The organism is Allobosea sp. 10N428, from assembly GCF_056394545.1.
Window position 1 is genome coordinate 228,985 of the sequence record NZ_JBFTIC010000002.1, and the last position, 114,531, is coordinate 343,515.

Below are 114,531 nucleotides of genomic sequence, written 5' to 3' on the forward strand. Positions count from 1 at the left end.
AACAGGGAGCGTCGAAGACGCTGTTCTCAGATCCGCAGACGCCTGAACTCAGAAACTTCGTGCAGGCTGGCGCTCACTGAGCGCTTGGCCCGATCCGGGCCAAGCTGGCCGACGACGTCGGGGCGCACCTCGAGTGATGTTCGGCCTGCCGGTCAAAATCAATGGCGGTCCGCGCGCGGGTCAAGCCAGTCGCAGCTGGAGGCTGTCGATGACCGCGCGCCGGCTGCGCCATTGCAATCCGGGACGTTTACCGAAATCGCGGTGCCGCTGCCGAACTCGTCATCGGCTGTCCTTTGAAAAGCAACGTCCGGGGCTTACTTGCGCCACAACTGGACATTGGGCCATCGCCAGCAAGCGGACTTTGAATGGACGCTCATGCGATGTCTGCGATTGAGGACGGTCTCCTGCTGACCATCATCAATCGTAGCGAGATTTCTGTGGGTTCCACGGTCAGCACTTGGGAACCGGTGACGGCGGGAGAATGGGGAATCCGACGCCGGCCAACAGTGCCAAATTTTAACGCGGCGCCACGGCCTCCGACGCAACCGTGCCCTCCGCTCCCCTCAACCGGCCGAACCGTTCCCAGTTGGGCGGCATCGGGCCACCGAAGATGCGGGTCAGCATCATGCGTCCGACCTCGGCAGAATAGTGAGCCTGATCGCCCATCCAATAGTTCGGATCGTCCGAGAGCCAGTCGGCGCCCGTGAAGTCCCAGAGCGGCGTGACGCGCGCGACCTGGTCAAGGGCCTGCTCAAGATCCTTCGGCAAATAACGGCTCTCGACGGCCCGATGGAGCGGGCTGACAGCCACGATCAGCCTGGTGCCGTTCTGCCGAGAAAGCGTAGCGATGCGCTGCAGGATCTGCAACTGATCCGCAAAATACGCGCGCTGTGCGAATGGCCTGTTGTAGTCGCTGCCCGCCTGCGCGCCGCGCCCGGCCAAGGCGCTCCACGAGGCCACACGGACGAAAGCCAGCTTCATCTTGTCGACGATGGAAGGCGACTTGCGATCTCTCTCCTCGATCGCAGCCCGGGCCTCGCGCAGGATTCGCTGCCAGCTCCTGACCTGCATCGCCGTCAGATTCCGCCACCAGAAATATACACCGGTTTCACCGCTTAGGGCCTGAGGCAGCAGGGTCTCGATGTAGCGGTTGGTCGACGGCGGATCTCCGAAAGTATCGATATCGAGCAGGAGGAACACGGCCCGCAAGCGCTGCCCGCGTTTAACCTTGTCGGCGAGGACATATTCGAACGCGGGCAGGAAGTCCGGCAACATGCCGCGCGTGACCGAGAAACTGGCGAAATTCACCCCGTCCAGGTGGCGGGACAGCTCCGCGGGCGGAGTGGCCTGGGCGCGAGACGAGCCAAACACCACGCCGTCGAAACCGTCCGGCGCAGCGTCATAGGCCGCGAGATTACGGTAATGGTAATTGATATTGGGCGTACGCGGAAGGACGTTCGTGCCGAACACGCCCTGCGGATCGATCACGACATTCGCGACGACGACACTGACAAAGAGCGCCGCAGCGCCCAGGATCAGTGCCAGCGCATATGTCCGGGGGTTCATCCCGGACGCGGCAGAAGCCGACTTTGCCTTACGCCAGCGCATCGGGCTGGCCCGGCTGGAGCTCGGAAAGGCGTCCGTCGAGGAAAAGGCTGCGGGCAAGGCCGCGCTGGATCTTGCCGCTCGTCGTCTTCGGCAGGCTGCCGGGGCGGATCAGCACGATGTCCTCGATGGAAAGCTCATGTTCGGTTGCGATCGCCTCGCGGATCGTGTCCTGGATGTCATCAATCAAGACGTGGCGCATCAGCGTCCGCTCGACCTCCTGAACCACGACCAGACGCCCTTCGCCATTGTCGTCCAGGATCGAGAAAGCAGCCCCGCCATGCCGGCGCAAGGCCGGATGGCTCGCCTGAACGGTGTCCTCCAGATCCTGCGGATAATGGTTGATGCCGCGAATAATGATCACGTCCTTGATGCGCCCGGTAATGAAGAGCTCGCCCGTGTCATCGAGGAACCCGAGATCGCCGGTACGAAGCCAGCGCTCCTCGGCTTCCCCTTCGATCCCCGGCCAGAAAGTCGCGGCGGTGGCCTCGGCGTTCTGCCAATAGCCCTGGGTAACATTCGGACCGGAAATCCAGATCTCGCCGGCATGACCGGTCTGAAGGCGGCGGCATGTTTCCGGATCGACGATCGCGAGCCCCTCACCGACGAGGGCCTTGCCGCAGCCCGCGACGAAGCGGGCGTCGTCCTCGCTCGTCGGCGCCGCCGCGCGAAGCCGTTGCAGCGCCTCGCTGCTTACCCGACGCTTTGCGAGCCCTCGCCCCCGTCCGCCGCCGGAGGCGAGAAGCGTCGCCTCCGCGAGCCCGTAGGCCGGCGAGCAGGCTCCCGGCGCGAAGCCATAGGGCGCGAAGGTCTCGGTGAAGCGCTCCATCGTTTCCGCGCGCACCGGCTCGGCGCCGTTGAGCGCAATTTTCCAGCCGGACAGATCGATTCCTGCCATCTGGTCGGGGCGGAAGCGATCGACGCAAAGATCGAAGGCAAAGTTCGGGGCCGTTGCGAATTCGGCGCGGTAGTCGCTGATCGCGCGCAGCCAGTTCAACGGACGCTGCATGAAGCTCACCGGTGCCATGAGCACGCAAAGCGACCCGACATAGAGCGTCTGCAGCACGTTTAGGATGAGACCCATATCGTGATAGAGCGGCACCCAGCTGACATATGTGGTCGCGCGCGTGTTGCTGTATACGCGCCGGATCATCTCGCTATTGGCGAGAAGGTTGCCGTGGGTCACCATCACGCCCTTGGGATTCGATGTCGAACMCGAAGTGTATTGCAGGAAGGCTAGGTCCTGCTGTCCGGGCTCGGGGAAGATGCTTCCCACGGGGGCGTCGGCCTCTTTCGTGGCATCGACGGCCAGGAACGCGAGCGCCGGCGCCTGAAGACGCTCCGCGAGATCGCCCCGCGTCACCTGCAATGCAGGACTCGTCAAGGCGATCCGCGGCGTGCAGTCAGCGACGATGCTGGCGCTCGAATTGCGCGCGCCCAAGCGCCGGGGCGGCATCATCGGGACCGCGATCGTGCCGGAGATGAGGCAGCCGAAGAAAGCGACAAGGAAATCGAGCCCGGGCGGGAACATCAGGAGCGCTCGCTCGCCGGAGAGACCACGCTCCATCAACGTTGCGGCCAGCGCACGAGCGCGCCGTTCGAGCTCGGAGAAGGTCAGCGACGATTCCTCGCCGCCACGATCCGACAGAAAGGCATAGGCACGCTCGTTCGGCTGCTMCGCGGCGCGCGCACGCAACAGCTCGACCATCGAGTCGTAGCCAGTCCCGAGGACCGCCGGGCTCTTATGAACTGCTGCGATTTGGTTCAATTCGACTCTCCGGCGAGGTGATGGGCGAGCGCTGCGATGCTGGGGTATTCGAAGGCCAGTTCCGGCGGCAATTCGCGTCCGAGCCATTCTTCGAGCTCGGCCACGAGGTAGACTGCCATCGCCGAATCGAGCCCGAGGCGCGTGAACTTGGCCTGCGGATCGATTTTTTCCTCAGCACGTCGAAGCCCCTTGGCGAGATGTGCGACGCACCACGCGATGATTTCGGCTTCGCCCTTGTCAGTTGCCATCAAACGCCACGCTCCCACGCCGACCGTCAGAATTGATAATAGAGGAACTCGCTCACCTGCCCGAGCCGGAAGAATACCTCGCCGAAGAGGAGAAAAGCGGCGCCGAGAGCGATGAGCGAGGGGCGCCAGGCCAGCGCGCCGACGTTTCTTCGCCAATTCGACTGAGCGTCTCCTTCCCGATAACCGGTGATCTCCATGGGATCCGGCAGCAGCAGGGCAATCGCCAGCGCCAGCAAGGTCAGCGCGGTCCCGGTGAGCGACCAAGTGCTGCCGAGCCAGGTGCGGATGAAGGCCTCCGAGATCCAGCCCTCGCGGATCGCCCACCAATCGTGCTGCAGCGTGAGCGCCTCCGCGACCGGGGATTGGCCCATGCCCGCCATGGCCGCGAAAAGATGACCGGATGTTTCGATATCTGTAGCCCGAAAGAGGACCGAACCCAGCACAAAGGCCGTGAAGGTCAGTGCCCATCCGACAAGCCGGCCGGCCTGTGTCGGCTCGTCGCGCTCGGGCACGATCCTCTGCCAGATGCTGTTGATGGTGAGAAGGCAGCCGTGATAGGCGCCCCACAGCACGAAGGTCCACCCGGCTCCGTGCCAGAGGCCGGCCAGGGTCATCGTGATCATCACCGCGATGGCGCGCCACCATCCCATCGGCCGGCCGAATGTCAGCGGCCCGTAAACATAATCCCGCAGCCACTGTGACAGCGTGATGTGCCACCGCCGCCAGAAGTCCAGAATGCTGGTTGCGCGCAACGGTGCCGCGAAATTCACGGGAAGCCGGAAATTGAACAACAGCCCGAGGCCGATCGCCATCTCGGAATAGCCGGAAAAATCGAAATAAATCTGGGCCGAGAAGGCCAGCGCCCCGCCCCAGGCGGCGATGGCCGTGACTGGTTCGCCCCTCGTCGCCGCATCGAAGACGGTACCGACATGCGGCGAAAGCGAATCGGCGATCACCACCTTCTTGGCGAGGCCGATGATGAAAATCGTGAGCCCAAGCGCGACATTGGACCAATCGAACCGGTAGCGCGCACCATCGCCGAGCTGCCTGCCGAAGCTGTTCCAGCGCACGATGGGTCCCGCAATCAGATGCGGGAAGAAGGCGACAAAGAACGCGTAGCGGCTGAAATGGAGCGGGACCTTGCGGCGGTAGACATCGACCAAAAAGGCGATCTGCACGAAAGTCGTGAATGACAAGGCGAGCGGCACGACCGGCGGCGCGGCCTTGTAGGAATGAACGATCGAGAGAAGGAAATCGGCGTATTTCCAGTAGCATAAGACCAATATGTTACAGACGATTCCTAAGATCAGGAGCCGCTTCGCCGCAGGCTTCTCCGCTGCCGCGATCAGCCGTGCGAACCAGAAATTCGCGACAATTGACGCCGCGGGCAGCAGCACATACGGCGGATTCCACCATGCATAGAAGACGAGCGACGACAGCGTCGTGCCGAGGATCGCAGCCGAAGCGCTCACGCGCGCCAATACGAAATGCAGGAGCACCGCAAGCGGAAGAAAGACGAAGATGAACTCGGTAGAATTGAATAGCATCGGGCGTGCCATTGAGCCGTGCGAGACTACAGGGATACAGCCGGTCCGCACGCTCGCAAGATGGGTCGGAAGCTTGTGGCCCATTAGCCGGGCGTATGTGTGAAATATGTCACCGATACTGCGGCCTGGGCGCCGCCTTAGCGGTCGGTGTTCAGGCAAGGCTTGCCCCTCAAATGAGGCTCCAAACTCCTAAGAGGATGGGGCTATACCTATGGGCGGGGCGGCTTTCGGACAGATGTTTCATCAATTCAGAATTGAGTAGCCTTCGACGCTGTTTTGGGGGAGCGCCCGGCTAAGTCTGGGAATGTGGACCGCTTGTAGTATTACATTTCGTAAACCGTCCAGTCGTCCAGATATTTGAACTGAATGAATGTGGGCTCTATCCGGCGAACATGTCTTGGAACGGCGGCTATTGCGAGTTCACCTTCGAGATCAGACCGACAAGGCCCGTAATCGCCGTGTAGGCCAAGCATCCGAACCCTGACGTGCCCGTCGCCATGGCAGTGCCCCGAAAGGTGACGTGTCAGCCAAGGGCGAGTTCCGGCTGTGCTGCTTTCGGCCTCCTTGGAGCCCGAAAGCAGACGTTCCAGACGTCGGCTTGGGCCATTTTTTGGTCAACCTGATGAGGTGGCCAACATCAATCTCGGGTCGAAAGCAGGATGCGGCTTCCGACGTCGGCTAGCGGTGAAATGCGGTATTCCCAACGCTACTCGTCGGATGCACGCATGTGGAGATTAAGCTCCGCAAGGTCGAGCGGTTTGAAAAGCGGCGCTTCAATCGCGGTTTTCAAGTCGATTTCCTCGCCTGATCGAGGCGCCGCAATGAGCCGTCGCAGCTATTCGGGATGCGAGGACGATCCCTCAGTCGATCTCTTCTCTGCCAACCGATGGCTTTGAACTCTCGCCTCTGCCAGTGCCATATCGAGAAAATAGGACACGCTCCCGATGCCCACGCCGAAGCGACATCTCGCAATTCGATGATCTGAGAGATCACGTCTTCGATTTGCTGGATCGCCGCCCCACGGTCGGGCGCAGGATCATGATCCCGGCCAGATCGGATTAACTACGATCCAACTAGAGACTGCCGCCTCGCAAACCGCAGGATCACGCCCAGCGATGCCGCGAGAGGTATCGCCAACAACACGCCGATGAAGCCGAACAGCCATCCAAAAGCGAACAGCGCAAACATCATCCAGACCGGGTTGAGCTTGACGCGGCGACCAATGAAGCGCGGCGACAGCACATAATCGGCAAGCATTTCTCCGACGACGAAGATGCCCCCCACCACGGCGACCGGTGCCCAATTCGGCCAGAATTGGGCCATTGCAACACAGGCCGCAACTAAGAACCCGGTGGCGGCCCCGAAATAGGGAACAAAACTGATGAGGCCTGCGGTCGTTCCTATCAAAATGGCATGGTTGAGCCCTGTCATTTTCAGAGCTGTCGCATAAAGCACGGCAAGAACGAGACAGATGACGACCTGCCCACGCACGAAGCCAGCGACCGTATCGTGGATTTCACGCCCAAGCGCCCGCATATCGTCGCGGTATGCCGGGGGGAACCAGCCATCGACCGTCGCAATCATTCTTTGCCAGTCAATTGCGAGATAGACGGCGATGATCGGCGTGACGACGATGAGCGAAAGAAGGGAAATCAAGGCCAGTCCGCTCGACCACAACGAGCGAAGGAAACCATCGAGCCAGTTGCTGCCCATCGTCTTCGCGATTTCGGCGGTGGATTGCTCGATGTGGAGTTCGCCGCCCATGACACTGTGCAGCCAGGGGCGGCTTGCATCGCTCGTGAGCGACTGGAGTCTTGTGACGTAGCCGGGAAACTCCTCAACGAAAAATCTGAGCTCGCCAATGATGGCCGGAAGCATCACGAGCAGAAAGGCGATGAGAGCCGCGACCAGCGGAAGGAAGACGGCCAGAGCCGCCAAAGAACGGTTGATCCCGAGCCGCTCCAGCCTGTCGACCACCGGAACGAGCAGGTATGCGAGCAACGTACCGACCACGAACGGCAGCAGGATTTGGCGCAACAGCACCAACGTGACCAACGCGAGCGCAGAGACCGCGAGCCAGAACGTCGCTGGTCGTGTAATTCTCATCGGCCTTCGTCGCACATGCGGTTTCGAGCTCGACTGCCGCCTTCGGTGCCTACCGATTCCAGCGCGGATCCACGAATCCGAGCGAGAGTAGCGGTCGTACAGATCCTTGTTCAATTTTCCATCAGGCTAGCGAAGGCGATCTCACCATCGGTAATGTAGTGGTTAACCTTTCCGGTCTGCAACCGTGATCCGGATTGGTGCAATGCGACCTCCCCGATCACCCGCTTTGCCTTTAACTGGGTGACGACGTAGTTGCGTTCCGCATTCGTGTCTGAATCGGTCGCATGGGTGACTTGGAGCGTTAGTCGGGCCAGCGATAGGCCGGTGTCTCTGGTGCCCGCCCCAACCCACAGCACGCGCTGATCGGTCGACGGTTTATCCGTGTTCAACCAGAAGCTCGCCGCTGCCATATCATCCTCCGAGTGGGCGAGGCTCAACGCCCAGAAACGGACGTGATGGCGCTTGCGCGGGCTGTTGTTGATCGGCTCTTGGAAACCAATGTCCTGCCTCCGTCCAAAGAGATACAGGGAGCTGAAAGGAGCTGTGGGATACGGAGAGTTGAGTAAAAACGCGCGTATCATTCGCCACGAGCTCGCGACTCCCAATCGATCGGCTGTTGACCAACCCGCCGTTGCAAACGCATCGCAGAGCTGTTGAAGGGTGCCGATGAGGACGAGGTTTACCGGATCGCCAGCCAAGCCATCTCCGGTGATCGTGTATCTAGGGATAAGTCTCCGGTGAAGAACCTTCAGCCCCATTCGGACCACGTTTGGCAAAATGACATAGGCTGCCAGCCCGTAAGTGAGGCTTACTGCCAGGATCCACGGAAGTCGGTGGTCCGCCGTATCGAATACGACGAAGACTATCAGCCAGACGCTGAAGGCGCCGAGGCAGAAAATGAGCAACCTCTGGAATAGGCGCGCAAGCAATCGCAAAATCTTTGTCCTGTCTGGCAGGAGATGAGCTCGCCGCAGCTCTGTCTGTTCGTATGCAGGTTTCACCGTCCAGCCCGGCATTAGGCCTCGGATCCGACGCCCGTTCAACGGGTAAAGGCGACCGAGGCCACGTATACCCGTCGCCCCTGACCACGCCGAACCTCGGCGTCGCCTCGCAGCCGTCCGATTTCCAGGTGCTGAAGCTCCCGCACAGTAACGTCGCCGTAAGCCGACCCGCCTCGTCTACGTCGCATGCTCCGCGCGCCCACCCCGCCAGCATCCACCGGCTCCTGGAAGGTCGCAGCGATCTCGACCCTGAGCAGACGTTCCGAAGGTCGCAGATGGGTCGATTGCAGACATTAGCGAGCCTGCACCATCACACAATCCGATCGAGATAGACCGCCTGTTCGCCTATCTCTCCTGCGCGGCCGATTTTATCACTTCATTCACGAGATAATTTATATTTTCCCATTGATGTAAATGCTCGGCTCCATAAGTTACCTTCACAATCGAATTGAATTCTCTGATCATAAAAATCTGAGTGCAGCGACGATTTGATACCGGAGAATTATCATATGCGCATGATATCATATTCTTTGATCTTAAAAAATCCCTGCCATCATAATATATATCTCTAAGACCAAGTGCTTCATTGCCATATATATTTCGGCGAGGACCGATTTTCGTGAGACCAAATTCGGTTATTTTATATTCTCGTTGATATTGTTTTCTTTCTCCTATTCTCGAATAGGTATCTATAGATCCAATGAAAGCTTGATCGATACTAGTTGTTGGTAGATGATTTATAGAAGAATTGATAAGAATGGAAATTCGTCCATCGAAAGTGTGAATATTTACGTCTTTCGATCCTAGGAAATCTTGAAGATCTGGATATGTAGCTCCAATGAGAAGCGAGGTATTGAACGGTTGCTGACAACTTGGCTGGGGGAAATCCTTCCCGAACGCAGAACAGTTAATTAGCCCTATGGGCTCGATAAACTCGAGCGGAAAACGGAGAGTTACAATGTCAGCAACGGAGCTTTTGGCCCAGCGCGCCATCCAGTAGCGCTTACCGTCTGCGGCTGTGACTTCCCACTCGTTATTGCAGTACGGCTGAGCAGCCGGGCAGGAACGTTCTGGCGTGACCCGCGTGTCAGTTGATTGCCCCCATGCCATCGGCGCGCACAGACCGACGCTGATAGCGATAGGCATAAGCAGCTTGAACATCGGAGCGGCCGAGATCCTCAACGACATCATATCTCGCTGCACATTTCCTCCATTGAGCGATTTCCGCAACGGGTCGTAGTCAGCCTTTCAACCAGCGATAATGATCGCCGCAGGAGACATCGCGAATGAGCATTTACGAAACAGCACGTCAGGTTTGCGATGCCTTCTCCGAAGAGGATTTCATAGCTGTACTAAAGATTTACGAAAGCCGACAAGGGGGCATGGAGACGGTTGATAGGCGCGCTGTTGAAGCGATTTTGGAAAAGTACGCAGACGTTCCGCAGCCCAAGAAGGATCAGCTTGAGAGTTATGCCGCTATACTCTCGCGCTGACGAGAATGAGGTCGAACTCCCTTATGGCTTCGCTCGCAACCGTCCTCGGTAACGGCTACGCCCATGTTGGGTCGAGAGCCGAAGTTACTGTCGTGCACAGAACCGGACCACCCAACCATGCTCAACGCGCTGCGATACCATGCGCGGGGGCGACCCTAACGCGGTCAACGACCTCGCGCGACCGTTCGCCGGTTGCCTATCAGATTGGCCACGATCAGGCGCGAGATCGCGTACCTCACCTGCTGATACTCTCCGCCGCACAACTCTGCGCGCTCCGGGGTTAGGTATCCCTTGGCACGAGGTCGCCAAACATGTGCGGATCCTTGCCGTAGCTCACCGACCGATCGAAAACGAGCGTGTCACCGTCGAAGCGGCACTCGGCCGTGTCTGACAATGCGGTCTCGATGAGTTTGCAGAACCGATCGTCGCAACGGTCTTGGCATGGCGTGTGCGTCGCATCCTGTCACTTTCGCCGGTCGAATAGGCCGGAGCAGGCCAAGGCCGTCGCGGTGCTCGGGCTGAACGCAGCGGGAATATCGTATACGAGCACGAGCCTCAGCAGCGCCTTGACGTCGACATCGTGCGGCTGCGCTGCGAGCGGATCCGGAACGAAGAGCAGCACGTCCAGCTCACCCTGTGCGATCATCGCGCTGATCTGCTGATCGCCCCCGAGCGGGCCGCTCTTGACGAGACGGATTGCGACGTCGGGCAACGACCAGACGCCGGAGCCCTCTCGAAACCAGGGCCGTGGCTGCTTCCGCGAACAGGCTGTCTATCGCGTGCGCGACAACTTCGGTTCCGAAGCGGGCCTGCAAGGCGCGAACGACTCCGGGAGGCTGCGATGTGCTGACCAGAGGCGCCCTGCCCTCGTTGCGCTCGACGAAGTCGATCACATCCGCCGCGGTGACGCCCCCCTCGACGATTTCGACCACGGGCAATCGGAGCACCGGATGCGCCCTCTCGTGCTCGGCGATCTGCGCGAGCGTCGCCTGCGAACAGCTTCCGGCGAGTATAGCTTCGCGCCCCTGTACGGGACGGAATGTCCTCTGCGCCGTCTCGACCAGACCGGCGCGATGGAAATTCCGCGGCAGGCCGATCGCGTTTCCCGATCCTCCGGTGATGAAAGGTGCTTCAGCGCATGCCTCTCCGATCGCGAGCAGGTCCTCATCGGTGGGAGCATCGACGATGACCAGCGTGTCGCCATCGGCGGCGCATTTGGCCAACGCGGCGCGCCACTCGGCGGCACCTTTCGACACCGTGGTCCAGGGTACGAAACCCACCGGCTGGCTCGACTGGGCGCGCAGCCAGCGACGGATGTCGCTGTCCGTCATTGGCGTGAGCGGATGATGCCGGACGCCCGACTCGTTGAGCGGCACGTCGCCGACGAAGAGATTACCCATGTAGACGCTGCGACCGGCGCCCGGGAAGGCCGGGCACGCAACCACGCCACGAACCCCGAGCTCCGCGGCAATCGCCTCACCGACGGGACCGATATTGCCTTCGGCCGTCGAGTCGAAGGTCGAACAGTATTTGAAGACGATCTGAAGACAGCCCTGCTGCCGGAGCCAGGCGAGAGCAGCGAGGGATTGCTCCACTGCCTCTCCGGCAGGGATCGACCTGCTCTTCAATGCAACTACACCCGCCTGGCATTCACGATCGGCGGGCCGCGACGGTACGCCGAGAAATTGCATTGTTGCGAGGCCTGGGGCCCCCCGCCACCCTTGGCGAGGGTGTTCGCGATGTCACTCGCGCCGGTGAAGTCGTCCGCGATGACGCCGATAAGCATGTCGCACTCATCCGTAGTTTGCTGAACGGATTGGCCGAGGGGCTCAGGCCGCTCGACCCGCTTCCCGGGTAGCGACCGTCAAACCGATCACGCCATGCTTCGCGATCAACTCAGCAACGAGGCCGATGTCGACTGCTGCCTCCACGAAGGCGCGGAGATAGTCGATAGCAATACCGGATACTTTGGGCGTTCCGATCGCCTGCTGCACGGACATGAAGCGGCCCGTAAGCAGTTTTGATCCAGGCAGCCGGGCCTGCTCCTTGATCAGCTTTTGGCGAAGACAGGCCAGAGCATCGAGTTTGCCGTCGATGAACAACCTGTAGGTCTCCTCGAAGCCATTGCCCCAGACCATCTCGGCCTCGTGGACGTTCCGCTCGAGCCAAAGGCCGTAGGCGGTACGCGCTGCGGCCGCGATCCGGTGGCCCTTCCGATCGACTTCCAAGATCTCCCGGAGGGTGGATCCCGGCGGCAGCAGATAGGTCGCCTCGATCTCGGCATAAGCCGAGGTGAAGTCGATCACGGCAGCACGTTGCGGCTCGGCCGCGACCAGCCCGACATCCCACTCGTCGCGCTCGGCCGCATCGGCGAGCTTGCCCGGGTTCTCGTACGAGACGTATTCCAGCGGCAGGTCGAGACAGGCGGCCATGGCCGCCGCCATGTCCGGGGACACCCCGGCCGGACCGCCGTCGGGCGTCCGGCTGGAAACGAGCAGGAAGTTCGAGAGGTTGATCCCAGCCCGGAGCTTGCCGTGCCGCGAGAGAGCCGCGCGGACCTCCATCGGAGCAGGCCCGAGCTTGGCCTTCAGGCTCTCCACAGTCACGGACATCTCAGGCGGCCTTCAGCGTCTCGGCGACGAGCTGGCCGAAGCGCTTCGTGCCGGTCTTGCCGCCGAGGTCCGGGGTGCGAGATACCGGATCGGTTAAGACCTCGTCAATCGCCTTGTCGATGCCGTGGAAGGCCTGTTCGAACACGGGCAGACCACGCTTCTCGCCCAGCCACTGCAAGAGCATGCCGCAGGAAAGGATCATCGAGACCGGATTCGCCTTGTCCTGGTTCTGGATGTCCGGTGCCGACCCGTGCTGGGCCTGAGCGCAGCAATGGGTGTCGCTCGCCATCATCGAACCCGCCAGGCCGAGGCTCCCAGAGAGCTCGCTTGCCAGATCGGAGATGATGTCGCCGTAGAAGTTGGTCGCGCAGATGACGTCGAACCGCTCGGGATTGCGCACCAGATGCGCGGTGGAGGCGTCGATTAGCAAGTCATCGAGCTGCACCTGGGGGAATTCCAGCGCCACCTTGCGCACTTCACGCAGGAACAGGCCATCGGTCTGATGGAAGCTGTTGACTTTGTGGACGGCAGTGACCTTGTTGCGGCGCTTGGCAGCGAGCTCGAAGGCGCGCCGGGCGATGCGGTTCGAGCAGTGGGCGGTGATCTTGCGGAGCGAGATCGCCATATCCGGCGACGGCATCAGCTCGGCCCAGCCTAGATGCATGTTGCGGTCGGGATAGAAGCCTTCGGTCGCCTCGCGCATGATAACGAGGTCCATCGTCTTGCCGGGCTTCATGTTGGATTCGATGAAGGGGCGTGTGCGCGCAGGGCGGACGTTGGCGTAAAGGTCGAGTCCGATCCGGAAGCCCGCCGAGACGTTGCGGCCACCCTTCTCCGGCGCCGGATAGTCAGCATGGGACTGGGTGCCCAGGATTACCCCGTCGTAATCGGCGCGGGCCTTGTCCAGCACGCTTTCGCGCAGCGTGGTACCGTGCTTCTCGAGGCTCTTGAACCCGACATCATCGTAGTCGAAGGCGAGGTCGAGGCCGAACTTGTCGCTGGCGACCTCCACAACTCCGATCGACGCGGCAACGATTTCCGGCCCGATGCCGTCACATGGCAAGACAAGAACCTTCATGGTATTTCCTCAGTTTCGGGCCCAGGCCTTAGAATTGGCTATTGCATCGTCTAAAACCAATCGTCGGTCAAGATGGCCTTAGCCAATTTGGATCGCTATAGACGTACAAGCCCAACACCACGGTCACACGCCCCGCGCATGGCAAGCAGCCCCCTCGCCCTTCGTATCGCCAACGACATCGTCGCCCAGATCGGCATGGGCGAGCTCGAGCCCGGCTCACATCTGGCGACGGAGGCGCTGGCAGCACGCTTCGAAGTCTCGCGCTCGCCTGTTCGGGAAGCGCTATCGCTTCTGTCCAGCAAAGGATTGATCGAAAGCCGCCGGAATCGTGGCTTCTTCGTTCTCCCGACACCCTCCGGAAACCGCGCGAGCGCGATCGAGCCACTGGTTCCGGCCGTCGATGAGCCCTATTACCTTTTCGCAGAGGATTGGCTGCACGACAGGATCAGCGCAGACCAGACAGAGCAGGCAATCCGGGATCGGTACGGCCTTTCGCGCGCCCAGGCCCAGGAACTTCTGCTGAGAGCCGCGAGAGAAGGATGGGCCGAGCCCAAGCCGGGCTACGGCTGGAAGCTGCGTCAGGTCGCCAAGACAGCCGAAGCCTTTGAAGCGATCTACCGGTTTCGTGCCGTCATCGAACCGGCAGCCCTATTGGAACCGACCTTCTGCTTCGATAAGCGCTCTGCCGCGGCTCTCCGGAAGACCCAGGAGCGACTTGCGTCCGGTAAGCTCGAAGGAATGGCCCCGGCAGCGATGACCGCCGCAGGGGCCGAGTTTCACGAGGCGATCATCCGGATGTCGAACAATCCAATGTTCTTCCAGGCCCTGGAACGGGCAAACCAGTTGCGCCGCCTGGCGGAGTATCGCCTGAAAGTCGATCCTAAGCGCATTTCGCTGCAAAGCCTCGAGCACCTTCAGATCCTCGACCTCCTTGCCCGCGGCGACAATCTTGAAGCCGCGCATCTGATGCGGCGACACCTGAGCGGCGCCCTGGCATCCAAGTCGCCGGTCATTCACCCGCGGCACGAGCCGAGTTAGAGCCTACCCCGCCTCCCTCCCGCCCCCATACACCCCGGTTTCCAGGCCAGACGAACTATGCACAAAGTCAGTTGGTTTTAGATATTGCTAAAACCAATCCTGCTGCTAAATTGCCCCGATAACAACAACCATGCGGGAGGCTTCAGCATGATCAATCGTCGCCAATTCGTTCTCGGCTCCGCGGCTGGTGTGAGCGCACTGAGCTTCGGGTACTCCGCCGGGGCTCAAACGATCCCCACCGGCTATCCAGCCGATTACAAGAACGTCGTCGAGAAGGCGAAAGCCGAGGGCGCGGTGTCGATCTACACATCGACTGACGATGTGCAGGGGCGCCCGCTGGTCGAGGCCTTCAAGGCCGCCTTCCCCGGCATCCGCGTCGACTACAACGACATCGGCACCAACGGCGCCTACAACCGCGTGATCTCCGAAGCCGCCGCCAAGCAGGTCGGCTCCGACGTCGTCTGGACGTCCGCGATGGATCTCCAAATGGTGCTCGTGCAGCGTGGTTTGGCTGAAGCCTACAAGTCTCCGGAGACCGGGAAGCTGCCGGACTGGGCGAATTTCAACGACACGCTCTACGGCACGACGGCCGAGCCGGTCGGGATCCTATACAACAAGGCGCAGACGGCATCGCTGAAATTGCCGAAGACGCGCGTCGAGTTGCTCGCCTTCATGAAGGACAACAAGGACGCGCTGAAGGGAAAGCTCGCGACCTTCGATCCCGAGAAGAGCGGGACCGGGTTCCTGTTCTTCAACAACGACGCGAAGACGCGGTCCGACACGTTCGATCTCGTCCGGGCCTTCGGCGCCGCCGACGGCAAGATCTACGGCAGCTCGGGTGCGATGCGGGAGAAGATCGTCTCCGGAGAGCACGTCTTCGCCTTCAACATCATCGCCTCCTACGCCATCGAATGGGCGGCAAAGAACCCGGCACTCGGCTACATCCTGACCTCGGACTATACGGCGGCCTTCTCGCGCGTGGCGAATATCTCGAAGGGCGCTCCCCATCCCAACGCGGCCCGCGTCTTCCTTGACTTCCTTCTCTCGCCCGCCGGGCAGTCCGCGCTGGCGGCCAACGGGGCTCCATCGATCCGCACCGACGTCACCAGCGGCCTCAACCTCGCCAAGCTCAACGAGATGGCGAACGGCAATCTGAAGCCGATCCCGATCACGACCGCCTTGCTGGAGGCCACGGAGCCGAAGAACCGCGCTGAATTCTTCCGCCGCTGGAAGGAGGCGCTGCGCGGCTGAGCCGCGCAGTTCCCGGAGCCGTCATCATGTCACTCGCTGCACAAGCGCCGCGCTATAGGGCCACCGTCATCCTGGCCCTGTTCGCGATGGTCGCGGCTCCGGCCGTCCTGATCATCTACCAGAGCTTCCTGAATGCGCCGTTCTTCGACGAAGCCGCCCGGCCGAGTCTCGAAGCCTACGAGTTCATCCTCACCGATCCCGAGTTCTACCGGGCGCTCTGGACGACCACGCTCTACGCCTTCGGCATGGTGCTCGTCGCCGTGCCGCTGGGCGGAATCCTGGCCTTCCTGATCACGCGGACGGATCTGAAGGGGCGCGGCTGGCTCGAGCCTCTCGTGCTCGTGCCGATGTTCCTGTCCTCGATCGTGCTCGCCTTCGGCTACACGGTCGCGATCGGACCGTCCGGCTTCGTCACGATCGCGTTCAAGAGCATCTTCGGATCGGCGCCGTGGAGCATCTACACGCTGCCGGGCATCATCCTGATCGGTGGCCTCAGCCACGTCCCGACCGTCTATCTCTATGTCGCCTCGGCGATGCGGCGGCTCCCCAGCGATCTTGAGGAAGCCGCACGCACGGCAGGCGCCAGCGTCTGGCGCGTCTCGCTCGATGTCACCCTGCCGATGGTTCTGCCGGCGCTGGTCTTCAGCGCGGCGCTGAACCTGCTGCTGGGCTTCGAGACCTTCGGTATCCCGCTCGTCCTCGGCGATCCCAACGGCATCCTGGTGCTCACGACCTATATCTACAAGGTCAACACCATCTTCGGCGCGCCGACCTACCAGGTGATGGCTGCGGTCACCGTCTTCCTGATCCTGATCACGCTGCCCCTCGTCTTCATCCAGCGCAGGCTGCTGCGCCATGCCCGTCGTTTCGCGGCCGTCGGTGGCAAGGGTGCGCGCACCAACCTGCTGAAACTCGGTCGGGCCGGACAGATCATCGCGCTCTCGATCATCGGCATCTGGCTTATCGTCTCGGTCTTCCTCCCCGTCGGCGGCGTGATCCTGCGTGCATTCGTCGAGAATTGGGGTGAAGGCATCCGCATCACCGAGCAACTGACGCTCGACAACTTCAGGCGCATCTTCGAGCTGCCCAGCCTCTCGCGCGGCATCATCAACACGATCCTGCTCGCAGCGGTCGGCGGGGCCGTTGCCGTCGGCTTCTATCTGATGGTGGGCCTTGCAGGTCACCGCAACCACGGCAAGACCGGCACGCTGCTGGATTATTCCGTCCTGATCCCGCGCGCCTTGCCGGGACTGATCGTCGGCCTCGCCTTCTTCTGGCTGTTCCTATTCGTGCCGTTCCTCGTGCCGCTGCGCACGACGCTGTTCAGCCTGCTGATCGCCTACATCATCGTCGGCCTGTCCTACGGGCTGCGCATCATCCAGGCGACACTCTTGCAGGTCGCTCCCGAACTCGAGGAGTCGGCGCGTACCGCCGGCGCCACCACCTTCAGGACCTGGCGCGACGTCGTGATCCCGCTGGTCAGGCCCGGCCTCGCCGGGGCCTGGGCGATGATCATGATCGTCTTCCTCCGGGAGTACGCCACCGGCGTCTACCTGATGAGCTCCGGGACCGAGGTCATCGGCTCTCTGATGGTCTCCCTTCTGACCTCCGGCGCGATGGACCAGATCGCCGCGCTCTCCTTCATCTCGATCCTGCTGACCGCGGTCGGGCTCACGCTCGCCCTGCGCCTCGGAGCCAAGATCCATGACTGATCTCGTTGTCGACAACGTCCAAAAATGGCTGGGCGGCCTTCAAATCCTCTCCGGCGCCAGCTTCACCGCACAGAAGGGCCGCATCGTCGCGCTGCTCGGCGCCTCCGGTAGCGGCAAGACCACACTGCTGCGTTGCATCGCCGGCCTTGAACAGCCGGAAATCGGGCGGATCGCGATCGGCGGCACACCCGTTCTGGACGACAAGGCGAGCGTCGCCCTGCCCCCGGAACAACGGAAGATCGGGCTGGTGTTCCAATCCTATGCCCTATGGCCGCACCGATCCGTATTCGACAACGTCGCCTATGGACTGAAGCTCCGGAATCTGCCCCAGAGCGAGATCAAGACGAAGGTTGAGGCCATCCTCGACAAACTCGGGCTTGCCCATCTTGCCGCGCGCTATCCAGACCAGCTCTCCGGCGGACAGCAGCAGCGTGTCGCGATCTGCCGGGCTCTCGTCTACGAACCCAAGGTCCTGCTGCTCGACGAGCCGCTCTCCAATCTCGATGCCAAACTGCGCGAGGAAGCGCGGTTCTGGATCCGCAAGCTGATCCTAGAGCTGGAAATCTGCGCGATTATGGTGACGCATGATCAGGCCGAGGCTCTTGCCATTGCCGACCAGGTGCTGCTCCTGAAGGGTGGGAGCATCGTGCAGTCCGGCAGCCCGCGCGAAATCTATGGCAAGCCGGAGACGTTCTACGCCGCCGATTTCATGGGTGCGAATAACGTCCTCGCAGGCAAGCTCGTCCGTGACGCCGATAAGCCTGACGCGATCGACTGTGCCGGGCTGTCCCTTGCAGGCATCTGGAAAGACAGAGACCCCCCGGCCGATCCTGCCTCGGTCAAAGCCGTCATCAGGATGGAGGCGATCTCGGTCACGGCGGATGCCGTTCCGGACAGTGCTCCGTTCGATGTCGAGGGCTGCATCTATCTCGGCGAGAAATGGGAGTACCGCCTGAAGCGCGGGGACCTGCGCCTGCGCGCCCAGGGCCATGACGAACTCCCCGGCCCAGTCGCCCACTGCCGGATCCCGGCCTCGGCAACCTGGCTGTTCAACCCGTGAAGTTCGCTCGATGATCAAGCGCACCCGTATCGCCCTGATCCATGCCACCATGGTGGCCGTCGATCCGATCGCGCAGTCGCTCCGAGACCTCTGGCCGGAAGCGGAGCCGCTCGGCGTCCTCGACGACGGGCTGGCCATCGATCGCGCCGCTGCGGGGGCACTGACGGAGGAACTCTCCAACCGCATCGTAGCGCTCGCCGCCTACGGCGCCTCGACTGGCGCACGGGCGATCCTCTTCACCTGCTCGGCCTTCGGCACGGCGATCGAGGCAGCGGCCCGAGCACTGCCGATCCCGGTGCTCAAGCCGAACGAGGCGATGTTCGAGGAAGCACTCGGCTTCGGTGACGACATCGGCATGGTCGCGACCTTCGGACCCGCGATCGCCGGGATGGAGGAGGAATTCTTCGAGGAAGCGAAGCGGATCAGACCGACCGCCCGGATCAGGACGCACCTTGCAGCCGGGGCGATCGAGGCCCTGCGCGGCGGTGACGCGGAAACGCACAACCGCCGTGTCACGGAGGGTGCGACCGAAATCGGGCAATGCGACGCCCTTCTGCTCGCGCACTTTTCGACGTCGAGGGCACTCGCGGCGTGCAAGGCCGCGACCTCCCGTCCCGTCCTGTCATCGCCCGATGCCGCTGTCCGGAAACTCCGGCGCCTGCTGGAGAACTGAAGAACGAAGCTCGCGAAGCTGAGCCGTAACCAGGGAGGCCTAAATGACAATGACGGCGGCCGGAGCCAGAGCAATCCTTGCGGGTGTCCTCTTATGCGCAGTATTCGCGTCTACCGGTGCACAGGCGTTCCCGGAGCGGCCGATCACGATGATCGTCCCGTTCGCGGCCGGCGGCGCCGCCGATGCAACTGGTCGGATCCTCGCCGAGGGCATGGGCAAGGCGCTCGGCAAGGCCGTCATCATTGAGAATGCAGGCGGCGCGGGCGGAGCAACGGGCACGGCTCGCGTCAAGAATGCCCAGCCTGACGGTTATACCATTGGGTTGGGGCACACGGGCACACTCGCCGCGGCGGTAACCGTGATGCCAAAATTGCCACATAACCCGCGGTCGGATTTCGCGTACCTCGGCATCGTTGCGGCGACCCCGAACATCATCTTCGTTCGCAAGGACTTCCCTGCGAACGATCTGAAAGAATTCATCGCTGTCGCCAAGCAGAAGAAGGATCTGTTGACATTTGGCCATTCCGGAAACGGAGCAGCCTCTCACATGACGTGCCTTCAATTCTTTGGCTTGATCCAGGCACCTCCGACCTATGTGCCCTATCGTGGTTTCGGCCAGACGATCAACGACATCATTGCAGGCAAAATCGACGGGTCCTGTGATCTGGTCGCTTCGGTTGCCGGGCAGGTCCAGTCGGGACTGGTGAAAGCCTTCGTGGTGGCCGCGAAGGATCGCTCACAGACACTGCCTGAGGTTCCGACGGCTGCGGAAGCGGGCCTCCCCGAATTCGTGTCGGAGACTTGGACCGGGCTCTTCGCACCGAAGAATACGCCCAAGCCGATCCTGGATATCCTGGAGAAGTCCATAGCAACTGCGCTCAACGACCCTGAGGTGGCGAAGCGGCTTTCCACCATTGGCGCGCGCGTGCCGAATGCGGACGAACGCGGCGGGTCAACGATGCAGAAACTCGTAAACTCGGAAATCGACCGCTGGGCCGAGATCCTCAACAAGGCGGGCTTCAAGCCCGATTAGGCAACGTGGACGACGCAGTCGGAACTCTACATTGGACGCCTTTCGAGGTCGGAGGGGAGACGATCCTCCGCCTCGATTGCGCATCGTTACTCGGGCCGGACTACCGCAGGCTGCCGCATGTACTGCGCATCCTGTTCGAGAACGCCATGCGGACGACTCCGACGGCGGAAACGCGCCATCTGCCGCAAGTATTCCGGGAGTGGTTGGCCGACGGCACAAGCCTCGCGGAGATTCCGTTTCTGCCCAATCGCATCATGATGCATGACACGACCTGTGGCCCCGCCCTGGTCGACGTTGCCGCGATGCGCGACGTGCTGAGCGAACACGGCCGTGACCCCGACCTTCTGAGGCCCCGGATTCCAGTCGACGTATCGACCGATCACTCCTCGGGCGTCGACTTCTTCGGCCGCGCCGACGCCTTCCAGCGCAACCTCGAGAAAGAGTTCGGGCGAAACGCCGAACGCTATCGGCTGATGAAATGGGCGTCCGCGGCAATGCCCGGGATTCGCGTCCATCCGCCGGGTTCCGGCATCATGCACACGATCAACCTGGAGCGCCTGTCACGCGTGGTCGTCCGGGAGACGCGTGGCGGCCGGCACTACGCCTATCCCGACGCGTTGATCGGAACCGACAGCCATACCCCAACCGTCAACGGCCTCGGGGTACTCGGTTGGGGCGTCGGTGGCCTCGAGGCGGAGGGCGCCCTGTTCGGCGTGCCCGTGGTGCTACGTATCCCGAACGTGATCGGGGTGCGCCTGACCGGACGGCTGCGCAGCGGCGCGATGGCCACCGACCTGGCGCTCGAGGTCACCCGTGCCCTCCGCGAGATCGGCGTCACCGGCGACTTCGTCGAGTTTCACGGTCCCGGCATCGCCACGCTCGCGGTCGGCGAACGCGCCGCCATCGCCAACATGGCGCCGGAATACGGTGCCTCGACGGGATACTTCCCGATTGACGCGGCCTCGCTGGCCTATCTCGCCAAGATTGGCCGCTCGGCGGCCGAGTGTCGGCTGGTTGAAACCTATGCGAAGGCAGCCGGGCTCTGGTTCGATCCAGGCGCCAGGTTGCGCTTTACCCGCGATCTCGAAATTGATCTCGACGCCATCGAGGCGAGCGTAGCTGGGCCGCGACGCCCCCAGGACCGACACGCCGCGGGCGATACCAGGGCCTGCTTCACCCCGCCCTTGGCCGTTGGCGACGATCCGGTCCCAGACGGCGCAGTCGTGATCGCCGCTATCACGAGCTGTACCAACACCTCGGACGCCAGCATGCTGGCTGCGGCAGGCGTTCTCGCTGGCAAGGCCCGGGCTCTGGGGCTTCGCCCCAAAGCCTACGTGAAGACCTCGCTCGCACCGGGATCGCCGACGGCCGAGCGTTTCCTGCGCCGTGCAGGGCTGATGCCGCATCTCGAGGAACTCGGCTTCGGCATCGTCGGCTATGGCTGTACCACCTGTATCGGGAATTCCGGTGCGCTGCCGGATGTGGTGCGGGCCCAACTCGGGCGGCCCGGCTTCCGCCCGGTCGCCGTTCTGTCTGGCAACCGCAACTTCCCGGGCCGTGTCCATCCAGACCTCGAACACGGCTTCCTTGCCTCGCCCCCGCTCGTGATCGCCTTCGCGCTGGCCGGGTCGGTGGATATCGACATTGCCCGCGAGCCGATCGGCATCGCGTCTGATGGCCAGCCAGTGATGCTGCACGACATCTGGCCGACAGGCGCGGAGATCGACGCTGCCGTCGCAAGCGGTTGGGACGTCGGAGATTTCGACGCCGCCTACCGCGAGGCTGCGAAACGTCCGCTCTGGGTCGAACTCGACGCGCCCACGGGGCCACGTTTCCCTTGGGATCAGTCCTCCACCTATCTGCGTAGGCCGCCCTTCGTGCGACCGACCGGATTGCCAGCGCCCCAAGGACCTGCCCGCGCCCTGCTCGTGCTGGGCGACGACGTCACGACCGACCACATCTCGCCCGCCAACCAGATCCGACCGGACAGCGCTGCCGGGCGCCACATCGTCGAGCGCGGTGGCGATCCCGCCGATCTCAACGTCTACGCGTCGCGGCGCGGCAACTTCGAGGTGATGGTGCGCGGCGCCTTCACGAACCGTCTGGCGATCAACCGGCTCGTCCCGGAAGCGCCCGCCGGGATGACGCGACACGAACCCTCGGGCGAAGTGGTGACGCTGACCGAAGCCGCCGAGCGTTATCACCGCGAGGGCACGCCGCTGTTGCTGTTCGCCGGGGAGCGCTACGGCATGGGTTCGTCACGCGACTGGGCCGCCAAGGCCGTCGCCCTGCTCGGCGTGCGCGCGGTAATCGCGTCGAGCATCGAGCGCATCCACCGCACGAACCTGATCGGCATGGGCGTGCTGCCACTCCTGCTGCCGGAGGGTGTCTCTCCGAGCTCGCTCGAAATTGCGTCGACGGACGTTTTCGAGATTGACCTGTCCCCGCACGGATTGACCCCACGCTGCGACGTCGCATTCGTCATCGTGAGGGCAAACAGCCGCAGGGAGCGCTTCGTATTGCGAGCCGGGATCGAGACCTCCCTCGAGGTCACTCTCCTCAAGTCCGGCGGGTTGATCCCGCACGTTCTGTCGGGACTGCTGGACGAGCCCGAGCTGGCGAAGGGAGCGGTTTGAACATGGCGATGGCACTGCCCGAGGGGGCCTGTGACTGCCACGTCCACATCTTCGGTCCGCCGGAGCGCTATCCCTTCGCTCCGGATCGGGTTTACACCCCCGGTACGGCGGACGAGGAGATGCTGCTGGCTCTGCATCGCCGCCTCGGCATCGATCGGGTGGTGCTGGTTCAGCCAAGCCCCTACGGCTTCGAAAACGCCCGGATGCTGGCCGCCCTCAACCGCCTGGGCGAGCGTGCCCGCGCCGTGGCAGTCTTGTCCCCCGACGTCCCGGAACGGGATCTGGCCGCGATGAAGGCGAAGGGCGTCTCCGGCCTGCGGCTCAATGTCGACACCGGGGGTGTCGTCGATCCGGACGCAATCTGGGCAGCGCTCGCCACAGAATCCGAACGCTGCGCGCGCTTGGGCTGGCACACACAGATCCTGACCCGCCTTTCGGTGATCGACGCGCTCGAGTCCCGCATGGGGACCCTGCCCGCGCCCCTCGTCGTCGATCATTTCGGACGTCCGGATATCGACGGCCCCATTGATCAACCCGGCTTCCCGGCCCTGCTGCGTCTGCTCGGCACCGGCAAGGTCTGGGTCAAGCTATCCTCGATCGGACGCCTGTGTGGGCCGCGACCGCAGGATCAAATTGCCCCCTTTATCCGCGCGCTGGTCAATACCCGACCCGACCGACTGGTCTGGGGCTCGGACTGGCCGCATACCGGCGGCGGCCGCGGCAACCGGTCGGTCGATAAAGTCGAGCCGTTCTCCGAGGTCGATGACGAGGCCTCGCTGGCGGCCCTGTCGCACGCAATCGGCGATCGCGCTACGATCCACCGCATCCTCGTCGACAATTCCGCGCGACTTTATGGATTCCAGCAATGACCAAGCCATTCGACACGCCGCCGGAACTCGCCAGCGCCGATCTCGACCTCGTCATCTGCGGCTTCCCCGGCAAGTCCGCCTGCCATGGCGGCCTCGGCTGGAGCACCGTGGCTATGCTCAGGCATGGCGACCGGATCGCGCTGGTCGACGCCGGCAATTTCGGGATGCGCAAGCTGATCCTCGAACAGCTCGGCCAGCGTGGGCTGAAACCCGTCCAAGTCACCGACCTGCTGCTGACGCACTCGCACTACGACCACTCGGTGAACTGGACGCTGTTCCGGGATGCACGGATCGTGGTCGGCGCCGTCGAGTTGGACTGGGCGCTCCACGAACCCTGGGGCGAGACCCCGGTTCCCGAGCTCTACGTGCGCGCCCTGTCCGACTGGCCGACCTGCGAGAAGGTCGCCGATGGGGCCGAAGTGTTCCCGGGAATGACCGCGCATCTTGCGCCCGGGCATACGCCCGGCTGCCTGGTCTTCCACTGGCGGACGCCGACACGGGACATCATCTTCACCGGCGATGCTGCGAAGAACCGCGCGGAGTTGGTCTCACGGGACACCGATATGACCTACAACGCCGCAATCAGCCGCGCCTCGATCGATATGATCTGGGAACGCTGGCGGGCCCGTCCCGGCACGGTCGTCGTCCCCGGCCATGACCTGCCGATGGTCCTCGTCGACGGCAAGCCACAATACCTCGGCAAGCGCAAAGTATCGATCCGGGCCTGGTTTGGCGACGATATGACGACGCTGACCGAGTTGGATCTGGCGGCCACCGGAACTGGCTGAACCTACAACCAAACACCTGCCACAGAACGACGGACCGACACGATGACCGCGCGCGCAGACTGGAATGCCGACCTCTATCTCCGGTTCGAGGACGAGCGCACGAGGCCTTCCGCTCCTCCCAGCCCATGGGAAACGACGCGGAAAACTCTAACTCAAAGCGATCCAGTTTTAAGGGCTCAGATCAGTTGGCAGGACGAGACCGGGCGGATCAAACCCGGCTAGAGCCCGGAGCTTCCGCAACTGGCCCTTAGGCGACTCTGGAAACGTCCTCTTTCCGGCAATCTAGGTCGTGACCCATAAAACCGGAAACGTCCGAGATGGGCGGATAGTCGAACTCCCCTAACGGCCTATTGGCATGTATTTCGCCGCGGCGAGCATCCCTCGACGAGGAGCCCGCCGCTTCGAGATCGGCTGCTGGTCTAGTCCTTGGCTTTGGTCAGCGCGTGCTGAATGACCTGATTGTCCGCGCTCGTCAGTTGCTCCAGTCCGAGCTGGAAGGTGAGTTTGTCGAGCTTCCCGGAGAAGCGGAACGGCACCTGGTAGTCTTTGTCCTCAACGGGTGTACGGGTGTCGACGCCCACGTCGAAGGTTTCATCGATCGTCATGAGGAATGGGATGGTGTGCGCGATCTTTTGGTTGGCGACCTCCCTGTCGTCGACCTTGAGCACGCCGGTGCCCCCCTTACCGAAGCCGGGTCCATCGTATTTGAAATCGAACACGATGGTATGCTTGCCCGGCGCGAGCGCCTGCTGGCCTTCCCAGCGGAACCGCTCCAGATCCAGCATATTGTAGAGGAACACCGGCTTGCCCTTGAGCACGTAAAGGCCATAGCCGCCGAAGCGCCCGCCCAAGGTAACGAGCATGCCTTCGGCGCCGCCCTGCGGAATTTCCACCGCGGCTGTTATGCTGTAGGACTTGTTCAGGATGCTCGGCGCGTCGCTCTCGGGAATGCCCGGCAGTACACCAGAATAGGTGAAGGTGGTCTTGCCGGCGGTGGCGCTCGGTCGCGCAGCGATGATGCGTGACAAGACGGAGTTGTCGAGAGGGAAGACATTGTACTTCGTCGCCTCGACAAGGAATAGATCCTTCATCTCGCGCAGCTTGTCAGGCATCCTGCTGGCGAGGTCGTTGCTTTCCGAATAGTCGTCGACAATGTTGTAAAGCTCCCAGTTATAGCCGTTGACGACGTCTTCGGGCAGCTTGGCGGTGCCCAGGAGCCAAGGCGCCGCCGGCGGCGTTGTGGCCGCGATCCAGCCATCGTGATAGATCGCGCGGTTGGCGAACATCTCGAAATACTGCGTCGTTCGCGCGGACGGCACATTGGCGCTCGATTTGTCGAAGGTGTAGCTCATGCTGACGCCTTCAATCGGCTTTTGCGCGATGCCGTTGACCATCACTGGCGCGGGGATGCCGGTTGCCTCAAGGATGGTCGGCACGATGTCGATCATATGGTGGAACTGACTGCGGATGCCGCCTGCATCCTTGATACGGTTCGGCCAGCAGATCGCCATGCCCTGGCGGGTGCCGCCGAAATGCGACGCGACCTCCTTCGTCCACTTGAATGGCGTGTCGAAGGCCCATGCCCAAGCCACCGCCATGTGAGGATAGGTCGCTGCCGAGCCCCAGGCGTCATACGCCTTCAACTGATCGGCGATCGGAAGATCCAATATGCCGTTGTAAGCGGTATATTGGTTCGGAGTGCCGCGTGTGGTGCCTTCCGGACTCGTTCCGTTGTCACCGCTGATATAGATGATGAGGGTGTTGTCGAGCTTGCCTTCGTCCTGAACTTCCTGGATGACGCGCCCGATTTCGTGGTCAGTATAGGCGACATAGCCGGCGAACACTTCAGCCTGCCTTGCAAACAGCTTCTTCTCGTCGGCCGTCAACATCTCCCATTTCTGCAACTCGTCCGGCCAGGCCGTGAGCTGCGTGTTGGCGGGGATGACGCCAAGCCGCTTCTGGTTGGCGAAAATCTGGTCGCGCAGCGCGTTCCAGCCCATGTCGAATTTGCCCTTGAACTTGTCGATCCATTCCTTCGTCGGCTGGTGAGGCGAATGGGTGCCGCCGGGCACGTAGTAGAGGAAGAACGGCTTGTCGGGTGCGGCGGCATTGAGGCGCCGCATATGGTCGATGGCCTCATCCGCCAGATCGGTCGTCAGATTGTACCCTGGCTTGCCGACCCACGGAAAAATCGGGGTCATGTTCTGATACAGATTCGGGGTCCATTGGTCGGTCTCGCCGCCCATGAAGCCGTAGAAATAGTCGAAGCCCATGCCGATCGGCCACTGATCGAACGGCCCGGCCGCGCTGTATTGATAGCTGGGTGTGTTGTGGTTCTTGCCGAACCACGATGTCGCGTAGCCGTTCTGCTTGAGGATGGTGCCGATGGTGGCGTTTTCCACGCCGATCACGGAATCATATCCGGGATAGCCGGTCGATTGCTCCGAGATGATGCCGAAGCCCACCGAGTGGTGGTTGCGTCCGATGATCAGAGCCGCCCGCGTCGGCGAGCACAGCGCAGTCGAGTGGAACTGGGTATATCGCAGCCCCATCTGCGCGATGCGGTCCATCGCCGGCGTTGGGATGACGCCGCCGAATGTGCCGGAGACACCGTAGCCCTGATCGTCGGTCATGATCAGGAGGACGTTGGGGGCGCCTTTGGGCGGCACCACCTGCGCCGGCCAATAAGGCTTGGACTTCGACGCCTCAAGGTTGATGGTGCCCCCAAAGGCAGGCGGCGGCGGTGGAAGATATTTTCCATCGATCGTCGTGGTGGCGCCAGGCGAGCCCAGCGTACCGGTGATCTGCTGAGCGCCCGCCGGGGCGCAGGCCATGACAAGAAAGGTCGTTGCGTAGAGTGCCAGCGCTTTGGTCTTCATCACGGTCTCTCCCCACCTCACGCAATTTGCGTGCAGTCGCGACCGCCACCCCAGCACTTTTACTTTTGGTCATCTTTATGTCGCGAGTAAGTCGACCCGCGTGCCTGCCGGAAGCGGACGTCGCCAGGTCGACGAAGCGGTCGATCGCGCGCAACAGGTGCTTAGAACAGGGCCTCCTGTGCCACCGGCCACCCATCAATCAACCTGCCTTCCACCCAAGGAGGAGTGAATCAGGACTTCAACCCCGCAGCAACGCCGACTTCTTCAACACAATCGGTCGAGAGCGTTGATCAGGCGTTCGCTCGGAACCTGAGGCTGCCGAGCTTGCAGCAAAGCGGACCTAGCCATGGTCTGAGAGGGGCCACTCGTCCGACCTTTGGACGGTACGCCGCGAATGTCGCACCGGGGCCGGGAACGGAAGTCAGGCGAACCCATTGGAAATGTCTGCTTCCGTGCAAGGCGCCAATGTCTGCAACTGGCGCTTCAATGCCGGAGGTCGGCTCCAATCCGGAGCAGCTGCGCTCACGAGAAGGCAACCGTGCGCCGAGGATCAGCGCGAGATTGCCTCGGGCCCCATCCTCTTGCACTGGATATGCGGGTATCCGCTCTGGCAGTGTCGATCGGCGAGCCTGTGATGAATCTGAAGCATTATGAAGCGTTCTACTGGATCGGCCGCCTGGGCAGCTTCCACGCTGCCGCGCGTCAACTCGGCGTGTCTCAGGCTGCGATCTCGGCGCGCGTCAGGGAGGCGGAAGAAGGGCTCGGGCTGCCCCTGTTCGAGCGGGTCGGGCGCGGCGTCGTCCTGACCCCGAAGGGGCAGGAGCTTCTGCCCTATGCGGCCCAGTTCGTCGCGCTCGCCTCCGAGGTCCAGCAGCGCATCGGCACGCGCGACGCGATTTCGGGCCGCGTCCGCTTCGGGGCGACCAGCATCCATGCGATGACTTGGCTTCCGAGCCTGGTCGATCGCATCGCACGCTCCCATCCCGGCCTCGTGCTGGAGGTCGCGGTCGATTCGAGTGAGACCCTGCGCGCCGGGCTGGAGCGCGGCCAACTCGATGTCGCCGTCGTCGCCGGCCCGCTCGATGGCAGCCGGCTGTTCAGCGTCTCGGTCGGAGCGGTCTCCAATATCTGGGTCGCCCATCCGCGCCTCAACCTGCCGATGCGTCCCCTCACCGCGCGCGAGCTGGCGGCATGGCCGATCATCTCCGACCGGCCGGGGACGCTATTGCACACCCTGATGCTGGACTGGTTCCGGCAGGACGGCGCCGAGCCGCACCGCAATCACAGCGCTTCCCATCTGCCGGTACGCCTGCATCTCGCCAGGGCCGGAATCGGCGTCGCGCTGGTCTCACAATCGGCCGCCGAGCAAGATCTCGCGGCCGGCCATCTCGTGCGGATCGAAACCGCGCAGCCGGCTCCGAACCTATCCTATTCGCTCGCCTGCGCCATCGCGCCCCCGTCCCTGCCGATGCGCGTCGTCATCGACGCGGCCGCCAGCTTCATCGCCCAGAAGGGCGATCTCAACATGTATTACGCTGCGGCAGGACAGGCCGAGACGGAGACAGTGGAACCATCGATCGCGCCAGAAAAGGTGATCGATGTTTGAAAAACAAAATCTATCAATCAATGCATTTTTTATAATTTCCGAAAAGTATTATTGACTATTCTTCGAACTGTGACAGACTGCCTTCGTTCGCTGATCGACGAGGTACTGCCGTGGCTCGACTGAACCGACGTCAAATCCTGACAATGCTTTCGCTTGCGGCTTCCGGCCTGCCGGCGCGCCTGTCCGCCCAGGAGCGGAATGCCGTCATCGAAGGCGCGAAGCGGGAGGGCCGGGTCAATTTCGCGAATTCGGCCTCCGCGCCCAACTTTCCGCAATTCATCCAGGCCTTCACGGCCCGCTATCCCTTCATCGATGCGACCACCGGGCTCTATTCGGCGCCAGCCGGGCGCGTGCTGGCGCGGGTCGATGCCGAACTCAAGGCGCGTGCGCTCACCTTCGACGTACTGCATGTCGCCAATCTCGCGCCCTATCTCGCGATGTCGCAGCGTGGGCAATTGCTGGGCTATCGCTCGCCGGAGCTCGATGCCTATCCGCCGGAAGCCTCCGATCGCGATCAATGGGCGATCGCGCGGATCGTCGGCGTCATCATGGCCTATAACCGCAATATCCTGCCGGCGGAGAAGGCGCCCAAGGCCTGGGCCGACCTGCTGAACCCGGAATTCAAGGGCCGCAAGCTCGTCATCCAGGATTCGGCTGCGGGCACCAGTTTCAACCAGATGTATCTGCTGGAGAAGCGACTCGGTGCCGATTTCATGCGGCGCTGGGGCCAGCAGGAGCCCGTCATCGTTTCCACCGCGGCCCAGCTCATCGACATGCTGGTGCGGGGTGAGGCGCTGGTCGGCGCCACGGTGGATCACTTCCGCGCCTTCGATCCCGATGCGGTCAAGGCGGGCATCGTCGGGGTCTACGCCAGCGAGGGCATGCCGCTCGCCACCGCCCCGGTCGCGATCTTCAAGGACGCGCCGAACCCGAACGCGGCGCGCCTGCTGGTCGACTTCACCCTCTCCGCCGAGGGGCAGACCTTGCTCAATACCGAGATCTTCAAGGTCTATTCGATGCGGCGCGGCGTTGCTCCGCCCACCGGGCAGACGCCGCTCGACCAGACGAAGCCGATGTTGCCGCAGGACCTGCCGGACTACGAGCGGGCCTCCCGCCGCTTCCCGGAAACCTTCGACCGCTATTTCAAGGCCTGAACCTTGCCCGCCCCTCCGTCACAGAAGGCCGGCCGCGTCAGACGCGGCGCCGGGCAGGAGCGGCTGCTTGCCGTCGCTCTCTCGGCGATCGTCGCCCTCATGGTGCTGGTGCCGCTCGTTGCGGTCGTCGTCGGTGCCTTCGGCGACGAGGACGGCTTCACCGTCACCGCGCTTGCCGATGTTCTCGCCTCGAGCCGCGTGCTCGGCAACACGCTGACGGTCGGCCTCGGCACGACGATCCTGGCCACGGGGCTGGGCGGGCTCCTCGCGATCATCCTGGTGCGGACCGACACGCCCTGGCGCGGCTGGCTGGAGCAGCTCGTGCTGCTGCCGCTCTACATCACGCCGCTGCTCACGGCGGTGGCCTGGTCCTGGCTGGGTTCGCCGCGCGGCGGGCTCATCAACCTGCTGGCGCAGAGTGGGCTCGGCCTGTCCGGATCACTCGTCAATCTGAATTCGGCCGGAGGCGTCGTCACCGTCGCGGCGCTGGCCTATGCCCCGCTGCCGTTCCTGCTGATCTCGGGCGCGCTGCGCGGCATGGACCCCGCGTTGGAGGAAAGCGCCCGCGTCCATGGCGCCTCGATCGCCGCCGCCTTCCGGCGCGTGACGGTGCCGCTGGCCTTGCCGGCATTGCTCGGCAGTGCGCTTCTCGTTTTCGTCCAGTCGCTCGGCCTGTTCAGCGTTCCCGCCGTGCTGGGGATGCCGGCAGGCTTCTATGTCGCGGGGACCGAGATCTACCGGCTGCTCAACAGCTATCCGCCGCGCGTCTCGCAGGCGGCCGGCTGGGGCCTGCTCCTGCTCATCGTCACGGCGGCGCTCGTCGCCCTGCAGGCGGCGATCCTGAAGCGCCGCTCCTATGTCACCATCACCGGCAAGGCCTTCCGCCCGCGCATCGTGCAGGTCGGCCGCTGGCGGCCTGTGCTGCTCGGGGTCGTGCTGCTCTATGTGCTGGCGGCCGTCGTCCTGCCCGTCGCGACCCTGTGCTGGGCTGCGCTGGTCAATTTCATCACGGTCGATCCGAAGCTGATGAGCTTCGACCTGCGCCACTTCGCCTACGTACTGTTCACCTATCCGAAGACGCTCCTGGCGGCGCGCAACAGCCTCGTCCTCGGCCTGCTCACCGCGACAATCATCTGCGCGCTCGGCCTCGCCATGGCATGGGTGATCGTGCGCTCACGTGGCACGGCGGCGCGCTTCCTCGACCAGGTCGGCATGATGCCGCTGGCGATCCCGCCGATCGTTCTCGCTCTCGGCCTGCTCTGGAGCTATGTCGGCCTGAGCTGGCTGCCGATCTACGGCACGATCGGCATCCTGCTGCTGGCCTATGTCACGCATTACCTGCCCTTCGGCCTACGGGCGCTGTCGAGCGCGGTCCGTCAGCTCCATCCGGAGCTCGAGGATGCGGCGCGCGTCTCGGGTGCCAGCCTGCTCGGCACCCTCAGACGCATCGTCCTGCCGCTGACCCGGCCGACGCTGGTCGCGACCTGGACATTGCTCTTCATCCTGTCGCTGCAGGAGATCTCCTCCTCGATCCTGCTCTACACGGCCCCGAGCACCGTGCTTTCCGTCGCTGTCTTCGACCTCTGGGATGCGGGCAACGTCAACGCGCTCGCCGCCCTCAGCGTCATGCAGCTCCTCGTCACCTTCGCCGCCCTCGCCGTCGTGGCGCGGCTTCGTCAGAAGGCGGTCGCCGCGTGAGCCCAGCATTCGTCAGCGTCGAGGATCTCGTCATCGCCTATGGCGACGTGCGCGCGGTCGACAAGGTGAGCTTCGGCATCGCCGCCGGCGAGCAGGTGACGCTGCTCGGCCCCTCCGGCTGCGGCAAGACCACGACGCTACGCGCCGTCGCCGGGCTGGAGCGGCCACGCGACGGGCGCATCCTCATAGACGGCAAGCCGGCCTTCGACGGCGGCGCCGGCATCGATGCGCCGCCCGAGAAGCGCAACCTGTCGATGGTGTTCCAATCCTACGCCATCTGGCCGCATATGACGGTCTTCGAGAACGTCGCCTTCCCCTTCCGCGTCCGCGGACGCCCCACTGCCGAGGTGAAGCCCGCCGTCAACAAGGCACTGGAGCTGGTCGATCTCGCCCGCTTCGCCGATCGCCCCGCGACCATGTTGTCCGGCGGTCAGCAGCAGCGCGTTGCGCTGGCGCGAGCCGTCGCCTTCGGCACCAAGCTCGTGCTCTTGGACGAACCTCTGTCGAATCTCGATGCGCAGCTCCGTCTTCAAATGCGCGACGAGCTCGCCGATCTGCGCAAGCGGCTCGGCTTCACCGCGCTCTACGTCACCCATGACCAGGAGGAGGCCTTCTCGCTCTCCGACTTCGTGGTGGTGATGCGCGGCGGGCGCATCGAGCAGGCCGGTCAGCCGCAGGAGATCTACCGCAATCCGCGGACCCGCTTCGTTGCCGAGTTCCTCGGCGTCCGCAATATCCTCCCCTGCGAGCTGACGAATGGCGGCGACGAAGTCCGCCTGCCCGACCAGACCGTGCTGCGGGGACGCGATGTCGAGCCCAAGGCCGCACCCGAGGCACCCGCCATCGCCTTCCGACCGGGCGATGTCCGCCTCGACGACCAGCCCGGCCCCGGACAAGGCGGCAGTGGCGTCGTCACGCGCTCGCTCTTCGTCGGCGACGTCCAGCACGTCTTCCTCAAATCCGGCCCGGTAGGGCTCTGCGCCCATGTCCGTCCCCGGCCTGGCCTCGAGGAGGGCAAAACCCTGTTCTGGCGCGTGGCGCCCGAAGATTGCCTGATCCTGCGCAAGTGAGACACGCCATGAAAACCGCAACCCTTCCCAACCGGGGCCTCAGGATTCTCTGCCCGAACGGCCATCTCGGCTTCGCGCCGAGCCGTCGCGGCTCCTTCGATCACGGCATCGAGGCCTCGCCCGATATCGTCGCTTGTGATTCCGGCTCTTGCGATATCGGCCCGGTCCCGCTCGGCATGGACGGGACGGCGAGCCCGCTCTCCTGGCAGCGCCACGATGTCGAGATGATGTTGCTCGGCGCCCGGCCGCGCGGCCTGCCGGTGATCATCGGCTCGGCTGGCGATACCGGCACCGACAGCCGCGTCGACCGCTTCGTCGATCTCGTCCAGGACATCGCCCGCGAGCACAAGCTGCCGCGCTTCAAGCTCGGCTATTTCTATTCGGAGGTCTCGAAGGAGACGGTGCGCGCCAAGATGGCCGCCGGCGGCACTATCGCCGGCCTGCCGGGTCGCGTCGACCTGACGCCGGCCGAGCTCGACGCCACCGACCGCATCGTCGCGGTCGCCGGCGTGCACCCTTACATCAAGCTGATGGACATGGGCGCCGACGTCATCATCGGCGGCCGCTCCAGCGACTGCGCGATTTTCGCCGCCCCCGCCATCCGCAAGGGCTATCCCGAGGCGCTGGCCTATTATTTCGGCAAAGTGATGGAGTGCGCTTCCTTCTGCGCCGAGCCCTATGGCGGCAAGGAATCGATCCTCGGCGAGATCACCATGGACGATGTCCGCGTCACCGCGATGCTGCCGGAGCAGCGCTGCACCGTCGCTTCTGTCGCCGGCCACGCCATGTATGAGCGCGCCAACCCCTATTACGAACATTTCGTCGGCGGCCATATCGACATGCGCGACTGCGTCTATGAGCAGCTCGACGAGCGCACGACGCGCGTGACCGGCCCGCGCTATGTCCCTGCCACCGATCTTCGGGTCAAGCTCGAAGGCTCCGGCAAGGTCGGCGAGCGCTATGTCGGGCTCGTCGGCATCCGCGACCCCTATACGGTCGCGCGGGTCGACGAGGTCATCGCCTGGGCGCGCCGGATGGTGCAGGAGCGCTTCGGCTCGGAAGGCTACCAGCTCTCCTACAATGTCTATGGGCGCGACGGCGTCATGGGCATGTTGGAGCCGCTGCGCGACAAGCCCGGCCACGAGCTCTGCGTCGTCGTCCAGGCCGTCGCGCCGACGCGCGAGCTGGCCGAAGAGATCTGCATCATGGGTACCCGCCAGATGTTCTATGCGCGGCTGCCCGACGTGAAGGGCACGGCCGGCGGCGTCGCCTTCCTGCTCGACGAAGTGATGCCGGCAAGCCCAGCCTATCGCTGGACGCTGAACCACACCATGCCGATCGCCGACCCGATGGAGCCTTTCCGGGTCCACATGACCGAAGCCGGAGTCTGACATGAGCCCCGCGAGCCGTCCCCTCTCAGCGATCGCCAAGACGATCCGCAGCAAGAATGCCGGCGTCGATCACATCACCTTCGACGTGATCTTCCCGGACCGCGCGAGCTACGACCATGTCAGGGCGAGCGGCGCGCTGTCGCCCGCGGCGGTCTGCCGCGTCTTCGGCATCGACCGCGCGCGACTAACCGACCATGTGGAGTTCGACCCGGCCTTCGCCATCAAGTTCACCATCGCACGCGAGAGCGGCAGCGGCACGCTCGGTGACGGCGACTTGTTCGGCAGCCAGCATTACGCGCCGCTGATCGACGTTCCGATTCCCGAGCCTGCTGCAAGCTAGAACTTGGAGCCAGCGGCACCACGATGCCGCTGGCTCCTCGGCGAATGAGGCGCAACGCCCGCTTCCGGGCGAGGCGCCAATGTCCGGACTTAGCGCAGCCTAGACGCGACCCGTGAAAACAATGAGCTTGGCCCTAGGCTGGATGACTGAGCCTCAGAGCCCGAACAGCCTCTCGAAGAAGTTCTTCTGGCGCTCGGCGTGCTGCCGCGATTGGCCCCGGCCGCTTTCGCCTGCACCAAGCCGCGGCGCAGCGCGACAAGGATCGCGCAGCGACTATTCTGGGCCAGTCCGAAGTCGGGTCCCTCGATGGCCCTCCATTCCGCATCGTAACCTAGACGCTCAAGTTCGGCATATACGGGGAACTGACGCACTCCGTGGGCCACCTGTCCACGAATCCTAGGCGCCGGTCGTAACAGGTGAATAGGCCCTAGCGGTTAGCGCGCCTGGCGCTCGATGTAAGCAATAAGATCAGCAATCTCGGAACGCGTGAGTGAGAGGTCCGGCATGCGCGAACGATGTGGGTCGCCAAGGAACGCTGCAAGCGTCGCTTCGTTGAAGCGCCCCGATCTACCTATCTGAGCGAAAGTCGGGACAGCGTCAGATGCTCGTCGTTGCCCCGGCGCAACAACGTGACATTCAGCGCACCAGCGCTCGGCAATCCGCTGTCCTTTGGCGCTATCCGCTGAGGCCGCCCCGCCAGCGGGTGCCAGGAGCGCAACTGCAACGACGCCCAAGTAAGCGCTACATCCACGTGTTGTTGCCATAATCGCACCCTCGCTCAAGTTCCGGTCACCAGCTCGTCGGCAAGCTTCACGCCGGCAATGACCTGACGGCAGCCAGGAACTCACCGAGGCAGCTAACCAGCGCCGGAAGGCCGCCCTGCCATCTAGTGCTCGGGCCCTCTTGCAAATTCGACACGCTCCCAACGCGTTTCTGCGATCGACAGTCACTGTTCGCTCTTCAAGCTGAGGATGTACGCGACGACATTTGCGATTTCGTCTGTCTCCAAGATCAGGTTCGGCATTGTAGGGTGTGACGTCTGGAGGAACGCATACAATGCCATCCCCGTCGTGGCGCGTGTGTTCGCGATCGCGGCGAAGGGCGGCGCCTTCGTATTGGGAGAAGATGGTTGCCCGCGCTCCACGGCATGACAAGCAGCGCAGGCCTCCCGCGCGAACGCCAATCCCTTCTGCGCGTCTCCCACCTGTTGTGCGCTCAAGCTTGCCGGCACAATCGAAAGGGCGGCACCAACCGCAAAGCTCCGAAGGCGTGCCATTATCAGACCCTCCTTCGCGCCAATTTTATTGGATAGAACGGCGGATGGCCAGATCGCCAACAGCGCGCTGATTTTCTGGCCGTCCTTAGATCCCATTGGTGGAGATGGTGCTCTTTGAAACTGCCTCTGCAAGCCATCGGATCGCGACGCAGCATCCTGGAACGGTACCGATCCGGCTCACGCGAGCTGCAAACTATAAATCCCCCAACACAAGACGGTTATAGCATCCCACCGGGCAAATTTTCCATACGAGCCCTGACGCAGCATCCTTCAGCTTCAGTTGGCCTACAATGCGCCAGGGTGTGCTTATCGCGCTAGAACGGCAGGCCCTGCTGGCAACTTGGGCGCAGCACAATGCCCCGCGGCCCCCCCCGCCTCGGACCAAGCTCTGTCGGCCTGCAATTTTGATTTTTCTCAAGGTGGCAAACAACGGTGCGTGTACCGTTTGAGGATCAGCCTTGGCTCAATTCGCCGGGCTTCGATCGGGCGGCATGACCGCAAGGATGCTGGGTGACGCCGCCCGCCATGTCTCACAGGAGGCTATTATGGCAGATGCAGCAACCAAGCTCCCCGTTGCAGGCGGAACGCACGAGCCTATCTCCCGCCAATCCGAGATGACTGGATTCGATCGCTTGTGGAGCGAGATGGATCGACTATTCGACAATTTTGGCATCCGCTCTGGCAGGCCCTTTGCAGCTCCACTGTCCTTCGATCTGTCGCTACCCCGCTTCGAACGCTTGGGGAGCGTTCCTGCTGTCGACGTTTCCAAAACAGCCGAGTTCTACAATATCACTGCGGAGCTTCCGGGCATCGCTCCGGCTGATGTTCAGGTCAAGTTCGCGGACGGGCTCCTGACCATCAGCGGAGAGAAGAAGAGCGAGAAGGAGCGCAAGGATCAGGACGCTTATGTCTCCGAGCGTCGCTACGGCTCGTTTGTCCGATCATTCCGGCTGCCGGACGACATCGTCAGCGACAAGATTGATGCTCGGTTTGCCAACGGCGTCCTGAGCATCGCAATCCCGCGACAGGCGCAAGCGCAGCCGAAAGAACAGCTCATCCCCGTCAAGGCAGCCTGACTGCTCCGGACAGTGCGGGCCGGCGCGGCCTAGCCCGCGGATAGATCAGCTAGCGCTCGGCGCCGGCCCGAGATGCCGAAACGTTTGAAATTGACAGTATTCGATCGTGAGAAGTCCCATGCTGTATCACGTAACACTCCATCTCGCGCGCACCGCCAACTATCCCGACGGTCATCCGGGCTGCGGCTATGAGATTCATGCCCCACTCGACTCGACACTGCATCTCGACGCGAAAGCTTGGAGACGGAGCCGCGAAAAGTGCCGCGTGCGGCGCTTCTGGACCGGCGAATCCGACCGCTACGGCTGGCTGATGCACCGGGCCGACGGGTCAGGCGGCGCGACATGGAGCATCGCCGACGACGATACCAGCACGGCAGACGACGAACCTGGCTATAGGATTGAAGGGCACCGCTTTGGAGCGGGCGATCATATCTCAATCAGAGAATCCGACGATGGGGAGCTACTGCCGTTTCGAGTTGCCTCCCTGAAACTGAAACCACCGCCTACGCGGATTGAGAAGCCAATCTGCGCCTCCGCGCTGCACCGCCGTTCGGCCTGACAGCCGCATTCGAAAGGCCCTTGCGATGGCTTCGACAATTCGAAATTTCGCAAGCATCATGGTTTGCGTTGGGCTGTCGAGCAGCGCTGAAAATCGTGTTGCGCTGGCCGCTTCGCTCGCGTCCCGTTTCGGCAGCCACCTGATCGGCATAGCCGCCGAAGAGGCAACGCTTCCCTATCTCGAAGATGGTCTAGCGACGGCACGCTCGATCCTTATCGAGAACGCGCGCAACGCGGCCCTAGAAGACTTGGCGCAGGCAGAGGCAAATTTCAGACGCGGTGCCAGCCATCTTTCCGATATTGAATGGCGTAGCAATGTTCAAAGCCCGCTGGACTTCATCGCCAGCCAAGCACGAGCGGTCGATCTCATCATCGTCACAAGGTCATCTTCGGGCACTTCCCGCCGCCTCATGACGATCGACCCAGGCGATGCCGTGTTGGGACTGGGGCGGCCGGTACTCGTGGTCCCGCACGACAGCCGAGAAGTTCTGGCCCGTAGCATCATCGTCACCTGGAAGGATACGCGGGAAGCGCGGCGCGCCGTGCTTGATGCTCTGCCATTTCTCCAACGCGCTGAAACCGTGACTGTTCTTTCTGTTGGGGAGGAAACAAGTGTCAAGGGCACAGAGGATGTCTGCACGCATCTGGCACGACATGGGGTCACCGCTCGGCATTTGATCCGTGCGTCGGGATCCGGCTCCTGCGCCGATGCCATCGTGAATGCTGCGTTGGAGGAGGGTAGCGACCTGATAGTATCGGGCGCTTACGGGCACTACCGCACGTTTGAATGGATTTTCGGAGGTGTTACGGGCGACCTTCTCAAAAATTCGCCCGTCCCCCTTTTTATGTCTCATTGAATTTGGAGAAAAATTATTCGACTAATACGGACGGTAAAGAGAAATATATTTGTAAATTGATAATAATCAAATTCAATTTGGTACGACACTTTAGAATACCAATCGTATCGAAACGCAGGAGGTCGCCATGAGTGATCTATCACTTCGCGAAAGCGTGCTGAACGAGCTGGAATTCGAACCCAGCATCAATGCGGCGCATATCGGCGTCGCCGCCGACAACGGCGTCGTCACTTTATCCGGGCATGTCGGCAGCTTCGCCGAGAAGTTGATGGCAGAGCGTGTCGTCCAACGGGTGAAAGGCGTCCGAGCCATCGCGCAGGAGATCGAGGTCCGTTGGCCGTCACATCAGAAGTCCAATGATGACGAAATCGCGCAGCGGGCGCTCAAGATCATCGAATGGGACACCACCATTCCCAACGGCAAGGTCCAGCTCAAGGTCCAGAAGGGCTGGGTCACCCTGACCGGCGAGGTTGCCTGGTACTTCCAAAGCAGCGCCGCAGAATCCGCCGTTCGGAAGTTGTCGGGCGTGATCGGGATCACCAACAACATCGTCATCAAGCCCGCCGTCCAAGCCGGTGACATCAAGCATCGGATCGAGGACGCGTTGAAACGCAACGCGGAACTCGAGGCGAACCAGATCCGCGTGCTCGTATCGGGCGGTCGTGTGACCCTCGAGGGAAAGGTGAGTGCCTGGCACGAACGCGTGCTCGCCGAGCGAGCCGCCTGGGCGGCCCCTGGCGTCAATGTCGTCGTGGATCATCTCGCGGTCGCCTGAGGAGCCTCCCAAAAAGCGTCAGACCGGCTGAGATGGGCGTCTCGGCCGGTCCCTTTGAACAGTCTCGAAGGCTGATTGATGGCAAGGAGCGATCATGCCTGCGACCCGGCTGACGATAAGCGAAGTGCGAAGCGTTCGGCGAACGCACTCCGCTTCGATTCCGGCCTACCTGATGCGCGACGACGGGAGCGTTCTTCGGATTTGGCCCAGCGGAAAAATCGAGCGGATCGACACGCTGCGGGGCGGCCCTTTGCAGGAGAAGCGAGATAGGAGGCCAGGCCGCCACCCGAAACCGCCTGATTGCCGTCCGCGAACTCGGTGAGAGAGTTCCCTGCCAAGCAAGAGGGCCGTTCGGCCATGAGGGATCTCAAGAGATCCGGCTGAATTCGTGCCCTCGGCATTGCCCCGCTGCAATCCGCTTTGCTCGACATCAAAGGACAGTCACAGCCAAACACGTTGGGCAGTGTTCATCCGTCTCGGCTATAATGTTAACGTCATGCGACGCGTGAGGTCGATTATGAAAGGCAACCAGGATACAAAATCAGACTACGATCAATGCAACACACTTCTGTTGAGCGCGTATTTCTGTATCATGGGTCAATCCTCAATCGATAATCATCTTCGAAAATATATTGAAGACGCGCTGACGGAATTGCTTAAGACACAAAACCGAAAAGCACCGTCCAACATTATACCATTTCAACGCAAGTATCGTAAAAGCAGATAGCAAGCCGCCCGATACCGGCGGCTCAAGCGACCTTGCCGGATAGCATCGTCTCGAGATGATTGAGCAGTGCGAATTGCGCTGCCAGGATCGCACCCGGTCGATCTCCGGAGATCGGTGGATTCGACCGCTGCCGCGCGGCATTCGCTCTCGACTTCGGTTCTGCAACGAAAGCGCTCCGTGTCCAGATCGCATTCGACGGCGAACACTTCGACAACCTTCCCTCCCGTTGCCGAATTCGCCGGAGCGGAGCGAGGGGCTCCTCGGGGACGTCTCCTAGCCCACGAGCCCGGCGCGCACACCCTTCCGTTCCTCAACGACCTCCAATTGCTCACGCACCGTCAAAGGGATCCGGATGCTACCAAACGGACCCCATCAGGTCGGCGGGTTGCTGCCGAGTGCTGGGACTTTCGGCCACCGCCCCTGTCCAAGATTACTTGAATTTCTTTCTGAGCACGACAAGACGAACATCGTCGGGGCATTCATCAACCTCGAACCCCTGCTCGATCTCGATCTCGATTGCTTCGTGATTTTGTCGATCCTCGAGAGATTCGACGGCTTTCACGCCCTTATTCTCGGCGAACTTGCAAATGTGCCTTAGCAGCTCCCAGCCCACGCCTCTATGCTTATATTCGCGTCGGATCGAGATCGCGACCTCCCCTTTCTTCAAGTCGGCGTCGCAAGCGAGCATGCCGGCGGCGACGATCTTCTTCCCGTCATCGGTGAAGGCGATGAAGTTTTCGGTCTGCCTGTCCTCGAGCTTCGTCATGGCCGCCAAGCGATCATGTCCGACCTCCTTGACCGTGGTCAGAAAGCGAAAGCGCAGATCCTCGGGCGTCACGTGCCGGAAGAATTCGGCCAGTCCCGCTTCGTCGTCGGGGCGGGCGGGCCTTACGAGAAACCGGAAACCCGCTCGCGTGTCGAGGTAGCGGCTCAAAACGTCGGTCATCATGAGATTTCCCTCCAATCGCGGGCGATCGAGAATACGGAATTCGGCGGCTCGGCATTTCTGGCGGACCACGAACAGATCGACGCCACGATGATGGTCGATCATCCCTGCGCGGATCTGCTCTTTCGTACTCTCCGAGTGACGGATCCGCTTTGCTTAAAATCAAAGCGGACGGCGTTGGCGCGGTCGTATCGATTTCTCTTCTGAAGCCCCTTGATGGAGCACGGCAATGACCTTTGGGGACATCGATACCGTGACGCACTCAGCTCTGGGTTCCGGGGAGATCGCGTTGATGCAGGCGTGGTGGCGGGCCGCTAACTATCTCTCGGTCGCGCAAATTTACCTGTCGGATAACCCACTGCCGCGCGAGCCTCTGGAGATCGAGCACATCAAGCCACGGTTGCTCGGCCATTGGGGCACGACCCCCGGTCTGAACTTTATCTATTTGCACCTAAATCGCATCATCAGCGCCCGAAATCTCGACATCCTCTTCCTTGCCGGGCCGGGGCATGGCGCGCCGGGTGTGGTGGCGAGCACGCTGATCGAGCACGGGCGCTATATCCGCCAGCACGGTGTTGACATGCCGGAGGTGAGCGATTGGCAGTGGTCCCCGGCCCGGTGAAGGTTGCCGGGCGTCCGATCCGAGCTCGCATCCCCTTGACCAATCTAAAGTGGCTTTCGTGAACTTCGCTCCGCGCCAGCTTGATAATTTACGTCGCGTCGACCGAACGCTGCCCGGTGAAGACGTATCCCACTCCGCGAACGGATTTGATCAGGACCGTCGGATTTTTGCCCAGCTCGATCTTCCTGCGCAGGCGCGAGATCTGCGCGTCGATCGCCCGGTCGAAAGCTTCGTAATTTCGGCCTTTCGTCAAATTCATCAACGTATCGCGAGAGAAAACGCGGCCGGGATGCTTGGCCATCACGAGGAGAATATTGAATTCTCCCGTCGTCAGCGCAACATCCGACCCCTCCGGGGTGACAAGACGGCGCTCCTGAGGATCGAGAATCCATCCATTGAATCGAATGACTTCTGCGCCTTCACCATCGACCGCTTGCACCGGGAGCGGATGGTGTCGGCGCAATACCGTGCGCAACCTCGCCAAGACTTCTCGCAGGTGGAACGGCTTTGCAATGTAGTCATCCGCCCCCATTTCCAGCCCGACGATCCTGTCCACGACGTCATCCCGCCCTGTCAGCATGATGATGGGTACATCCGACTTGCCGCGGATCTCTCGGGCGAGCATCAGTCCGTCCTCTCCGTTGCCGAGGATCAGGTCCAGCAGGACGATGTCGATCGCGTTGCGCTGTAGCGCGTCTCTCATTCCGCGTCCGTCGGCCACCGCACTGACATGGTATCCTTCCTCCTCGAAGTAGCGGATCAGCATCTGGCGGATACGGGGATCGTCGTCCACGACCAGAACATGGGCGGCTCGGGTTGTCGGCTCGGCCATCGCGGGTTGCACCGATTGGACGACGGATCGGATGTTACAATCCGTAACAATTTTAGACGCACGCTAACACGCAGACCTTGGCGGCGCCATGCGTCGCCGCTTTCCTCCCGTCGCCAGATCGAAGCAGAGGATAGCGCTATGCTCATCGTGAATGCGGCGTCCAATTTTCCTTCCCCATTGCCCATCGTCACAAACAGCGAACCGAAACCCGGATTGTTAGGCCTCTTCAGCCAGCAGCCTCTCGAAACGTTCGGGCGTGGCCAGACCGTTTGCCGGGACGGCGATCCAGCGATGCACGTCTTCAAGATCGTGGCCGGACTCGTCCGCGTTTCCAAGATTCTCAGCGATGGCAGTCGCGTCATCACGGGCTTCTTCTATCCCGGCGAAATCTTCGGCCTTTCTCCGGCCGAACACTTTCTCGGTGACGCCGAGGCCGTCGGAGAGGTGAAACTCCGGCGTTTGAATCGGAATCGCTTTCAGCAGGCGGTCGACAGCTCCGAACAATTGCGCCCCCAATTCATCAACTGGCTGTGCCAGGAGATGGCGAGTGCGCAGGCAAGACTGGTGCTGCTGGCACGCAAGAAGGCCGAAGAGCGCGTGTGCGATCTCCTGGTCATGCTCGCGAGACGTGCAGGCAACGACGACGACCCGGCCACCGAGATCGAAATCCCGATCAGCCGCGTCGACATGGCAGACTATCTCGGCCTCACGATCGAAACAGTATCGAGAACGATGACGAATCTGATCAAGCGGGGGGTCATTCAGTCCATCGCGCGCTATCGGTTTACGATTCGCAAGCCGACACTCTTGAGGAGCCTTGCCGATGGCGGAGACGAACACGATGATCTGCACCGCAGACCTCCCCGCCAACAGACCACGCGAACGCATTGACGTGTGACCATGACGGTAACGCGCGGGCCAAGGGCGATCAGTCAGCGGAGCCTGGTTCAGGTTCTCGATGACGCCAATATCCTGGTCTACGAGTTCGACGGCACGATAATTCGTTGGAGCGGTGGCTGCGAGGATCTCTACGGTTGGACCACCCGGGAGGCTCTCGGTCGGAATGTCCGCCAGCTCCTGAGGACGGAATTTCCGCAGCCCCTCGATGAAATCCTCGCGGAATTGCGCCGGGACGGAACCTGGAAGGGAGAGCTGACCCAGCGCCACAGGGACGGACGCTCGATATCCGTGGTCAGCCGATGGGTGATCGTAACCGGGCAGGCCCCCGGCGACCTGATCGTCCTTGCAACCAATATCGACATCAGCGACCTGAAAAACGCGCAGACCGCCCTTGCCTCTCGCCAGTCGCACCTGCTCTCCATCCTCGAAACAGTGCCGGAAGCCATGGTGGTGATCGACGAAGCCGGTATCGTGATGTCCTTCAGCAAGGCCGCGGAGAGGCTGTTCGGGTACATGGCCGACGAAGTCTGCGGGCAAAACGTCAAGGTCCTCATGCCCGATCCCGATCGGAGGCGGCATGACGGATACATCAATCGCTACCTCACGACCGGCGAACGGCGAATCATCGGGTTTGGGCGCGTAGTCTCCGGCCAACGCAAGGACGGAACGACATTTCCAATGGAACTCGCAGTTGGGGAAGCCGAAGCCAGCGGCAAGCGCATTTTTACCGGCTTCGTCCGCGATCTGACCAGCCGACACCGGATGGAGGAGGAATTGCGCCAATCCCAGAAGATGGAGGCCATCGGTCAGCTCACCGGCGGGATCGCGCACGACTTCAACAACCTGCTGACGGTGATCAGCGGGAACCTGGAGATGATCGAACGACGTCTCGAAGACGGCCGGTTGCGAGACCTGCTACGCGAGGCACAGGGAGCGGCCGATGATGGAGCCAAACTCACGGGCCAACTTCTCGCCTTCGGCCGGCGGCAAGCCCTCAATGCAAAACTCACGGATATAGAGCAGCTCGTGTCGACGTTCGCCGAGCTGCTGCGGAGAACTCTTGGCGAAACCATCGAATTGCAGACCGTCGCCACCGGCCATTCTCTGACGGCGCTCGTCGACACGACCCAGTTGCAAAATGCATTGCTGAACCTTGCTCTCAATGCCCGGGACGCGATGCCGCGCGGCGGACGCCTCAAGGTTGAGACCGCGCGAATTCACCTCGATCCCGACTATGTCCGGATGTACCCGCAGGTTCGGCTGGGCGACTACGTTCTTATCAGCGTCTCCGATACCGGATTCGGGATGACCGAAGAGGTCAAGCAACGCGCATTCGACCCCTTCTTCACCACGAAAGGTGTGGGCGCCGGGACGGGGCTCGGACTCAGCATGGTCTACGGCTTCGCACGTCAATCCGGCGGCCACATCCAACTGTACAGCGAACTCAACGAGGGAACGACCGTCCGATTGTTTCTTCCCGCCGCCAATCCGGAACGCGTTGCCGATACGAGCAACATCGATCCGGTTCCTGCCGTTAAGCCGCGCGCGGACGAATGTATCCTCGTGGTCGAGGACGATGCCCGCGTACGAAAGGTCGTCATCGCGCGCCTCGAAGAGGAAGGATATCGCGTCATCCAGGCAGCCGACGGCAAGGAAGCGCTGTCGCTGATTGCCGAGCACCCAGAAATCCGACTACTTTTCACCGACATTATCATGCCCGGAGGCATGTTCGGCGATGAACTTGCCAGGGAAGCTCGCCTTCTTCGCCCGGGCCTGAAGGTCCTCTTCACATCCGGCTATGCCGAACCCAGCCTCGCCGGACGCGAGCTCGCGGAAGGAAGCTGGCTCAAGAAACCATATACCGCGCGGGAGCTGGCCACGCGCCTGCGCATGCTGCTCGACTGAAGTTCCACGCAAGCACGACGGCAAGCCTATGCCTACACCGCACGTGTCACTGGTCGCGCATAGATTGGACTGGCCAAACCGCCGGGGCTCCAGCGTGTAACCCGATCGCTGCAAAAGCGGCCGTGGCGACGATGCCGATGTTCTCCTGTGCCGCGATTCTCGTCCATTCCGTCGCTGCCCCATGCCGGGAAATCTGATCGATTACGACGCTGGGCGTGGCATCGGATGGATCACCACGGCGCGCCGAGACGCGCTCCAAAAGCATCTCTCGCGACGCCTGGAGCCAAAGCCCGCAAAAAGGCACCCCGGCACGTCGAGCCACCTCCCCGATCCGCTCGCGATCGATCCGGTGGTCGAACACGGCGTCGGCGATGGCGGCATGACCCTGCATCAACGCCATATCCGCTGTCTGCATCATAGCCGAGTAGCTTCGAACGGAGACATCCACACTATAGGCATCCGTCGGTAGTCGGGTCTCTACCGGAACGCCATACAGCTTTTTTCGAATGCGATCCGTCGCGGCTATGCGGGCGCCTGGAGGCGGCCCCAGCATTGGCGCGAGCCTCGCTGCAAGCGTTGACTTCCCCGAACCTGAATAGCCGCCCACGGCGGCCAGCAGAGGAGTTCCGGCTCGTAGCAGGCGGCGGCAAAGGTCGAGATAGCCTCTCGCCTCGCTCAACCGGTCGGACTCCGGTCTCCCACTGTTGACCGCAACGACATGAGCGCGGACCGCCGCTCTGACCGCCATGAAGAATGGCAGCAGTCGGATTCCAAGTTCGTCGTCGAAGGCGTCGAGATAGCGATTGAAAAGGACGTTCGCGAGCGCTTCAAGCTTGCGGTGCCAGAGGTCCATGAGAACGAACGCGAGATCATAGAGAACATCCACGGTCGCCAGGTCCTCATCGAACTCGAGGCAATCGAAGAGCAACGGTTTGCCCTCGGACAGACAGATGTTGCGCAGATGCAGGTCGCCATGCCCGCGCCGGACCTTTCCCTCGCGAGCCCTCTGGTCCAGCAAGCCCGCATGACGCGCGAGCGCTTCCCGACAGCCCGTCACGACGGGTTCGATTTGGCTGCGCGAGAGAATATCCGCATCGGCGAAAGCTCGCTCATTGACAGCAAGTACGCGCTCCATCCGCTTGGCCCCCTCGCCATCCGACGAGACGGGCGCTGCTCGATGAAATCGAGCGATCGCGCCCGCGAGCTCAGAGATGTCGGACGTGATCAAACGGTCCCGTTGCGCCATTCGATCGAAGAGGAAGGTGTCATTGAAGCGTTCCATTTCCAGAACGGCGTCGACCAGCTCTCCGAGGCCGTTCAACGCGAGCTCGCCGTTTCGTTCGCGCGTAATGCGATGGACCGCGCGATAGAGACCCGGAGCCGTCCGACGGTTCAGCATCAGTTCGTGCTCGCACATCGCCAACCGCCGTTCCGGCGTCGATAGGTCCACGTAGGCGAGCTTGACCACGCGTTTCAGCTTGAGGGCGCGGGATCCGATCAGCAAGACGACCGAAATGTGGGTGGAGATCAGTTCCATCCACTCCGCTCCACCGCCGAAAGTGTCGCATGAACCGAGGAAGCAGATCGTTTCATTCTGGCTGGTCATCTGCATGACGAGTCTCCGGACGAAGAATCACTATCGTGCCGCCCAGAGAAATCTCCTTGATACTCGTCAAGCAGGCCTCTTCGCATCTCCGAAACGTAGGCAGAACCAGCCCATCGCAATCGCGTCGCTTTAGGAACTGGGCTTCCTCCTTGACGATGATCAAGGACTGCCGACGGGCTGCGTCTGCGGACCTTCATCAGTCTCATTCGCGAAGTTATGTCCCGCTAAGACAATCCCGCGGATCGGCTGCCATCGAGCGGCCAAAGCTCACTCGGACATGAGAGCCTTCCGTACCGAGCGTCCCCTGCGCTTGGAAGCCGACGAACAGGATCGTCGCGGTACCGCGCCACAGCCATTCCTTCAAATGATGCCGTATGCGTCCCGCATCGCACATGCCGCTTGCTGCGATCACGATATGAAAGCCGCGAAAGCGGTCGATGGCCTTGCTTTGCTCGACGGATTCCGTGAACCGGACTTGGCGATCCTGCAAGGTCTCGAGCAAGGCGTCACCGTTGGCCATGTCGCCCGCGTGTTTCTCGAAGACCCCGCTCGCCTTGGTCGCAAGCGGTGAATCGACGAATATCGGCGCCGTCGGGATGCTGCCTGTCTTCATCAGCGCAGCGTCGCGCTCGGAGGACTTCTCCATGCCCTATGCCGCTAACATGGACCTGCCGCCAACGGTGCGCGGTCATCTGCCCGAGCATGCTCAGGATATCTACCGCGCAACCTTCAACCATGCCTTTGCTTCCCATGCTGCCGATGCCGAACGCGAGGAAATCGCCCACCGCATCGCCTGGGCCGCGGTCAAGCGCTCCTACGCGAAAGATGGCGATCATTGGGTTCTCCTCGGTGACCACGCCGTCTCGGCGAAACGACCATAGTCGACGGATTTCTTGGGAGATCGTTTCGGAAATTGCGGCGCTCTCGGGCGTGATATTCGATGAACGCGTGAGGTACTCGCCCGCATCGCCGCCGAAAATGTTCCCGGCGTGACAGCCATCAAGGGTCAGCTTGCCTGGATCTGGTTCCATAGAGCGCAATCACGATCCAGCCAGGCAGGGGCGCCATGAATCAACCGGCGAGGGCAAGCCGCGAACTCCATGTCCAGCGGGCCTTGCTCCCTGCCCGGCTCCCGAACGTCAGGTCTGATGTCCGGTTCGACGAGCCTGGAAGCATGCTCGTGCCGAGCAATGGCCAGCGCTCGCTTCGGCCCGGTCCTCGATGCGCTTAAGGTCGCGATATTGAAGCGACTGCCGATCGATCAGCACACGCTTCAGCTTGCCCGCGGCTGAATGCCCGAACTCGAAGATAAGGCGGTCCGGACTCCGCGCAACGAACTCAAGATCGATGGCTTATTGATCCGGATCAAGGTTAGCGCCCCAACTTGCTCAATTCTGGCGGCAGGGAGGAGAACGCCATGGAATTCTTCGAAGCCCTAAATGGTCGACGGGCGACCCGCGCATTTTCCCCCCAGCCGGTATCCAGGCCGGTCATCGAGCGCCAGATCGATGCGGCGATCCAAGCTCCAAGCGCGATCAATGAGCAGCCTTGTGATTTCGCGATCATCCAGGAGTACGAGCGACTGGACCGGATTGCAGGAGCAGCGAAGGAGCTGATGAGCAACGTTGCTGAACGCGCTCCGCCACGACCAATTCACGCTCACATGCACGATCCCAATTTCAACATTCTCTATCACGCGCCGGCCTTGATCGTTGTCTCGGCGCGAACTGGAGAATGGGCGGTCGAAGATGGAACGCTTGCTGCGGAGAACCTCATGCTGGCCGCTCATGCATTCGGACTCGGCTCATGCTGGAGCGGTCTCGCGCAGCGCTGGCTTGAAACGGAAGATGGCAGGCGCGCCATCGAGCTCCCGGCTGGGTTCATGCCGATCGCTCCAATCATCATAGGCTACCCGTCGGAGAAAGCCGCAGCCGTTCCGAGAACACCCGCTCGCACTCGATGGATCGAAAGCAAGATTGAGATTTGAAATATCTCAATGGATTGAAACCAATCCACTCTCTATGGGCTCACTGTTGTATGCTTTTAAGATAATCGACGATTGATTTAATATTTGCGGATTCCGATGTTTCCGCATTACCATTGGACAAATCGCGTCCCCAAACCGGCATCTCATAATTGCCATGAGCGCGAAGCGACTTCCGACCATCTATAACGTTCACAAGAAAACGTTCAGGAAACACACCACCGTTATTCCGCGTTAGCCTCCGCAGGTCGGAAGGCTTGGTTCTCAGGGCGGGAGCGACCACGCCATCGCCGGCGCCGCCTCGCCCATGGCAGCTCGCGCATCTGCTGTCGTATTCTGCCTTCCCTGCTTCATCCGCGTCGGCTTGAAGAGGGAAAAGAGCTCCCGATACGAACAGGACGAAGAACGCGAACCCCGCGAGTTTGATCGCTTTCTGTGCCATGACGCGGTCCCAACCTTGCCTTCGTGCCGGCTGACGAGGGACGGGCTATCTCCCGCAAGCCATGCGGACATGAGAAGCAATATGACGCACGGAAATGCCCGCTCGGTCTTGACGAAGGTCAAAAACCGCGAACTTTCGGAGGCAAGGAGCGTCGCCGGCATCACCGGCACAGGCAAAGTGTAAGCACGATCAACGGATCGAAGGCATCATGGTTTGCCGGCTCCGGCATTCAGGACGCCGCAAGCCCCGCCCACCTCTGCGAAGCGAACTCCTTCGGCTTCCAACACCCCAAGAATGGCGTTACGAACGCGGACCTGCGGGCGCCGTACATCACCTTCCATCTCCGCAAGCGTCTGTCGACGGATGCCCGCCCTCTCGGCAAGCTCGGCCTGCCCCCAACCGAGGGGTCCGCGAGCTGCAACTACCAACCGGCCGGTAACCATACCCGCGAGTTGCGAAACGGCGGAGCTGGCGCGACAAAGCCCCTCGCGCTCGACATCTGTTCGGAATAGTTGAACGAGCTGAACTTCGTCCTCGATAGCGCCTATCGCTGGGCGATAGATAGTCTCCCGCAAGCGGTCGAGATTCCTGATATACCGACCTCTTAAGTTCGTTATCGCCGAAATATCCCGAATGTTGACATCGTCATCGTGCCGGCCCGACTATCTCTCCGTTATCGTCAACGTCGACGAGGTCAGGAGTTGTGTCCGTCGCGAGGACCATGGTGGGCTCTCCCTGAGGGAAGTCGAGAAGAGCCTCCAGACAGGGACAAACGCGGTAAAAGTCCGCATCCGGGATGGCCACGACAATGCGCATGCCCCGATTGTGGGCCAGTTCCCAGCCTAGCCCGGCGATGGCACGCTCTTTGGGTCGTAGATTGGTCAATCGTAGAAGAAGTCCTCGAGGCGTTCAGTTTCGAAGGCGCAATTAACCCTACTCCGGAATCCAAAAGGGAGTAAAATCAGAGTGGTTGAGGGCACCCGGCAGAGATCGCAACCCACCGATGAACATGGAGGCGGATCATGACCGACTTCGGCGCCAAGAGGATCAAGGATGAGGTCATTCTGATTGCTCGAATCCTGCTTGCTCTGCTGTTCCTGATATTCGGTTGGAGCAAGCTCACCGATTACTCCGGGACCGTTGCCTACATGACGCAGATCGGCGTCCCCCTGCCGATGATTGCCGCCCTCGTGGCGATCGTGGTCGAATTTTTCGTGTCCATCGCAGTCATTCTTGGTGTCTGGACACGGCCCCTGGCAGTGGTGCTGGCACTCTACACCATTGCCAGCGCGTTCATCGGTCATCCCTTCTGGACCATGGCCGGGGCCGACCACTATGAGAACATGATCAACTTCTACAAGAACGTCAGCATCATGGGTGGCCTCTTCCTGCTCTACGTCACGGGAGCTGGCAAATACTCGATCGATGCGAGGCTGGGGGGCTTGGCTGGTGCACCGCCGCTGCGGCCTCGGGCTCCCTGAACGCGACCGGCTTTGGCGGGCGGTGTCGATGCGCCGGCCGACGGTATGCGCGCCGCCTCGGACCGGGGGATCAGACAGGGGTTTGGTTGCAACGAAATTAGCAAGCCCGATGGCATGGCCGGCGCGGCGCGCCATCGCGACGACATCGACCTCCTCATTGGTCGAGTAACCGTATAGGTCTTCTGCCCATCATCTACACGCGCCATCGTTTCCCACCGGCGATCATCGCCCATGCGGCGTAGCTGTATTTTCGCTTCCCCCTGAGCGTTCGCCTGGTCGAGGACGCTAATTGGGGCGTTCATCGCCGTCGCTCCTCGTCCGAATTGTCTCTTTCGGCACGCCGCTGCGCGGAGAGATGCGCAATCGGAAGATGCCAACCACGCCTGATCGCCATGAAACGAAGGCCGAAGCACACGGCGGCTCCAGCCAGCGCTGAAACGCCATAGGAAAGGCCGAGCACATGGCCGACAACAACGAAAGACGCGGCGGTCAGCGCTGCGACGGCGTATAAATCGGAACGCAACACGTGTGGAATCTCCGCAAGCAGAACATCGCGCGTCATGCCTCCGCCGATTCCGGTCATCATTCCCAGAAGCGCTGACATCACCGGGTTTAGTCCGAACTCGAGCGCCTTCTGTGCACCGACCACCGCGAAAAACGAAAGGCCCACCGCGTCGAACAAGAGGACGGGGCTACGCAGCTTGTCGACGCCTGCATACCAGAAGAAGGTGATGAGCCCGGCCAGGACTGAGACCAGCAGATACCGCCAATCCGTCAGAGCGGCAGGCGGGATGGCGCCGATGAGGACGTCACGAGTGATGCCGCCAAAATTGCCGGTGACGAACGATAGGACGAGGATACCGAAGATATCGAGGCGGCGATTGACTGCGGCAACCGCCCCGCTGATCGCGAAAACGAAGGTGCCGCCCAGGTCAAGAATTCGCACAAAGGTTTCGATCGCGATCATGACGAATCCGCCCGCGAAATCCTGGCGCATCCGGACGAAAGCACCGAACAGCATTCAAATGAGACTGACCTCCGGTGCAATCGGGTAGAGCAGTTCATGTTGTTTTTGCGCCCAGCCAAGCGAGCGCTCCGACAACCAGTGCCTCGACGCCCGTTTCCAGCGTAGGATGCAGAACCGGCGCGAATTGCGGGCTGTGATTGACAGGCAGTTCGTTCAGCTTGCCGGCCGCCTTGGCCTCGGCATAGACCTTGGGATCGTTGCCACCCACGAACCAGAATACCGAAGGCACCTGCCATGCGGTGCCGAAGCAACCAAAATCCTCGCTCGCAGGGGCGGGACCAGTATGCTTCACCCGATCGGGCGAAAAATACCCACGAAACGCTGCGGCGATGCGGTTGCTGGCGGTTTCGTCATTGACGTTCAGAGGGTAGCGATCGAGCGGCGTGATCTCCGGTTTGCGCGGCGCGCCGGAGGCTTCGGCCTCAGCGTTGACGATCCGCTCGATGGCGGCGAGCACATGCTTGCGCACGCCTTCGTCGAACGTACGCACATTGAGCTTGATGACGGCGTCGTCGGGTATGACGTTTTCCTTGGTGCCTGCCTGTAGCACGCCCACAGTGACCACTGCCGCGTCGTTTGCGGCAACCTCGCGGGACACGATAGCCTGGAGCCGCAGGACCACGGATGCCGCCATGACGACGGGATCGATGCTGGCCTGCGGCATCGACCCGTGCGCGCCGCGCCCGAACAGGCGGATTTGCAGGCTGTCTGCAGCGGACGTGATCGGTCCAGCGCTTCCGGCAACGCTGCCGGCGGGGCCGACCATGACATGCTGGCCAAGCACGACAACGGGCGTTGGGAAACGTTGAAGCAGACCGTCATCGATCATCGCCTGAGCGCCTTGCGCGGTTTCCTCGCCGGGCTGGAAGACGGCCATCAACGTGCCCTTCCAGGCACCGCGCGCCTGCGACAGCAACGTCGCCGCACCGACCAGCCAGGCGACGTGCATGTCATGGCCGCACATATGGCCCACCGGGACGGTGCTGCCTTCGGCATCCGTCGCTGTGACCTTGCTGGCATAGTCCAGGCCAGTGTTCTCGGCGATCGGCAACGCGTCCATGTCGGCCCGGAGCATGACCGTCGGCCCCTCGCCGTTGCGAAGCAATCCGACCACGCCCGTCTTACCCACGCCAGTTGTCACCTCGAAGCCGGCTTTCCTGAGCTTGTCCGCGGCGAGGCTCGCGGTTCGCGTCTCCTGCATCGACAGTTCGGGATGGGCGTGAACGTCCTTGTAGAGCGCCTCGAGATCGGGCAGCAGCTTGGCCATGTCCGCCAGGACTGCAGATGCACTTCGGGAGGAGTCATGCCCAGCCATCATAATCTCCTTCTGACGCTGCCCCTTGGCCAGTATCCGCCGGTGAAGCGTTTGCGGCTGTGGGCAGGAGGCTCGAGCTCATCGACCATCGCGATCGCGAAATCTTCGATTGTTTCGAGGTGCCAGTTGACCTGAATCTAACCGCACTCCGTCAGCGTAACGCCGCCATCCTATCTCGCGGTCGCGATTCCGGAATTACGTCGCCATCACCTTCCTAGTCTTCCAAATGCTGCCAGTTCTGCATGCGCAACAGTCAAAAACGAGATTATCCTCCGATCTGCGCTGTGCGCCTGCTTTTATTCCGCCGCACAAGGAACCAACTGATAAGTACAATCACGACAAGCCCCCCCGCCGCCATGGCCGTCTGCGCGAGAGTGACGAGGACGGTGCTTGTTGTTCCGCTCCGAACCGAGGCTGTTTGTTCGACAGAGACCTTGGCCGCCGGGTTGCCGAAATGCTGGATCAGATAGTTGCTCAGGGTTGCAACCTGCGTATCCGAAAGCTCCTTGGCGAAGCCCGGCATAAAAACATCCGGCTGGCGGCGCAGCCCATCCAGGATGACCATCACCAGATTGTTGGTATTGGTCCTGCCCAACGCGGTATTGTGCAGCAGCGACGGCAGGCCGCCCTTAAAGCTGCCCTGTCCCTGCGCCTGGTGGCAGGTTGCGCAATAAGCATCGTAAATCTGCGGACCGCTCATGGCGTCCGGGTTCGACGGCAGCGCCACGCCGCGGATGCTAGCCAGCTCATCTGACGGTACGCCCCAGTCAAAGACCGGCTTCGTGTCGGCCGGGTCACGAATAGGCGAAACCGTTTTAAGGTAAACCGCGATCGCCTTCAGGTCCTCCTCGGTCAAAAACCGCAAGCTGTAGTCGATTGCTTCTGCCATCGGGCCAGCGGCCTGGCTTTTTCCTGAAGCGTGGCCGTCGCGCATATAGGTGATCAGTTCTTCGACGGTCCATCCACCAATCCCGCTGTTGGGGTCGGATGTGATGTTGGGCGCATGCCAGAAGCCAACCTCGCCCCCGGCCATTTCGCTCGACGTCCTTTCCGCCATGAACAGATTGCGCGGTGTATGGCAGCTTCCGCAATGCGCCGGCCCACGCACGAGATAGGCGCCCCGGTTCCATTCGGCGTTATGCGCGGGATCGGGCTTGAACGGGCCTTTGTCGAGGAACAGCAGGTTCCAGGCGGCCATCGACAGGCGGATGTTGAACGGGAACGGCAATTTCGTTTCAGCAGGGCGGGTTTCGACCGGCACCACGTCATTCATGAAATAGGCGTAGAGCGCGGCGACGTCGTCGTCGGACAGCTGCACATAAGAGGTATAGGGCATCGCTGGGTAGAGCTGCCTGCCGTCCGCCCGCACGCCTTTGCGCAACGCGGCGTCGAACTGTTCAAGCGTGTAATTGCCGATGCCGTTTGCCTTCGACGGCGTGATGTTGGTGGCAACGATCGGGCCGATGGGCGTGGCAATGGAAAGGCCGCCGGCCATGGCCGCGCCGCCGGGCGCCGTATGGCAGGCCATGCAATCGGATGCCGTGGCGAGGTATTTTCCATGCGCGATCTGATCGACCGCGGCCCCGGTGGACTGCTGCGCGTCTGACGTGCCGGGCACGGACAACGCCAGGGCAAGCGCGAAACCGGAAAACAGGCGATGCATCGCGCGGCTCATCTCTTCGCTTCGCTCATGGGAGTGGCAAGCGAGGCGCTCTTCCGCCCCAGAATATGCGCCACCGAGCGCAGGGCGACGGCCAGGCCGTTCTCCGTCGAGTTGCAGGTCGCGGAAGTCGGCAGCACGCCGGTGCTCGCCAGGAAGAGGTTCTCGTGGTCGTGCGCACGTCCCCATTGATCGCAGACTGAGGTTTTGGGGTCGCTGCCCATGCTGAGCGTGCCGCAAATGTGCTGGTTGTTGGCGAAATCGCCGTCCCTGCTGAAGCGCAGGTTGGTGCCACCCATCCGTTCGGCGATGCGGCGGAAGTCCTGCTGGGAGCGCTCATGACCACGCTTCGTGTAGTCGCCGATCGCATAATGCGCTTCGGGCTTCGGAATGCCCATCGCATCCTTCTCGGAGCTCAGGGTTATACGGTGCTCGGGATCCGGTAGCACCTCGAGCACGTTCTTCACGTTCATCTCGCGGGCCGCACTGTAGCGCAGGCGCTTCTCCAGTTCCGTACCATAAACGCCGGCCGCGATTAGACTTTTCGTGGCACCATCGACACGCGAGATGTTGGTGAAATCCAGCCGGTAGGGAGCGTGCTCGGAGCGGAACGCGCCGTCGCGCATCGTATTGATCGAACTCGGGCTTTGCGGCCCCCGTCCCAGCCATACCTCCTCGTCGGCGTCGAAGGTCAGCGAGGTGCTCGGATGATCCATCAGATTGCGGCCGACCATGTCGGAGCTGTTGGCGAGGCCCTTCGGGAACTTGCCGCTGGCCGACAGCAGCAGCAGGCGCGGGCTTTCGATGCCGTTGGCAGCGACTATGAAGGTCTTGCCGGTGACCCGGTGCGAGACCTTGTCGGGATCGTAGTAAAGCGCCGCCGCGATGCGGCCCTTCTCGTCATGTTCGAGCTTGTAGACATTGGCGTTGGGAACCAGCTTTGCCCCGGCCGTCTCGGCGGCGGCCGCCGCGAGCCCACCATGGTACTGGGCATCGATGGGGCAGATTGGCTGGCAGGAGTTGTTGCCGCAGCAGGCCGGCCGGCCGTCATAGGGCCGGCTGTTGCGCGCCGTGGTGTTGGTCACGACCGGGTAGTCGGAGGCGAGCCGCTCTCGCAGGCGTCGCATGGCAAAAGGCTCGGCGACCGGCTCCATCGGGAAAGGCTTGTTGCGCGGCGAGCCGGTGTCGGGCGCGCCCGAAACGCCCATGATCTCCTCGGCCTCCTGGTAGAAGGGCTCGATGTCGTCATAACTCATCGGCCAGTCGACGCCGACGCCATACAGGGTTTTGATCTTGAAATCGTTGGGCAGATTGCGCCAGGCATGGGCCGCCCAATGCCATGTCGTGCCGCCGACCTGCCGAACATACTCGGCGGCGTAGGGGTAGGGTCCGGCCTGTACGAGATAGTTGTTCGGCTCCGGCTGATAGATCGGATGCGGTGCCCAGGCCGCGGGCGGATAAGGCGACATCCAGTCGCTGCGGCGCGGCGAATTGCGGAAGCGTGCTACCAGTTCGCCGCGCGTGACGCGTGGGCCGGCTTCGAGAATGACAACCGACGCGCCGGTGAGCGCAAGCTTGCGAGCGACCAGCGAACCGATGATCCCTGAACCGATGACGACGAAGTCCGCTGACAGCGTATCGGCCATCGTGTTTTCCTCAGATCGGGCTTCGCGCCCAACTGCCATAGGCGCCGTAGGCATAGGTCGGCGGCTTCAAAACGTCGGCGACGATCTGCGCATTAAGCGCCGTCTCGAAGGCGAGGCAGCGTGCCTTGGTCCCGTCCCCAACGATGCCCATGTACCAGGCCGTCACGATCCGGGTCGGCCATGGCGCCAGTGACGACTTTTCGTCGTCCAAAGTTTTCTGCAACTGCATGGGATCGATCTTGCGCTGCTCGATCATATCGAGCAGCGCCTTCGTTGCAGCAGGAAAACCGGGATCGTCGGCCACAAGGGCGGCGAACAGACGCCGGGACTGTGCCGCGTCGAGCGACGGGCGCCCTGCCAGGATCGCCGACAGCGCCAGGAACGCGCCATGGTCTGCGTCCGTCGCTTCCTGAGCCAGCGCCCACGGGATCAAGGATGCCGTGTAGGCCGAAACAAGTCCGAAAAGCAGAAGCCGGCGGCCAGTATCAGGATGCGCTTTTGAAGCCTGCATGACACATGTCCGATGGATAAGAGGTGTTGCAGCCGCGATGCCGGCGGAGTTGAGCCGACAGCGTCGGCGTCGGGATAATCCGCCCCCCTACGCGTCCGGAGGCAGGACTGAAAGAACCCTTGCGATGAAAGTATGGAATTCGACCATATAGCTGCGCAAGAAATCTTCGGTTTCTTCATTGCTCACCTCACCATCATCGGAAATCAGGCCCGGAGTGAAGCGAATATAGGCTTCAGGAGCGTTCATCTGCGGCGAGTTACAGAAACTGAGCACACTGCGAAGACTCTGCTGGGCGACGGCCGTTCCGATCGCGCCGGGCGAAGTTCCGATGACCGCAGACGGCTTGCGCGTGAACGAATTCTTGCCATAGGGGCGGCTGGCCCAGTCGATTGCGTTTTTCAACCCGCCGGGGATCGAACGATTATACTCCGGCGTGATGAAGAGGACGGCCTCTACGGCAGCGAGGGCATCCTTGAAGGCGCGTGCAGAAGGCGGAAAATCAGCATCGTAGTCGTAGCTGTAGAGCGGCAGATCCTTGAAGGACACCTCCGACATTTCTAGCTCCGGGGGCGCAAGTTGGACCAACGCCTTCGCGAGTTTGCGATTGATCGATCCCTTGGCGAGGCTGCCGATAAGGTAGCCAACTTTATGTACGGTCATTGAAGCCTCCATTTAGGCGCGGCGGTTTGAGGCCGCTCAGTCCGCGGCTGAGACGAGCTTCTCGCGGCCGGTTGCTTCGACAGCCTTGCGGAATTCGACATCTTCCCAAGAATTGATAGTGGTGCGATCAGCAACGGGCGGTCCATCGAGGCGATGGATTTGACCTGCACCGGCTGGTCGTCGATGATGATGAAGGCCGCATTCTCTGGCGTCAGCAGATGATCCTTGACGGGATCGCGGATCGGTTCGCTGGACATCGCTTTCCTCCTCCGATTATCGCGCGGGGAGAAGCCGGCACCCCGTCAGATTCTGTCGAAGCCTCCGCCGGCGGCAACCAAGCCGCCGCTCACGCGCAGGGATTCGATCGCGCCATGTTGTTCGATGGGAGCTACGCCGGCTCCGTTTGTCTTGACACCGCCGGCGACCTCGATCTCGCGCGCCGAACCACCGGGCTTGATGCTGAGCGCGATCGCCGACAGCGTGATGACGACGCCCTTGACCAGCGACGGGCCGGTGCCGCCGAAGGTCTCGATGCCGCGATGCACGACGAGCCGGCCGATCGGTTGGCTGATCTGCACGCCGACCGCCCCGTCGGCGTGGGTGATGACGCGATCGAACTCGGCGAGATTCACCGTGCCGCTGTAAACGTTGAAGCCGCGCGCGCCTTGGCCGAAGGTCTCGATGGGCGCATTGACCTTCAGTTCATGCACAATGCCGAAATTGACGAAGCCAATGCCACTGGGGCCATGCGAGGTGATTTTAGCTTCCGCGGTCCAGCGATCGACGATGCCCCAATTGTCGAGCACCATGTCGTTGGCGCCGTATGTCACGACCGGACCACGATTGCGCACGACATCCACATATGCGCCATAGACGGTGAAGACGCCGCCGGTGATTTGGTCCGCCGTTCCGGGCGCGATGCCGCCGTCGCTGTAGACGGCTTCGGTCTCCAACCGCCGGATATTGAGCCGGCCGGCCTTGTCGCCGCCACCGCTGACGAAGATGCCGCTGCCGCGCACCGGCGTGCCGTCGCGGCCAGCCGAAAGGCCGACGAGGTCGGCGCTGATCGCCACGCTGGTGTCCTGTTGCATATTCCAGAGTGTGAACGCGCCATTGATGACATAGACGCCATATCCGTGCGGGCGTTCTGTCTCGCTCCGAGCATCGGCCGCGATGATATCGAGCCCGTTCACATCGACATGGCCTGCGCGAACCTTGTCGCGGGCGAGGATCCGAACGCAGCCAGTCGTCGTGACGCCGCGCAATTCGATCCGTCCGAGGCTCTCGACGGAGGTGTCGTTGAAAATGGCGCGCTTGTCGACGCTGGCGTTGAGCCGGACGTTGTGGACCCGGTTGTCCGACGAAAGCCGAAGCCCGTCGCTCCCGGCCACGAACGTGACTTGAGACCCGTCATGTTCCCCCCGCAGGGACTGCCCGGGAGACAGACGGATCGACGGCACGTTCGTCAGACTGCCGTGAACGGCGATTCGCTGGATCCCCGGGTCCTTGGTGGCCGCTACCAAAGCATCGACGGTCGAGACGGCGCATTCCACAGTCTGCATGAGGCGATCCTAAGCCGATGCCCATAACGCCCAGACCGACATAGGGACACTGCGTTTAGATCAATTCAAGGCGACGTTTCGGGGAAAGCAATCGATCAACTGAATGTGAATTCGCGGAGCCTAGGTTCAGGCAAATGAAACAGGGCGCTGCACTTATCAACTTTGGTCGCACGATGTTGCCGTGGATCTATTCTCGTGTGAGGGCAGCCGCGCCGCAGCAGTTTCTGCGGAGGCTTATGGCTGCTGCTCAACAGTCCGAGTTCGAAAAAATGGGCGAGGCCGAAACCGGCCCCGCCCTTCCAAAGCGTTGAAATATCGCCTTCGCTTACTTCGCAGCGCGTCCGGCCGCGACCCAGCTGTCGAACTGGGTCTTGTGCGCACCGACCCATTCTTCGGCCATCTTCGTGATGAGGGCGTTGCTGCCGCCGTTCTTGTTGATATTGAACTCCCAGTGGGACCAGTCCTCGAGCGGGAACTTCATGTTCTCGACGAGCGCCTTCACAGCCGGATTCGCGGCGATAAACTTCTTGTTGGCGACCGAACCCCAGTTCCAGGAGGCCATGGCCATGCGGCAGGGATCGGCGCCGCCGGCGCAGCCCTTGACGCCCTTGACCAGGGCCGAACCCTTGTTCGGGACGGAGGGCGGCAGCGCGTCCTCCGGCGTCGGCAGCCAGACGACATCCTTGCCGGGAACGAGCGCGTTGTTCACCCAGGACGGGCTCCAGGCATAGAAGAAGGCCGGCTCGCCGCGCTTCACGCGGGCCACGGCCTCGACCATCAGCGCCTCGTACTTGCCGCGGATCGACTTGACGTTGTCCTTCAGGCCGAACTTGTCGAGCTGGAAATCGACGACGTCGCCGCAGGACCAGCCGGGATCGCAGTTGATCAGGTCGGCCTTGCCGTCCTTGCCGAACAGCGCCGCGATCTTGGGGTCCTTCATCTGGATCAGAGAGGTGATGTTGTGGGCGTCGGCGGTCTTCTTGTCGATCAGGTAGCCGTTGATGCCGCCGCCGACGATCATGCCGCCTCCGACGATCTCGGCATCCTTCTCCACCGCGCGGAAGCCCGGCTCGCGTTGCGGGAAGTTGACGTCGGTCGCAAGGTCGAGATCGCCCTGCCCCGCCGCCTGGAAGAACAGCGTCGTGTTCACGGTGCTGAGCTTGACGTCGTACCCGAGCTCCTTCAGCGCTTTCATCACGATCTGGGCGGTGACGTAGTTGGCGCCGAGGCTGTCGCTCTGGGCGTAGCGCACGGTCTTCCCCTTGCCGGGCAGTTCCTGCGCCTGAGCAGGCGCCGCCGCAAAGGCGAGCGCGCCAGCGGCCATTGCCACCGTCAGCATCTTCAATCTGGTCATGGTCATCAACTGTTCTCCTCGTCGTCGACCGTGCCGGCCGTGGTTGCTTTCCCCTGCCCGCCCTTGCGACGGGTCTTAAAAACCGGAACGCTGCGCTGTCCCGGCCATTCCTTGAGTGCGAGCACCTCCCGCGGCGTGGAGGCTCCGCAACGCGCTCAGAGCGCCTGCTTCACCGGTGCCACGGCCTGGACGGTCTCGTCCGGCCGACCGCCCTTGAACAGCCGCGCGACCGCGCCGAGCAACGAGGCGCGTGCAGCTGCCCTGCCACCGGCCTTGGGAGCGGCGAGCTTCTGCGTGATCCGGTCGAGCACCATGGCGAGGAGCACGATGGCGATGCCGCCCACGGCAGCACGGCCGACATCGAGGCGGCCGAGGCCCTGCAGCACGACGAGACCGAGGCCTTCCGCGCCGATCATGGCGACGACGACCGAGAGCACCATCGCCGTCAGCACGGTCTGGTTCAGGCCGCCGAGGATGGTCGGGATCGCGAGCGGCAGCTGGATCTCGAAGAGGAGCTGGCGCTTGTCGGCACCGAAGGCGAGACCGGCCTCGACGATCTCGTGCTCGACCATGCGGATGCCGAGATTGGTGAAGCGGATCAGCGGGGGCGCCGCCGCCGTCACGACCGCGACCTCGCCGGGCACGGTGCCGACGCCGAACAGCATCACCACCGGCACGAGATAAACGAAGCTCGGCGTGGTCTGCATGATGTCGAGGATCGGGCGGACGACGTTCCAGACCCGGTCGCTGCGCGCGCACCAGATGCCGATCGGAATGCCGATGACGGCGCAGAAGACGATGGCGGTCGAGATCAGCGAGAGCGTCGTCATCGCCTCGTTCCACACGCCGAGCATGGCGATCACGATCAGCGATACCGCACTGAAGACCGCGATGCCGGGCGTGGAGAGCCGCCAGGCCAGCAGGAAGAAGCCGACCACGAAGAGCGGGAACGGAATGGCGTGGAGGAGCCAGTCGTTGAGGCTCAGCAGGTTCTCGACCGGCCATTTGATGGCGAGGAAGATCGGCCGCAGATTGAGCGCGACCCAGCTGACGCCCTGCTGGATCCAGGCGTCGATCGGGAAAACGGCGAGATCGTCGGCTTTAAGCATGACGCTCTCCGACCAAAGCGGGCTTGGGAGTGGTGGAGGAGATGCGGGCGAGGATGTCGTCGGCGCCGAGCGACCCCATGAACTTGCCGTCATCGTCGACGACCGCGATCGGGCGGCCGTCGCGATAGCTGCGGGCCACGTCGAGGAGCTTCGCGCCGGGCGGGACGCTGACATAATCGCCGCTCGGGGCGGCGATCTCGCCGCCCGCACGGGCTTGCCCGCAAGCTTCGGCGTCGAGCGTCCCCAGCACCTTGCCGTCGCGGTCGAGCAGGAAGCCTGCGCCGCCGGCCTCGCCGATCAGCGCTCCGCGCTCCGACTGCAGGATCGGCTCGCCCGGCCGCATCACGGAACGCGCATCGAATAGCCGGGCGCGGTCGACCTCGCGGGTGAAGGCGGCGACATAGTCACTGCCCGGCTCCAGCACGATCGACTGAGGCGTGCCTTCGCGCACCAGCTCGCCATCGGACATGATGGCGATGCGGGTGCCGAGCTTCAGCGCCTCCTGGAAATCATGGGTGATGAACAGGATCGTCTTGTTCAACGTGCGCTGCAGGCGCAGCAATTCGTCCTGCATCTCGGTACGGATCAGCGGGTCGAGCGCGCTGAAGGCTTCGTCCATGATCAGAATGTCGGCGTCGGTCGCCAGCGCGCGGGCGAGGCCGACGCGCTGGCGCATGCCGCCCGACAGCTCATGCGGGAAGTGGTAGCCCCAGCGGCCGAGGCCGACGACGCTCAGCACCTCCTCGGCGCGGCGGCGCCGCTCGCCCGGCGCAATGCCGCGCAGCTTCAGGCCGAATTCGACATTCTCGATGACGCGCTTGTTGGGCAGCAGTGCGAAATGCTGGAAGACCATCGAGATGCGGGTGCGGCGCACCTCGCGTAGCTCCTCCTCGCCCAGCGGAACGATGTCGCGCCCGTCGAGCAGGATCTTGCCGCCGCTCGGCTCGTTCAGCCGGTTGATGCAGCGCGCCAGCGTCGACTTGCCCGAGCCCGACAGGCCCATGACCATGTACATGGCACCCTCGGGCACGCTCAGCGAGACGTTGTTGAGCCCGACCACCGCGCCGAGCTTCTCGAAGACCTCGTTCTTGTTGCCGCCCTTCGCGAGCATCTCCAGCGCCGGGCGGGGCGTGCTCGAAAATATCTTGTACAGATTCTGGATTTGCAGTCGCTCGGTCATGTCCGGACCCCTCTTCTCGGCGCCCGATTGATCGGGCTTGTTCGACCTGCCTGCCGACACCATTAAGTGCCGGCGGGGATGACGCGTCTTCCTGCGATCCGATGGAGGAACGTTCCTCTCCCTCGTCCCCCTGGAGGAAAACGCAGGCGGCCGCTGCTAGCGGAGCGGCGAAAAATCCGTCGGCAGCAGGATCCGGTTCTCGGCCTGCTCGATGTTCTCCGACAGCTTGGGCAGGAAGGCCTGCCAGCGCGGGTCGTCCGCGAGCTGCTGGCGCCGGCGCGTCCTGTCCTCGAAATCGGCATAGGCCCAAAGATGGGTCACATGGCTGAGCGCCCCGATCTCGGTGGTGAAATAGCCGACCAGATGGCCGAGGATGGGTTGCTGGATCGCCAGCCCTTCCTCACGCACGAGCTGGAGATAGCGGCCCATCCGGCCGTTGCGGATCCGGTAGATGCGTTCTTCGACGATCATGGCCGCCGCTCCTCCCTGCCGTCCCCGAGGAAGCCGCGCATCAGCCCGGCGACCTGCTCGGGCGCCTCGGTCAGGATCGAGTGGCGCAGGTCCGGCAAGATGTGCAGCTTCGAGCCGGAAATGCGCTCGTGCATGTAGCGCGCCATGCGCGGATTGGAGCCGGCGTCCTCTTCCCCGGTCGCGATCAGGACGGGCACGCGAATCTGGTCGAGCAGCCCGCCGAAATCCGTTTGGGCCAGCACGCGATAGGCCGCAGCATAGCACTCCGGGTCGTTCTCCGCATTGCGCTGGCGCAGCTTGGCGATGAGTTCAGGGTTCTTCGCCTGGAAATCTTCGGTCAGCCAGCGCGAGAGCGAGGCGTCGTAATGCGAGCCGCGATCGCCCGCCTGCAGGGCGGCAAGTCGGGCGGCGACGCGCTCACGCTCCTCATCCGTACGCCCGGCGACGGTCGCCAGCAGCACGAGGCGGCGGATGCGCTGTTGATGCGTCAGCGCCAGGCGCTGTGCGATCAGCCCGCCGAGCGAGAAGCCGGCGAGGTTGAAGCTCCCGAACCCGGCATGATCGGCCAGTGCCAGCACGTCGCCGACGAAATCGTCGATCTCGTAGCGGCCGCGCGGCTTGCTCGAGCGACCATGCCCGCGCAGGTCGAAGGTCAGGATGCGGAAACGGTCTGAGAGGCGCTCGACCACGCCCTCCCAGGCCTCGAGATAGGAGCCGACGCCGTGGATGCAGATCAGCGGCTCGCCCTCCCCCTCGATCCGGTAATTCAGCGTGACGCCGCCGACGGTCAGGCTTTGCGGTCCCTGCGCCGGCTCGGCACGCCGGGCAGGCAATGTCGCGCCAGCCATCGCCTTAGTGCCCAACCGCGGCCAGGCGCGGAGCCTGCACCGCCGCCTTGGCCTTCTCGCGCTCGCGGGCGGCGAAATGCGGCATCACCTCGTCGATGAAGAGCCGCAGCGTCTTCATCTGCAATGCGAAAGGCAGGTTGAAGGAGAGGCCCAGCGCGAACTGGTCGACGCCGGCATCCTCGTAGACCTGCAGCTTGCGGATGATCTCGTCCGGCGTGCCGAACATCAGATTGTCGCGCACCGCCTGCGGATTGTAGTTGTCGCGGTTGGCGATGGTCTCGAACGGAATGGCCTCGGGGAAACCGTTCCTTACCGCACCGCTGTTCTGCATCAGGTTCTCGAAATAGCCGCCATAGTCGACCGAGTGCCGCACGGCGAGCTCCCAATCCGCCTGCCGGTCGTAGACGCAAGTGCGCCGCTGCATCATTAGCCGTGGGCGCGGACGCTCGGGATGGTCAGCCACCGCCTTGCGGAATTTCTCGCCGAGCACGCCGACCTCGGCTGGCGGCGCCGAAAGCGGCGTCGAAAGAATGTTGGCGCCGATGCCGACAGCCCAGTCGAAGGTGCCGGGATCGCGGGCGGCGACCCAGATCGCCGGATGCGGCTGCTGCAAGGGCTTGGGCACCGAGGTGGCGAGCGGGAACTTCCAGTAGTGACCGTCATGCTCGTAGTCGCCGGCCCAGAGCTTCCGCACCGCCGGGACCAGCTCCTTCATGAAGGCGACGCCTTCCTGCTGGGGAATGCCGCCGGCCATACGGTCGAACTCGTATTGATAGGCGCCGCGCGCGATGCCGAATTCCAGGCGCCCGCCCGTCAGGTGGTCGCAGAGCGCCGCCTCGCCGGCGAGGCGGATCGGCGACCAGTAGGGCGCCACCAGCGTCGCGGTGCCCAACCGGATGCGGTCGGTATGCTGGGCGAGCCAAGTCAGCGTCTGAAAGGGGTTTGGCGAGATCGTGCACTCGATGGTGTGGTGCTCGGCGGTCCATAGCGTCTCGAAGCCGCCCTCGTCGGCGACTTTCGCCAGCGCGCGGAAGTTCCTGACGGCGTCCTGCATGGACTCGCCCGGCGAGAAGCGCTCCATGCTGATGGAAACGGCGAATTTCATGGCTTTCCTCCGTCGTTCTGGCTCATGCCGTGGGCCGCTCAGCGCAGGCGGATCACGAACGGGTCCTGCATGGCGCCCGAGTAGTCGATGAGAACGTTCTTCAGGCGCGAGAACTCGCGCATGACCTCGAAGCCGCCGCGGCGGCCGTAGCCGCTGTTCTTCATGCCGCCATTGGCGGACATGTAGGCGGCAGAGCGGTAGGTGTTGATCCAGACGGTGCCGGCATCGATCTCGCGGGCGAAACGCATCGCCCGGTCGATATCCTTGGTCCAGATGCCCGAGGCGAGGCCGTATTCGGTATCGTTAGCGAGCCGGATCATCTCGGCCTCGGTCTCGAACGGCACGATGCCGACGACCGGCCCGAAGATCTCCTCGCGCATGAAGCGCATGTCGTTGCGGGCCTCGACCATGACGGTCGGCTCGAAATACCAGCCGCGGGCCAGCTCGCCGTCCTGCGGCTTTCGCCCGCCGACCGCGACCTTCGCACCCTCGCGCACGCCGGAGCCGACATAGTCCTCGACCTTGGCGAGCTGCGAGGCGAGCGCGACCGGGCCGATATCGGTGTCTTCGCTCTGCGGATGGCCGACCTTGATGCGGCGCGTGCGCTCGACCAGCGCCTCGACGAAACGGTCGTAGATCGGCCGCTCGACGAAGCAGCGCGAGCCCGCGACGCAGGTCTGGCCCGCGGCGGCAAAGACCCCGGAGACGACGCCGTTCACCGCGCGATCGATATCGACATCGGAGAAGATGACGTGAGGTGACTTGCCGCCGAGCTCCATCTGGCAGGGAGCGAGGTGGTGCGCGGCATTGGCCGCTATCTTGCGGCCGGTGAAGGTCGAGCCGGTGAAGACGTATTTGGCGATGCCGGGATGGCGCGTCAGCGCCTCGCCGGTGGTGGCGCCGTCGCCGGTGACGACATTGATCACGCCGGGCGGGATGCCGGCCTCGATCGCGAGTTCGGCCAGCGCGAGGCTGGAGGCGGTCGCGTGCTCGGAAGGCTTCACGACGATGGTGTTGCCGATAGCGAGGCAGGGCGCCAGCGTGCCCGTCAGCATCATCAGCGGCGAGTTCCAGGGAATGATCATGCCGATCACGCCGAGCGGCTCGCGCAGGTTGAAGTTCAGCGAGTCGAGCTTGTTGACCGGAATCGTATCGCCCTGAAGCTTGTCGGCCATGCCGGCGAAGTAGAAATAGGAGTCCGGGATCGCCCGCATCTGGGCGCGCATCTCCTTGAGCAGCTTGCCGTTGTCGCGGCACTCGATCATCGCGAGCTCGTCGGCGTTCGCGAGCACAAGCTCGCCGAGACGGCGCACCAGCTTGCCGCGCTCGGTCTGCGTCATCCGGCGCCAGGCCGGGTTGACGAAGGCGGCCCTGGCCGAGCGCACGGCGGCGTCGACATCATGGGCGTCGCCCTGGGCGAATTCGTACCAGGGCACGGCCGTGGTCGGATCGTATGACGCGACGTAGGCGCCGCTCCTGGGCGCGACGAAGGCGCCATCGATGAACAGGCCCTGGCGCGAACCTTCGAGAGATTTGACGGTCGTCTTCATGGTCGCTCTGCCAGCTCAGATTTGCGGAAGGTTGGCCCAGGGCTGCGCATCGCCGACCATGGCGAGGCGGCCGCCATCATCGGAATCCATGTAGATTCCGAAGCGCTTGCTGGCGCTCTCGCGGACATAGCGGCGCAGCATCGAGGAGATTTCTCGGGTCGGAATCTCGTCAAAGGGAAGCTGGTCGATCGGGAAGAAGCGCAAGCCGGCGGAAAGCGGTTGCGAGGCCGCTGCCTGTGCGAGGCGGGCGCGGTAGATCAGGTAGCCCGGATCGCCGTCGGTGACGTCGAAGACGGAGTAGAGGAACGTGTCGTCGGGCAGGAGCGTCAGCGCCTCGCCACCGTCGAGCTTCAGCTCGCTATCGGCGATGCGGCGCTTCGCGCTCGGCAGCACCCAGCCGCCCTTGCCATCCGACCGCAGCAAAAGCCTGCCGTCGGACTCGATCAGATAACCGACGATCATACCCTGGGATTCAAGCCAGCCCGGCGGCAGCGGATCCTTCACATTCGCATAGCGGCCGCGGCAGAAGCCGAGCGGCGCGGAAGGGCTCGTGCCGAAGGCCTGCACCTCGCCGATCAGCACCAGGTGATCGCCGGCATCGACGCGGCTGTGCACGGTGCAGTCGAACCAGGTCAGGCAATCGGTGAGCACCGGCGCGCCGGTATGGACGTGGTCATGATTGATCGTGTCGAACTTATTCGCAGCCTTTGAGGCGAACAGGTTCGAGATATCGGTCTGCGCCTCGTGCAGGAGATTGACCGCGAAGGCGCCGGAACTGTTGAAGGCGCCGTAGCTATGGGCGCTCTTGCCGACGCAGACCAGAAGCAGCGGCGGATCGAGCGAAACCGAGGTGAAGGAGTTCGCGGTCATGCCGCGAGGTGCCCCCTCGGCATCGCGCGTCGTGATCACGGTCACGCCGGTGACGAAGGTTCCGAAAGCACGTCGCAGCGCGACCGGATCGATTGCCGTTGCTGTCTTTTCCGCGGGAGCGAGCATCCGCCTCACCTCGATCAATGCGGGATCGTGGTAAGAGGCTAGGCGCCGAGGCTGCCCTTCGCTTCCTAGGAATAGCCGGACAAATTCCGGAAATCTTTCGCCGAATCGGTGGAAGCGAGTTTCGCCTCAGGCCACCGTCGCTTCGGTGTTCTCGATGACGCCGTGCAGCCGGATGGCAAGCTCGATCGCGAAGCGCTTGTCGGCGGTCTCCGGGTCGATGCCGAAAAGATCCTGGATCCGCGAGAGCCGATAGCGCAGCGTCGTAACGTGGAGCCCCATCGCATCGGCGCAGGCCTGGGCGCGGCAGCCCTCGCGCAGATAAGCCGCAAGCGTCGCCAGATAGGGCGTGTCGTGCTTGCGGTCATGCGCGATCACCGCACCGATCGCGCCGTCGACGAAGCTGCGTACATCCACCGATTCCGCGGCGCCGATCAGCATCGGCATCGGGCCAAAATCGAAGGCCGACAGAGTGCCGCTGCGCCCGAAAGAACGCGCGATGCGGATCATCCGCCAGCAGCGATCCCATTCCTTGGGATAGCTCTCGAGCCCGTCACAGATGCCGCCGAGCACGGCGATCGGCTCGCGACTGAAACTGTGGCGGAGCACCTCGACCATGCGACGCGCCAGCTTTCCGGCGCGCTCCGTCTCGCCGCTCTTCTCCTCGGGAACGAGGCAGACGAGCCCACCGCCCACAGCGATGACGTTGACTGGCAGGTTCATCTGGCGCGCGAGCCTGGTCACGGCGTGATGGCAGTCGACGCTGATATCGGCCGGCAGAGACGGGCCGTCGGGAAAATCCACCACGATCATTCGGGCCCGAGCGCCCAGCGCCAGCCCGAGCCGGCGGCCGCGCTGGACGATGTCGTCGGCATCCCGCCAGCGCCGTTCGACGATCTCGAAGAAGAGTTCGGTCAGCGTGCGCGTCTCGAAGCGGAAGCGGATGACGCTGCGCATCATCTGGACGCTCAAGGCGAATTTCACGCTGTCGAGCAGCAGGCGCCGGAGATCGCCGGCGCCCTCCCCCGCTTCCGGAAAGATCACCAGCGCGCCGACAGCCTGCCCATCGACATCGAGCGCCTCGATCCGCGCCGTGATCTGCAAGCGCTGAGCTCCATCGTCGAGGCGCAGAACCAGAGGCTCGGTACGGCCCAACCCCACGGCGTCGCGTGCGGCGGCCGTGATCTGGGCGCCGATCGCGCCGTCGAGCGCCCGCTGCCAGGCGGCATCGTCGAAATGCAGCGGCGCCGGCGAGCGGCTGGCGGCGAGCGCATTGCCCGCGAAATCCACCACCAGGATCGCCTCCGGCAGCAGTTCGGCCAGCATTGTCGAGAGGGCCGCGGTCGAGCCGCCCGACAGAACTGCTTGCAGCAGCGTGGTCTGGGTCTGCAATGCGTTCTGCAACTGCTCGGCCGCCTGGCGCTCTGCGCGCAGGCGATGCTCGCGCTCGACGGCGATGCCGCCGAGATGGACGATCATGCTCATGAAGGCGAGATCGTCGGCCGATGCGTCCTGAATGTCGCGGGAGACGACGTTCAGCACCATGGCCCGCCCCTGCGCGTCTGCGCAGCTCATCGGCAGCACCAGCACGGTGCGATAGTCGCGTTCGAAAGCTTCCCGGCGATAGCCCGGAAACTCCTCCGAGACGCGTGCGTCCCGGATGTAGACGGGCTCATTGCGCTGGAGCGCGATCAGGGCGGGGCTGGTGGCCAACTCCCAGCGATCCTCCAGACGCCGGCGCAGCAAGGTCGGATCATGGCGGACGACGACATGAGCGTCGCCATGCGGAGCGTCGATCGCCATGATCGACCCCAGCGCCCAGCCGCCATGCTCGCAGGCAGCGCGGATGAGATCGCGAAGCACCGTGTCGAGATCGCCGCCGGAATTGATCCGGCTTGCGACATCGCGCAACGAACGCATCTGCGAGGCCTGATCCACCATGGGTCTCTCCCTACCGACCGCAGGCGATCTTACGCCGCATCGCAGGTCGATCCATGAGTTTCTTCCCGCGTTCCGATGGAAGACGATCCGGGAATGGCATCGCTAGGCTGCTCCATCCATTCACGATCGCAACAGGTGGACACGCCATGGATTACGGCCTTCGCAAGATCTCGACCTTCGTCGAGGAAACCTTCATCGAGGGCGGCAAGGCCGCCGACAAGCCGGTGCGCTTCGTCGTCGTGGCCGCCGTGCTTCACAACCCCTGGGCGGGCAAGGGCTTCGTCGAAAATTTGCGCCCGGAGATCTTGCGCATCGCGCCCCGGCTCGGCGAAGAGCTGACGAAGCGCCTCGTCGCCGTGATGCCGGCCGAGCAGGTCGAGGCCTATGGCAAGGCTGCCGCCGTCGGTACCAATGGGGAGATCGAGCACGCCTCGGCGCTGATCCACACGCTGCGCTTCGGCAACATGTTCCGCGACGCGGTGAAGGGCACGGCCTTCCTGAGCTTCACCAACACGCGTAACGCACCGGGCGCGCTCATCTCCCTGCCGATGATCCACAAGACCGAGACTGGCAAGCGCTCCCACTTCCTCACCGCCCAGTTCCTGATTCCGGATGCCCCGGCCGCCGACGAGGTGCTGGTCGCGATCGGCGCCGCCGACAACAGCCGCGCCCATCCCCGCCTCGCCGATCGCTTCCAGGACATGGAAGAGATGAAGCGGGAGCTGGTGAACGCCTGACGCCGCTGGGCCGGACGACTCTCCCAGCCCCGCAGGGCCCGCCTGATCGGCGGGCCCTTTTTTCATGGCCTGAGCGCTTGGGAGCGCCATCTCAGGCGAGCGCGACCTTGTCGCGAGCAAACTCGTCCATCACCTGCCGCACCGCCTTCTCGGCAATGGCGACGATCTCGTCGATCTCGTCGGGGGTCGTGACCAGCGGCGGCGCGAAGCCGAGGATCTCGCCATGGGGCATGGCCCGGGCGATCAGTCCGCGATCGCGCGCCGCCTTGGAGATGCGCGCACCGACCTTGAGGACGGGATCGAAGCGCGTCTTCGACTCGCGGTTGGCGACGAATTCCAGCGCACCGAGCATGCCGACGCCGCGGACCTCACCGACGATCGGGAGCTGCGCGAAGACCGCCTTCAGCCGCTCCTGGAAATAGCTGCCGACATCGCGCGCCTTGGCCGCCAGATCCTCCGTCTCGACAATGTCGAGCACCGCATTCGCCGCCGCGGCGCCGATCGGATGGCCGGAATAGGTGTAGCCATGCGAGAAGGCGTCGACACGGTCCGCGCCCTCCTCCATCACCTTATAGACCTTCTCGCCGACGATCGCGGCCGAGAGCGGGAAATAGGCCGAGGTCAGGCCCTTGGCGACGGTGATCAGGTCCGGCTCGATGCCGTAGAGATGCGAGCCGAAGGCCGTGCCAATGCGGCCGAAGCCGGTGACGACCTCGTCTGCGATCAGCAGCACATCGAATTTGCGCAAGACCGTCTGGATCGCGGTCCAGTAGCCTTCCGGCGGCGGGGTGATGCCGCCTGTGCCGAGCACGGGCTCGCCGATGAAGGCGCCGACCGTCTCCGGCCCCTCGCGCAGGATCAGCTCCTCAAGCTCGGAGGCGAGGCGCTGCGAGAATTCGGCTTCGGTCTCGCCGGGCTGCGCGCCCCAATAGTGATGCGGCGCGCCGGTGTGGAGGATGCCTGAGAACGGCAGGTCCATATGGTCGTGATAGAAGCTCATCCCGGTCATCGAGCCCGAGACGACCGAGCAGCCATGATAGCCGCGCAGCCGCGAGATGATCTTCTTCTTCCGCGGCTGGCCGCGCAGGTTGTTGTAGTACCAGACGAGCTTGGCCTGGGTCTCGTTGGCGTCCGAGCCGGACATCCCGTAGAAGACCTTGCTCATCTTGCCCGGCGCCATCTTCACAAGGCGATCGGAGAGGATGGCGAGTTCGTCGGTCGTGTGGGCGGCATAGGAATGGTAATAGGCCAGCCGATAGGCCTGCCGCGAGATCGCCTCGGCCACTTCGGTGCGGCCATAGCCGATATTGACGCAGTAGAGCCCGGCGAAGCCGTCGATATAGCTGCGGCCGGTCGCGTCCTGGATGCGGATGCCCTTGCCGGTCTCGACGATGGTGGGCTCGCCGAGCTTGCCGGTGGCGAAGTCCTTGAGCTGGGTGAAGGGGTGCAGGGTGCTGGCGCGATCCAGCGCGCCGATCGCCGCGACGTCGATCGTCATTGTCTCATCTCCTTGATTACGCTGCCAGATTGCCGAAGCAGACATATTTCGCTTCGAGATATTCGCTGAGGCCGTGGCGCGAGCCCTCGCGGCCGAGGCCGGATTGCTTCCAGCCGCCGAAGGGGATCGGCGCGCCGGTGAATTTCGGCGTGTTGACCGCGACCATGCCGTATTCGAGCTGGTCGGTGAGACGCATCGCCCGGCGCAGATCCTCGGTGTAGAGATAGGCGGCGAGCCCCATCTCGGTTGCATTGGCGCGGGCGACGACCTCCTCCTCGGTATCGAAGGGCAGGATCGCGGCGACCGGGCCGAAGGTCTCCTCGCGGGCGATGAACATGTCGTCGGTGACGTCGGCCAGCACCACAGGCTGGACGAAATTTCCGCCGAGCGGGCTGTCCTGCCCGCCCGCGACGAGGCGGGCACCCGCGGCGAGCGCCTGCGCGATTTGCTCGCGGCATTTCGCGGCGACGGAGGGGCGCGTCATCGGGCCGATATCGACGCCCTCCTCCAGACCGTGCCCGACCTTGAGGCGGGCTGTGGCCTCCGCATAAGCCGCGACGAAGCGCTCATAGGCGCCGCGCTGGACATAGATGCGGTTGGCGGCGAGGCAGTCCTGCCCCGAGGTCGCGAACTTCGCCGCGATGCCGCCCATGACGGCCTTGTCCAGCGGCGCGTCGTCGAAGACGATGAAGGGGGCGTGGCCGCCGAGCTCCAGCGAAGTGCGTTTGACTGTCTGCGCGGCATGGCCGAGCAGGAGGCGGCCGATTTCCGTCGAGCCGGTGAAGGAGAAGGCGCGGATCTCGGTATGAGCCAGCAGACGATGCGCCATCGGCGCGGCATCGCCGGTGAGCACCTGGAAGATGCCTTTCGGGAAGCCGACCTCCTCGGCGAGCTTCGCCAGCGCCAGCGCCGAGAGCGGCGTTTCGGGAGCGGGCTTCACCACCATCGCGCAGCCGGCCGCAAGCGCCGCACCAGCCTTGCGGGTGATCATCGCGCTGGGGAAGTTCCACGGCGTCACTGCGGCGGCAACCCCGATCGGCTGCATCTGCACCGAGAGTCGGCTGCCCGGCATATGGCTCGGGATGGTCTCGCCATAGCTGCGCTCGCCTTCGGCCGCGAACCAATCGAGGAAGGCCGCGGCATAGGCGATCTCGCCATGGGATTCCGCCAGCGGCTTGCCCTGCTCGGCGGTCATGATCACGGCGAGGTCGTCGACATTGCGCCGCATCGCCGCCGCCCAGTCGCGCAGCAAGCGGCCGCGCTCGACAGGTAGGGTCTCGCGCCAGAGCTTCTGGGCAGCAACGGCTGCAGCCACTGCCTCATCCACGGCTTCCAGCGGCAGCGAAGCAATGGTCACGATGGCTTCCTGCGTCGCGGGATCAACGACCGGGATCTGCTCGTCCGCCACGCGCCAGCTTCCATCCACGAAAGCCCGGCTCTCCAGCAAGTCGGCACGCGTCAGTTCTTTCAGCGCTTTCGCGGATAAACCCCTCATCGCATCCTCCGCTTCGATGATTGAACGGCGGGGAGGCTAACGTGGGGAATGCCACCTATGCCGCCGAAACAGGCGATTTCGCGAGGAATTTCGGCTTAGATCGACGGCAAGACGCAGGGATTCGGCATGCTTGAGCTCGACAGCCTCGATCGCAGACTTCTGGATGCGGTGCAGCAGAACAATCGGTTGACGACAGCCGAACTCGGCGAGCGCGTCGGTCTCTCCGCGACCGCCTGCCAGCGCCGCCTCAAGCGCCTGCGCGATGAAGGCGTGATCGAGGCCGATGTCGCTATCGTCTCGCCGCGTGCCGTCGGGCGGCCGCTCTCGATGCTGGTGCTGGTCACCCTGGAGCGCGAACGCGCCGACATCGTAGACCGCTTCAAGGCTTCGATCCGGGCGACGAAGGAGGTGATGATCGGCTTCTACGTCACCGGCGAGGCCGATTTCGTGCTCCACGTCACGGCGCGAGACATGGAGGATTACGAGCGCTTCACCCGCCGTTTCTTCTACGAGAACCCCGACATCAAGGGCTTCAAGACTCTGGTGGTGATGGACCGGGTGAAGGCGAGTTTCGCCCTCCCCTTCGATCCGTAAGCTCAAGGCAGCGCATGGCCGGACATCACAAGCTCGATCGGATCGACATCAACATCCTGGGGTATAATCAGGGGCTATGGAGCAAGGCTCGACCTCGCGAAACTAACGAGCAGCGTGACCGTGTTCACGGAGTGACGCCGGGTGACCATGGGATCGACGACTTCACCGAGTTCGAGGCCGGCATTCGAGACGTCGACGGCTGATGGAATGCCATTTAATAAGTGGCGGGTACGCCTATCTGCTGCGTTCCTCGCGCCGAATATCGCGCGTTACCAGGAGCAAATAGAGAGCCCGCTCCGACCCAGTATCGGGATCGAGAAATACTTCAGCTATGTCGCTGGCAAACCAAGCTGCTCATGCTGATGCCGCGGATGCTGAAGGTCGTCGTCGCACCTGCCGCCAGCAACAGGATCGCGCTGTTCAAGACGACGCCCTATCTGGCGATCGTCGGCGTCAGGGAGATGCTGGGCACGGCTTTCGACCAGGCCCCGGAATCCTTCCGCTATCTCGAGCCGATGAGCGTCGTGGGAATTCCATTTCCAGCCTGCTGTCTAACCATCGCGCAGGCGGTGAAAAAGCTCGGAGCCGAGTCATCCGGCGTGCCGCTGGGCGTACCCGCATGGTGACACCGAGCGGGTACGCGACCACCGGAGAGCGCTCTGGCGCTCAAACTCCAAGCCAGACGGCTCTAAGTTTGATCGAACGCCTGCTTCAATGCCTGTGTCAGGCTGGAAACATAGGCATCGAGAAATTGCTTGCCCTTGTCCGCAGTCGCCGCGGTCGCGGTGTTGAGCACGCCATCCGATGGAACGGCTTCGATGTCGTGCGGCCAAAGCTCGTAACCCGGCACGCGGGACGGCGCATGTTCGACCAGGCGCTCCATATGGACGAGGTCGGGCCGCAGATGCAGCATCATGGAAGTCTCCATGATGCCGGCGTGCTCAAGGTCCCAGTCGATCTGCGTCGTGCCGAAGATGGCAGTCGCGGTTTCCGCGGGCAGGAACTGCCAGTAGCCGACATTGAGAATGCGAAGGCCATCGGCGAGGTGTGCGTTCTCGCGGTAGGCGAGATCGCATCCTTCACTGACATGCCAGAGATTCTCGGTGTGGCCGACGATGAACGCGATGTTGCGCACGCCATGCCGCACGAATTCGCGCGAGATGTCCTTGACCTGCGCGATCAGGCTCGCCGCATCGAGGCTCGTCGTGCCCGGAAAGTGCTGCCCTCCGCCGGAGCGCGGCATGGATTTGTAGCCATACGCCAGCGGCGGCGCGACGAGATAGCCGCCGCCCTCAGCTACGCCTTCGCACACTGCCGTCGGCAGGATGACGTCGACCGAAAGGGGCAGATGCGGGCCGTGCTGCTCGGTCGCGCCGACCGGAACCAGCAGGGTGGCGCCGCGCGCGATCGCACCGCGGTATTCGAGCCACGTCATTTCGGTCATTCGGAAGCTGGTCACGTCATTTCCCCGTATTCTCTCGGACGATCAGGTTTCGAGGACATAGGCATTGCCCGGCTGCCAACCGGCGAACAGTGCCTCGCCATGCGCCGGCGCAAGCTGCTCGAACTGGTGCAAGGGCAATTGGGCCCGAAGGCTGCGCTCATCGCCGGCGTCGAGATGAACCACCACAACTGAGCCGACAAACTGCTCGCCCAGGACGCGCACCGGCACGACGTTCGGCAGATCGGGACGCTCGCGCGACAGCGTCAGGAAATCGGCGCCGATCACCAGCTCGACCTTGCGTCCCGGTGCCAGATCGCTGCTGCGCGGAAGCTGCAGGATGCCGAAGCCCGACTCGATCATCGAGCCACCGCCATCGGTGCGAACCTTGCCGGCGATGATGTTGTTGGTGCCGATGAATTCCGCCACGAAGCGGTTCGCCGGCTTGCGAAAGATCTCCCGGGGAGCGCCGACCTGCTGGATCGTTCCGCCGTTCATGATCACCACGCGGTCTGCCATGGCGAAGGCTTCCGACTGGCTATGGGTGACATAGCAGAAGGTGATGCCGAGCTGTTTCTGCAACTGGATCAATTCGGCCTGCATCTTCACGACGAGATGGGCATCGAGCGCGCTCAACGGCTCGTCCAGGAGCAGCAGTTCAGGTTCCAGGACGAGCGAGCGCGCCAATGCGACACGCTGGCGCTGACCACCGGACAATTGCGTGACCGGGCGCGTCGCGAAGGCGCCGAGACCGAGGCGTTCGAGCCAGCCATCGGCCTTTGCGCGCCGGGCCGCGGCATCGACGCCGCGCATCTTCAGGCCGAATTCGACGTTCTGACGAACGTTGAGGAAGGGAAAAAGGGCCAGGCTCTGCCAGACCAGCGGGGTTTGGCGCTGCCAGGGGTCGACATGGTTCAACACCTTGTCGCGCAGCCGGATCTCGCCGGCCGTCGGCACTTCGAGCCCAGCGATCATGCGCAGCGTCGTGGTCTTGCCGCAGCCACTGGGGCCCATGATGGCGATGAACTCGCCGGATTCGACGACCAGATCGATCGATTTCACCGCAGTGAAACCGCCATAGTCCTTTTCAACCTTATCGAGAACGAGCAGGGGCGAGTTCATCACGCGTCGCTTTTGTTCGAAGAAATCGGGGAGCGCTCTGGACGGTCGCCGGTCCGGCGCCAAGAGAACAAGGCCAGCGCCACAAGCGCCAGGAGGATGGTCACGAAGAAGACGATGCTGCCGATCGCGTTGACCCGCGGGCTGACCTCCCGCTGCAGCAGGACCAGAATCCGCACCGGCAGCGTCTCGTTGAAGCCGGAGACGAACCAGGCCATCGCGAACTCGTCGAAAGAAACGGCCATCGTCAGAAAGAAGGCGGCCAGGATCGACGGTAGCGCAAAGGGGAGAATGACATGCCGCAGCGCCCGTGTCTGGCCAGCTCCTAGATTCCAGGCCGCCGCCTCCAGATCGGGATCCATCTGCGACAGGCGCAGGCGGATCAGCGCCATGGCGAAGGGCGCGCAATAGATCACATGGGCGATGATCACCGAATGCAGGGCGCCCGCGAGGGAAAGCTGGCTCTGGTAGACCAGCATGGCGAGGCCGAGGATCATCACCGGGACGTTTGGCGGCAGCATCGCCAGCGCCACATAGACCGCCTTACCCGTGAAATTGTAGCGATAGTCGGTATAGGCAGCGGTGAAGCCGAGGACGGTCGCGATCGCGGCCGAACACACCGCCACGATCAGGCTGTTGGCGAGCCCCGACCGGATGGCCGGCTCCGTCAGAACCGCGACATACCAATCCGTGCTGAACCCCTGCCAGGGCAGGCTCGGAAAGCGCCCGGCATTGAAGGAAAAGACGAAGCTCGAGACGATCGGCGCCAGAATGAAGGCGATCATGAGCACGACGTAGCCGAGCAGCGCCCAGCCGATCAGACGGTTGGTCATCGCGCTGCCGCTCCCTGCTTTCCGTAAGCGAGCTTGAGCGCGCCGAGGCCCGCCGCAAGCAACGTCACGACCATGACCATGGCGATGACTGAGGCGCGGGGCCAATCCGACCCTGAGCGCACCGTGTCGACCATGAGGATGCTCAGGACCGGCGGCTTGCTGCCACCCAGAAGGGTCGGACTGACGAAGTCACCAAAGGCGAGGACGAAGGCAAATGTCCCAGCCAGGACGAGGCCAATCTTGGCCGAGGGGATGACGACCGCGAACACGGTACGCAGGCGGCCGCACCCCAGATTATGGGCGGCCTCGATGAGGCGCCGGTCGACATTGGACAGGCTGATCAACTGGATCAGCAGGACCAGCGGAAAGCAGAGGGTGACATAGCCTACCATCGTTCCGAACAGGTTGTTGTACATCCGGAAGGGGCCGAGCCCGAGCCCGCCGAGAGCGAGATTGATCAGGCCCTGATCCGTGAGCAGGATCTTCCAGGAGTAGATGCGCACGAGATAGCTGGTGAAATACGGTGTGATCAGCAGGAAGACGACGATGCGGCGAACGCCGGCCGAAGCGCGGTAGGCCAGGTAAAATGCCCCCGGGAAGCTCACGAGACTCGTGATGGCTGCGGCAAGCAGCGCATAGAGCAGCGTGCGCAGATAGATGTCCCAGAAATAGCCGGTCGAGAGCACCTTGTTCCAGTTGGCGAAGGTGAAATCGGGTGAAAGCGCGAAGTTTCGGACGCTCCAGAACGTCATCATGACGAGGAAGCCGAGTGGCACAACGAACAGCAGTATCTGGCAGACCAGCATCGGAGCGCCGAGGGCCACTCCGAACAGGCTCCTTCCACCGCTGGCGCGGCCTTCGCGGGTCGCGTCGCCTGGCATTGTCTTGAGTTCCCGTAAAGAAGGACAGCGAGCCGGTGGCAGCGAGCTGCCACCGGCCATGACGATCACGCGTTCTTGAATCGAGTCCAGACGTCGGTCCATTCCTCGATGGACTGCTGCGTCGGCAAACCGCGAATCTGGATCTTGCCCTCGGTGATTTCCGTCATGACGTTGCGCATATCGAGTCGATGCTCCAGCAGATCGGCCATCTTCGGGTCCGTCTTATTGAGCAGTTCCCAGGCGGCCTTGTTGGGCATCGACGCGACATAGGACGATTTCGTCGCCGTCTTCACCTGCCCCTCGGGCGAGGCGCGGTATTGCAGGAACTTGACCGCGAGATCCTTCTTCCGCGACGAGGAGACGATCGAAAGCGACTCCGTCCATTGCACCGCGCCCTCGTCGGGAATGGTGGCCGTAATGGGCACGCCGTTCTTCTGCAGCAGAATGGCTGCCCAGGCGCCGACGCCCGGCATGACCCAGGCCTCGCCATTGGTCAGCGAGGAGAAGACAGACGACCACGGGCCGATTCCGGACATCTGCGGCGACAGCGACAGCAAGGTCTGGCTGAGCTTTTCGAACTGCGCCTTATTGAGGTCTGAGGGCGGCTTGTTGCCATTATACATGCTGAGGCACGACATATTGGGCAGATACCAATCGTACATGCCGACTTTCTTGGCGACTTTCTTGTCCCAGAGAACCTTGTAGGATTTGGCTTCTTCGGCCGAGATCTTCGTGTTGTTGTACACAAGCCCGAGATAGCCGAAGCTGTTCATCAGCGAATAGAGCTTGCCGTCCTTCCAATGGGTCGGAAATTTCTGGAACTGCGGCCAGAAATCGTTCAGCGGATATTGGGCCGGATCGAGCGCGTCGATCTTTCCGGCCTGAGCGAGCATGGTGACGTATTCGGCATCGGTCAGGACGACGTCGAAAGTGCCCGGGGGTGACGATTGCAGCAGCGCCAGCATCTCCTCGCCGCCGGTATATTCCTTGGCCTGGACTTTGACGTTGTACTTCTTCTCGAACTCGCCGACGACCTCCGGGCCGGCGTGCCCAGGCCAGCTCAGCAAGCTCAGAACCTGATCATCCGCGGCCAGGGCCGGCCGAAGCGATGTGGAGACAGATGTACCCAGACCGATCGCTGCACCCGTCCTGATGAAAGAGCGGCGCGAAACGTGACGGCTGAAGAAGCCGCGACCTTCGAATTTATCCATTATTTTAATCCCCTCTGATCGATTGCTGGTTATTATTGCGGTTTTTCACCGTTCTTCAGTGCTATGAGGCATAGGAGCTCGAACAGAACCTGCGCGGCAATCTGCGCGGTATTGCTGGTCGGATCGTATTGGGGAGCGACCTCGACAACATCCGCCCCGATGATATCGAGGCCGGCAAAACCACGCAGCAACTGCAGGGCCTCTCGCGGCAGGAGGCCGCCCACCTCCGGCGTGCCGGTCCCCGGCGCAAATGCCGGATCGAGGCTGTCCACGTCGAAGGTGATGTAGGTGGGGCCATCGCCGACGACCTCGCGGGCCTTCGCGATCACGGCCGGGATCCCCTGTTCGACCAGTTCCTCGGCGTGGATGACGGTCATGCCCGAGGCGTAGGAAAACTCCCAAAGATATTCCGCGCCGCCGCGAATTCCGATCTGAACGGTCCGGCGCGGGTCCAGGGCGCCCGCCAGAACGGCCTCGCGAAACGGGCCGCCATGGTGGAACTTCGAGCCTTCATAGGGACCGGCGGTGTCGCAATGCGCGTCGATCTGGATCATTCCCACCGGCCGCCCTGCGCCCAGCGCCTTGAGGATCGAGCCGGTGATCGAATGGTCACCGCCGACCGAAAGCGGGGCGGCCCGCGTCCCGGACACCATGCGGTAGCAGGCTTCGATATCGGCATGGCATTCAGCCAGATCGAAGCGGCTTCTCATCGGCACGTCGCCGACATCGGCAACGGCGAGCGTGCCCATCGGCGCCAGCCGCAAGATATGTTCGTAAGGGCCGACCCGATCGATCGCCCTGACGGCTCGCGGCCCGAAGCGGGCGCCATTGCGATTGGTCACGCCGAGATCCATCGGAACCCCGATGAGCGCAACATCCAAGGTTTCCAGAACGTCCGGGTTCAATCCATTCGCGATGAAGGGCGCATCCAGCAGCGTGGCAGGATCGGCAAATGGCCATTTGCGGCCGTCGGAATCGCGAAAGATCTGCCGCGCGACGTCCCGGAAATGCGGATCAAACATCTCGCCGCCTGCGGCGCTGCCATAGCGCGCCCGCAAGTCTTCCAGGTCGAGAATATCAAATGGCATGATTGTCGCTTCACCGTCCGGGCTTCGTCGCCTTCCGGGTATCGGCCCTCGAGAAGCGACGCATTATCTGGCCTGGACGGTGGCACCCCGGCTCCATCCCGCATAGCCTCAAAAGACTGGAGAGGGTATAAGGAAAACTGAATGCCGAGCCGGAAGGCACGCGAAGGCGCCTGGCACTCCAGATCTTGTAATCATATGAGAAACAAGGGAACTTTAGGCGACTCTGCGCGCCCGCAATATAATGATATGTGAACGATGAATCTCGACCCCTACCTCCTGCGCGCCTTTTTGACTGCCGCCGAAATCGGCACGGTGAATGGCGCGGCGAACACCCTGAATCGCACCCAGGCTGCCGTCAGCATGCAGATTCGCAAGCTGGAGGATCTGGTCGGCAAGGAATTGTTCGAGCGCTCCTCGCGCGGCTTGACGCTGACCGCAGACGGCCAGCTTTTCGCCACCTACGCGCGCGAGATGATTGCCCTGAACGAGGAGGTACGGCGGCGATTTCAGGGGGACGAGATCGAAGGACGGGTCAGGCTCGGCGTCGTCGAGGATTTCGCGGCGACGCGGCTGATCCAGATCCTCAAGGCATTCCGCGATCAGAATCCGAGGATCGACATCGATATCATCGTCGAGCCCAACCGCCGCCTCGCCTCGCTGTTCGAGGCCGACAAGCTCGATGTGACGATCTGCGACGTCTCTCAGATCGCTCGCAAGCCGATTTTGGTCTGGAACGAGGAACTGCACTGGATCGCGCGCTCAGACCTGGTTCTATCGACCGACGCGCCCTTGCCGATCATCATGTTCGCGGAATCCTGCCCGTGGCGCGCGCCGACGATGGCTGCCCTTGCGAGCCTCAAGCGCAGATGGAGCGTCGTCTGCGAAGCGTCGACCTTGGTCGCCATGATCACCGCCGTACGTGTTGGAATTGGCATCGGGCCGATGATCGCCGCGACGGTGCCAAGCGACTGTCGCATCTTGGATGGTTCGGGTTCCTTTCCCCGGTCTCCCTATATCGATGTCGGGCTCTATGCTCACTCCGCCGCGTCCAGCGAGGCTTCCTACCTCGCCGATTTCATCGCCCGGAACAGTCGCCTCAGGAAGTTTTGAAGAGAGGCGGCAGCCGATAAGCGCCGGGTGCGGACGATACCATGGCGAAGTCGTCCGCAACGACAGTTGCTAACTGGGTGGGCTCCCAATCGGAGCGGGCGGCGCACCTCAGCGGCAGGTATTATCGGCACCACTCAATCGTTTAGCGCGGAACTATCGAGAAACCGAGCAGGTCAGTGCGCTCAGCAGGCTCTCGCCAGCAGGCATCTCCGCTGCTCGCGTTCAGGGCAGCTGCTGGTCTTCGAAGAAGCCGTCCAGCGGGATTTGCGTGGTTTTCTCGAAGTCGTCCATCGCTGCGAGCAGACGCTGGCGATAATTCAAGAGAGCCAACAGCAATTGCGCAGCATCGCGCGAAAGGCCGTAGCGAGCCCAGCTCTCAGAGGTTCGCGGCTCAAGGCCGATCTTGTCCCCGAAGGCCTCGACCGTTGCGAAGCCCAATCTCTGGACGACTTCGAGCAGTTCCTCAGCCGACATGCGCGGCTTGACGACATGAGAATGCACGCGCTCCAGCATGAGGCGAACGTCTGAAGGGCGGAACTGAAGCGAGTTTTGTGCGAATTGCCCTAAATTGCTGACCATCGAACCCTCCCGAATCTCTTCTATGCGCGTGCGCGCCATTCACTCTGTCGTGCTTCGGCGTTTCCGGCCAGCAGGCCTTCGGCGGCGCCTTCATCCGTAATCAGGACCTTGGCGCCGCTCGCACGCAGGGCTGCGCGGATCGCTCCCTCCTTATGCGCGCCGCCGGCGGCGATCGCGACCAGCCCGATACCCCGCAGGTCCGCAGGGCTGATCGCCATCACGCGCTGGTTGACGGGGTGATCGACCAATTGCCCTTCGGCATCGACGAAATGGCAGACGAGGTCGCCGACGGCACCCGCCTTCTTCAGCGAGACCAGATCGGCACGAGGCAGGATCGCTTCGCGGAACAGCGTCGAATCCGGGGCGAGATCGCCGACGCTGATCAACGCGAGGTCCGCCGCACGCGCCCGATCGATCAGGTCCCGCAGCGTCGGCTCGCGCCAGAGCGCCTCCCGTAGCTCGGGGCTTGAAACGAAGACCGGCGCCGTGAGCTGAAAGCAATCCGCTCCGAACATGTCGGCGACGCGGCGCGCCACGGCGGACGGATTGATGCTGCGCGAATGGGTCAGTCCTCCGAGGAGCGACACGACCGACATCGCCTCGATCTGTCGCGGCTGGATGCCGCGTAGCGCCTGGTGCAGCGTCTGCCCCCAGCCGACCGCAAGCGACATGTTGTCTTGCAGCCGGTCCGAAAGCCAAACGCCCGCGGCATGGCCGACCAGCGCCGAGATGTTGGCCGGATCGCGCGCCGTCGGCACGACCACCGCCTCCTGCAGTCCGAAGGTGGTGACCAGCCCGCGCTCCAACCCGACCTGCCGGGCCGAGCGCGCCTCGATCCTGATCTTAACCAGGCCTTCGCTGCGCGCCGCGGCCAGCATGCGGACCACCTTGATCCGGCTGAGGCCGAGAAGGTCTGCGATCTGCTCCTGCGTCAGCCCCTCGACATAATAGAGCCAGGCCGCACGAACTTTCGCATCCGCAACCGACTCCTCACGCGGGAAATGTCCAGAATCGAATGTGTCTTCCACCGTTTCGTCGCCAAGCTGCCCCGCACTCGTTGCCAACATCGCAGCATCGCAATGCGAAACGCAATAGGTCCGCACATATGGGCTATTGACAGAACAAAAGATACGATCTTTTGTTCCCAACAAAGAACATATGTCCTTAGGGAGATTCCGAAACGATGGCTGCGCTTCTGACGCAACTGCCTCCAGGCGCGCCGATAGCCGGCCTGTCTTTGGCCGAGGCCCTCGAGTTGCGCGAGGCCTCCGGCAAGCGCGTCCGTGTCGGCTTGATCGGTGCCGGCCAAATGGGAACAGACATCGTCGTCCAGATCTCCCAGATGACCGGCATCGAGATCGCCGCCGTCGCCGACATCGCGCCCGATCGCGTCGCGGAGGCGGCCGCACTGGCCGGGCGCAAGGGCGAAGTCGATAACGTCACCGACGAGGCCGGCCTCGATGCCAGCAGACGCAAGGGCCGCATCGCCGCCACGACCTCGCTCGACCTGATCTGCCGCTCGCCCCATGTCGACGTCATCATCGACGCCACCGGCAATCCCGAGGCCGGCTCGCGCGTCGCGCTGACCGCGATCGCCGCGCGCAAGCATATCGTGATGATGAATGTCGAGGCCGACATCACCATTGGCTCCTATCTCGCGGTCGAAGCCGCCAAGGCCGGCGTGGTCTATACGCTCGGCGCCGGCGACGAGCCCGCCGCCGCGATGGAACTGATCAATTTCGTGCGCGCCATGGGTTATCCCGTCGTCGCCGCCGGCAAGGGCAAGAACAACCCCTTCCGCATCGACGCCGTGCCGGCCGACTATGTCGAGGAAGCCACGCGCCGGAACATGAACCCACGCATGCTCGTCGAATTCGTCGATGGCTCGAAGACGATGGTCGAGATGGTCGCCATCGCCAACGCCTGCGGCTTCGTGCCGGATATCCCCGGCATGCACGGCCCGGCCGCGCCGAAGGACGAATTGCAGAACTATTTCTGCCCGAAGGAGGAAGGCGGCCTGCTCTCGCACAAGGGCGTGGTCGATTTCTCCGTGGCCAAGGGCGTCGCGCCCGGCGTCTTCGCCGTCGCCGAAATGCGCCATCCCCGCGTCCGCGAACGGATGAGCGACCTGCATCTGGGCCCCGGCCCCTACTACTCCTTCTTCCGGCCCTATCACCTGACGAGCCTGGAAGTGCCCCTCTCGGCCGCCGCCGCCGTCATTTTCAACCAGAGTCATATGCGCCCGCTGCCGGTGCCGACCTCCGAGGTCGGCTGCATCGCCAAGCGCGATCTCGCGGCCGGCGAGACGCTCGATGCCATCGGCGAATACGGCTATCGCGGCTTCGCCCTCTCCCGCGCCGACGCGCAGGCCCGCAAGGCCCTGCCGATCGGCCTCGCGCAGGGCGCGACCATGACGCGGGCCGTCGCCAAGGGCGAATTGATCACGCTCGCCGACGCCACCCCCGACGAGCGCTTGAAGATCGTGGAGGTACGCCGCGCTCAGGACGCGATGATCGCCGCGCTGACCTCCGGAGCCCAGGCATGAGCGCACGCAAGACGGACGAGATGGCGAGCGCCGCGCCGAGGCCCAACCAGCGGCCCGAACTCGCCGCCCTCGACGACGAGACGCTGGCCCGCGCGCTGACCCGGATGCACCTTATCCGCAAGTTCGAGGAGGCGGCCGAGGCGAGCTATATGCGCGGCCTGATCCACGGCACGATGCATCTCTCGATCGGCCAGGAGGCGAGCGCCGTCGGCACGACGCTGCCGCTCGAAGCGCACGACTACATCCTCTCGACCCATCGCGGCCATGGCCACTGCATCGCGCGCGGCGCCGAGCCCAAGCTGATGTTCGCCGAATTCTTCGGCAAGGAGACCGGCTACTGCAAGGGCCGCGGCGGCTCGATGCACATCGCCGATGTCGAGGGCGGCAATCTCGGCGCCAACGGCATCGTCGGCGGCGGCCTGCCGATCGCGGTCGGCGTCGGCATGAGCATCAAGGCCCAGAAGAACGGCCGCGTCTGCATGGTCTTCTTCGGCGACGGCGCCTCGAACGAGGGCGCCTTCCACGAAGCACTCAACATGGCTTCGATCTGGAAGCTGCCGGTCGTCTTCGTCTGCGAGAACAACAAATACGGCATGTCGATGGACATCTCGCGCGCCATGGCGGTGGCGAATGTCGCCGACCGTGCCGCCGCCTACGCCATGCCGGGCCACAGCCTCGACGGAAACGATCTCGCCGGCGTCGCGGCGGTGGCGCGCGAAGCGATTGCGCGGGCCCGCTCCGGCGAAGGGCCTTCGCTGATCGAGTGCAAGACCTATCGCTGGCGCGGCCATTCCAAGAGCGACCGCAATCTCTACCGGACCAAGGAGGAGATCGAGGAGTGGCGGGCGCAGGACCCGATCCGGCGCCTGGAGGACGAGCTCAAGGCGCATGACCGGTTCGACGCTACGGCACTGATGAAACTGGAGGAGGATGCCCAGAGCGACATCGACGCTGCCGTCGAATTCGCCCGCACCTGCCCGGACCCCGATCCGAAAGACCTGACCCGTGACGTCTATGCCCTCTGACACGCTCGAAGCCGTGAGCGAGATCCGCGAGCTATCCTATGCCGAAGCCGTGCGCGAGGCGCTCGGTCAGGCGATGGAAGCCGACGAACGCGTCTTCCTCTTCGGCGAGGACGTCGGAATCTATGGCGGCGCCTTCGGCGTCTCCGGCGATCTCGTCCACCGCTTCGGCAAGGAGCGCGTGATCGACACCCCGATCAGCGAGCTCGGTATTGCCGGAGCCGCCGTCGGCGCGGCGATCACGGGTATGCGGCCGGTGCTGGAGATCCAGTTCTCGGATTTCGTCACGCTTGCCATGGAGCAACTCGTCAACCAGGCGGCCAAGATCCGCTTCATGTTCGGCGGGAAGGCGAGCGTCCCGATGGTGGTGCGCCTCCCCGGCGGCTCGGGCACCGGCGCCGCCGCGCAGCACAGCCAGAGCCTGGAAGCCTGGTTCGCGCATGTGCCGGGTCTCAAGGTCCTGCAGCCGAGCACCCCGCATGACGCCAAGGGCATGCTGCTCGCGGCGATCGACGACCCCAACCCGGTGCTGATCTTCGAGCACAAACTGCTCTACAAGACCAAGGGCCATGTCCCGGCCGAGGCCTATCGCGTCCCTATCGGCAAGGCGGCGATCCGCCGCGAGGGCACGGACGTCACCATCGTCGGCTCCTCGATCATGGCCCGCAAGGCGGAGGCCGCGGCCGAGCGTCTCGCGGCCGATGGCATCTCGGCGGAGGTGATCGACCTGCGCTCGATCCGCCCGATCGACTTCACGACCATTGCCGAGAGCGTGCGCAAGACGCATCGCCTCGTGGTGGTCTACGAGGGCGTGAAGACAATGGGTATCGGTGCCGAGATCTCGGCGATGATCGCCGAGAGCGAGGTCTTCGATTTCTTGGACGCGCCGATCATCCGGCTGGGCGGCGCCGATGCGCCAATCCCCTACAATCCGGTGCTGGAAAAGGCCGCCGTCCCGCAGGAGGACGACATCGTCGTCGCCGCAGCCAATCTCGTGCATCGCGGGGAAGCCTGATGCCGGTCGAGGTCATCCTTCCCAAGGTCGACATGGACATGGAGACGGGCACGATCGAGGCCTGGCATGTCAAAGAAGGCGATCTTGTCCGCCAGGGCGACACGATCTTCGAAATCGGCACCAACAAGGCCGTGATGGAGGTCGAGGCGCCGGCCAGCGGCGCGATCCGCGGTATCAAGCTCGAGACCGGCGTGCCGATCACGGTGGGGACGCCCGTCGCCTGGATCTACCTCGACGGCGAGGCCGCCACCACGCCGTCCGAGCCGGCAGCCGCTGCGGCTTCCGTGGCGGCTGCCACCTCCAACCCTGAAGGCGCGGCCCGGACGTCAGGCGCCTCTGCGGCTCAATCCGCGGCGCCGGGCCTGCGCGCGACCCCCCTCGCCCGCCGGATCGCCCGCCAGAATGCGCTCGACCTCAAGACAGTGGCCGGCACGGGGCCGCGCGGGCGCATCGGCGAAGCGGATGTGAAGCGTCATTTGGAGCAGCGGCCTTGCTGCACTCCGACCCAGGAGGCTCGCCCGGCGCCGACGCCTGCCACCAGCGCTTCCGAAGGCCGCCTGCAACCTTTCTCCGCCATCCGACGCATCGTCGCGAGCCGGCTCTCCGAGAGCATGCGCACGGCGCCGCATTTCTATCTCACCTCCGAGATCGAAATGAGCGCGGCGCGCGAACTGCTGCGCCGTCTCACGGCTCGGCATGAGCGGATCGGCGCACCCAAGCCCAGCATCACCGTGCTGATCGCGCGTATCGCCGCCCGCATCCTGCGTGACCACCCGGTCATCAACGCCTCGGCCGAGGGCGAGGCGACGCGCTTCCACGAGCGCGTCGACATCGGCATCGCCATGGAACGCGATGGCGACCTGGTCGTCCCTGTGTTGCGCGATGCCGCCGGCATGGACATGCCTGCCATGGCTCGCGAGTTCGCCAGGCTGCGCGACGGCATGGCGAAGCGCACGCTGACGCCGGCAGAGCTCGGCGGGGGCACCTTCACCATTTCCAATCTTGGCATGTATGGTGTCGACAGCTTCACGGCGATCATCAACCCGCCGCAGGGGGCGATCCTCGCAATCGGGCGCACGCTCGACAAGCCGGTCGGGCGCGATGGGCAGATCGTGCTCAGGCCGATGGCGAACTTCACCCTTTCCTCGGATCACCGCATCGTGGACGGGGTGGCAGCCGCCCGCTTCATGGCCGACCTGCGGGAGGCGGTGGAGAACCCCGAAGTCATTTTGTGATTGAACGTCACCGTCGGCACCTCAACGGGCGCCGGCCATAGACCATCCATGATCGAGATCGACCGACGCGACAAGCGTAAAGGTCGGCGGCAAATAACGGAGGAGACAAAACGATGACCCCGACGAAACGCAGGTTCCTGATCGCTGCCGCCTTCGGCACCCTGATCGCGGCCGCCCCGGCCTTCGCCCAGGCGCCCTCGGGCAAGCTGGTGCTCTATACCTCACAGCCCGAGAAGGATGCCGCCCAGACCACCGCAGCCTTCAAGAAGGCCTACCCCAATGTGGAGATCGACATCTTCCGCTCCGGCACGACCGAGGTGATGGGCAAGCTCGCGGCCGAGATTTCCGCCGGCCAGCCCGGCGCGGACGTGTTGCTGATCGCGGACGCGGCGAGCATGGAAATCCTGAAGGCACAGAACCAGCTTCTCGCCTATCCCGGCGCGAAGACCGAAGGCCTGCTGGAAGGGTCCTTTGACAAGGACAAGAGCTATTTCGGCTCCAAGCTGATTACGACCGGGATCGCCTACAATACCGCCGCGAAGGAGAAACCGGCTTCCTGGGCCGATCTCGACAAGCCGGGCTACAAGGGACAGATCTCGATGCCGAGCCCGCTTTATTCGGGCGCTGCGGCGATCATGCTGTCGACGATGACGGCGCGTCCCGATCTCGGCTGGAAGCTGTTCGAGGGGCTGAGGGCCAACGAGGCAGTGGCGGTGCGCGGCAATGGCGCGGTGCTGCGCTCGGTCGCCACAGGCGAGAAGGCCTATGGCGTGCTGGTCGATTTCATGGCCTACAACGCCAAGAAGCAGGGTTCGCCGATCGACTTCGTTTTCCCGAAGGAGGGCGCCCCCGCCGTAACCGAGCCAGTCGCCATCGTGAAGACGACCAAGAACGTGGCTGCCGCCAAGGCCTTCGTCGACTTCATCCTCTCCGATGACGGCCAGAAGCTGGCGCTCGCCATGGGCTACATTCCGGCCAAGCCCAGCGTCGGCTCGCCGTCTTGGCTGCCGGAGGGCACCAAGATCAACGTGATGGCTTCGGACATCCCGGCCGTGGTCAAGGCGACGGAGGCCGACAAGGCCCGCTTCGCCACCATGTTCGGCAACTGAGCCGGCTGGGTGCGCATGTCCCTCGCTGATACCGCGACGCTTCGTACGCGCGTCGAGGAGGCGGGCCTTCTCTGGGGTCTCGTCGGTCTCGTCGCCGTGTTGTCGCTGCTACCGATCGGGCGACTGGTCGTCGAGGGCTTCGCCCCTGGCGGCCAGCTCTCGACGACCGCGCTCGGCAAGGTGCTCGCCAGCCCGGCGACCTGGACGGCGACCTGGAACAGCCTCGTCACGGCCATCGCGGGCACCGTGCTCGCGGTCCTGATCGGCGGCGCGGTCGCGCTGATCGCGACGCTAACCGACATCCGCGCCCGCAACGCCTTCACCTTTTGCTTCGTCCTGCCGCTGATGATCGCGCCGCAGGTCACGGCTCTCGCCTGGCTGCAGCTCTTCGGCCCGTCGAGCACGCTGCTCAAGCTGATCGGACTGGCTCCACCGCTCGGCAGCCGCAACCCGCTCTATTCGCGCGAAGGCATCATACTGCTGCTCGGCATCCAATATGCACCGCTGGTCTTTCTGACCCTGCGTGCGGGGCTTCGCGCTCTGCCCAAGGAACTGATCGAGGCCGGGCTTGCCGCCGGCGCCGGCCCGCTCACGGTGCTGCGTACCGTCGTGCTGCCGCTGATGACGCCGCCCCTCGTCGCCGGCATCGCGCTGTGCTTCGTCTCCTGCCTCGGCAATTTCGGCATACCGGCCTTCCTCGGCATCCCCGGGAACTTCCTGGTGCTGCCGACGCTGATCTATCAGCGCCTGGCCGGCCTCGGCCCTGGCGTGCTCTCCGAAGTCGCGATCCTGTCACTGCTGATCGGCGCCATCGCGATGGCGGGCATCCTGCTGCAGGACTTCATGATGCGCCGTCGCGATTTCCGCATCACCACGACCTCCAGCGCCGCGCGTCCCTTCGAGCTCGGCCGTTGGCGGGCGCCGGTCGAGATCCTGCTCTGGACCTTCGCGGTCCTCGTCCTGGCGCTGCCCTTCCTCGGCCTGCTGACGACGTCGCTGATCCCGGCCTTCGGCGTGCCGCTCAATGCGGCGACGGCGACGCTCGCCAATTATGCCTATGTGCTGATCGAGCACGCCGCCTCGAAGCGCGCCTTCGTCAACAGCTTCCTGATGTCGGCCGGGGCGGCGCTCGCCATCGTGCTGATCTGCGTGCCGCTCGGCTATTTCCTCGTCTGGAAGAAATCCCGGACCCTGCGCCTGCTGAACCTTGCCGCCGAGCTGCCCTATGCGATGCCGGGCGTCGTGCTCGCAATCGCCGCCATTCTGCTCTTCCTCAGACCGATCTTCGGTATCTCGCTTTACAACACCGTCTGGATCATCGTTTTCGCCTATCTCGCCCGCTTCCTCGTGCTTGGCCTGAGACCGGTCGTCAGCGGATATCTTCAGGTCGATCGCACACTGGAGGAGGCCGCGCAGATTGCCGGCGCCGGACTGCCGCGCCGCCTCGTCACCATCATCTTCCCGCTGGTCGCGCCGGCCGCGGTGGCGGGCGCGCTCTTGATCTTCCTCACCGCCTTCAACGAGCTGACGGTCTCGGCGCTGCTCTGGTCTTCCGGAGCCGAGACGCTCGGCGTCGTCGTCTTCTCCTTCGAGCAGGGCGGTGATTCCACCTATGCCTCGGCGCTGGCGACGATCACCGTGTTCGTCACCGTCGGGCTGATGGCTTCAACCACCCTCTTCGCCCAGAGATTGCCCCAGGGAGTCCTGCCGTGGCGCGACTAACCATCGACCGGGCGCAGAAGCGCTTCGGCTCCTTTATCGCACTCGACGACGTCTCGATCGATGTCGCGGACGGCGAATTCCTCGCCGTGCTCGGCGCCTCTGGCTGCGGCAAGACCACGCTGCTGCGTCAGATCGCCGGTTTCGACAAGCTCGACGGCGGCTCGATACGCATCGGCGACCGGCTGGTCTCGTCAGCGGAATCCCATGTTCCGCCCGAGCACCGCAAACTCGGCATCGTCTTCCAGTCCTATGCGCTCTGGCCGCATATGACGGTGGCGGAGAACGTCGCCTATGGACTCACCGTCGCCGGCGTGCGCGATCCCGAGCGGGCGCGTCGCGTCGCTTCAGCGCTCGACCTCGTCGGCCTGAACGGCTTCGCCGAGCGCCGCCCCGGCATGCTCTCCGGCGGCCAGCGCCAGCGCGTCGCGCTCGCCCGATGCCTCGTGACCGAGCCCTCGCTGGTGCTGCTCGACGAGCCGCTGGCCAATCTCGACGTGCATTTGCGTGCTTCGATGGAGGACGAATTCGCCCGCTTCCACGAGCGCACGGGAACGACCATGGTCTACATCACCCACGACCAGGCCGAGGCGATGGCGCTGGCCGACCGTATCGCCGTGATGGACCGTGGCCGGCTGCTCCAGCTCGCTACGCCTTCCTTGCTTTACCGGGAACCCGCGAACGCCCTCGTCGCCGGCTTCATCGGCGAGGGCATGGTCCTGCCCGCGGCGGTTCTCTCCGCGCCGCAGGCCGGCCGCTGCAAGGTCAGCGTGCTTGGCGTGGAGGCGGTAGTGCGCTGCCGGCCCGACCAGACCGTCACCGAACGGGCGAAGCTCTGCCTGCGTGCACGCGACATCGGCATCGCGCCCGCAGGAGACAGCGGCCTTTCCGCCGATGTCGAGCGGCTGTCCTATCAGGGCGGGTACTTTCGGCTCGAGGCACGGCCGGCCGCGAACGAAGGTGTCATCCTGCATCTCGACGCCGCCGAGCCGGCCCCGGCCCAGGCAGGCGAGGCGATCCGCATCGCCATCAATGACGGCTGGGTGATTCCGGAGCACGGCGTCACGGACAAGGCCGCATGACATCGGCCGTATGAGATCTGCGTATGAAACTGACCATTCATGGCGGCGTCGGCGAGAAGGGCCGCACCTGCATCGGCGTTGAGGAAGGCGGGACGCGTCTTCTGCTCGATGCTGGTGTCGACACCAGCGTGCCGCGAGGCCCTGGCTACTACCCTGCGATCAGCCCGTCCGAGCTCGAGCGCCTTGATGCGATCATCGTCACTCATGCCCATGAGGACCATGTCGCGGCACTGGGCTGGTGCCTCGCGCATGGCTTTATGGGCCGGATCCTGATGACGACCGAGAGTGCGGCTGAAGCCGACGCCACACTCGCCGCCTATGCGACGCCGCAAGAGCATGCGCTCGTGCAGATGGCCGCTATCGAGACCATCGCGCCCGGCCGGGAATTCGCCATCGGTCCGCTGACCATTCATACGGGCCGCAGCGGCCATGTCGTGGGCGGCGTCTGGTGCCATCTTTCCGCGGGCGGGCGCGGGCTTGTTTACTGCGGCGATGTCGTGCCGGCCAGCCCCGTCTTCGCGATGGACCCGCTGCCAGCCAGCGACCTGTTGCTCGTCGATGCGTCCTATGGTGCCGACAATGTCCCCGCCGCCGAGCGTGGCGCTGCCATCACGCGCTGGCTGGACCGCCATCCGCAAGGGAGTGTCTTGCCGACCCCGCTATCCGGCCGTTCAATCGAACTGATCGGGCTGATCGGGGGGCCGATCGCAATCCACCCTTCGATGCGAAACGCCCTTGCCGCACAGATCGCCGCCAGCGGCTGGCTGAAGCCCGGCATCGCCGAGGTTTTGTCGCACCGCCTCGCCGCTGCACTCCTCTGGGAAGAGGGGCAGCCGCTGCCTCCGGCCGCCCTGCTCTGTGACGACGGAATGGGGCTCGCAGGTCCCTCCAAGGCTGCGCTCCACCAGGCGGAGCGCGCGGGGCATCCTGTGCTGCTGACCGGCCATATCCCGAAAGGCAGCCCGGCCGATGCGTTGCGCGCTGCCGGAAAAGCCGATTGGCTGCGGTTCCCAACCCATCCCACGCTGCCGGAGAATGCCGCCATCGCCGCGGCCAACGGTGCCGGTCGCGTGCTTGCCCATTCCTGCGACGCCGCAACCGCCCGCAATCTCGCCGCCACCATCCCCCGCCTCGTGGCCGACTTGAAGCCCGGCGACAAGATCGAGATCTGAGCCATGCGCATCCTCATTGCCAATGACGACGGCATCGACGCAGCCGGGATCGCGCTGCTCCGTCAGGCCGCCTCCCGCGTGGCTTCCGATATCTGGGTCGTCGCCCCCGAGCGGAAATGGACGGCAGCGAGCCACCATCTCTCCTTCGATCGCGACCTGACGCTGACCCGTCGCGAGCAGCAGATCTACGCGTTGGACGGCACCCCGGCCGATTGCGTCGTGGCCGCCATGACCGTGCTGTTCCGCGATGGAGGCCGTCCCGATCTCGTCCTGTCCGGTGTCAACGACGGTCGCAACGCCGCCGAAGACGCCGCCTATTCCGGCACGCTTTCAATTGCGCGCGAGGCGAGCTTCTGGGACGTTCCGGCGATCGGGTTCTCGCGCACCAAGGGCGGCGCATCCGAGGAACGGGATATCACGGCACTCGCCGCCCTGATCGAGAATCTCTGGCAGCGTCGCGCGCTCTGGAGCCGCGAGGGCGCCTATCTCAGCGTCAACCTGCCGAAAGACCTGCCAGCAGAAGCAGGCCTCGCCACCATTGGCCGCGACAAGATCGCCGGAGCGGCCGATGTAAAGTCAGATGATGGCGAGCGCATCACCTGGCGCATCCGGCGCGGCCGGGCTCATACGAGCCGGCCCGGCGACGAGAACAGCCTGATCGATTCGGGCCGGATCGCCATCGTCCGCCATTGCTGGATCGATGGGGCGCCGCTGCCTGACGGCTTCGCCGCCGGGCTCAACGCCGCGCTGTCCCCTGCCCCGGTCGCGACAGCTGAGCAATAGCGTCTTGGCGAGATCGTCTCGCCGGGCTCCTGTGAGTCCGCCAGAAAGCGCGGCGTCTCGAAACCACACTGGTGCAATGAAGAAACCCCGGGAAAACGGCAAGGCTAATCTGCAAGTCGGAGCGTTACCGCTTCGACGGACAGCCGCCGGTTCTTGGGAGGTTCTGCTCGTCACTACGCGTTCGACAAAACGCTGGACCGTGCCAAAGGGGTGGCCGATCAAGAGACTGAGAGCTCATGACGCGGCAGCGAGAGAGGCGCGTGAAGAGGCTGGCGCGGTTGGGCTGATGAAAAAGAAGGCCGTCGGGCGGTATCTCTATTGGAAGCGAATGGAAGCCGAATTCAGGCTCTGCAAAGTTCGCCTCTACCCATTGCTTGTTACAGAGCAGTTGTCCCACTGGCCCGAACAGGCACAGCGCCTGCGACATTGGTTTAGCCTGAAGGACGCGGCCGACCTTGTGGAAGAGCCGGGACTTAGAAAGGTGCTGGCTACGCTGAAGCTCTGATGCCAACCTAGCCAATGTTGCATCCGTCGGGCGCTTGGCGAGGCCGAATGCCGCATTCGCATAAGATGCACCGATGCGCGGCGCGACAGGGCTTGGCCCATTTTTTCATTCGTTGTTACTAGGGCTCGGAATCGAACTTCCCCCCATTGCCGGTGGAGCTATATGCCGACGCTCGGCCTCACCTCTCGCCAGAAACAGATTCTCGCCGTTGTGCAGGAAGTCGGCTTCACGACGATCGAGACTCTTGCAGCCCGCTTCGGCGTGTCGACCCAGACAGTCAGGCGCGAAATCATCCGTCTGCAGGAACAGAATTATCTGCAACGCTTCCATGGCGGCGCCGGCCTGGCGTCGGGCGGCATCCGCTCGGCCTACGCCCAGAAACTCACCATTTCCCCCAAGGGCAAGCAGCGGATCGGAGCGGCTCTGGCGGACGTCGTTCCACCAGGCGCTTCGGTGTTCCTCGACGTTGGCACCACTGTAGAAGCCGCAGCCCGCGCATTGCTAGGGAAGCCGGGACTGCGTGTCGTGACCGCTAGTGTTTCGGTCGCACAGATCTTCTGCCAGGGCGGCGTGTTCGAGGTCGTGGTCACAGGCGGAATCACCCGCGGTGCCAACGGATCCCTCGTTGGCCAGCAGGCCATCAGCATGATTGCGGGTTTCCGCTTCGACTATGCAATTCTCGGCGCCGGTGGTTTCGACGACGACGGTGCACCGATGGACTTCGATCTTGAGAAGATTGCCGTTCGTCAGGCGGCGATGGCCCGGTCTCGTCAGACGGCCGTGCTCGCAGACCACAGCAAGTTCGGCCAAGTCGGCACCGCGAGGATAGCCGAGCCCGGTATGGTAGACCTGTTCGTCGTCGATGCCGAACCGACCGAGCCGCTACGCGAAGCCTGGCTCAAGAGCGGCAGTCGCTGGCTGGTCGCCTAGGACGCGCAGTGGCATCTGAGTAGCCGGCAACCCTTGTCACACTGATCGATATTGATCAGGATGGAAGAAATCTTACACGAGCGCTGTTCACAGGCGCCGCTTCCGGGGAGGTTGCCATGCTGCGCGTCAAAACCGCGTTCCTTTGCCTATTCGCTCTTGGTGTCGGGCTCGCGGGCTCCGCGCAGGCGCAGGATTGTGCGAACCGCGGGACGCTCGATGCACGCTATTGCGACACCAATCGCGACTTGCTCGCCGACACGCCGACCGATGCGGCAAAGCAGAAAGACCCCGATACGCTGATCTTCTCCTACACGCCGGTCGAAGATCCGTCGGTCTACGAAAACGTCTTCGCCGACTTCCTCGCCCATCTGAGCAAGGTCACCGGCAAGAAGATCAAATGGTTCGGCGCCGAGTCCTATGCCGCGCAGGTCGAGGCGATGCGCTCCGGGCGCCTTCACATCGCGGGCGTCGCCAGTGGACCGACGCCGTTTGCGGTCAATCTCGCAGGCTTCGTGCCGATTGTCGCAATGGCGAAGAAGGACGATTCGATCGGCTACACGCTCCAGCTCATCGTGCCGAAGGATTCGCCGATCAAGAGCATCGCTGATCTCAAGGGCAAGCGCGTGGCCCATGTCGCGCCCTCGTCGAACTCCGGCGACACCGCGCCGCGCATCCTGTTCAAGGAGAAGGGCGTCGTACCCGGCAAGGACTACGAGGTCCTCTACTCGGGCAAGCACGACAACTCGATCATGGGCGTGGTCAACAAGGACTACGATGCGGCGCCGGTCGCCTCCAGCGTCGTCGAGCGTATGGCCGATCGCGGCATGTTCAAGCGCGACGACATCCGCATCGTCTATGAGTCGAGCCCGTTCCCGCGCACGGCCTTCGGTCTCGCCCATGACCTCAAGCCCGAGCTGCAGGCCAGGATCAAGCAGGCCTTCCTGACCTTCGACTTCCTTAATTCCGCGCTCGCCAAGGAGTTCAAGGACACCAAAGGCTTCAAGCAGCTCAGCTACAAGGACGCCTGGAGCGACATCATCCTGATCCAGAGCAACAGCGGCATCACCTATACCCAGGACGGCCTCTCGAAGCTGAAGGGTGATTGATGTCGGCGGCGTTCGGGGCGGCGGCAGGCAGCGGCGCGCCGCTGCTGGCCGTCGAGGGGCTGACCAAGGTCTATCCAACCGGCAAGAAGGCGCTCGGCGGGGTCGATGTCGTGATCGACAGGCCGCAGCTCGTGGCGGTGATCGGCTCCTCGGGGGCCGGCAAGAGCACGTTCATCCGCTGCATCAATCGGCTGGTCGAGCCGACTGCGGGCAGCGTGCGGCTCACCGGCGAGGATATCGTCGCGCTCGACCGGCGTGGCCTGCGCGCCGCACGGCGCCGCATCGGCATGATCTTCCAGGAATACAATCTGGTCGAGCGGCTCAGCGTCATGCAGAACGTGTTGTCGGGGCGGCTCGGCTATACCGGCCTCCTTGCCTCGTTGCGCTACCGCTTCCCGCCCGAGGATATCCAGGCGGCCTTCGCCCTGCTCGACCGCGTCGGCCTCGATGGCTACCACAACCAGCGGGCGGACGCGCTCTCCGGCGGACAGCGCCAGCGTGTCGGCATCGCACGCGCCCTGATGCAGCGGCCGGACCTGCTGCTCCTTGACGAGCCAACCGCGAGCCTCGATCCCAAGACGTCGCGCCAGATCATGCGCCTCGTGCGCGAGCTCGTCGCGGAGCGCCAGACGCCGGCCATCATCAATATCCACGACGTCGCGCTCGCCCGCGCCCATGCCGACCGCATCATCGGCATGAAGGACGGGCTGATCGTCTTCGACGCGGAAGCGGGCGCCCTGAGCGATGCGGCGCTGACGCGAATCTATGGCGAGGAGGACTGGTCGAGCCCGACGGACGAGGAGGCCGAGACTTCTCCCGCGAGCGCTACGATGACCCCGCTCGGCGCACTGTCATGACGGTGGCGGCAGCCTCCTATCCCAGCAAATGGCGTGCGCCCAGCATCTTCGGCAGCCCCGGCCGGCGGCTGGTGTTCTGGATGCTGGTGGTTGCCTATCTGGTCTGGTCGCTCTCGACGCTCAATGTCGACACGGCCCGCATCCTCGCCGGCCTGCCGCGCGCCTGGACGATCCTGGCGCGCATGGTCCCGCCGGATTTCGGCCGCTGGCAGCTATTGCTGACCGGCATGGTCGAGAGCGTGCAGATCGCCATCGCCGCGACGATCATCGGCGCGGTGCTGTCGATCCCGATCGGCATCGCGGCCGCGGCCAATCTCTCGCCGCGCCCGCTCTATCTGCTGGCACGTGCCTTCATCGTCACGGGGCGGACCTTCCACGAGGTCATCATCGCGATCTTCTTCGTGAAGCTGTTCGGCTTCGGCCCGGTTGCGGGCCTGCTGACGCTCGCCTTCTCCTCGGCGATCTTCCTCGGCAAGATGCTGGCCGAGGATATCGAGAACATGAAGCCGGGCCCGGTCGAGGCGATCCGTGCCACCGGCGCAAGCTTCGGCCAGACTTTCTTCTACGCGGTCGTCCCGCAGGTCCTGGTCAAGACGCTGGGCGTGCTGATCTACCGGCTCGATTCCAACCTCCGGCATTCGACCGTGATCGGCATCGTCGGGGCCGGCGGCATCGGCCAGACGCTGTCGGCCTCGTTCTCGCGCTATGATTTCGACTTCGCCAGCGCGATCCTGCTGACGATCGCGGCGATGGTCGCCTTCGGCGAATGGTTCAGCGACTGGGCCAGGCGGAGGCTGAGATGACGGCGCATCAGCTCCCGCAGGACCGCGCGCCGATGCGCCGCTATCCCGACCAGTGGGAACGCTATTCGCTGCGCGAGCGCATCGTGCACTGGCTCTGGCTCGGCGGCATCGCGGTCGCTGCGGCGTGGTCGGTCTCGGCGCTCGACATCGAGTGGGCCTTCTTCGCCGATGCCCACGAGCAGGCGGCCGACCTGATCTCGCGGATGTGGCCGCCGCGCTGGTCCTATCTGCCGCGCATCGTCCAGCCGCTGATCGAGACGCTGCACATCGCGACGCTCGGCACGATGATCGCCATCGTCTTCGCGCTGCCGGTCGCCTTCCTCGCGGCGCGCAACACCACCTACAACCAGGCGACCTGGCTCATCGGACGCACCATGCTGGTGCTGTCCCGCTCGATCAACACGGTGATCTGGGGCCTCCTCTTCGTCGCGATCTTCGGGCCGGGGCCGGTTGCCGGCATCTGCGCGGTGGCAGCTCGCTCGGTCGGCTTCATCGCCAAGCTCGTCGCCGAGGCGATCGAGGAGGTCGATGGCGGCCAGATCGAGGCGGTGGAATCGACCGGCGCAAGCACCTTGCAGGTCTATGGCATCGCGATCCTCCCGCAGATCCTGCCGGTGCTGATCGGCACCTCGATTTATCGCTGGGACATCAACGTGCGGGAGTCGAGCGTGCTCGGCTTCGTCGGCGCTGGCGGCATCGGGCTCCTGCTCTACGCCTCGATCAACCAGTTCGCCTGGTCGCAGGCGATCGTGATCCTGATCGCCATCCTCGGCATCGTCATCATCAGCGAGGCGCTTTCGGCCTATGTCCGCTCTCGCATCGTCTGATCTGCATGGGCAGACAATCTTCGTGGAGGGCGTGGCGCAGCTGGCCAGGCGTTACGACGGTTTCCTGCTGGATCAGTGGGGGGTGCTGCACGACGGCGCTGCCGCTCACGAAGGAGCCGTGGCCTGCCTTCGGGCGCTCCGAGCAGCCGGCAAGCGCGTCATCATCCTCTCGAACTCGGGACGCGGAGGCAGCGAGAACGACGCGATCCTCGCCAGTATGGGCTTTCACCGCGACCTCTACGACGTTGTGGTTTCCGCCGGCGACGATGCCCGGGATGCGTTGTTGAGGCGTGATGAGCCCGGCTACCGAGACCTCGGCCAGCGTTGCCTGCCGCTCACGCGGCCCGGCGAGCAACATCTCGCCGACGGCCTGGACCTCACCCTCGTGGAAGCCCCCGAGGAGGCGGATTTTCTCTTCACGCTCAGCATCGATGCCGAGAGGCAGTCGGCCGCCGGGTGGCGGCCCGTACTCGAACGAGCTCTGCGACTGGGGCTGCCGATGATCTGCGGCAACCCGGATCGCCACCGTGTCCATCCGGGCGGGCGTCTGCTCGAGGCGCCCGGAGCAGTCGCTCTCGCCTATGAGCGGATGGGCGGGACGGTGCATTATCACGGCAAGCCGGAGGCGCGCATCTATCGCACCTGTCTGGAGCGGCTGGGATTGCCTCCCAGCCGCCTGCTCGCGATCGGGGACTCGCTCGAACACGACCTGGCCGGCGCGGCGCGCGCCGGCGTGGATTGCCTCTTCATCGCCGGCGGCATTCATCGCGACGAACTGAGCTGGAACGAAGGCAGCCAGGCGTTTCGGCGAAGCTGCGAGGACCTGTTCGCCCGCAACGCCGGCGCGCCGCGCTATTGCCTGCCGACATTCGCCTGGGAGCCGGACAGTGGAACAATGAGCAGTTCCGCCGGGCTCACCCCAACCAACAATACCTCGGAGGGAGATTCACAATGTTGACGCGCCGTTTCGTGATCGCCGCCGCGCTGGGCGCGGTGAGCCTGCCTGCAGTGGCCTTCGCCCAGACGTCGTCGGGCAAGGTCACGGTCGTGACCTCATTCTCGAAGGATGTCACGGATCCAATCAAGAAGGCGTTCGAGAAGGCGGTTCCGGGCGTCACGCTCGAAGTGCAGAACCGCAACACCAATGCCGGTGTGAAATATGTCGAGGAGACCACGGCCAACAACCAGGTCGACCTGTTCTGGGCCTCGGCGCCCGACGCCTTCGAGGTGCTGAAGGGCAAGAAGCTGCTCACCGCCTACAAGCCCAAGGCGACCGGCATCCCCGACAAGATCGGCTCCTATCCGATCAACGATCCGCAGGGCTACTATTTCGGCTTTGCCGCCTCCGGCTACGGCATCATGTGGAACGACCGCTATGCCAAGGCCAACAAACTGCCCGAGCCCAAGGAGTGGCAGGACCTCGCCAAGCCGATCTTCTACGACCATGTCGCGATCGCGGCGCCGTCGCGCTCCGGGACGACCCACCTGACGATCGAGACGATCCTGCAGGGCGAGGGCTGGGACAAGGGCTGGCGCACCATCAAGGAGATGGCCGGCAATTTCCGCTCGATCAACGAGCGCTCCTTCGGCGTGCCCGAACAGGTCAATTCCGGCCAGGTCGGCGTCGGCATCGTCATCGACTTCTTCGCCTTCTCGGCCCAGGCCTCGGGCTTCCCGGTGAAGTTCGTCTATCCGAGCGTGACGACGGTGGTCCCGGCCAATGTCGGCATCGTCGCCAACCCGCCGAACAAGGCGGCTGCCGAAGCCTTCATCGAGTTCCTGCTCTCGCCGACCGGCCAGGAAGTGCTTCTCGAGCCCGGCATCCGCCGCCTGCCGGTCAATCCCGCCGTCTATGCCAAGGCCGGCGCCGACTATCCGAACCCCTTCACCGACCCGCGCTTCCAGAAGATGATCGGTTTTGACGTCGACAAGTCGGAGCAGCGCACGGCTGTCGTCGACACGCTGTTCGACCAGTTGATCTCCTTCCAGCTCGATGCGCTGAAGGGCGTCAACAAGGTGCTGCACGAGGTCGATGCGGCCCTGGCCAAGAAGCCGAACGACAAGGCCAAGGCGCTGGCCGAGGAAGCCCGCGTGCTGCTCGCCGCCATGCCGGTCAACGAGGCGCAGGCCGCGAGCGCGGAGCTGCGCGGCGCCTTCACCGGCGCCAAGGAGAAGGGCGCCCGCCAGGCCGAGGTCGAGAGTCAGTGGGCGAGCTTCGCCCGCGACAACTACGCCAAGGCCAAGGCCAAGGCGGAAGAGGCTCTCAAGGCTGCGAAGTAAGCTCTCCCGCGCATGTCATCCCGAGCGCGCTGCGGCGCAGATGCGGGACCGCGTGACGAAGAGGCGCCTTTCCTGAAGACGGTCCTGTGTCTGCGCAGCGGCATTTCATGCCGCGGCGCGCACGGGATGACAGCCCGCGCAGCGATCTCATGACAGCCATTCCGACCTCGGCTCCCCGCCCCCGTCGCATCGCCGGCACGCCCGGCCAGGTCGCGCTGGCGCTGGCGATCGCCGCCTTCCTCCTGATGTTCCTGGTGCTGCCGGTGGCGACGGTGATCTATGTCGCCTTCACCGAGAAGGGCACCTCGACCTTCACGCTGGTGAACTTCTACGACTTTGTCCGCACCGAGCTGTTCATGCGCTCGTTGTGGAACTCGTTCTATGTCTCTGCAATGTCGGTGGTCTGGGCCTCGGTCTTCGCCCTGCCGCTGGCTTATCTGACGACACGCTTCGTCTTCCGCGGCGCGGCCATCGTCCAGACACTCGGCTTCCTGCCGCTGATCATGCCGCCCTTCGTCGGGGCGGTGGCGATGCAGCTCTTCTTCGGCCGCAACGGTTCGATCAACCTGCTGCTCGACGACTGGTTCGGCTTCAAAATCGACTTCATGGAGGGGCTGAACGGCGTCATCTTCGTCCAATCCGTCCATTATTTCCCGTTCATCCTGATCAATCTCTCGGCGGCGCTCCGCAATGTCGACCGCGCCATGGAAGAGGCCGCGCAGAATCTCGGCTCCTCCGGTTTCCGGCTGTTTCGGCGGATCGTCTTCCCACTGGCGATGCCCGGCTATCTCGCTGGCGCCTCGCTCGTCTTCGTCAAGGTCTTCGACGACCTCGCCACCCCGCTCCTGCTCAACGTCAAGGACATGCTGGCGCCGCAGGCCTATCTGCGGGTCACCTCGATCGGCATCGCCGACCCGATGGGCTACGTCATCTCGGTCGTTCTGATCGTCGCCTCGGTCACGGCGATGTGGCTCTCGGCGAGGGCGTTGAAGGGGCGCGACTACGCCACGACACAGCGCGGCGGCGGCGGCCTCGCCAAGCGCGTGATGACGCCGATGGAGGCCGTGTTCGGCTACGGCATCGTCATCCTGATCCTCGCGCTGGTGCTGGCACCGCATCTGGGCCTGCTGCTGCTCTCCTTCGCCACGATCTGGTCCTATTCGCCCCTGCCCGACGCCTTCACGACGGCGCATTACGCCCGCGTCTTCGGCGAGAGCTCGGTCTACATCAAGAACACGCTGATCTACGCGACGATCGCCGGCGGCATCGACGTCGTGCTCGGCGTCGCCATCGCCTATCTCGTGCTGCGGACCAAGCTCGTCGGCCGCGAATGGCTAGACTGGATGGCGACAGCCGCGCTTGCGATCCCCGGCGTGGTGCTCGGCATCGGGTATCTCAGGACCTTCTACGGCATTACCCTGCCGGACGGGACGCCTCTCGCCGCGCTCTGGATCACCATCGTGATGGCGCTCGCCATCCGGCGCCTGCCCTATGCCCTGCGCGCCTGCTATGCGGCGCTCCAGCAGATCTCGGTCTCGCTCGAGGAAGCCGCCGAGAACCTGGGAGCTACCAAGGCGCGCACGGTCCGGCGCATCGTCGTGCCGCTGATGGCTGGCGGCATCCTTGCCGGCTTCGTCACCTCGTTCTCGACGGCGGCCGTCGAGCTCTCGGCGACGCTGATGCTGGTGCAGTCCAATTCCGACGCGCCGCTGGCCTATGGGCTCTATGTCTTCATGCAGTCGGCGGCGGGCCGCGGCCCCGGTGCCGCGCTCGGCGTCGTCGCGGTGATCCTCGTCGCGGCCTGCACCTTCCTCTCCCATCTCATCATCGAACGCAGCCAGAAGGCCAAGGGAATGGGCCACTGATCATGAACGCGACCGTCTCCCTGACCACACCCGCCGTCTCAGTCGACATCGAAGGCGTCAACCTCTCCTACGGCACCAACCATGTGCTCAAGGACATCAACCTGGCGATCAAGCCTGGCGAGTTCTTCGCCTTCCTCGGCCCCTCCGGCTGCGGCAAGACCACGCTCTTGCGCGTGATCGCCGGCTTCAACCATGCCGATGCCGGCGAGGTCCGGATCGGCGGCAAGCCCATCACCGACCTGCCGCCGTGGAAGCGCGACGTCGGCATGGTCTTCCAGTCCTATGCGCTGTGGCCGCATATGACGGTGCGCCGCAACGTCGCCTTCGGGCTGGAGGAGCGCGGCGTGAAGCGCGCCGAGGTCGAGCGCCGCGTGGAGGCGGCACTGGGCCTCGTCGGCCTCGCCCATCTCGCCGAGCGGCGGCCCTCGCAGCTCTCCGGCGGCCAGCAGCAGCGTGTCGCGGTCGCCCGTACCGTCGCGGTCGAGCCCAAGGTGCTGCTGCTCGACGAGCCGCTCTCCAATCTCGATGCTAAGATGCGGGTGCATGTACGCCGCGAATTGCGCGATCTGCAGCAGCGTCTCGGCCTGACCACGATCTTCGTCACCCACGACCAGGAGGAGGCAAACACGATCTGCGATCGGATCGCGGTCATGAATGACGGGATCGTCCAGCAGGTCGGGACGCCGATGGAGCTCTATGAGAATCCAGCCAATCTTTTCGTCGCGAATTTTCTCGGAAGCGCAAACATCCTCGATGGACGGACCACTGCCGACGGCCGAGGCTTCGAGCTTGCCGGAGGCCTCGTTCTGCCGGTTGGCCATGAAGTCGCTCCCGGCGCCAAGCTCGTCTTTCGCCCGCAGCATGCGACTCTGGCTGGGAATGCCGACGGCATCTCGCTACCTGGCTCCGTAGCAGGGCGCGAATTCCTCGGGGCGAGCGTCCGATATCTCGTCAGGGTTGGGGAAACGGAGGTGGCGGTGGATGCACCGTTTCAATCCGGTCGCGAGATCTTCCAGATCGGGCAAGAGTTGACGGTTTCATTGTCCCGGACGTCACTTCTCTGGCTGAAGGAGTGACGACCCTTCTCATTTGGGAAGCCGCCAAAGCGGCGCCTGTGCGAGTTCGCCGGAATTTACTTGGGCACCTGACGTTGCCAAGCTCCGCAAAGGGCCGGTGATGCACCCGGTATTCCAGGCTAGGCGCTGATGGACCTGCCGAGCGTCGACAAGCATCGTGCATCCTCCGACGGGATGCCGCATCAACCGGCCGCGAGGTCCCAGAGATCGAGCTTGGCGCGGGAGGACCACCGCGAAATCCGCTTGGAGAATCCGGCGTCCGCGTCCATTCGGAAGGAGCGTGTCAGCCTGACGAGGGCGAATGGCCAACCAGTTCAACTATCCCGTCTGGAACCTGATCAGGCTCGAGCGCGATAGCGATATCCCGCTCTATGAGCAGATCTTCGCCCGGTTCCGCGCCGGCATCGTCGAGGGGATGCTTCCGCGCGGCACGCGACTGCCGCCCAGCCGCATCCTGGCCAAGGAGTTATCGCTCGCACGCAATACGGTGGTGCAAGCCTATGACCGGTTGGAGGCGGAAGGCTATGTCCGGCGCGCCCATGGCTCCGGTACCTTCGTCGACAAGATCCTGCCCGAGGATCACCAGACACGAGCCACCCCAAGCTTGCCCACACCGCCGTCCGGCCAGACCGTGTTGTCGGAACGTGCGGCCCGGTTGATCGAATTTCGCCTCCCAACCGAGCGATCGGAGATGCTGGGCCTCAGTCCGGGCATGCCTGCGCTCGACGAATTTCCCTATGAGATCTTCAGCCGGATCGCGGCGCGGCACTGGCGTTCGCGCGCCATCTCGCAAACGGGCTACGGCGTGGGCCATCCTCGCGCCGGCCTCACCCACCAGATCGCCGCCTATCTGGCAGAAGCGCGAGGCCTGGCCTGTGCGCCGGAACAGGTCATCTCATCGGCAGCACCCTCCAGGCGGCTGCGCTCGTTGCCCATGTCCTGCTTGACGTCGGCGACACCGTCGCGGTCGAGGACCCCGGCCACCTGGCCGAGCTCGCCACCTTCGAGCTCAGCGGCCTGCGCATCCACCCCCTTCCGGTGGACGAGATGGGGCTCGACGCCGCCGCGCTCCCGACCCGGGCTGAGGTCGGGGCGCTGCCGAAACTGGTCGTCATCTCTCCAGTCGAGCAATACCCGTTCGGATGCTCGATGCCGCCGGCACGGCGCCAGGCGCTGCTCGCCTGGGCACAGACCCATGGCGGCTGGGTGCTGGAGGACGATTTCAACAGTGAGATCCGCTGGTCGGGAGAGGCACAGCCACCGCTCTTCGCCGCTGGTCCCCATGCCCGCGTCATCTATACCAGCTCGTTCAACCGCGCTCTGGCACCGGGCCTCAGGCTGGCCTATCTCGTTGTGCCGCCGAACCTGATCGAAGCCTTCACCCAGGCGCAGCGCGTCTTCTCGCTTTACGCGCCGCAGCCGGACCAGGCGCTGGTCGCCGCCTTCATGGCGGAGGGGCATCTGGCAGCGCATTTGCGGCGCATGCGGGCGATCTACCGGGAGCGCTCGCTCTTGCTCGGCGAACATCTGCGGCGGCGCCTCGGCGATCGCTTCACTGTCCCGCAGGTCACGGCGGGTCTGCATCTCACGATCAGGTCCCGGGTCCCGTTCGACGATACCGCCGCCGCCGCGTCGCTTCTGAGCTGGGGCTTAAACTGCCCGGCTCTGTCGCAATATTGCCGCGGCCCGACCCGGCGCGGACTCGTCATCGGCTTCGGCAATACCGGCACCGAGAAGCTGCCGGCCTGCGCCGAAGCGGTGGTGCGTGCCGTCGAGGCGGCCTGCGAAACCGTCAAGTAACGGCGCTTGCGCGCTTTCGATCCAGGCCGAAACTGGACCCCAGCGAAATCGCAAAATTGGACCTTGGGAGGTCCTTCCCCGCCCCGCATGTTCTCCGCACCAGCGGAGTTCTCATGAACGTCGAACGCAGCACAGTCCTGGAAGTCGAGGGTGTCAGGAAGAGCTTCGGGGACCTTGCCGTCCTCAAGGGGCTTGATCTGACGGCGCGCAGCCACGACGTCGTCACGATGATCGGTGCCAGCGGCTCGGGCAAGAGCACCTTCCTGCGCTGCATCAATTTCCTCGAGTTTCCCGATGCCGGCACCATTCGCTTCGAGGGCGAGACGGTCCGCCTGACGCAGCAGGGCGCCGGCCAGGGAAAGCTCGACCGCAAGCAGATCAACCGGATGCGCAGCCGTATCGGCATGGTGTTCCAGAGCTTCAATCTCTGGACCCACCTGACCGTTCTGGAAAACATTGCGGTGGCGCCGATCAAGGTGCTTGGGCTGAGCCGCAAGGAGGCGACAGAGCGCGCCGAGGCCTATCTCGAAAAGGTCGGGCTGATCGAAAAGCGCCACGCCTATCCCGCCCATATCTCCGGCGGCCAGCAGCAGCGCGTCGGCATCGCCCGAGCCCTCGCGATGGAGCCAGCGCTGCTGCTCTTCGACGAGCCGACATCGGCGCTCGATCCCGAGCTTGTGGGCGAAGTGCTCGCGGTGATGCGCACGCTCGCCGCCGAAGGGCGCACGATGATCATCGTGACCCATGAGATGGGCTTCGCCCGCGAGATCTCCAGCGAGGTCCTGTTCCTGCACCGCGGCGTCGTCGAGGAGCGCGGCCCGCCCGAGCAGGTCCTCGGCGATCCGCGCTCCGAGCGCTGCCGCGCCTTCCTGCAGCGCATCCTGTGAATCGAGCCGTCAGACAAAAGGGGAGATCGACATGCTGAAGCCATTTCTCGTCGCCGCTGGATTGCTCGGCGCCTTCACCGCGGGCGCAGCGGCGAAGGACGTCAAGGTCGGCAGCGAATGTACCTACCCGCCCTTCAATTTCCGCGACGCCAAGGGTGAGCTTCAGGGCTTCGACATCGACGTGGCCCGCGAGATCGGCAAGCGCCTCAACGTCAATCTCGTCTTCGTCTGCCAGCAATGGGACGGCATGATCCCGGCGCTGCTCGCCGGCAAGTTCGACCTGATCGTGGCGAGCATGTCGATCACCGACGAGCGCAAGAAGTCGATCGACTTCAGCGTGCCCTACCGCTCCTCCACAGCCCGCTTCGTCGGCGCCAAGACGCTGAACGTCCAGCCGGTCTCGGCTGACGGCAAGCCGGACCCGAAGGCACTGGCCGGCAAGACCGTCGGGCTCCAGCGCTCCTCGACCTACGAGCAGTTCATGACCAAGGAGTTCCCCGGCGTGAAGCTCGCTCAGTACGACACGGTCGACAACCTGCTGCTCGACCTGCAATCGGGCCGGATCGACCTCGCCTTCGCCCCTGCAGAAGCCGCGGGGCGAGAAATTCCATTTCGTCGGCCCTGAGATCAACAACGTCGCGCTGTTCGGTCCCGGCGTCGGCGTGGCGCTGCGCAAGGAGGACAGCACCCTCCGCGACCAGATCGACGCAGCGCTGAACGCTTCCTTCAAGGACGGCTCCTTCAAGGCCATCAACGATCGCTACTGGTCGTTCAGCGTCCTGCCCTGATCGCGCGGCGAGGCGGTTGGCCCGGAAGCGGCGGAGGTCGTGACGATGGATGTCCTGATGGGTTGGGGCGGCCAGCTCCTGCACGGTGCGCTGGTGACCCTCGAGGTCGCCTTCACCGCGCTGGCGCTCGGGCTCGTCTGGGGCATTCTCGGCGCGCTCGCTCAACTCTCGCGCTTGTGGCTGGTCCGGCAGCTTGGTTTCCTGTTCACGCTGGCGATGCGCGGCACGCCGGAGCTGCTGATCATCCTGATCATCTACTTCGGCGGATCGGTCACACTGACCGGGCTTGCCAAGTCGGTCGGCCTGGCGGCGGGCTTCGTCGAGATTCCTGCTTTCGCTGCCGGCGTGTTCGCGCTCAGCCTCGTCTTCGGCGGCTACGCGGCGGAGGTGCTACGCGGCGCCTTCCTCGCCATCCCGAAAGGCCAGATCGAAGCGGCCGAGGCCTTCGGCTTCTCCTGGTGGGACGCCTTCACAACGGTGCGCCTGCCGCAGATCTGGCGCTTCGCGCTGCCCGGCCTCGGCAATAACTGGGTCTCGCTGATCAAGGACACCTCGCTCGTCTCGGTGGTCGGGCTGGAGGAGATCATGCGGGTCAGCGGCATGGCGACGGCTGTCACGGGCGAGCCCTTCCGCTTCTACCTCATCGCCGCCGTCATCTTCTACGCGCTGACCACCAGCAACGGTTTCCTCGTCACCCGACTGGAACGCCGCGCCAGCCGCGGCGAACGGGAGCTGGCGCGATGAACCCGGCCCTGATGATCGAGAGCCTGCCCGCCCTGATCGAGGGCACCTGGCTCAGCCTGCAACTCCTGACGGCCGCCCTCGTGCTCGGGTTTGTGCTGGCCGTGCCGATGGCGATCGCCCGGCTGGAGGCGCCCGCTCCGGTCCGTGCGGTCGTCGCCTTCTACATTTCCTTCTTCAGGGGCACGCCGCTCCTGGTCCAGATCTTCCTGGTCTATTACGGCCTGTCGCAATTCGACTTCATCCGCGAGAGCGCGCTCTGGCCCTTTATCCGGGAGCCGTGGTTCTGCGCGGTCCTGACCTTCGCGCTGCACACTGCCGCCTATACGGCAAATATCCTGCGTGGCGCGATCCAGGCGGTGCCGGCCGGGGAGATCGAGGCGGCCCATGCCTGCGGCATGTCCGGACCGATGACCTATCGCGTCATCATCCTGCCGCGCGCCTTCCGCCTCGCTCTTCCGGCCTATGCCAACGAGGTCGTCAGCATGCTCAAGGCGACGTCGCTGGCGAGCACCATCACGATCATGGAGCTGACCGGCACCGCCAACACGATCGTGGCGCGCACCTTCGCGCCCTACGAGCTCTTCGTGACCGCGGCCGCGATCTATCTCGTCATCGCCGCCATCCTGACCGCAGCCCTGCGAGCCCTCGAATACCGGCTCGCCAGACACCAGCGCGCGCCCGCCAAGTCCACGGCGGTCATCGCCGGAGAAGCCCATGTCCAAACCTGACATCCACGCCTTCGCCGGCTTCGCCGCGCGGCTCGCCGACTTGAGCGGCGCAATCATCCGCGACGCGATCGCCAAGGGCCGCAGCTTCGACACCAAGGCCGATCGCAGCCCGGTCACCGAGATCGACCGCCGCGTCGAGGACCGCCTGCGCCGCGAGCTCGCCTCCGCCCACCCCGATCACGGTATCCTGGGCGAGGAATACGAATCTTTCGGCCTCGACCGCGACTTTGTCTGGATCATCGATCCGATCGACGGCACCAAGGCCTTCATCACCGGTATCCCGACCTTCGGCACGCTGATCGCGCTGGCCTACAAGGGTGCGCCGATCCTCGGCATCATCGACAACCCCGTCACGGCCGAGCGCTGGATCGGCGGCGACGGGCTGCCGACGCGGCGCAACGGCGAGGCGGTGCAGACCCGCAAGGGCGCGTCGCTGCCCGATGCCATTCTCGGCAACGGCAATCCCGAACCCTTCGATGCCGGTGAGCGGGCGGCCTTCGAACGACTCCGGAACGATACGAAATGGTGCGTCTATGGCGGCGGCTGTCACGCCTATGGCCGTGTCTCGGACGGAGCGCTCGACATCAGCGTCGACGGCGGGCTCGACCCCTTCGACTACTGCGCGCTGACGCCGATCGTGCGCAATGCCGGCGGTGCGATCACCGATTGGGAGGGCCGGGAGCTCACGATCCATTCCGGCCATCGCTGCGTCGTGGCAAGCGGCAGCCTGGCGCTGCATGGAGCGGTCCTGGAGCGACTGAGCCGCCATTGATGAATTGGATCGTCGGACCGGAGCGAACTTCAAACCGGATGAGGTTCAACGTTACAGGCAAGGATGGCATCTCGGTCGAGATAACCGACGACCGTGCCGTCCGGTGCCTTGACGTCCAAGCCTTGGAGATTTTTGCCCAGGATGGATGCAAGCGCCACATGCAGGTTGGCCTCCGGCGAGATCTGAGGGCCCTCGGCGAACGAACGGGGCGCCGCCATCACGCTCGCGACATTGATCAGGCTGAGCCGCTTGATGGTCCGATCCGGACCGAGGAAGTTCTCGACGAATTCACTGGCCGGATTGGCCAGGATCGCCTCGGGGCTGTCGTATTGCAGCAAATGACCGTCGCGCATGATCGCGACGCGGTCGCCCATCTTGATCGCTTCGTCGATGTCGTGCGTGACGATGACGACGGTCTTGCTGACCTTCTTCAGGATCTGGCGAAATTCGTCCTGGAGGCGGACTCTGGTGATCGGGTCGATTGCGCCGAAGGGCTCGTCCATCAGCATGATGGCGGGATCGGCAGCCAAGGCCCTGGCGAAGCCGACACGCTGCCGCTGGCCGCCCGACAGTTCATGCGGCAGGCGATCGCGCATGACGCTCGGATCGAGGCTGACGAGTTCGAGAAGCTCGTTGATGCGCCGGTCGGTCCGCGCCTTGTCCCAGCCCAGCAGGCGGGGCACGGTGGCGATGTTGCGGGCGATCGTCATATGCGGAAACAGGCCGACCTGCTGGATGACGTAGCCGATGGTTCGGCGTAGCTGCTTCGGGTCCGTGTCGGCGACGTTGCGGCCGTTCACCAGAACCCGGCCGGAGGTCGGGGTCTCCAGGCAGTTGATCATGCGCATGGTGGTCGTCTTGCCGCAGCCCGACGGGCCGATCATGGCAACCGTGGTCCCGGCTTCGATGTCGAGGTCGAGTTCGTCCACGGCCGGGCGATTGCTGCCGGTAAAATTCTTGGTCACCTTTTCAAGCCGTATCATCTTGGAATCCCTGTTCCGCTTTCAGAGCCGGTAGGAAACGCTGCGCTCGAGCCAGCCGAACGCCAGCTCCGCAAAGATCGCCAGAAGCGCGATGGGGATAGCCCCGACGAGGAGACGCGGCATGTCCATGATGGCGATGCCGGCATTGATGAAATCGCCCAGGCCGCCGCCGCCGATGAAGGATGCGAGGGCGGCTCCGCCGATGACCTGGATGGCCGCCGTGCGGACGCCGGAAAGGATAGAGGGCACCGCCAGCGGCAGTTCGATCTGCCAGAGAATCTCCGCTCGCCCCAGTCCCATCCCGTTGGCGGCATCGAGGACAGCCGGATCCACTTCCCGTATGCCGATGATCGTATTGAGCAGCAGTGGAGGGACGGCCAGAACGACCAACGCGATCACCGAGGGCCAGAGGCCGATGCCCATGATCGGCATGGCGGCCGCCAGAATGGCGAGGCTCGGGATGGAGCGCGCGGCGCCGGCGACGTTGACCGTCACGAAGGCGGCGCGCGGCGATCTTGCCACGGCGACGCCCAACGGAAGGGCTATAGCCAGCGCGACGCCCAGTGAAGTCAGGCTCATCGCCATATGCCGGTTGAACGCACCGGTGAACGTGCCGAGATTTGCGGCGATCCACTGAAAAGCTTCGACGACGATCATCAGGCTTGCCTCCCATTGCGCCGGCACAGCGCCTTTTCCATCAATGTGAGGAAGTAGTCGGCCGACAGCGCCAGGGCCGAGGTCAGCAGACCGCCGGCGATGATCTTTTCGGGGAACCTCTGGTCAATGCCCTGGAAGATGATGACGCCGAGACCGCCGGCATTGATGTAGGCGGCGACGGTCGCGATGCCGATGACCGTTACGACCGCGAGGCGGATTCCGCCGACGATGTACGGCATCGCGAGCGGCAGCTCGACCTCCCAGATCCTGCGGGCCGTCCCGTAGCCCATGCCGTGCGCCGCCTCGAGGATTTCATCCGGGATCGCCTGGAACCCCGTGCCGATGTTGCGGACCAGGATCATCAGGGAATAGGCGGCGAGCCCCAGGATCGCAGGCGCCGGCCCGATGCCCATCACGGGGATGAGCAAGGCGAACAGCGCGAGGCTGGGAATGGCGAAGAGGATGCTCGTCACCAGAATGATGCTGGTGAAAGTCCTTGGACGCCGGGCAGCCCAGATGCCGACGGCAAGCGAAATCACCAAAGCGATCCCCACCGAGCAGAAGACCAGGTACAGATGCTCCATCAATGCCTCGGCGAGCCGGGGGATATTCTTTGGAACCCAAGTCAAAACGATGCTCCTAGCTCTCAGGTCCCCTGGGAGACCCGCCCGTTACCTCTGCCGATCAAACGACGCAGCTCAGGCTGGTTGGCTCTGGCGTCACCACGCGGCGAGCCTCCGGTCGACCGCATCCGCGCGTTCGGCGAGGATCCGGTAGTCGGCCACGTCGGGATGCGCGAACCGCGCCAGGCCGAGCTGGCGCAGCAGCCCACGCCCGTCCTCGCACTCATGCGCCCGCAGCAGCGCCTGCTGCAGCGTGGACAGCATCTCGGCGGGCACGCCGGGAGACGAGACGAGCGGCGGACAGGGTGTCGGTTCAGTTGTCGCGACGATCCGCAGCCCGGCCAGTGCGTCCGGCTGATGCATCGCCAACAGTTCGTAGGCGTAGGCGTCGATCGGGCCCGCCTCGATGCGACCGCAGCGCAGCGCCTCCACCACGCCGGAGGGGTTCAGTAGCGGTCCCACCGGCAGCCGCGCGAGCAGTTTTCCTTCCAGGAGGTCGGCAAGCAAGCCGCGCGGCGCGTGGTAGCCCGACTGCGAATCCCGCACCGTCCATCCCCAGGTTGCGGTCCCAAGCTGCGCGGCCGATCTGATTGGGCCGTCTTCGGTCACGACGATGTGGCTGGCATAATAGGGGCGCCCGCCGGCCCACGGCGCTTCCGCCACGGGTGCGGCCAGGATGGTCGGACGCTGCGCCTCGCACCAGCGCGACAGGGGGAAGCCGCACATGAACACGGCCCCCATGTCGCGCCGTTCCCAGAGTTCGGCGAGCGGCGCAGGCGGGGCGTGGGCGACGATGTCCAGCGCCACCCCGGCCTCTTGGCTCAGCCACGCGAACAGGTCGTCCCACCGGGCGCGCACGCCCGCCGAGACATTGTACATTCGCGAACAGGCGATGAGTTTGGCGTCGCTCATGATGCGGGTCAGGCAAAACGGAGTTTCTGGCCGAGGTTCATGCGCTTCGCCTTCGCGACGATCGCCGCACCCAGCGCCACGTCCGTGCTGCTTAGTCCGCGATGCCAGAACAGGATGGTCTCGTCGTCGCTCTCGCGCCCCGGCTTGGCGCCGCAGACGATCTGTCCCATCTCGGCGTGCAGCGTCTCCAGGGTTACCTTGCCCTCGTCGACATGTCGGCGCAGCGCGCCGAAGGGACGTCCCGGCTGGCACTGGCCCCAGTCGTCGACGACGACCTTGTCCATGATGTCCGTGAGATCGAACTCCAGCGCGCTCATCGTCCCGTAGGGAACCACGAAGGCACCCTTCTTGACCCAGCTCGTCTTGAACAGCGGCGTGGGCTCGGGCAGGCGACTGGCCTCCACCATGATGTCGGCGCCCTTCAGGCAATCCTCCCAGTTGTCCGTCACGATGATTTTCTTGCCGAGATCCTTTTCCAGCCGTGCGGCAAAGCCCTCGCGGCTCTCGGGGCGGCGCGAATGGACACGGATCTCGTCGAAATCGAACAGGTGGTCGAGCAGGCGGACGTTCCAGTAGGACGTGCCGCGCGCGCCGACATGGCCCAGGATCTTGCTGTCCTTGCGCGCCAGATGCTTGGCGCCGAGCGCAGTGATCGCGCCGGTGCGCATGTCGGTGATGGCCGTCGCGTCGATGATGGCCTTGGGCATGCCGGTGCGCGGATCGAACAGGTTCAGCACTGCCATTTCGGAGGGCAAGCCGACCTTGTAGTTGTCGACGAAATCGCCGACCACCTTCACGCCGGCGTAGTCGAGCGGCTTCACATAGCCGCGCAGCACGTTGAAGTGCCCCTTGTCGGAGCTCTCGGGAACGAGGTGAACCCTGGGCTCGATCACCGTCTCGCCCCGCCCCTGCGCGGCCAGCGCTTCCGACACCGCATCGAGGATTTCGTCGTTGGTCAGTTCCAGCGCCTTGGTGTCCAAGGCGTTGATGTAGTCGATCCAGATTTCCTGCATTTCTCGTCTTCCCAGATTTCAATTCGAATGGAAGGTCGCGCCCCCTCCTCTGCCGGGGCTCCACCCGGCAGGGAGATCGGCATGCGCATTCGCTGCCGGCCGCAGCCAACCGATAGGGGCCGGTTTGCCGTGCTGTCGGGGTCGACGTCAGGGACGGTCCCTTGCCGACCGGGAGGTCCCGGCCGGCAAGGGACCGGGCGTCAGCGGAGCAGGCCCTTGTCCTTCAGGAAGGACACGGCGACATCGCGAGGCTCTTCGCGGTCCTTCTCGACGCGGGCGTTGAGGGTGCGCATCGTCGCGTTGTCGATTTGCGTACCTACTGCCTCGAGCAGTTCGGCGATCTTCGGATTGGCCTCGAGCGTCTGACGGCGAACCACCGGGGCAACGTAGTAGGGTGGGAACAACCCCTTGTCGTCGTCCAGAGCCACGAGGTTTTGCGATACGATCTGCCAATCCGTCGCAGCGCCGTTCGCCCCGTCGATGTCCTTCTGCTGCAGTGCGTCATAGCGCAGGCCGAGCTTGGCGAACTGCT

General features: G+C 63.7%; 106 protein-coding genes and 5 pseudogenes (2 of these 111 cut by a window edge). 59 read left to right on the forward strand and 52 right to left on the reverse strand.

From position 1 onward, the window contains the following. Positions 1–80 carry the final stretch of an amino acid ABC transporter ATP-binding protein gene (locus AC1DDA_RS07530; RefSeq protein WP_476795280.1) on the forward strand. Its footprint begins 652 nt before the window's first position, so the window shows 80 of its 732 coding nt (coding positions 653–732); the start codon falls outside the window, past its left edge; its stop codon occupies positions 78–80. A 436-nt stretch (positions 81–516) separates the two neighbouring features. On the opposite strand, the gene AC1DDA_RS07535 is transcribed toward AC1DDA_RS07530, so the two are convergent. The 7 genes from AC1DDA_RS07535 to AC1DDA_RS07565 all read right to left on the reverse strand — a co-directional run bounded on the left by AC1DDA_RS07535 (position 517) and on the right by AC1DDA_RS07565 (position 9,436). Further along, a complete protein-coding gene (locus AC1DDA_RS07535; protein ID WP_476795281.1) occupies positions 517–1,608 on the reverse strand; it encodes a hypothetical protein in 1,092 nt (363 codons plus the stop codon). Continuing rightward, a complete protein-coding gene (locus AC1DDA_RS07540; RefSeq protein ID WP_476795282.1) occupies positions 1,595–3,373 on the reverse strand; it encodes a fatty acyl-AMP ligase in 1,779 nt (592 codons plus the stop codon). Before AC1DDA_RS07540 ends, AC1DDA_RS07535 begins: the two co-directional genes overlap by 14 nt. Next, positions 3,370–3,621, reverse strand: a complete 252-nt coding sequence (locus AC1DDA_RS07545; RefSeq protein WP_476795283.1) for an acyl carrier protein — start codon at positions 3,619–3,621, stop codon at positions 3,370–3,372. The genes AC1DDA_RS07540 and AC1DDA_RS07545 overlap by 4 nt, the downstream gene beginning before the upstream one ends. 26 nt (positions 3,622–3,647) lie before the next feature. Then, positions 3,648–5,168, reverse strand: coding sequence for an MBOAT family O-acyltransferase (locus AC1DDA_RS07550; RefSeq protein WP_476795284.1), 1,521 nt, complete (start codon positions 5,166–5,168; stop codon positions 3,648–3,650). Between the two features lie 1,062 nt (positions 5,169–6,230). Further along, positions 6,231–7,274, reverse strand: coding sequence for an AI-2E family transporter (locus AC1DDA_RS07555; protein ID WP_476795285.1), 1,044 nt, complete (start codon positions 7,272–7,274; stop codon positions 6,231–6,233). Positions 7,275–7,384: 110 nt separating this feature from the next. Beyond that, on the reverse strand, positions 7,385–8,209 hold the full coding sequence (locus AC1DDA_RS07560) for an LssY C-terminal domain-containing protein (RefSeq protein ID WP_476795651.1): 825 nt from the start codon (positions 8,207–8,209) through the stop codon (positions 7,385–7,387). Between the two features lie 411 nt (positions 8,210–8,620). After that, positions 8,621–9,436, reverse strand: a complete 816-nt coding sequence (locus AC1DDA_RS07565; RefSeq protein ID WP_476795286.1) for a hypothetical protein — start codon at positions 9,434–9,436, stop codon at positions 8,621–8,623. 125 nt (positions 9,437–9,561) lie between these two features. Between AC1DDA_RS07565 and AC1DDA_RS07570 the strand changes: the two genes are divergently transcribed. After that, positions 9,562–9,768, forward strand: coding sequence for a hypothetical protein (locus AC1DDA_RS07570; RefSeq protein WP_476795287.1), 207 nt, complete (start codon positions 9,562–9,564; stop codon positions 9,766–9,768). A 463-nt stretch (positions 9,769–10,231) separates the two neighbouring features. On the opposite strand, the pseudogene AC1DDA_RS07575 reads toward AC1DDA_RS07570, so the two are convergent. From AC1DDA_RS07575 to AC1DDA_RS07595, 5 genes and pseudogenes are all read right to left on the reverse strand, one after another. Next, a pseudogene (locus AC1DDA_RS07575) lies at positions 10,232–10,477 on the reverse strand (methylglyoxal synthase); the annotation flags it as partial. Further along, on the reverse strand, positions 10,398–11,459 hold the full coding sequence (gene otnK / locus AC1DDA_RS07580; protein ID WP_476795288.1) for a 3-oxo-tetronate kinase: 1,062 nt from the start codon (positions 11,457–11,459) through the stop codon (positions 10,398–10,400). The pseudogene AC1DDA_RS07575 and the gene otnK, both read right to left, overlap by 80 nt. Further along, on the reverse strand, positions 11,402–11,554 hold the full coding sequence (locus tag AC1DDA_RS07585) for a four-carbon acid sugar kinase family protein (protein ID WP_476795668.1): 153 nt from the start codon (positions 11,552–11,554) through the stop codon (positions 11,402–11,404). The genes otnK and AC1DDA_RS07585 overlap by 58 nt, the downstream gene beginning before the upstream one ends. 43 nt (positions 11,555–11,597) lie before the next feature. Beyond that, complete coding sequence (locus AC1DDA_RS07590; protein ID WP_476795289.1) at positions 11,598–12,380, reverse strand: transporter substrate-binding domain-containing protein; 783 nt, start codon at positions 12,378–12,380, stop codon at positions 11,598–11,600. A 1-nt stretch (position 12,381) separates the two neighbouring features. After that, the gene (locus AC1DDA_RS07595) at positions 12,382–13,458 is read right to left on the reverse strand and encodes an isocitrate/isopropylmalate dehydrogenase family protein (RefSeq protein WP_476795290.1); all 1,077 of its coding nucleotides are present in this window, start codon (positions 13,456–13,458) and stop codon (positions 12,382–12,384) included. Positions 13,459–13,596: 138 nt separating this feature from the next. Here AC1DDA_RS07595 and AC1DDA_RS07600 point away from each other — a divergent pair, with 138 nt between their 5' ends. From AC1DDA_RS07600 to AC1DDA_RS07640, 9 genes are all read left to right on the forward strand, one after another. Then, complete coding sequence (locus AC1DDA_RS07600; RefSeq protein ID WP_476795652.1) at positions 13,597–14,496, forward strand: GntR family transcriptional regulator; 900 nt, start codon at positions 13,597–13,599, stop codon at positions 14,494–14,496. Positions 14,497–14,643: 147 nt separating this feature from the next. Continuing rightward, positions 14,644–15,747 (forward strand): ABC transporter substrate-binding protein, encoded by a 1,104-nt coding sequence (locus tag AC1DDA_RS07605; RefSeq protein ID WP_476795291.1) that lies wholly within the window; start codon positions 14,644–14,646, stop codon positions 15,745–15,747. 26 nt (positions 15,748–15,773) lie between these two features. Continuing rightward, entirely contained in the window at positions 15,774–17,459 is a 1,686-nt protein-coding gene (locus AC1DDA_RS07610; protein ID WP_476795292.1) for an ABC transporter permease, read from the forward strand. Then, entirely contained in the window at positions 17,452–18,519 is a 1,068-nt protein-coding gene (locus AC1DDA_RS07615; protein ID WP_476795293.1) for an ABC transporter ATP-binding protein, read from the forward strand. The genes AC1DDA_RS07610 and AC1DDA_RS07615 overlap by 8 nt, the downstream gene beginning before the upstream one ends. A 10-nt stretch (positions 18,520–18,529) precedes the next feature. After that, entirely contained in the window at positions 18,530–19,192 is a 663-nt protein-coding gene (locus AC1DDA_RS07620; protein WP_476795294.1) for an aspartate/glutamate racemase family protein, read from the forward strand. 43 nt (positions 19,193–19,235) lie between these two features. Next, positions 19,236–20,225 carry a Bug family tripartite tricarboxylate transporter substrate binding protein gene (locus AC1DDA_RS07625; RefSeq protein WP_476795295.1) on the forward strand — a complete coding sequence of 330 codons (990 nt, stop codon included), beginning with the start codon at positions 19,236–19,238 and terminating at the stop codon, positions 20,223–20,225. Positions 20,226–20,230: 5 nt separating this feature from the next. Beyond that, positions 20,231–22,861: an aconitate hydratase AcnA gene (gene acnA / locus AC1DDA_RS07630; RefSeq protein WP_476795296.1), complete on the forward strand. Its 2,631-nt coding sequence runs from the start codon at positions 20,231–20,233 to the stop codon at positions 22,859–22,861. Positions 22,862–22,863: 2 nt separating this feature from the next. Then, complete coding sequence (locus AC1DDA_RS07635) at positions 22,864–23,730, forward strand: amidohydrolase family protein (RefSeq protein WP_476795297.1); 867 nt, start codon at positions 22,864–22,866, stop codon at positions 23,728–23,730. Then, a complete protein-coding gene (locus AC1DDA_RS07640; protein ID WP_476795298.1) occupies positions 23,727–24,518 on the forward strand; it encodes an MBL fold metallo-hydrolase in 792 nt (263 codons plus the stop codon). The genes AC1DDA_RS07635 and AC1DDA_RS07640 overlap by 4 nt, the downstream gene beginning before the upstream one ends. A 419-nt stretch (positions 24,519–24,937) precedes the next feature. On the opposite strand, the gene AC1DDA_RS07645 is transcribed toward AC1DDA_RS07640, so the two are convergent. Continuing rightward, on the reverse strand, positions 24,938–27,397 hold the full coding sequence (locus AC1DDA_RS07645) for an arylsulfatase (RefSeq protein ID WP_476795299.1): 2,460 nt from the start codon (positions 27,395–27,397) through the stop codon (positions 24,938–24,940). Positions 27,398–28,031: 634 nt separating this feature from the next. Here AC1DDA_RS07645 and AC1DDA_RS07650 point away from each other — a divergent pair. The 6 genes from AC1DDA_RS07650 to AC1DDA_RS07675 all read left to right on the forward strand — a co-directional run bounded on the left by AC1DDA_RS07650 (position 28,032) and on the right by AC1DDA_RS07675 (position 34,656). Further along, the gene (locus AC1DDA_RS07650; protein ID WP_476795300.1) at positions 28,032–29,003 is read left to right on the forward strand and encodes a LysR family transcriptional regulator; all 972 of its coding nucleotides are present in this window, start codon (positions 28,032–28,034) and stop codon (positions 29,001–29,003) included. A gap of 110 nt (positions 29,004–29,113) precedes the next feature. After that, on the forward strand, positions 29,114–30,157 hold the full coding sequence (locus AC1DDA_RS07655) for an ABC transporter substrate-binding protein (protein ID WP_476795301.1): 1,044 nt from the start codon (positions 29,114–29,116) through the stop codon (positions 30,155–30,157). 3 nt (positions 30,158–30,160) lie between these two features. Continuing rightward, a complete protein-coding gene (locus AC1DDA_RS07660) occupies positions 30,161–31,855 on the forward strand; it encodes an ABC transporter permease (RefSeq protein WP_476795302.1) in 1,695 nt (564 codons plus the stop codon). Beyond that, the gene (locus AC1DDA_RS07665) at positions 31,852–32,925 is read left to right on the forward strand and encodes an ABC transporter ATP-binding protein (RefSeq protein ID WP_476795303.1); all 1,074 of its coding nucleotides are present in this window, start codon (positions 31,852–31,854) and stop codon (positions 32,923–32,925) included. The genes AC1DDA_RS07660 and AC1DDA_RS07665 overlap by 4 nt, the downstream gene beginning before the upstream one ends. Before the next feature lie 8 nt (positions 32,926–32,933). Continuing rightward, a complete protein-coding gene (locus AC1DDA_RS07670) occupies positions 32,934–34,316 on the forward strand; it encodes an acyclic terpene utilization AtuA family protein (protein WP_476795304.1) in 1,383 nt (460 codons plus the stop codon). A 1-nt stretch (position 34,317) separates the two neighbouring features. Continuing rightward, on the forward strand, positions 34,318–34,656 hold the full coding sequence (locus tag AC1DDA_RS07675) for a DUF4387 domain-containing protein (protein WP_476795305.1): 339 nt from the start codon (positions 34,318–34,320) through the stop codon (positions 34,654–34,656). 946 nt (positions 34,657–35,602) lie between these two features. Here the strand turns inward: AC1DDA_RS07675 and AC1DDA_RS07680 are convergent. After that, positions 35,603–35,932, reverse strand: a complete 330-nt coding sequence (locus AC1DDA_RS07680) for a c-type cytochrome (protein ID WP_476795306.1) — start codon at positions 35,930–35,932, stop codon at positions 35,603–35,605. A gap of 458 nt (positions 35,933–36,390) precedes the next feature. Here AC1DDA_RS07680 and AC1DDA_RS07685 point away from each other — a divergent pair, with 458 nt between their 5' ends. The 4 genes from AC1DDA_RS07685 to AC1DDA_RS07700 all read left to right on the forward strand — a co-directional run bounded on the left by AC1DDA_RS07685 (position 36,391) and on the right by AC1DDA_RS07700 (position 39,198). Next, a complete protein-coding gene (locus tag AC1DDA_RS07685) occupies positions 36,391–37,008 on the forward strand; it encodes an Hsp20/alpha crystallin family protein (RefSeq protein ID WP_476795307.1) in 618 nt (205 codons plus the stop codon). A 118-nt stretch (positions 37,009–37,126) separates the two neighbouring features. Then, positions 37,127–37,567 (forward strand): hypothetical protein, encoded by a 441-nt coding sequence (locus tag AC1DDA_RS07690; RefSeq protein WP_476795308.1) that lies wholly within the window; start codon positions 37,127–37,129, stop codon positions 37,565–37,567. Between the two features lie 25 nt (positions 37,568–37,592). After that, positions 37,593–38,423: a universal stress protein gene (locus AC1DDA_RS07695; RefSeq protein WP_476795309.1), complete on the forward strand. Its 831-nt coding sequence runs from the start codon at positions 37,593–37,595 to the stop codon at positions 38,421–38,423. Between the two features lie 127 nt (positions 38,424–38,550). Next, positions 38,551–39,198, forward strand: coding sequence for a BON domain-containing protein (locus AC1DDA_RS07700; RefSeq protein ID WP_476795310.1), 648 nt, complete (start codon positions 38,551–38,553; stop codon positions 39,196–39,198). Between the two features lie 1,157 nt (positions 39,199–40,355). Here the strand turns inward: AC1DDA_RS07700 and AC1DDA_RS07705 are convergent. After that, positions 40,356–40,976 carry an N-acetyltransferase family protein gene (locus AC1DDA_RS07705; RefSeq protein WP_476795311.1) on the reverse strand — a complete coding sequence of 207 codons (621 nt, stop codon included), beginning with the start codon at positions 40,974–40,976 and terminating at the stop codon, positions 40,356–40,358. Positions 40,977–41,163: 187 nt separating this feature from the next. On the opposite strand from AC1DDA_RS07705, the pseudogene AC1DDA_RS07710 reads away from it, so the two are divergent. Beyond that, positions 41,164–41,418, forward strand: a pseudogene (locus AC1DDA_RS07710) (phosphoketolase family protein); the annotation flags it as partial. 163 nt (positions 41,419–41,581) lie between these two features. Here AC1DDA_RS07710 and AC1DDA_RS07715 read toward each other — a convergent pair. Continuing rightward, positions 41,582–42,325, reverse strand: coding sequence for a response regulator (locus AC1DDA_RS07715; protein WP_441511525.1), 744 nt, complete (start codon positions 42,323–42,325; stop codon positions 41,582–41,584). A 138-nt stretch (positions 42,326–42,463) separates the two neighbouring features. Here AC1DDA_RS07715 and AC1DDA_RS07720 point away from each other — a divergent pair, with 138 nt between their 5' ends. Both AC1DDA_RS07720 and AC1DDA_RS07725 read left to right on the forward strand, forming a co-directional pair. Next, the gene (locus tag AC1DDA_RS07720) at positions 42,464–43,216 is read left to right on the forward strand and encodes a Crp/Fnr family transcriptional regulator (RefSeq protein ID WP_476795312.1); all 753 of its coding nucleotides are present in this window, start codon (positions 42,464–42,466) and stop codon (positions 43,214–43,216) included. A 9-nt stretch (positions 43,217–43,225) separates the two neighbouring features. Continuing rightward, positions 43,226–45,130: a hybrid sensor histidine kinase/response regulator gene (locus tag AC1DDA_RS07725; protein WP_476795313.1), complete on the forward strand. Its 1,905-nt coding sequence runs from the start codon at positions 43,226–43,228 to the stop codon at positions 45,128–45,130. Positions 45,131–45,176: 46 nt separating this feature from the next. Here the strand turns inward: AC1DDA_RS07725 and AC1DDA_RS07730 are convergent, their stop codons facing one another. After that, entirely contained in the window at positions 45,177–46,742 is a 1,566-nt protein-coding gene (locus tag AC1DDA_RS07730; protein ID WP_476795314.1) for a bifunctional aminoglycoside phosphotransferase/ATP-binding protein, read from the reverse strand. A gap of 286 nt (positions 46,743–47,028) precedes the next feature. Continuing rightward, positions 47,029–47,352, reverse strand: a pseudogene (locus tag AC1DDA_RS07735) (MBL fold metallo-hydrolase); the annotation flags it as partial. 28 nt (positions 47,353–47,380) lie between these two features. On the opposite strand from AC1DDA_RS07735, the gene AC1DDA_RS07740 reads away from it, so the two are divergent. Together AC1DDA_RS07740 and AC1DDA_RS07745 are read left to right on the forward strand one after the other, a co-directional pair. Beyond that, positions 47,381–47,617, forward strand: a complete 237-nt coding sequence (locus tag AC1DDA_RS07740) for a ChaB family protein (protein ID WP_441511521.1) — start codon at positions 47,381–47,383, stop codon at positions 47,615–47,617. A 536-nt stretch (positions 47,618–48,153) separates the two neighbouring features. Beyond that, positions 48,154–48,723: a nitroreductase family protein gene (locus tag AC1DDA_RS07745; RefSeq protein WP_476795315.1), complete on the forward strand. Its 570-nt coding sequence runs from the start codon at positions 48,154–48,156 to the stop codon at positions 48,721–48,723. A 40-nt stretch (positions 48,724–48,763) separates the two neighbouring features. Here AC1DDA_RS07745 and AC1DDA_RS07750 read toward each other — a convergent pair whose 3' ends face one another. Beyond that, on the reverse strand, positions 48,764–49,162 hold the full coding sequence (locus AC1DDA_RS07750; RefSeq protein WP_476795316.1) for a c-type cytochrome: 399 nt from the start codon (positions 49,160–49,162) through the stop codon (positions 48,764–48,766). A gap of 1,022 nt (positions 49,163–50,184) precedes the next feature. Here AC1DDA_RS07750 and AC1DDA_RS07755 point away from each other — a divergent pair. Continuing rightward, positions 50,185–50,643: a DoxX family protein gene (locus AC1DDA_RS07755; protein WP_476795317.1), complete on the forward strand. Its 459-nt coding sequence runs from the start codon at positions 50,185–50,187 to the stop codon at positions 50,641–50,643. A 298-nt stretch (positions 50,644–50,941) separates the two neighbouring features. Here the strand turns inward: AC1DDA_RS07755 and AC1DDA_RS07760 are convergent, their stop codons facing one another. The 17 genes and pseudogenes from AC1DDA_RS07760 to AC1DDA_RS07840 all read right to left on the reverse strand — a co-directional run bounded on the left by AC1DDA_RS07760 (position 50,942) and on the right by AC1DDA_RS07840 (position 69,572). After that, the gene (locus AC1DDA_RS07760; protein WP_476795318.1) at positions 50,942–51,664 is read right to left on the reverse strand and encodes a trimeric intracellular cation channel family protein; all 723 of its coding nucleotides are present in this window, start codon (positions 51,662–51,664) and stop codon (positions 50,942–50,944) included. Between the two features lie 40 nt (positions 51,665–51,704). After that, entirely contained in the window at positions 51,705–52,937 is a 1,233-nt protein-coding gene (locus AC1DDA_RS07765; RefSeq protein ID WP_476795319.1) for a M20 family metallopeptidase, read from the reverse strand. 313 nt (positions 52,938–53,250) lie between these two features. Next, complete coding sequence (locus tag AC1DDA_RS07770) at positions 53,251–54,660, reverse strand: c-type cytochrome (RefSeq protein WP_476795320.1); 1,410 nt, start codon at positions 54,658–54,660, stop codon at positions 53,251–53,253. Beyond that, positions 54,657–56,291, reverse strand: coding sequence for a GMC family oxidoreductase (locus AC1DDA_RS07775; protein WP_476795321.1), 1,635 nt, complete (start codon positions 56,289–56,291; stop codon positions 54,657–54,659). The genes AC1DDA_RS07770 and AC1DDA_RS07775 overlap by 4 nt, the downstream gene beginning before the upstream one ends. A gap of 10 nt (positions 56,292–56,301) precedes the next feature. Then, positions 56,302–56,802: a sugar dehydrogenase complex small subunit gene (locus tag AC1DDA_RS07780; protein ID WP_476795322.1), complete on the reverse strand. Its 501-nt coding sequence runs from the start codon at positions 56,800–56,802 to the stop codon at positions 56,302–56,304. Between the two features lie 87 nt (positions 56,803–56,889). Then, positions 56,890–57,462, reverse strand: coding sequence for an NADPH-dependent FMN reductase (locus AC1DDA_RS07785; RefSeq protein ID WP_476795323.1), 573 nt, complete (start codon positions 57,460–57,462; stop codon positions 56,890–56,892). Between the two features lie 42 nt (positions 57,463–57,504). Continuing rightward, positions 57,505–57,719, reverse strand: a pseudogene (locus tag AC1DDA_RS07790) (hydrolase); the annotation flags it as partial. Between the two features lie 45 nt (positions 57,720–57,764). After that, positions 57,765–59,015: a hypothetical protein gene (locus tag AC1DDA_RS07795; RefSeq protein ID WP_476795324.1), complete on the reverse strand. Its 1,251-nt coding sequence runs from the start codon at positions 59,013–59,015 to the stop codon at positions 57,765–57,767. A gap of 334 nt (positions 59,016–59,349) precedes the next feature. Further along, the gene (gene proX / locus AC1DDA_RS07800) at positions 59,350–60,384 is read right to left on the reverse strand and encodes a glycine betaine/L-proline ABC transporter substrate-binding protein ProX (RefSeq protein ID WP_441513214.1); all 1,035 of its coding nucleotides are present in this window, start codon (positions 60,382–60,384) and stop codon (positions 59,350–59,352) included. A gap of 149 nt (positions 60,385–60,533) precedes the next feature. Then, complete coding sequence (locus tag AC1DDA_RS07805) at positions 60,534–61,487, reverse strand: ABC transporter permease (protein WP_476795325.1); 954 nt, start codon at positions 61,485–61,487, stop codon at positions 60,534–60,536. Continuing rightward, the gene (locus tag AC1DDA_RS07810; RefSeq protein WP_476795326.1) at positions 61,480–62,667 is read right to left on the reverse strand and encodes a quaternary amine ABC transporter ATP-binding protein; all 1,188 of its coding nucleotides are present in this window, start codon (positions 62,665–62,667) and stop codon (positions 61,480–61,482) included. Before AC1DDA_RS07810 ends, AC1DDA_RS07805 begins: the two co-directional genes overlap by 8 nt. Before the next feature lie 156 nt (positions 62,668–62,823). Beyond that, positions 62,824–63,138 (reverse strand): NIPSNAP family protein, encoded by a 315-nt coding sequence (locus AC1DDA_RS07815; protein WP_441513211.1) that lies wholly within the window; start codon positions 63,136–63,138, stop codon positions 62,824–62,826. Further along, positions 63,135–63,986: an alpha/beta fold hydrolase gene (locus AC1DDA_RS07820; RefSeq protein WP_476795327.1), complete on the reverse strand. Its 852-nt coding sequence runs from the start codon at positions 63,984–63,986 to the stop codon at positions 63,135–63,137. The genes AC1DDA_RS07815 and AC1DDA_RS07820 overlap by 4 nt, the downstream gene beginning before the upstream one ends. A gap of 4 nt (positions 63,987–63,990) precedes the next feature. After that, positions 63,991–65,091: an LLM class flavin-dependent oxidoreductase gene (locus AC1DDA_RS07825; protein ID WP_476795328.1), complete on the reverse strand. Its 1,101-nt coding sequence runs from the start codon at positions 65,089–65,091 to the stop codon at positions 63,991–63,993. Between the two features lie 38 nt (positions 65,092–65,129). Further along, the gene (locus AC1DDA_RS07830) at positions 65,130–66,641 is read right to left on the reverse strand and encodes an aldehyde dehydrogenase (RefSeq protein ID WP_476795329.1); all 1,512 of its coding nucleotides are present in this window, start codon (positions 66,639–66,641) and stop codon (positions 65,130–65,132) included. A gap of 15 nt (positions 66,642–66,656) precedes the next feature. Beyond that, on the reverse strand, positions 66,657–67,637 hold the full coding sequence (locus tag AC1DDA_RS07835; RefSeq protein ID WP_476795330.1) for a flavin reductase: 981 nt from the start codon (positions 67,635–67,637) through the stop codon (positions 66,657–66,659). 126 nt (positions 67,638–67,763) lie between these two features. Next, entirely contained in the window at positions 67,764–69,572 is a 1,809-nt protein-coding gene (locus tag AC1DDA_RS07840; protein WP_476795653.1) for a helix-turn-helix domain-containing protein, read from the reverse strand. Positions 69,573–69,721: 149 nt separating this feature from the next. Between AC1DDA_RS07840 and AC1DDA_RS07845 the strand changes: the two genes are divergently transcribed. After that, entirely contained in the window at positions 69,722–70,312 is a 591-nt protein-coding gene (locus tag AC1DDA_RS07845) for an amino acid synthesis family protein (protein ID WP_476778418.1), read from the forward strand. A gap of 91 nt (positions 70,313–70,403) precedes the next feature. Here the strand turns inward: AC1DDA_RS07845 and AC1DDA_RS07850 are convergent, their stop codons facing one another. Together AC1DDA_RS07850 and AC1DDA_RS07855 are read right to left on the reverse strand one after the other, a co-directional pair. Then, the gene (locus AC1DDA_RS07850; RefSeq protein ID WP_476795331.1) at positions 70,404–71,810 is read right to left on the reverse strand and encodes an aminotransferase; all 1,407 of its coding nucleotides are present in this window, start codon (positions 71,808–71,810) and stop codon (positions 70,404–70,406) included. Positions 71,811–71,826: 16 nt separating this feature from the next. After that, positions 71,827–73,305 (reverse strand): NAD-dependent succinate-semialdehyde dehydrogenase, encoded by a 1,479-nt coding sequence (locus tag AC1DDA_RS07855; protein ID WP_476795332.1) that lies wholly within the window; start codon positions 73,303–73,305, stop codon positions 71,827–71,829. A 126-nt stretch (positions 73,306–73,431) separates the two neighbouring features. Here AC1DDA_RS07855 and AC1DDA_RS07860 point away from each other — a divergent pair, with 126 nt between their 5' ends. From AC1DDA_RS07860 to AC1DDA_RS07870, 3 genes are all read left to right on the forward strand, one after another. Further along, on the forward strand, positions 73,432–73,899 hold the full coding sequence (locus AC1DDA_RS07860; RefSeq protein ID WP_476795333.1) for an Lrp/AsnC family transcriptional regulator: 468 nt from the start codon (positions 73,432–73,434) through the stop codon (positions 73,897–73,899). A gap of 14 nt (positions 73,900–73,913) precedes the next feature. Next, the gene (locus tag AC1DDA_RS07865; protein ID WP_476795334.1) at positions 73,914–74,102 is read left to right on the forward strand and encodes a hypothetical protein; all 189 of its coding nucleotides are present in this window, start codon (positions 73,914–73,916) and stop codon (positions 74,100–74,102) included. Between the two features lie 153 nt (positions 74,103–74,255). After that, the gene (locus AC1DDA_RS07870; RefSeq protein WP_476795335.1) at positions 74,256–74,525 is read left to right on the forward strand and encodes an ABC transporter permease; all 270 of its coding nucleotides are present in this window, start codon (positions 74,256–74,258) and stop codon (positions 74,523–74,525) included. A 62-nt stretch (positions 74,526–74,587) separates the two neighbouring features. Here AC1DDA_RS07870 and AC1DDA_RS07875 read toward each other — a convergent pair whose 3' ends face one another. From AC1DDA_RS07875 to speB, 6 genes are all read right to left on the reverse strand, one after another. Further along, a complete protein-coding gene (locus AC1DDA_RS07875) occupies positions 74,588–75,358 on the reverse strand; it encodes a creatininase (RefSeq protein WP_476795336.1) in 771 nt (256 codons plus the stop codon). A gap of 27 nt (positions 75,359–75,385) precedes the next feature. Further along, on the reverse strand, positions 75,386–76,462 hold the full coding sequence (locus tag AC1DDA_RS07880) for an ABC transporter ATP-binding protein (protein WP_476795337.1): 1,077 nt from the start codon (positions 76,460–76,462) through the stop codon (positions 75,386–75,388). Continuing rightward, positions 76,462–77,292: an ABC transporter permease gene (locus tag AC1DDA_RS07885; RefSeq protein WP_476795338.1), complete on the reverse strand. Its 831-nt coding sequence runs from the start codon at positions 77,290–77,292 to the stop codon at positions 76,462–76,464. The genes AC1DDA_RS07880 and AC1DDA_RS07885 overlap by 1 nt, the downstream gene beginning before the upstream one ends. Then, positions 77,289–78,116, reverse strand: a complete 828-nt coding sequence (locus AC1DDA_RS07890; RefSeq protein ID WP_441513197.1) for an ABC transporter permease — start codon at positions 78,114–78,116, stop codon at positions 77,289–77,291. The genes AC1DDA_RS07885 and AC1DDA_RS07890 overlap by 4 nt, the downstream gene beginning before the upstream one ends. 122 nt (positions 78,117–78,238) lie before the next feature. Then, entirely contained in the window at positions 78,239–79,240 is a 1,002-nt protein-coding gene (locus AC1DDA_RS07895) for a polyamine ABC transporter substrate-binding protein (protein WP_476795339.1), read from the reverse strand. A gap of 176 nt (positions 79,241–79,416) precedes the next feature. Next, positions 79,417–80,472, reverse strand: a complete 1,056-nt coding sequence (gene speB, locus AC1DDA_RS07900) for an agmatinase (protein WP_476795340.1) — start codon at positions 80,470–80,472, stop codon at positions 79,417–79,419. A 255-nt stretch (positions 80,473–80,727) separates the two neighbouring features. Here speB and AC1DDA_RS07905 point away from each other — a divergent pair, with 255 nt between their 5' ends. After that, positions 80,728–81,582: a LysR family transcriptional regulator gene (locus AC1DDA_RS07905; protein ID WP_441513194.1), complete on the forward strand. Its 855-nt coding sequence runs from the start codon at positions 80,728–80,730 to the stop codon at positions 81,580–81,582. Positions 81,583–81,804: 222 nt separating this feature from the next. On the opposite strand, the gene AC1DDA_RS07910 is transcribed toward AC1DDA_RS07905, so the two are convergent. Beyond that, positions 81,805–82,200, reverse strand: coding sequence for a hypothetical protein (locus AC1DDA_RS07910; protein ID WP_441513193.1), 396 nt, complete (start codon positions 82,198–82,200; stop codon positions 81,805–81,807). Continuing rightward, the gene (locus AC1DDA_RS07915) at positions 82,182–83,189 is read right to left on the reverse strand and encodes a sugar-binding transcriptional regulator (protein ID WP_476795341.1); all 1,008 of its coding nucleotides are present in this window, start codon (positions 83,187–83,189) and stop codon (positions 82,182–82,184) included. Before AC1DDA_RS07915 ends, AC1DDA_RS07910 begins: the two co-directional genes overlap by 19 nt. Before the next feature lie 155 nt (positions 83,190–83,344). Between AC1DDA_RS07915 and AC1DDA_RS07920 the strand changes: the two genes are divergently transcribed. The 27 genes and pseudogenes from AC1DDA_RS07920 to AC1DDA_RS08050 all read left to right on the forward strand — a co-directional run bounded on the left by AC1DDA_RS07920 (position 83,345) and on the right by AC1DDA_RS08050 (position 109,811). Beyond that, positions 83,345–84,706, forward strand: coding sequence for an NAD(P)H-dependent oxidoreductase (locus AC1DDA_RS07920; RefSeq protein WP_476795342.1), 1,362 nt, complete (start codon positions 83,345–83,347; stop codon positions 84,704–84,706). Next, positions 84,703–85,731 (forward strand): thiamine pyrophosphate-dependent dehydrogenase E1 component subunit alpha, encoded by a 1,029-nt coding sequence (locus AC1DDA_RS07925; protein WP_476795343.1) that lies wholly within the window; start codon positions 84,703–84,705, stop codon positions 85,729–85,731. The genes AC1DDA_RS07920 and AC1DDA_RS07925 overlap by 4 nt, the downstream gene beginning before the upstream one ends. Beyond that, positions 85,721–86,743: an alpha-ketoacid dehydrogenase subunit beta gene (locus AC1DDA_RS07930; RefSeq protein WP_476795344.1), complete on the forward strand. Its 1,023-nt coding sequence runs from the start codon at positions 85,721–85,723 to the stop codon at positions 86,741–86,743. Before AC1DDA_RS07925 ends, AC1DDA_RS07930 begins: the two co-directional genes overlap by 11 nt. Continuing rightward, positions 86,743–87,978 (forward strand): dihydrolipoamide acetyltransferase family protein, encoded by a 1,236-nt coding sequence (locus tag AC1DDA_RS07935; RefSeq protein ID WP_476795345.1) that lies wholly within the window; start codon positions 86,743–86,745, stop codon positions 87,976–87,978. The genes AC1DDA_RS07930 and AC1DDA_RS07935 overlap by 1 nt, the downstream gene beginning before the upstream one ends. Positions 87,979–88,091: 113 nt before the next feature. Beyond that, complete coding sequence (locus AC1DDA_RS07940; protein WP_476795346.1) at positions 88,092–89,087, forward strand: ABC transporter substrate-binding protein; 996 nt, start codon at positions 88,092–88,094, stop codon at positions 89,085–89,087. 15 nt (positions 89,088–89,102) lie between these two features. After that, a complete protein-coding gene (locus AC1DDA_RS07945) occupies positions 89,103–90,809 on the forward strand; it encodes an ABC transporter permease (protein ID WP_476795347.1) in 1,707 nt (568 codons plus the stop codon). Then, a complete protein-coding gene (locus AC1DDA_RS07950) occupies positions 90,797–91,888 on the forward strand; it encodes an ABC transporter ATP-binding protein (RefSeq protein WP_441513186.1) in 1,092 nt (363 codons plus the stop codon). Before AC1DDA_RS07945 ends, AC1DDA_RS07950 begins: the two co-directional genes overlap by 13 nt. A gap of 23 nt (positions 91,889–91,911) precedes the next feature. Next, positions 91,912–93,060: an MBL fold metallo-hydrolase gene (locus tag AC1DDA_RS07955; RefSeq protein WP_476795348.1), complete on the forward strand. Its 1,149-nt coding sequence runs from the start codon at positions 91,912–91,914 to the stop codon at positions 93,058–93,060. Positions 93,061–93,063: 3 nt separating this feature from the next. After that, positions 93,064–93,843, forward strand: a complete 780-nt coding sequence (surE, locus tag AC1DDA_RS07960; protein ID WP_476795349.1) for a 5'/3'-nucleotidase SurE — start codon at positions 93,064–93,066, stop codon at positions 93,841–93,843. Positions 93,844–93,919: 76 nt separating this feature from the next. After that, a complete protein-coding gene (locus tag AC1DDA_RS07965) occupies positions 93,920–94,348 on the forward strand; it encodes an NUDIX hydrolase (RefSeq protein ID WP_476795350.1) in 429 nt (142 codons plus the stop codon). Positions 94,349–94,510: 162 nt separating this feature from the next. Continuing rightward, positions 94,511–95,278 carry a DeoR/GlpR family DNA-binding transcription regulator gene (locus tag AC1DDA_RS07970; protein WP_476795351.1) on the forward strand — a complete coding sequence of 256 codons (768 nt, stop codon included), beginning with the start codon at positions 94,511–94,513 and terminating at the stop codon, positions 95,276–95,278. Positions 95,279–95,394: 116 nt separating this feature from the next. Then, entirely contained in the window at positions 95,395–96,384 is a 990-nt protein-coding gene (gene phnD, locus AC1DDA_RS07975) for a phosphate/phosphite/phosphonate ABC transporter substrate-binding protein (RefSeq protein WP_476795352.1), read from the forward strand. Positions 96,385–96,425: 41 nt separating this feature from the next. After that, entirely contained in the window at positions 96,426–97,241 is an 816-nt protein-coding gene (phnC, locus tag AC1DDA_RS07980) for a phosphonate ABC transporter ATP-binding protein (protein ID WP_476795654.1), read from the forward strand. After that, on the forward strand, positions 97,238–98,044 hold the full coding sequence (gene phnE, locus AC1DDA_RS07985; protein ID WP_476795353.1) for a phosphonate ABC transporter, permease protein PhnE: 807 nt from the start codon (positions 97,238–97,240) through the stop codon (positions 98,042–98,044). Before phnC ends, phnE (AC1DDA_RS07985) begins: the two co-directional genes overlap by 4 nt. Beyond that, entirely contained in the window at positions 98,041–98,871 is an 831-nt protein-coding gene (phnE, locus tag AC1DDA_RS07990; RefSeq protein WP_476795354.1) for a phosphonate ABC transporter, permease protein PhnE, read from the forward strand. The genes phnE (AC1DDA_RS07985) and phnE (AC1DDA_RS07990) overlap by 4 nt, the downstream gene beginning before the upstream one ends. Next, positions 98,849–99,829, forward strand: coding sequence for a TIGR01459 family HAD-type hydrolase (locus AC1DDA_RS07995; protein WP_476795355.1), 981 nt, complete (start codon positions 98,849–98,851; stop codon positions 99,827–99,829). The genes phnE (AC1DDA_RS07990) and AC1DDA_RS07995 overlap by 23 nt, the downstream gene beginning before the upstream one ends. Then, entirely contained in the window at positions 99,823–101,151 is a 1,329-nt protein-coding gene (locus tag AC1DDA_RS08000) for an ABC transporter substrate-binding protein (RefSeq protein WP_476795356.1), read from the forward strand. Before AC1DDA_RS07995 ends, AC1DDA_RS08000 begins: the two co-directional genes overlap by 7 nt. Positions 101,152–101,300: 149 nt before the next feature. Continuing rightward, positions 101,301–103,016 carry an ABC transporter permease gene (locus tag AC1DDA_RS08005; protein WP_441513176.1) on the forward strand — a complete coding sequence of 572 codons (1,716 nt, stop codon included), beginning with the start codon at positions 101,301–101,303 and terminating at the stop codon, positions 103,014–103,016. Between the two features lie 2 nt (positions 103,017–103,018). Then, positions 103,019–104,092, forward strand: a complete 1,074-nt coding sequence (locus tag AC1DDA_RS08010; RefSeq protein WP_476795357.1) for an ABC transporter ATP-binding protein — start codon at positions 103,019–103,021, stop codon at positions 104,090–104,092. 301 nt (positions 104,093–104,393) lie between these two features. Beyond that, positions 104,394–104,639, forward strand: a pseudogene (locus tag AC1DDA_RS08015) (GntR family transcriptional regulator); the annotation flags it as partial. Positions 104,640–105,031: 392 nt separating this feature from the next. Beyond that, positions 105,032–105,892: an aminotransferase-like domain-containing protein gene (locus AC1DDA_RS08020; RefSeq protein WP_476795655.1), complete on the forward strand. Its 861-nt coding sequence runs from the start codon at positions 105,032–105,034 to the stop codon at positions 105,890–105,892. A gap of 113 nt (positions 105,893–106,005) precedes the next feature. After that, positions 106,006–106,779, forward strand: coding sequence for an ABC transporter ATP-binding protein (locus AC1DDA_RS08025; RefSeq protein WP_441513173.1), 774 nt, complete (start codon positions 106,006–106,008; stop codon positions 106,777–106,779). Between the two features lie 31 nt (positions 106,780–106,810). Continuing rightward, entirely contained in the window at positions 106,811–107,404 is a 594-nt protein-coding gene (locus tag AC1DDA_RS08030; RefSeq protein WP_476795358.1) for a transporter substrate-binding domain-containing protein, read from the forward strand. 37 nt (positions 107,405–107,441) lie between these two features. Continuing rightward, positions 107,442–107,567 (forward strand): hypothetical protein, encoded by a 126-nt coding sequence (locus tag AC1DDA_RS08035; RefSeq protein ID WP_476795359.1) that lies wholly within the window; start codon positions 107,442–107,444, stop codon positions 107,565–107,567. A 45-nt stretch (positions 107,568–107,612) separates the two neighbouring features. Continuing rightward, the gene (locus tag AC1DDA_RS08040; protein ID WP_476795656.1) at positions 107,613–108,311 is read left to right on the forward strand and encodes an ABC transporter permease; all 699 of its coding nucleotides are present in this window, start codon (positions 107,613–107,615) and stop codon (positions 108,309–108,311) included. Next, entirely contained in the window at positions 108,308–109,039 is a 732-nt protein-coding gene (locus AC1DDA_RS08045) for an ABC transporter permease (protein ID WP_476795360.1), read from the forward strand. The genes AC1DDA_RS08040 and AC1DDA_RS08045 overlap by 4 nt, the downstream gene beginning before the upstream one ends. Beyond that, the gene (locus AC1DDA_RS08050; RefSeq protein WP_476795361.1) at positions 109,026–109,811 is read left to right on the forward strand and encodes an inositol monophosphatase family protein; all 786 of its coding nucleotides are present in this window, start codon (positions 109,026–109,028) and stop codon (positions 109,809–109,811) included. The genes AC1DDA_RS08045 and AC1DDA_RS08050 overlap by 14 nt, the downstream gene beginning before the upstream one ends. A 29-nt stretch (positions 109,812–109,840) precedes the next feature. Here AC1DDA_RS08050 and AC1DDA_RS08055 read toward each other — a convergent pair whose 3' ends face one another. The 6 genes from AC1DDA_RS08055 to AC1DDA_RS08080 all read right to left on the reverse strand — a co-directional run. After that, complete coding sequence (locus AC1DDA_RS08055) at positions 109,841–110,794, reverse strand: ABC transporter ATP-binding protein (protein WP_476795362.1); 954 nt, start codon at positions 110,792–110,794, stop codon at positions 109,841–109,843. A gap of 21 nt (positions 110,795–110,815) precedes the next feature. Next, complete coding sequence (locus AC1DDA_RS08060) at positions 110,816–111,451, reverse strand: ABC transporter permease (protein WP_476795363.1); 636 nt, start codon at positions 111,449–111,451, stop codon at positions 110,816–110,818. Next, positions 111,451–112,080 carry an ABC transporter permease gene (locus tag AC1DDA_RS08065; RefSeq protein ID WP_476795364.1) on the reverse strand — a complete coding sequence of 210 codons (630 nt, stop codon included), beginning with the start codon at positions 112,078–112,080 and terminating at the stop codon, positions 111,451–111,453. Before AC1DDA_RS08065 ends, AC1DDA_RS08060 begins: the two co-directional genes overlap by 1 nt. 90 nt (positions 112,081–112,170) lie before the next feature. Then, on the reverse strand, positions 112,171–112,986 hold the full coding sequence (locus tag AC1DDA_RS08070) for a phosphate/phosphite/phosphonate ABC transporter substrate-binding protein (RefSeq protein ID WP_476795365.1): 816 nt from the start codon (positions 112,984–112,986) through the stop codon (positions 112,171–112,173). Between the two features lie 8 nt (positions 112,987–112,994). Continuing rightward, positions 112,995–113,999, reverse strand: a complete 1,005-nt coding sequence (locus tag AC1DDA_RS08075) for an ornithine cyclodeaminase family protein (RefSeq protein WP_441513164.1) — start codon at positions 113,997–113,999, stop codon at positions 112,995–112,997. 200 nt (positions 114,000–114,199) lie between these two features. After that, positions 114,200–114,531, reverse strand: partial view of a glycine betaine ABC transporter substrate-binding protein gene (locus AC1DDA_RS08080; protein ID WP_476795366.1) — the 3' portion only. It continues 556 nt past the right edge of the window; the window shows 332 of its 888 coding nt (coding positions 557–888); its start codon lies beyond the right edge, outside the window — the gene reads right to left on this strand; the stop codon is at positions 114,200–114,202.

Coding starts and splice junctions, on each gene's coding strand:
- AC1DDA_RS07815 (WP_441513211.1), bottom strand. CDS start 63,138: ATGATCGTCGAAGAACGCATCTACCGGATCCGCAACGGCCGGATGGGC.
- AC1DDA_RS08030 (WP_476795358.1), top strand. CDS start 106,811: ATGCTGAAGCCATTTCTCGTCGCCGCTGGATTGCTCGGCGCCTTCACC.
- AC1DDA_RS07940 (WP_476795346.1), top strand. CDS start 88,092: ATGACCCCGACGAAACGCAGGTTCCTGATCGCTGCCGCCTTCGGCACC.
- AC1DDA_RS07605 (WP_476795291.1), top strand. CDS start 14,644: ATGATCAATCGTCGCCAATTCGTTCTCGGCTCCGCGGCTGGTGTGAGC.
- AC1DDA_RS07760 (WP_476795318.1), bottom strand. CDS start 51,664: ATGCTGTTCGGTGCTTTCGTCCGGATGCGCCAGGATTTCGCGGGCGGA.
- AC1DDA_RS07770 (WP_476795320.1), bottom strand. CDS start 54,660: ATGAGCCGCGCGATGCATCGCCTGTTTTCCGGTTTCGCGCTTGCCCTG.
- AC1DDA_RS07585 (WP_476795668.1), bottom strand. CDS start 11,554: ATGCTTATCGGCGTCATCGCGGACGACTTCACCGGCGCGAGTGACATC.
- AC1DDA_RS07970 (WP_476795351.1), top strand. CDS start 94,511: ATGCCGACGCTCGGCCTCACCTCTCGCCAGAAACAGATTCTCGCCGTT.
- AC1DDA_RS07695 (WP_476795309.1), top strand. CDS start 37,593: ATGGCTTCGACAATTCGAAATTTCGCAAGCATCATGGTTTGCGTTGGG.
- AC1DDA_RS08055 (WP_476795362.1), bottom strand. CDS start 110,794: ATGATACGGCTTGAAAAGGTGACCAAGAATTTTACCGGCAGCAATCGC.
- AC1DDA_RS07930 (WP_476795344.1), top strand. CDS start 85,721: ATGCCCTCTGACACGCTCGAAGCCGTGAGCGAGATCCGCGAGCTATCC.
- AC1DDA_RS08000 (WP_476795356.1), top strand. CDS start 99,823: ATGTTGACGCGCCGTTTCGTGATCGCCGCCGCGCTGGGCGCGGTGAGC.
- AC1DDA_RS07555 (WP_476795285.1), bottom strand. CDS start 7,274: ATGAGAATTACACGACCAGCGACGTTCTGGCTCGCGGTCTCTGCGCTC.
- AC1DDA_RS07775 (WP_476795321.1), bottom strand. CDS start 56,291: ATGGCCGATACGCTGTCAGCGGACTTCGTCGTCATCGGTTCAGGGATC.
- AC1DDA_RS07755 (WP_476795317.1), top strand. CDS start 50,185: ATGACCGACTTCGGCGCCAAGAGGATCAAGGATGAGGTCATTCTGATT.
- AC1DDA_RS08050 (WP_476795361.1), top strand. CDS start 109,026: ATGTCCAAACCTGACATCCACGCCTTCGCCGGCTTCGCCGCGCGGCTC.
- AC1DDA_RS07880 (WP_476795337.1), bottom strand. CDS start 76,462: ATGAACTCGCCCCTGCTCGTTCTCGATAAGGTTGAAAAGGACTATGGC.
- AC1DDA_RS07570 (WP_476795287.1), top strand. CDS start 9,562: ATGAGCATTTACGAAACAGCACGTCAGGTTTGCGATGCCTTCTCCGAA.
- AC1DDA_RS07625 (WP_476795295.1), top strand. CDS start 19,236: ATGACAATGACGGCGGCCGGAGCCAGAGCAATCCTTGCGGGTGTCCTC.
- surE (WP_476795349.1), top strand. CDS start 93,064: ATGCGCATCCTCATTGCCAATGACGACGGCATCGACGCAGCCGGGATC.
- speB (WP_476795340.1), bottom strand. CDS start 80,472: ATGCCATTTGATATTCTCGACCTGGAAGACTTGCGGGCGCGCTATGGC.
- proX (WP_441513214.1), bottom strand. CDS start 60,384: ATGACCATGACCAGATTGAAGATGCTGACGGTGGCAATGGCCGCTGGC.
- AC1DDA_RS07750 (WP_476795316.1), bottom strand. CDS start 49,162: ATGGCACAGAAAGCGATCAAACTCGCGGGGTTCGCGTTCTTCGTCCTG.
- AC1DDA_RS07730 (WP_476795314.1), bottom strand. CDS start 46,742: ATGCAGATGACCAGCCAGAATGAAACGATCTGCTTCCTCGGTTCATGC.
- AC1DDA_RS07550 (WP_476795284.1), bottom strand. CDS start 5,168: ATGCTATTCAATTCTACCGAGTTCATCTTCGTCTTTCTTCCGCTTGCG.
- AC1DDA_RS07635 (WP_476795297.1), top strand. CDS start 22,864: ATGGCGATGGCACTGCCCGAGGGGGCCTGTGACTGCCACGTCCACATC.
- AC1DDA_RS07545 (WP_476795283.1), bottom strand. CDS start 3,621: ATGGCAACTGACAAGGGCGAAGCCGAAATCATCGCGTGGTGCGTCGCA.
- AC1DDA_RS07745 (WP_476795315.1), top strand. CDS start 48,154: ATGGAATTCTTCGAAGCCCTAAATGGTCGACGGGCGACCCGCGCATTT.
- AC1DDA_RS08075 (WP_441513164.1), bottom strand. CDS start 113,999: ATGCAGGAAATCTGGATCGACTACATCAACGCCTTGGACACCAAGGCG.
- AC1DDA_RS08045 (WP_476795360.1), top strand. CDS start 108,308: ATGAACCCGGCCCTGATGATCGAGAGCCTGCCCGCCCTGATCGAGGGC.
- AC1DDA_RS07615 (WP_476795293.1), top strand. CDS start 17,452: ATGACTGATCTCGTTGTCGACAACGTCCAAAAATGGCTGGGCGGCCTT.
- AC1DDA_RS07830 (WP_476795329.1), bottom strand. CDS start 66,641: ATGAAGACGACCGTCAAATCTCTCGAAGGTTCGCGCCAGGGCCTGTTC.
- AC1DDA_RS07670 (WP_476795304.1), top strand. CDS start 32,934: ATGAAAACCGCAACCCTTCCCAACCGGGGCCTCAGGATTCTCTGCCCG.
- AC1DDA_RS08010 (WP_476795357.1), top strand. CDS start 103,019: ATGAACGCGACCGTCTCCCTGACCACACCCGCCGTCTCAGTCGACATC.
- AC1DDA_RS07810 (WP_476795326.1), bottom strand. CDS start 62,667: ATGACCGAGCGACTGCAAATCCAGAATCTGTACAAGATATTTTCGAGC.
- phnE (WP_476795354.1), top strand. CDS start 98,041: ATGACGGCGCATCAGCTCCCGCAGGACCGCGCGCCGATGCGCCGCTAT.
- AC1DDA_RS07885 (WP_476795338.1), bottom strand. CDS start 77,292: ATGACCAACCGTCTGATCGGCTGGGCGCTGCTCGGCTACGTCGTGCTC.
- AC1DDA_RS07700 (WP_476795310.1), top strand. CDS start 38,551: ATGAGTGATCTATCACTTCGCGAAAGCGTGCTGAACGAGCTGGAATTC.
- AC1DDA_RS07675 (WP_476795305.1), top strand. CDS start 34,318: ATGAGCCCCGCGAGCCGTCCCCTCTCAGCGATCGCCAAGACGATCCGC.
- AC1DDA_RS07715 (WP_441511525.1), bottom strand. CDS start 42,325: ATGGCCGAGCCGACAACCCGAGCCGCCCATGTTCTGGTCGTGGACGAC.
- AC1DDA_RS07720 (WP_476795312.1), top strand. CDS start 42,464: ATGCTCATCGTGAATGCGGCGTCCAATTTTCCTTCCCCATTGCCCATC.
- AC1DDA_RS07805 (WP_476795325.1), bottom strand. CDS start 61,487: ATGCTTAAAGCCGACGATCTCGCCGTTTTCCCGATCGACGCCTGGATC.
- AC1DDA_RS07855 (WP_476795332.1), bottom strand. CDS start 73,305: ATGAGGGGTTTATCCGCGAAAGCGCTGAAAGAACTGACGCGTGCCGAC.
- AC1DDA_RS07690 (WP_476795308.1), top strand. CDS start 37,127: ATGCTGTATCACGTAACACTCCATCTCGCGCGCACCGCCAACTATCCC.
- AC1DDA_RS07680 (WP_476795306.1), bottom strand. CDS start 35,932: ATGGCACGCCTTCGGAGCTTTGCGGTTGGTGCCGCCCTTTCGATTGTG.
- AC1DDA_RS07565 (WP_476795286.1), bottom strand. CDS start 9,436: ATGTTCAAGCTGCTTATGCCTATCGCTATCAGCGTCGGTCTGTGCGCG.
- AC1DDA_RS07610 (WP_476795292.1), top strand. CDS start 15,774: ATGTCACTCGCTGCACAAGCGCCGCGCTATAGGGCCACCGTCATCCTG.
- AC1DDA_RS08025 (WP_441513173.1), top strand. CDS start 106,006: ATGAACGTCGAACGCAGCACAGTCCTGGAAGTCGAGGGTGTCAGGAAG.
- AC1DDA_RS07765 (WP_476795319.1), bottom strand. CDS start 52,937: ATGGCCAAGCTGCTGCCCGATCTCGAGGCGCTCTACAAGGACGTTCAC.
- AC1DDA_RS07945 (WP_476795347.1), top strand. CDS start 89,103: ATGTCCCTCGCTGATACCGCGACGCTTCGTACGCGCGTCGAGGAGGCG.
- AC1DDA_RS08040 (WP_476795656.1), top strand. CDS start 107,613: ATGGATGTCCTGATGGGTTGGGGCGGCCAGCTCCTGCACGGTGCGCTG.
- phnE (WP_476795353.1), top strand. CDS start 97,238: ATGACGGTGGCGGCAGCCTCCTATCCCAGCAAATGGCGTGCGCCCAGC.
- AC1DDA_RS07780 (WP_476795322.1), bottom strand. CDS start 56,802: ATGCAGGCTTCAAAAGCGCATCCTGATACTGGCCGCCGGCTTCTGCTT.
- AC1DDA_RS07845 (WP_476778418.1), top strand. CDS start 69,722: ATGGATTACGGCCTTCGCAAGATCTCGACCTTCGTCGAGGAAACCTTC.
- AC1DDA_RS07865 (WP_476795334.1), top strand. CDS start 73,914: ATGGCCGGACATCACAAGCTCGATCGGATCGACATCAACATCCTGGGG.
- AC1DDA_RS07535 (WP_476795281.1), bottom strand. CDS start 1,608: ATGCGCTGGCGTAAGGCAAAGTCGGCTTCTGCCGCGTCCGGGATGAAC.
- AC1DDA_RS08060 (WP_476795363.1), bottom strand. CDS start 111,451: ATGATCGTCGTCGAAGCTTTTCAGTGGATCGCCGCAAATCTCGGCACG.
- otnK (WP_476795288.1), bottom strand. CDS start 11,459: ATGCAATTTCTCGGCGTACCGTCGCGGCCCGCCGATCGTGAATGCCAG.
- AC1DDA_RS07785 (WP_476795323.1), bottom strand. CDS start 57,462: ATGACCGTACATAAAGTTGGCTACCTTATCGGCAGCCTCGCCAAGGGA.
- AC1DDA_RS07995 (WP_476795355.1), top strand. CDS start 98,849: ATGTCCGCTCTCGCATCGTCTGATCTGCATGGGCAGACAATCTTCGTG.
- AC1DDA_RS07965 (WP_476795350.1), top strand. CDS start 93,920: ATGAAGAAACCCCGGGAAAACGGCAAGGCTAATCTGCAAGTCGGAGCG.
- AC1DDA_RS07645 (WP_476795299.1), bottom strand. CDS start 27,397: ATGAAGACCAAAGCGCTGGCACTCTACGCAACGACCTTTCTTGTCATG.
- AC1DDA_RS07870 (WP_476795335.1), top strand. CDS start 74,256: ATGCTGATGCCGCGGATGCTGAAGGTCGTCGTCGCACCTGCCGCCAGC.
- phnD (WP_476795352.1), top strand. CDS start 95,395: ATGCTGCGCGTCAAAACCGCGTTCCTTTGCCTATTCGCTCTTGGTGTC.
- AC1DDA_RS07590 (WP_476795289.1), bottom strand. CDS start 12,380: ATGTCCGTGACTGTGGAGAGCCTGAAGGCCAAGCTCGGGCCTGCTCCG.
- AC1DDA_RS07725 (WP_476795313.1), top strand. CDS start 43,226: ATGACGGTAACGCGCGGGCCAAGGGCGATCAGTCAGCGGAGCCTGGTT.
- AC1DDA_RS07640 (WP_476795298.1), top strand. CDS start 23,727: ATGACCAAGCCATTCGACACGCCGCCGGAACTCGCCAGCGCCGATCTC.
- AC1DDA_RS08070 (WP_476795365.1), bottom strand. CDS start 112,986: ATGAGCGACGCCAAACTCATCGCCTGTTCGCGAATGTACAATGTCTCG.
- AC1DDA_RS07820 (WP_476795327.1), bottom strand. CDS start 63,986: ATGGCTGGCGCGACATTGCCTGCCCGGCGTGCCGAGCCGGCGCAGGGA.
- AC1DDA_RS07620 (WP_476795294.1), top strand. CDS start 18,530: ATGATCAAGCGCACCCGTATCGCCCTGATCCATGCCACCATGGTGGCC.
- AC1DDA_RS07910 (WP_441513193.1), bottom strand. CDS start 82,200: ATGGCGCGCACGCGCATAGAAGAGATTCGGGAGGGTTCGATGGTCAGC.
- AC1DDA_RS07600 (WP_476795652.1), top strand. CDS start 13,597: ATGGCAAGCAGCCCCCTCGCCCTTCGTATCGCCAACGACATCGTCGCC.
- AC1DDA_RS07650 (WP_476795300.1), top strand. CDS start 28,032: ATGAATCTGAAGCATTATGAAGCGTTCTACTGGATCGGCCGCCTGGGC.
- AC1DDA_RS07595 (WP_476795290.1), bottom strand. CDS start 13,458: ATGAAGGTTCTTGTCTTGCCATGTGACGGCATCGGGCCGGAAATCGTT.
- AC1DDA_RS08005 (WP_441513176.1), top strand. CDS start 101,301: ATGACAGCCATTCCGACCTCGGCTCCCCGCCCCCGTCGCATCGCCGGC.
- AC1DDA_RS07935 (WP_476795345.1), top strand. CDS start 86,743: ATGCCGGTCGAGGTCATCCTTCCCAAGGTCGACATGGACATGGAGACG.
- AC1DDA_RS07905 (WP_441513194.1), top strand. CDS start 80,728: ATGAATCTCGACCCCTACCTCCTGCGCGCCTTTTTGACTGCCGCCGAA.
- AC1DDA_RS07850 (WP_476795331.1), bottom strand. CDS start 71,810: ATGACGATCGACGTCGCGGCGATCGGCGCGCTGGATCGCGCCAGCACC.
- AC1DDA_RS07740 (WP_441511521.1), top strand. CDS start 47,381: ATGCCCTATGCCGCTAACATGGACCTGCCGCCAACGGTGCGCGGTCAT.
- AC1DDA_RS07835 (WP_476795330.1), bottom strand. CDS start 67,637: ATGCTCGCTCCCGCGGAAAAGACAGCAACGGCAATCGATCCGGTCGCG.
- AC1DDA_RS07705 (WP_476795311.1), bottom strand. CDS start 40,976: ATGATCGACCATCATCGTGGCGTCGATCTGTTCGTGGTCCGCCAGAAA.
- AC1DDA_RS07925 (WP_476795343.1), top strand. CDS start 84,703: ATGAGCGCACGCAAGACGGACGAGATGGCGAGCGCCGCGCCGAGGCCC.
- AC1DDA_RS07860 (WP_476795333.1), top strand. CDS start 73,432: ATGCTTGAGCTCGACAGCCTCGATCGCAGACTTCTGGATGCGGTGCAG.
- AC1DDA_RS07920 (WP_476795342.1), top strand. CDS start 83,345: ATGGCTGCGCTTCTGACGCAACTGCCTCCAGGCGCGCCGATAGCCGGC.
- AC1DDA_RS07825 (WP_476795328.1), bottom strand. CDS start 65,091: ATGAAATTCGCCGTTTCCATCAGCATGGAGCGCTTCTCGCCGGGCGAG.
- AC1DDA_RS07955 (WP_476795348.1), top strand. CDS start 91,912: ATGAAACTGACCATTCATGGCGGCGTCGGCGAGAAGGGCCGCACCTGC.